This window comes from Novosphingopyxis iocasae (assembly GCF_014334095.1).
Lineage (GTDB): Bacteria > Pseudomonadota > Alphaproteobacteria > Sphingomonadales > Sphingomonadaceae > Novosphingopyxis > Novosphingopyxis iocasae.
The window spans coordinates 309410-420894 of the sequence record NZ_CP060495.1 but is presented as its reverse complement, the minus strand read 5'-3'; the positions used below and the strand labels follow the sequence as shown (position 1 = coordinate 420894).

At 64.2% G+C, this 111485-nt stretch carries 110 protein-coding genes, 1 tRNA gene, 1 pseudogene and 1 riboswitch (2 of these 113 running past the window's edge); of the genes and pseudogenes, 46 read left to right on the top strand and 66 right to left on the bottom strand.

Annotated elements, in window-relative coordinates; translation table 11 throughout:
• From H7X45_RS02075 to H7X45_RS02045, 7 genes are all read right to left on the bottom strand, one after another.
• On the bottom strand, positions 1 to 1119 hold the 5' portion of the coding sequence (locus H7X45_RS02075) for an SAM-dependent methyltransferase (protein ID WP_187336937.1). Its footprint begins 177 nt before the window's first position; the window shows 1119 of its 1296 coding nt (coding positions 1–1119); its start codon is at positions 1117 to 1119; the stop codon falls past the left edge of the window.
• A gap of 47 nt (positions 1120 to 1166) precedes the next feature.
• The gene (locus H7X45_RS02070) at positions 1167 to 1946 is read right to left on the bottom strand and encodes an SDR family oxidoreductase (protein ID WP_187335917.1); all 780 of its coding nucleotides are present in this window, start codon (positions 1944 to 1946) and stop codon (positions 1167 to 1169) included.
• 165 nt (positions 1947 to 2111) lie between these two features.
• Positions 2112 to 3506: a cryptochrome/photolyase family protein gene (locus H7X45_RS02065; RefSeq protein WP_187335916.1), complete on the bottom strand. Its 1395-nt coding sequence runs from the start codon at positions 3504 to 3506 to the stop codon at positions 2112 to 2114.
• 73 nt (positions 3507 to 3579) lie between these two features.
• Positions 3580 to 4263 carry a hypothetical protein gene (locus tag H7X45_RS02060; protein WP_187335915.1) on the bottom strand — a complete coding sequence of 228 codons (684 nt, stop codon included), beginning with the start codon at positions 4261 to 4263 and terminating at the stop codon, positions 3580 to 3582.
• Positions 4264 to 4378: 115 nt separating this feature from the next.
• The gene (locus H7X45_RS02055; protein ID WP_187335914.1) at positions 4379 to 5377 is read right to left on the bottom strand and encodes a metal-dependent hydrolase; all 999 of its coding nucleotides are present in this window, start codon (positions 5375 to 5377) and stop codon (positions 4379 to 4381) included.
• Positions 5378 to 5392: 15 nt separating this feature from the next.
• Positions 5393 to 6424: a 2-oxoacid:ferredoxin oxidoreductase subunit beta gene (locus tag H7X45_RS02050; protein WP_187335913.1), complete on the bottom strand. Its 1032-nt coding sequence runs from the start codon at positions 6422 to 6424 to the stop codon at positions 5393 to 5395.
• Positions 6425 to 6544: 120 nt separating this feature from the next.
• The gene (locus tag H7X45_RS02045) at positions 6545 to 8401 is read right to left on the bottom strand and encodes a 2-oxoacid:acceptor oxidoreductase subunit alpha (protein ID WP_187335912.1); all 1857 of its coding nucleotides are present in this window, start codon (positions 8399 to 8401) and stop codon (positions 6545 to 6547) included.
• Between the two features lie 176 nt (positions 8402 to 8577).
• Between H7X45_RS02045 and H7X45_RS02040 the strand changes: the two genes are divergently transcribed.
• Genes H7X45_RS02040 through H7X45_RS02030 form a run of 3 tightly spaced genes read left to right on the top strand, consistent with a single transcriptional unit; the run spans position 8578 to position 10931 of the window.
• The gene (locus tag H7X45_RS02040) at positions 8578 to 9528 is read left to right on the top strand and encodes an alpha/beta hydrolase (RefSeq protein ID WP_187335911.1); all 951 of its coding nucleotides are present in this window, start codon (positions 8578 to 8580) and stop codon (positions 9526 to 9528) included.
• Positions 9528 to 10007 (top strand): RNA pyrophosphohydrolase, encoded by a 480-nt coding sequence (locus tag H7X45_RS02035; RefSeq protein ID WP_187335910.1) that lies wholly within the window; start codon positions 9528 to 9530, stop codon positions 10005 to 10007. The genes H7X45_RS02040 and H7X45_RS02035 overlap by 1 nt, the downstream gene beginning before the upstream one ends.
• A 21-nt stretch (positions 10008 to 10028) precedes the next feature.
• Complete coding sequence (locus H7X45_RS02030; RefSeq protein WP_187335909.1) at positions 10029 to 10931, top strand: DUF481 domain-containing protein; 903 nt, start codon at positions 10029 to 10031, stop codon at positions 10929 to 10931.
• Positions 10932 to 10941: 10 nt separating this feature from the next.
• Here the strand turns inward: H7X45_RS02030 and H7X45_RS02025 are convergent, their stop codons facing one another.
• Positions 10942 to 11475 carry a tetratricopeptide repeat protein gene (locus H7X45_RS02025; protein WP_187335908.1) on the bottom strand — a complete coding sequence of 178 codons (534 nt, stop codon included), beginning with the start codon at positions 11473 to 11475 and terminating at the stop codon, positions 10942 to 10944.
• Positions 11476 to 11531: 56 nt separating this feature from the next.
• Positions 11532 to 12707 (bottom strand): RsmB/NOP family class I SAM-dependent RNA methyltransferase, encoded by a 1176-nt coding sequence (locus H7X45_RS02020; RefSeq protein ID WP_187335907.1) that lies wholly within the window; start codon positions 12705 to 12707, stop codon positions 11532 to 11534.
• 499 nt (positions 12708 to 13206) lie between these two features.
• Between H7X45_RS02020 and H7X45_RS02015 the strand changes: the two genes are divergently transcribed.
• Entirely contained in the window at positions 13207 to 14430 is a 1224-nt protein-coding gene (locus H7X45_RS02015; protein WP_187335906.1) for a hypothetical protein, read from the top strand.
• A 235-nt stretch (positions 14431 to 14665) separates the two neighbouring features.
• Here H7X45_RS02015 and guaB read toward each other — a convergent pair whose 3' ends face one another.
• From guaB to H7X45_RS02000, 3 genes are all read right to left on the bottom strand, one after another.
• Complete coding sequence (gene guaB, locus H7X45_RS02010; protein WP_187335905.1) at positions 14666 to 16123, bottom strand: IMP dehydrogenase; 1458 nt, start codon at positions 16121 to 16123, stop codon at positions 14666 to 14668.
• Positions 16124 to 16209: 86 nt separating this feature from the next.
• Positions 16210 to 17709 carry a M20/M25/M40 family metallo-hydrolase gene (locus H7X45_RS02005; RefSeq protein WP_187335904.1) on the bottom strand — a complete coding sequence of 500 codons (1500 nt, stop codon included), beginning with the start codon at positions 17707 to 17709 and terminating at the stop codon, positions 16210 to 16212.
• 5 nt (positions 17710 to 17714) lie between these two features.
• On the bottom strand, positions 17715 to 18548 hold the full coding sequence (locus H7X45_RS02000) for an HpcH/HpaI aldolase/citrate lyase family protein (RefSeq protein WP_187335903.1): 834 nt from the start codon (positions 18546 to 18548) through the stop codon (positions 17715 to 17717).
• A gap of 137 nt (positions 18549 to 18685) precedes the next feature.
• Here H7X45_RS02000 and H7X45_RS01995 point away from each other — a divergent pair, with 137 nt between their 5' ends.
• Together H7X45_RS01995 and H7X45_RS01990 are read left to right on the top strand one after the other, a co-directional pair.
• A complete protein-coding gene (locus H7X45_RS01995) occupies positions 18686 to 19657 on the top strand; it encodes an SPFH domain-containing protein (RefSeq protein ID WP_187336936.1) in 972 nt (323 codons plus the stop codon).
• Positions 19658 to 19661: 4 nt separating this feature from the next.
• A complete protein-coding gene (locus H7X45_RS01990) occupies positions 19662 to 20114 on the top strand; it encodes an NfeD family protein (protein WP_187335902.1) in 453 nt (150 codons plus the stop codon).
• Positions 20115 to 20300: 186 nt separating this feature from the next.
• Here the strand turns inward: H7X45_RS01990 and H7X45_RS01985 are convergent, their stop codons facing one another.
• Entirely contained in the window at positions 20301 to 21710 is a 1410-nt protein-coding gene (locus H7X45_RS01985; protein ID WP_187335901.1) for a helix-turn-helix domain-containing protein, read from the bottom strand.
• Positions 21711 to 21907: 197 nt separating this feature from the next.
• On the opposite strand from H7X45_RS01985, the gene H7X45_RS01980 reads away from it, so the two are divergent.
• The 3 genes from H7X45_RS01980 (at position 21908) to H7X45_RS01970 (ending at position 24479) form a co-directional block, all read left to right on the top strand.
• Positions 21908 to 23503, top strand: a complete 1596-nt coding sequence (locus H7X45_RS01980) for an isocitrate lyase (protein WP_187335900.1) — start codon at positions 21908 to 21910, stop codon at positions 23501 to 23503.
• A 131-nt stretch (positions 23504 to 23634) separates the two neighbouring features.
• On the top strand, positions 23635 to 24015 hold the full coding sequence (locus H7X45_RS01975; protein ID WP_187335899.1) for a hypothetical protein: 381 nt from the start codon (positions 23635 to 23637) through the stop codon (positions 24013 to 24015).
• A 149-nt stretch (positions 24016 to 24164) separates the two neighbouring features.
• A complete protein-coding gene (locus H7X45_RS01970) occupies positions 24165 to 24479 on the top strand; it encodes a hypothetical protein (protein ID WP_187335898.1) in 315 nt (104 codons plus the stop codon).
• On the opposite strand, the gene H7X45_RS01965 is transcribed toward H7X45_RS01970, so the two are convergent.
• The gene (locus tag H7X45_RS01965) at positions 24476 to 24982 is read right to left on the bottom strand and encodes a helix-turn-helix transcriptional regulator (RefSeq protein WP_187335897.1); all 507 of its coding nucleotides are present in this window, start codon (positions 24980 to 24982) and stop codon (positions 24476 to 24478) included. The genes H7X45_RS01970 and H7X45_RS01965 overlap by 4 nt on opposite strands.
• A gap of 142 nt (positions 24983 to 25124) precedes the next feature.
• Between H7X45_RS01965 and H7X45_RS01960 the strand changes: the two genes are divergently transcribed.
• Together H7X45_RS01960 and H7X45_RS01955 are read left to right on the top strand one after the other, a co-directional pair.
• Positions 25125 to 25931, top strand: coding sequence for a COG4705 family protein (locus H7X45_RS01960; protein ID WP_187335896.1), 807 nt, complete (start codon positions 25125 to 25127; stop codon positions 25929 to 25931).
• A gap of 47 nt (positions 25932 to 25978) precedes the next feature.
• Positions 25979 to 26500 carry a GNAT family N-acetyltransferase gene (locus H7X45_RS01955; RefSeq protein ID WP_187335895.1) on the top strand — a complete coding sequence of 174 codons (522 nt, stop codon included), beginning with the start codon at positions 25979 to 25981 and terminating at the stop codon, positions 26498 to 26500.
• A gap of 4 nt (positions 26501 to 26504) precedes the next feature.
• On the opposite strand, the gene H7X45_RS01950 is transcribed toward H7X45_RS01955, so the two are convergent.
• On the bottom strand, positions 26505 to 27074 hold the full coding sequence (locus tag H7X45_RS01950; protein ID WP_187335894.1) for a manganese efflux pump MntP: 570 nt from the start codon (positions 27072 to 27074) through the stop codon (positions 26505 to 26507).
• Positions 27075 to 27162: 88 nt separating this feature from the next.
• Positions 27163 to 27606, bottom strand: a complete 444-nt coding sequence (locus H7X45_RS01945; RefSeq protein ID WP_187335893.1) for a MarR family winged helix-turn-helix transcriptional regulator — start codon at positions 27604 to 27606, stop codon at positions 27163 to 27165.
• 111 nt (positions 27607 to 27717) lie between these two features.
• Between H7X45_RS01945 and H7X45_RS01940 the strand changes: the two genes are divergently transcribed.
• Positions 27718 to 28143, top strand: coding sequence for an organic hydroperoxide resistance protein (locus H7X45_RS01940; protein WP_187335892.1), 426 nt, complete (start codon positions 27718 to 27720; stop codon positions 28141 to 28143).
• Between the two features lie 4 nt (positions 28144 to 28147).
• Here H7X45_RS01940 and H7X45_RS01935 read toward each other — a convergent pair whose 3' ends face one another.
• Together H7X45_RS01935 and H7X45_RS01930 are read right to left on the bottom strand one after the other, a co-directional pair.
• The gene (locus tag H7X45_RS01935; protein ID WP_187335891.1) at positions 28148 to 29266 is read right to left on the bottom strand and encodes a mechanosensitive ion channel family protein; all 1119 of its coding nucleotides are present in this window, start codon (positions 29264 to 29266) and stop codon (positions 28148 to 28150) included.
• Between the two features lie 127 nt (positions 29267 to 29393).
• Positions 29394 to 30998 carry a phosphoenolpyruvate carboxykinase gene (locus tag H7X45_RS01930; protein ID WP_187335890.1) on the bottom strand — a complete coding sequence of 535 codons (1605 nt, stop codon included), beginning with the start codon at positions 30996 to 30998 and terminating at the stop codon, positions 29394 to 29396.
• A 302-nt stretch (positions 30999 to 31300) separates the two neighbouring features.
• Between H7X45_RS01930 and H7X45_RS01925 the strand changes: the two genes are divergently transcribed.
• The 8 genes from H7X45_RS01925 to H7X45_RS01890 all read left to right on the top strand — a co-directional run bounded on the left by H7X45_RS01925 (position 31301) and on the right by H7X45_RS01890 (position 37399).
• Positions 31301 to 32011, top strand: a complete 711-nt coding sequence (locus tag H7X45_RS01925; protein ID WP_187335889.1) for a response regulator transcription factor — start codon at positions 31301 to 31303, stop codon at positions 32009 to 32011.
• A 34-nt stretch (positions 32012 to 32045) separates the two neighbouring features.
• Positions 32046 to 33548 carry a sensor histidine kinase gene (locus H7X45_RS01920; RefSeq protein WP_187335888.1) on the top strand — a complete coding sequence of 501 codons (1503 nt, stop codon included), beginning with the start codon at positions 32046 to 32048 and terminating at the stop codon, positions 33546 to 33548.
• Positions 33545 to 34024, top strand: coding sequence for an HPr kinase/phosphorylase (locus tag H7X45_RS01915; RefSeq protein ID WP_214645511.1), 480 nt, complete (start codon positions 33545 to 33547; stop codon positions 34022 to 34024). The genes H7X45_RS01920 and H7X45_RS01915 overlap by 4 nt, the downstream gene beginning before the upstream one ends.
• Positions 34021 to 34965, top strand: a complete 945-nt coding sequence (gene rapZ / locus H7X45_RS01910; RefSeq protein WP_187335887.1) for an RNase adapter RapZ — start codon at positions 34021 to 34023, stop codon at positions 34963 to 34965. Before H7X45_RS01915 ends, rapZ begins: the two co-directional genes overlap by 4 nt.
• On the top strand, positions 34962 to 35366 hold the full coding sequence (locus H7X45_RS01905; protein ID WP_187335886.1) for a PTS sugar transporter subunit IIA: 405 nt from the start codon (positions 34962 to 34964) through the stop codon (positions 35364 to 35366). Before rapZ ends, H7X45_RS01905 begins: the two co-directional genes overlap by 4 nt.
• Positions 35363 to 35641 (top strand): HPr family phosphocarrier protein, encoded by a 279-nt coding sequence (locus H7X45_RS01900; protein WP_187335885.1) that lies wholly within the window; start codon positions 35363 to 35365, stop codon positions 35639 to 35641. The genes H7X45_RS01905 and H7X45_RS01900 overlap by 4 nt, the downstream gene beginning before the upstream one ends.
• A gap of 2 nt (positions 35642 to 35643) precedes the next feature.
• Entirely contained in the window at positions 35644 to 36453 is an 810-nt protein-coding gene (locus H7X45_RS01895) for a TrmH family RNA methyltransferase (protein WP_187335884.1), read from the top strand.
• Positions 36454 to 36520: 67 nt separating this feature from the next.
• On the top strand, positions 36521 to 37399 hold the full coding sequence (locus H7X45_RS01890; RefSeq protein WP_187335883.1) for an META domain-containing protein: 879 nt from the start codon (positions 36521 to 36523) through the stop codon (positions 37397 to 37399).
• A gap of 300 nt (positions 37400 to 37699) precedes the next feature.
• Here the strand turns inward: H7X45_RS01890 and H7X45_RS01885 are convergent, their stop codons facing one another.
• Together H7X45_RS01885 and fsa are read right to left on the bottom strand one after the other, a co-directional pair.
• Positions 37700 to 39106 (bottom strand): DNA recombination protein RmuC, encoded by a 1407-nt coding sequence (locus H7X45_RS01885; RefSeq protein ID WP_246449567.1) that lies wholly within the window; start codon positions 39104 to 39106, stop codon positions 37700 to 37702.
• A 132-nt stretch (positions 39107 to 39238) separates the two neighbouring features.
• Positions 39239 to 39892 (bottom strand): fructose-6-phosphate aldolase, encoded by a 654-nt coding sequence (fsa, locus tag H7X45_RS01880; RefSeq protein ID WP_187335882.1) that lies wholly within the window; start codon positions 39890 to 39892, stop codon positions 39239 to 39241.
• A 67-nt stretch (positions 39893 to 39959) separates the two neighbouring features.
• Between fsa and H7X45_RS01875 the strand changes: the two genes are divergently transcribed.
• Positions 39960 to 40643: a DUF2490 domain-containing protein gene (locus H7X45_RS01875; protein ID WP_187335881.1), complete on the top strand. Its 684-nt coding sequence runs from the start codon at positions 39960 to 39962 to the stop codon at positions 40641 to 40643.
• A 25-nt stretch (positions 40644 to 40668) separates the two neighbouring features.
• Here the strand turns inward: H7X45_RS01875 and H7X45_RS01870 are convergent, their stop codons facing one another.
• The 3 genes from H7X45_RS01870 to hrcA form a co-directional block, all read right to left on the bottom strand.
• Positions 40669 to 41373 (bottom strand): DUF4197 domain-containing protein, encoded by a 705-nt coding sequence (locus H7X45_RS01870; RefSeq protein ID WP_246449566.1) that lies wholly within the window; start codon positions 41371 to 41373, stop codon positions 40669 to 40671.
• Between the two features lie 108 nt (positions 41374 to 41481).
• Entirely contained in the window at positions 41482 to 42057 is a 576-nt protein-coding gene (gene grpE, locus H7X45_RS01865; protein ID WP_187335880.1) for a nucleotide exchange factor GrpE, read from the bottom strand.
• A 54-nt stretch (positions 42058 to 42111) separates the two neighbouring features.
• A complete protein-coding gene (gene hrcA, locus H7X45_RS01860) occupies positions 42112 to 43155 on the bottom strand; it encodes a heat-inducible transcriptional repressor HrcA (protein WP_187335879.1) in 1044 nt (347 codons plus the stop codon).
• Between the two features lie 120 nt (positions 43156 to 43275).
• Here hrcA and rph point away from each other — a divergent pair, with 120 nt between their 5' ends.
• Both rph and rdgB read left to right on the top strand, forming a co-directional pair.
• Positions 43276 to 43992 carry a ribonuclease PH gene (gene rph, locus H7X45_RS01855; protein ID WP_187335878.1) on the top strand — a complete coding sequence of 239 codons (717 nt, stop codon included), beginning with the start codon at positions 43276 to 43278 and terminating at the stop codon, positions 43990 to 43992.
• A gap of 22 nt (positions 43993 to 44014) precedes the next feature.
• Positions 44015 to 44641: an RdgB/HAM1 family non-canonical purine NTP pyrophosphatase gene (rdgB, locus tag H7X45_RS01850; protein ID WP_246449565.1), complete on the top strand. Its 627-nt coding sequence runs from the start codon at positions 44015 to 44017 to the stop codon at positions 44639 to 44641.
• Between the two features lie 99 nt (positions 44642 to 44740).
• Here the strand turns inward: rdgB and H7X45_RS01845 are convergent, their stop codons facing one another.
• On the bottom strand, positions 44741 to 45310 hold the full coding sequence (locus tag H7X45_RS01845) for a CAP domain-containing protein (RefSeq protein WP_187335876.1): 570 nt from the start codon (positions 45308 to 45310) through the stop codon (positions 44741 to 44743).
• 96 nt (positions 45311 to 45406) lie between these two features.
• On the opposite strand from H7X45_RS01845, the gene hemW reads away from it, so the two are divergent.
• The 3 genes from hemW (at position 45407) to H7X45_RS01830 (ending at position 48469) form a co-directional block, all read left to right on the top strand.
• A complete protein-coding gene (hemW, locus tag H7X45_RS01840; protein WP_187335875.1) occupies positions 45407 to 46570 on the top strand; it encodes a radical SAM family heme chaperone HemW in 1164 nt (387 codons plus the stop codon).
• 61 nt (positions 46571 to 46631) lie between these two features.
• Positions 46632 to 47510 (top strand): tyrosine recombinase XerC, encoded by an 879-nt coding sequence (locus H7X45_RS01835; protein WP_187335874.1) that lies wholly within the window; start codon positions 46632 to 46634, stop codon positions 47508 to 47510.
• Positions 47511 to 47677: 167 nt separating this feature from the next.
• Entirely contained in the window at positions 47678 to 48469 is a 792-nt protein-coding gene (locus H7X45_RS01830) for an enoyl-CoA hydratase-related protein (protein WP_187335873.1), read from the top strand.
• A 110-nt stretch (positions 48470 to 48579) separates the two neighbouring features.
• On the opposite strand, the gene H7X45_RS01825 is transcribed toward H7X45_RS01830, so the two are convergent.
• The 5 genes from H7X45_RS01825 to H7X45_RS01805 all read right to left on the bottom strand — a co-directional run bounded on the left by H7X45_RS01825 (position 48580) and on the right by H7X45_RS01805 (position 50924).
• Entirely contained in the window at positions 48580 to 48858 is a 279-nt protein-coding gene (locus tag H7X45_RS01825) for a hypothetical protein (protein ID WP_187335872.1), read from the bottom strand.
• A gap of 108 nt (positions 48859 to 48966) precedes the next feature.
• Positions 48967 to 49043, bottom strand: a tRNA-Arg gene (locus H7X45_RS01820).
• Positions 49044 to 49077: 34 nt separating this feature from the next.
• On the bottom strand, positions 49078 to 49899 hold the full coding sequence (locus H7X45_RS01815) for a carbon-nitrogen hydrolase family protein (protein WP_187335871.1): 822 nt from the start codon (positions 49897 to 49899) through the stop codon (positions 49078 to 49080).
• Positions 49899 to 50156 (bottom strand): glutaredoxin 3, encoded by a 258-nt coding sequence (gene grxC / locus H7X45_RS01810; RefSeq protein ID WP_187335870.1) that lies wholly within the window; start codon positions 50154 to 50156, stop codon positions 49899 to 49901. Before grxC ends, H7X45_RS01815 begins: the two co-directional genes overlap by 1 nt.
• 45 nt (positions 50157 to 50201) lie before the next feature.
• Entirely contained in the window at positions 50202 to 50924 is a 723-nt protein-coding gene (locus tag H7X45_RS01805) for a ComF family protein (RefSeq protein ID WP_187335869.1), read from the bottom strand.
• A gap of 46 nt (positions 50925 to 50970) precedes the next feature.
• Here H7X45_RS01805 and H7X45_RS01800 point away from each other — a divergent pair, with 46 nt between their 5' ends.
• Entirely contained in the window at positions 50971 to 51831 is an 861-nt protein-coding gene (locus H7X45_RS01800; protein WP_187335868.1) for a methyltransferase domain-containing protein, read from the top strand.
• On the opposite strand, the gene H7X45_RS01795 is transcribed toward H7X45_RS01800, so the two are convergent.
• Entirely contained in the window at positions 51793 to 52218 is a 426-nt protein-coding gene (locus tag H7X45_RS01795) for a (deoxy)nucleoside triphosphate pyrophosphohydrolase (protein ID WP_246449564.1), read from the bottom strand. The two genes, H7X45_RS01800 and H7X45_RS01795, sit on opposite strands and share 39 nt — an antisense overlap.
• 57 nt (positions 52219 to 52275) lie before the next feature.
• Here H7X45_RS01795 and H7X45_RS01790 point away from each other — a divergent pair, with 57 nt between their 5' ends.
• Together H7X45_RS01790 and H7X45_RS01785 are read left to right on the top strand one after the other, a co-directional pair.
• Positions 52276 to 52485 carry a Flp family type IVb pilin gene (locus H7X45_RS01790; RefSeq protein WP_343061101.1) on the top strand — a complete coding sequence of 70 codons (210 nt, stop codon included), beginning with the start codon at positions 52276 to 52278 and terminating at the stop codon, positions 52483 to 52485.
• 113 nt (positions 52486 to 52598) lie between these two features.
• Positions 52599 to 52775 (top strand): Flp family type IVb pilin, encoded by a 177-nt coding sequence (locus tag H7X45_RS01785; RefSeq protein ID WP_187335865.1) that lies wholly within the window; start codon positions 52599 to 52601, stop codon positions 52773 to 52775.
• A gap of 84 nt (positions 52776 to 52859) precedes the next feature.
• On the opposite strand, the gene H7X45_RS01780 is transcribed toward H7X45_RS01785, so the two are convergent.
• From H7X45_RS01780 to H7X45_RS01760, 5 genes are all read right to left on the bottom strand, one after another.
• Positions 52860 to 54356 carry a M48 family metalloprotease gene (locus tag H7X45_RS01780; protein ID WP_187335864.1) on the bottom strand — a complete coding sequence of 499 codons (1497 nt, stop codon included), beginning with the start codon at positions 54354 to 54356 and terminating at the stop codon, positions 52860 to 52862.
• 77 nt (positions 54357 to 54433) lie between these two features.
• Positions 54434 to 55381 (bottom strand): acetyl-CoA carboxylase carboxyltransferase subunit alpha, encoded by a 948-nt coding sequence (locus H7X45_RS01775; protein WP_187335863.1) that lies wholly within the window; start codon positions 55379 to 55381, stop codon positions 54434 to 54436.
• Positions 55382 to 55412: 31 nt separating this feature from the next.
• A complete protein-coding gene (locus H7X45_RS01770) occupies positions 55413 to 56291 on the bottom strand; it encodes a tyrosine-type recombinase/integrase (protein WP_187336932.1) in 879 nt (292 codons plus the stop codon).
• A gap of 61 nt (positions 56292 to 56352) precedes the next feature.
• Positions 56353 to 58200 (bottom strand): hypothetical protein, encoded by a 1848-nt coding sequence (locus H7X45_RS01765; RefSeq protein WP_187335862.1) that lies wholly within the window; start codon positions 58198 to 58200, stop codon positions 56353 to 56355.
• Between the two features lie 3 nt (positions 58201 to 58203).
• Complete coding sequence (locus H7X45_RS01760; RefSeq protein ID WP_187335861.1) at positions 58204 to 58371, bottom strand: hypothetical protein; 168 nt, start codon at positions 58369 to 58371, stop codon at positions 58204 to 58206.
• A 54-nt stretch (positions 58372 to 58425) separates the two neighbouring features.
• Here H7X45_RS01760 and H7X45_RS01755 point away from each other — a divergent pair, with 54 nt between their 5' ends.
• Positions 58426 to 58989, top strand: coding sequence for a shikimate kinase (locus H7X45_RS01755; RefSeq protein WP_187335860.1), 564 nt, complete (start codon positions 58426 to 58428; stop codon positions 58987 to 58989).
• Positions 58986 to 60092 carry a 3-dehydroquinate synthase gene (aroB, locus tag H7X45_RS01750; protein ID WP_187335859.1) on the top strand — a complete coding sequence of 369 codons (1107 nt, stop codon included), beginning with the start codon at positions 58986 to 58988 and terminating at the stop codon, positions 60090 to 60092. Before H7X45_RS01755 ends, aroB begins: the two co-directional genes overlap by 4 nt.
• Positions 60093 to 60101: 9 nt before the next feature.
• On the opposite strand, the gene H7X45_RS01745 is transcribed toward aroB, so the two are convergent.
• From H7X45_RS01745 to H7X45_RS01725, 5 genes are all read right to left on the bottom strand, one after another.
• Positions 60102 to 61883, bottom strand: a complete 1782-nt coding sequence (locus tag H7X45_RS01745; RefSeq protein ID WP_187335858.1) for a monovalent cation:proton antiporter-2 (CPA2) family protein — start codon at positions 61881 to 61883, stop codon at positions 60102 to 60104.
• Positions 61880 to 62311, bottom strand: coding sequence for an iron-sulfur cluster assembly scaffold protein (locus H7X45_RS01740; RefSeq protein WP_187335857.1), 432 nt, complete (start codon positions 62309 to 62311; stop codon positions 61880 to 61882). Before H7X45_RS01740 ends, H7X45_RS01745 begins: the two co-directional genes overlap by 4 nt.
• Positions 62308 to 62820 (bottom strand): CvpA family protein, encoded by a 513-nt coding sequence (locus tag H7X45_RS01735; RefSeq protein ID WP_187335856.1) that lies wholly within the window; start codon positions 62818 to 62820, stop codon positions 62308 to 62310. The genes H7X45_RS01740 and H7X45_RS01735 overlap by 4 nt, the downstream gene beginning before the upstream one ends.
• A 76-nt stretch (positions 62821 to 62896) precedes the next feature.
• Positions 62897 to 64258, bottom strand: coding sequence for a DNA repair protein RadA (gene radA / locus H7X45_RS01730; protein WP_187335855.1), 1362 nt, complete (start codon positions 64256 to 64258; stop codon positions 62897 to 62899).
• Positions 64259 to 64280: 22 nt separating this feature from the next.
• On the bottom strand, positions 64281 to 64679 hold the full coding sequence (locus tag H7X45_RS01725) for a GFA family protein (protein ID WP_187335854.1): 399 nt from the start codon (positions 64677 to 64679) through the stop codon (positions 64281 to 64283).
• A gap of 133 nt (positions 64680 to 64812) precedes the next feature.
• Between H7X45_RS01725 and H7X45_RS01720 the strand changes: the two genes are divergently transcribed.
• Positions 64813 to 67149: a patatin-like protein gene (locus H7X45_RS01720; protein WP_187335853.1), complete on the top strand. Its 2337-nt coding sequence runs from the start codon at positions 64813 to 64815 to the stop codon at positions 67147 to 67149.
• Positions 67150 to 67275: 126 nt separating this feature from the next.
• Here H7X45_RS01720 and dnaJ read toward each other — a convergent pair whose 3' ends face one another.
• A complete protein-coding gene (gene dnaJ, locus H7X45_RS01715; RefSeq protein ID WP_187335852.1) occupies positions 67276 to 68412 on the bottom strand; it encodes a molecular chaperone DnaJ in 1137 nt (378 codons plus the stop codon).
• Positions 68413 to 68542: 130 nt separating this feature from the next.
• Positions 68543 to 70465, bottom strand: a complete 1923-nt coding sequence (gene dnaK / locus H7X45_RS01710; RefSeq protein ID WP_187335851.1) for a molecular chaperone DnaK — start codon at positions 70463 to 70465, stop codon at positions 68543 to 68545.
• A gap of 181 nt (positions 70466 to 70646) precedes the next feature.
• Here dnaK and H7X45_RS01705 point away from each other — a divergent pair, with 181 nt between their 5' ends.
• Both H7X45_RS01705 and H7X45_RS01700 read left to right on the top strand, forming a co-directional pair.
• Entirely contained in the window at positions 70647 to 71222 is a 576-nt protein-coding gene (locus H7X45_RS01705; protein WP_187335850.1) for a copper chaperone PCu(A)C, read from the top strand.
• Between the two features lie 10 nt (positions 71223 to 71232).
• Positions 71233 to 71706, top strand: coding sequence for a vgr related protein (locus H7X45_RS01700; protein ID WP_187335849.1), 474 nt, complete (start codon positions 71233 to 71235; stop codon positions 71704 to 71706).
• A gap of 88 nt (positions 71707 to 71794) precedes the next feature.
• Here the strand turns inward: H7X45_RS01700 and H7X45_RS01695 are convergent, their stop codons facing one another.
• A complete protein-coding gene (locus H7X45_RS01695) occupies positions 71795 to 72091 on the bottom strand; it encodes a glycine zipper domain-containing protein (RefSeq protein WP_246449563.1) in 297 nt (98 codons plus the stop codon).
• A 176-nt stretch (positions 72092 to 72267) separates the two neighbouring features.
• Between H7X45_RS01695 and H7X45_RS01690 the strand changes: the two genes are divergently transcribed.
• The 3 genes from H7X45_RS01690 to H7X45_RS01680 all read left to right on the top strand — a co-directional run bounded on the left by H7X45_RS01690 (position 72268) and on the right by H7X45_RS01680 (position 77593).
• A complete protein-coding gene (locus H7X45_RS01690; protein ID WP_187335848.1) occupies positions 72268 to 73626 on the top strand; it encodes a GntP family permease in 1359 nt (452 codons plus the stop codon).
• A 195-nt stretch (positions 73627 to 73821) separates the two neighbouring features.
• Positions 73822 to 75987, top strand: coding sequence for a primosomal protein N' (locus H7X45_RS01685; RefSeq protein ID WP_187335847.1), 2166 nt, complete (start codon positions 73822 to 73824; stop codon positions 75985 to 75987).
• 70 nt (positions 75988 to 76057) lie between these two features.
• A complete protein-coding gene (locus tag H7X45_RS01680) occupies positions 76058 to 77593 on the top strand; it encodes a S1C family serine protease (RefSeq protein WP_187335846.1) in 1536 nt (511 codons plus the stop codon).
• Here the strand turns inward: H7X45_RS01680 and H7X45_RS01675 are convergent.
• Positions 77590 to 78627: a bifunctional transcriptional activator/DNA repair enzyme AdaA gene (locus tag H7X45_RS01675; protein ID WP_187336930.1), complete on the bottom strand. Its 1038-nt coding sequence runs from the start codon at positions 78625 to 78627 to the stop codon at positions 77590 to 77592. The genes H7X45_RS01680 and H7X45_RS01675 overlap by 4 nt on opposite strands.
• A 255-nt stretch (positions 78628 to 78882) precedes the next feature.
• On the opposite strand from H7X45_RS01675, the gene H7X45_RS01670 reads away from it, so the two are divergent.
• The 7 genes from H7X45_RS01670 to H7X45_RS01640 all read left to right on the top strand — a co-directional run bounded on the left by H7X45_RS01670 (position 78883) and on the right by H7X45_RS01640 (position 85862).
• Complete coding sequence (locus H7X45_RS01670) at positions 78883 to 79437, top strand: F0F1 ATP synthase subunit delta (protein WP_187335845.1); 555 nt, start codon at positions 78883 to 78885, stop codon at positions 79435 to 79437.
• Positions 79438 to 79449: 12 nt separating this feature from the next.
• Positions 79450 to 80979: a F0F1 ATP synthase subunit alpha gene (gene atpA, locus H7X45_RS01665; RefSeq protein ID WP_187335844.1), complete on the top strand. Its 1530-nt coding sequence runs from the start codon at positions 79450 to 79452 to the stop codon at positions 80977 to 80979.
• A gap of 98 nt (positions 80980 to 81077) precedes the next feature.
• Positions 81078 to 81971 (top strand): F0F1 ATP synthase subunit gamma, encoded by an 894-nt coding sequence (locus H7X45_RS01660; protein ID WP_187335843.1) that lies wholly within the window; start codon positions 81078 to 81080, stop codon positions 81969 to 81971.
• A gap of 22 nt (positions 81972 to 81993) precedes the next feature.
• Complete coding sequence (gene atpD, locus H7X45_RS01655) at positions 81994 to 83460, top strand: F0F1 ATP synthase subunit beta (RefSeq protein ID WP_187335842.1); 1467 nt, start codon at positions 81994 to 81996, stop codon at positions 83458 to 83460.
• Between the two features lie 6 nt (positions 83461 to 83466).
• Complete coding sequence (locus H7X45_RS01650; RefSeq protein ID WP_187335841.1) at positions 83467 to 83937, top strand: hypothetical protein; 471 nt, start codon at positions 83467 to 83469, stop codon at positions 83935 to 83937.
• Between the two features lie 24 nt (positions 83938 to 83961).
• On the top strand, positions 83962 to 84225 hold the full coding sequence (locus H7X45_RS01645) for an ATP synthase F1 subunit epsilon (protein ID WP_187335840.1): 264 nt from the start codon (positions 83962 to 83964) through the stop codon (positions 84223 to 84225).
• A 131-nt stretch (positions 84226 to 84356) separates the two neighbouring features.
• Positions 84357 to 85862 (top strand): ArnT family glycosyltransferase, encoded by a 1506-nt coding sequence (locus H7X45_RS01640; protein WP_187335839.1) that lies wholly within the window; start codon positions 84357 to 84359, stop codon positions 85860 to 85862.
• Here the strand turns inward: H7X45_RS01640 and H7X45_RS01635 are convergent.
• Positions 85859 to 86800, bottom strand: a complete 942-nt coding sequence (locus H7X45_RS01635; RefSeq protein WP_246449562.1) for a DMT family transporter — start codon at positions 86798 to 86800, stop codon at positions 85859 to 85861. The genes H7X45_RS01640 and H7X45_RS01635 overlap by 4 nt on opposite strands.
• A gap of 117 nt (positions 86801 to 86917) precedes the next feature.
• Between H7X45_RS01635 and H7X45_RS01630 the strand changes: the two genes are divergently transcribed.
• Positions 86918 to 88447, top strand: a complete 1530-nt coding sequence (locus tag H7X45_RS01630; RefSeq protein ID WP_187335838.1) for a TadA family conjugal transfer-associated ATPase — start codon at positions 86918 to 86920, stop codon at positions 88445 to 88447.
• Positions 88448 to 88464: 17 nt separating this feature from the next.
• On the opposite strand, the gene H7X45_RS01625 is transcribed toward H7X45_RS01630, so the two are convergent.
• The gene (locus H7X45_RS01625) at positions 88465 to 88689 is read right to left on the bottom strand and encodes a hypothetical protein (RefSeq protein WP_187335837.1); all 225 of its coding nucleotides are present in this window, start codon (positions 88687 to 88689) and stop codon (positions 88465 to 88467) included.
• Between the two features lie 49 nt (positions 88690 to 88738).
• Between H7X45_RS01625 and H7X45_RS01620 the strand changes: the two genes are divergently transcribed.
• Positions 88739 to 89668 (top strand): DMT family transporter, encoded by a 930-nt coding sequence (locus H7X45_RS01620; protein WP_246449561.1) that lies wholly within the window; start codon positions 88739 to 88741, stop codon positions 89666 to 89668.
• An 18-nt stretch (positions 89669 to 89686) separates the two neighbouring features.
• Here the strand turns inward: H7X45_RS01620 and H7X45_RS01615 are convergent.
• The 20 genes and pseudogenes from H7X45_RS01615 to H7X45_RS01520 all read right to left on the bottom strand — a co-directional run.
• Positions 89687 to 90327: pseudogene (locus H7X45_RS01615) on the bottom strand (DUF938 domain-containing protein).
• Positions 90324 to 90785 (bottom strand): ABA4-like family protein, encoded by a 462-nt coding sequence (locus H7X45_RS01610; RefSeq protein ID WP_187335836.1) that lies wholly within the window; start codon positions 90783 to 90785, stop codon positions 90324 to 90326. The pseudogene H7X45_RS01615 and the gene H7X45_RS01610 overlap by 4 nt, the downstream one beginning before the upstream one ends.
• Before the next feature lies 1 nt (position 90786).
• The gene (gene gcvPB / locus H7X45_RS01605) at positions 90787 to 92358 is read right to left on the bottom strand and encodes an aminomethyl-transferring glycine dehydrogenase subunit GcvPB (RefSeq protein WP_187335835.1); all 1572 of its coding nucleotides are present in this window, start codon (positions 92356 to 92358) and stop codon (positions 90787 to 90789) included.
• Positions 92355 to 93713, bottom strand: a complete 1359-nt coding sequence (gcvPA, locus tag H7X45_RS01600; RefSeq protein WP_187335834.1) for an aminomethyl-transferring glycine dehydrogenase subunit GcvPA — start codon at positions 93711 to 93713, stop codon at positions 92355 to 92357. The genes gcvPB and gcvPA overlap by 4 nt, the downstream gene beginning before the upstream one ends.
• Positions 93714 to 93814: 101 nt before the next feature.
• On the bottom strand, positions 93815 to 94186 hold the full coding sequence (gene gcvH, locus H7X45_RS01595; RefSeq protein ID WP_187335833.1) for a glycine cleavage system protein GcvH: 372 nt from the start codon (positions 94184 to 94186) through the stop codon (positions 93815 to 93817).
• 1 nt (position 94187) lies between these two features.
• On the bottom strand, positions 94188 to 95378 hold the full coding sequence (gene gcvT, locus H7X45_RS01590) for a glycine cleavage system aminomethyltransferase GcvT (protein WP_187335832.1): 1191 nt from the start codon (positions 95376 to 95378) through the stop codon (positions 94188 to 94190).
• Between the two features lie 169 nt (positions 95379 to 95547).
• A riboswitch (glycine riboswitch) is annotated at positions 95548 to 95642 on the bottom strand.
• 47 nt (positions 95643 to 95689) lie between these two features.
• Complete coding sequence (locus tag H7X45_RS01585; RefSeq protein WP_246449559.1) at positions 95690 to 96898, bottom strand: deoxyguanosinetriphosphate triphosphohydrolase; 1209 nt, start codon at positions 96896 to 96898, stop codon at positions 95690 to 95692.
• Positions 96856 to 98766 carry a tetratricopeptide repeat protein gene (locus H7X45_RS01580; protein ID WP_187335831.1) on the bottom strand — a complete coding sequence of 637 codons (1911 nt, stop codon included), beginning with the start codon at positions 98764 to 98766 and terminating at the stop codon, positions 96856 to 96858. Before H7X45_RS01580 ends, H7X45_RS01585 begins: the two co-directional genes overlap by 43 nt.
• Before the next feature lie 117 nt (positions 98767 to 98883).
• Positions 98884 to 100407, bottom strand: a complete 1524-nt coding sequence (ftsZ, locus tag H7X45_RS01575; protein WP_187335830.1) for a cell division protein FtsZ — start codon at positions 100405 to 100407, stop codon at positions 98884 to 98886.
• A gap of 126 nt (positions 100408 to 100533) precedes the next feature.
• Complete coding sequence (ftsA, locus tag H7X45_RS01570; protein ID WP_187335829.1) at positions 100534 to 101796, bottom strand: cell division protein FtsA; 1263 nt, start codon at positions 101794 to 101796, stop codon at positions 100534 to 100536.
• Positions 101796 to 102737 (bottom strand): cell division protein FtsQ/DivIB, encoded by a 942-nt coding sequence (locus H7X45_RS01565; RefSeq protein ID WP_187335828.1) that lies wholly within the window; start codon positions 102735 to 102737, stop codon positions 101796 to 101798. Before H7X45_RS01565 ends, ftsA begins: the two co-directional genes overlap by 1 nt.
• On the bottom strand, positions 102734 to 103669 hold the full coding sequence (locus H7X45_RS01560) for a D-alanine--D-alanine ligase (protein ID WP_187335827.1): 936 nt from the start codon (positions 103667 to 103669) through the stop codon (positions 102734 to 102736). The genes H7X45_RS01565 and H7X45_RS01560 overlap by 4 nt, the downstream gene beginning before the upstream one ends.
• Positions 103670 to 103792: 123 nt before the next feature.
• Positions 103793 to 104689 carry a UDP-N-acetylmuramate dehydrogenase gene (murB, locus tag H7X45_RS01555; protein ID WP_187335826.1) on the bottom strand — a complete coding sequence of 299 codons (897 nt, stop codon included), beginning with the start codon at positions 104687 to 104689 and terminating at the stop codon, positions 103793 to 103795.
• The gene (locus H7X45_RS01550; RefSeq protein WP_187335825.1) at positions 104686 to 104865 is read right to left on the bottom strand and encodes a hypothetical protein; all 180 of its coding nucleotides are present in this window, start codon (positions 104863 to 104865) and stop codon (positions 104686 to 104688) included. Before H7X45_RS01550 ends, murB begins: the two co-directional genes overlap by 4 nt.
• Positions 104858 to 106288 (bottom strand): UDP-N-acetylmuramate--L-alanine ligase, encoded by a 1431-nt coding sequence (gene murC, locus H7X45_RS01545; protein WP_187335824.1) that lies wholly within the window; start codon positions 106286 to 106288, stop codon positions 104858 to 104860. The genes H7X45_RS01550 and murC overlap by 8 nt, the downstream gene beginning before the upstream one ends.
• Positions 106288 to 107472, bottom strand: a complete 1185-nt coding sequence (gene murG / locus H7X45_RS01540; protein ID WP_187335823.1) for an undecaprenyldiphospho-muramoylpentapeptide beta-N-acetylglucosaminyltransferase — start codon at positions 107470 to 107472, stop codon at positions 106288 to 106290. Before murG ends, murC begins: the two co-directional genes overlap by 1 nt.
• Positions 107469 to 108632, bottom strand: coding sequence for an FtsW/RodA/SpoVE family cell cycle protein (locus tag H7X45_RS01535; RefSeq protein WP_232343583.1), 1164 nt, complete (start codon positions 108630 to 108632; stop codon positions 107469 to 107471). Before H7X45_RS01535 ends, murG begins: the two co-directional genes overlap by 4 nt.
• A 52-nt stretch (positions 108633 to 108684) precedes the next feature.
• Positions 108685 to 109998 carry a UDP-N-acetylmuramoyl-L-alanine--D-glutamate ligase gene (murD, locus tag H7X45_RS01530; RefSeq protein ID WP_187335821.1) on the bottom strand — a complete coding sequence of 438 codons (1314 nt, stop codon included), beginning with the start codon at positions 109996 to 109998 and terminating at the stop codon, positions 108685 to 108687.
• The gene (gene mraY, locus H7X45_RS01525) at positions 109995 to 111065 is read right to left on the bottom strand and encodes a phospho-N-acetylmuramoyl-pentapeptide-transferase (protein ID WP_187335820.1); all 1071 of its coding nucleotides are present in this window, start codon (positions 111063 to 111065) and stop codon (positions 109995 to 109997) included. The genes murD and mraY overlap by 4 nt, the downstream gene beginning before the upstream one ends.
• Before the next feature lie 2 nt (positions 111066 to 111067).
• A protein-coding gene (locus H7X45_RS01520) for a UDP-N-acetylmuramoyl-tripeptide--D-alanyl-D-alanine ligase (RefSeq protein WP_187335819.1) crosses the window boundary here: on the bottom strand, positions 111068 to 111485 show its final stretch. 968 nt of this gene lie beyond the right edge of the window; 418 of the gene's 1386 nt are visible here — the last part of the coding sequence; the start codon falls outside the window, past its right edge; its stop codon occupies positions 111068 to 111070.

The following is a 111485-nucleotide window of genomic DNA, read 5'->3' as shown; positions in this document are numbered from 1 at the left end:
GCGCGCATAGTCCAGCCCCATATCGTGCTGATCGACCCATGCGAGCCCGCGTTCATCGGCCAGTGCGCGGAAGCGGCTTTCGGACAGCAGCATGCCGCCGGGGAAAATATAGGTCTGGATAAAATCCGCGCTGGATGCGTAGGATTCGAAGATATCGTCGGCGATGCGGATATACTGAAGACCGGCGCGGCCACCGGGCTTCAGATTTGCCGCGATACTATCCAGATAAGCGGGCCAGTATTTCTGCCCCACCGCTTCCACCATCTCCACACTGGCGATGGCATCGAAGCTGGCTGCGCCCTCTTCTTTCAGCACATCGCGATAATCGGTGAGCGTGAAGGCTAGTTTTGATGCCTCGGGACATGTCGCGGTGCGCTCCTCGGCCGCGCGTTGTTGCTCGACCGAAAGCGTGATGCCGCGATAATCGACCGCGAACCGTTCACAGGCCCGCGCTGCGAGCCCGCCCCAGCCGCAGCCGATCTCCAACAGGCGTGATCCATCCTCCAACGCCAGCCGATCAAGCAGCGCGTCGATCTTGCGCCGCTGCGCGCTTTCCAGAGGTTCGCCATCGCCCTCGGCACGGGCATCGGCGAACAATGCGCTCGAATAGCTCATCGTATCGTCGAGCCACAGCTCGTAGAAATCATTGCCGAGATCATAGTGATATTCGATGTTCCTGCGCGCCTTCGCCGGACTGTTGTCGCGCAGCCAGTGGCGCAGCTTGCCAAGCAACCGCCACGGCCCGCGCGAGCGCGCTGATTGACCGAGCGGCACCCGGTTGCGCATGAACAGATCGAACAGCACCACTGGATCGGGGCTCGACCATTGGCCGAGATCCCAGGCCCGATACCAGCCAGCCGATCCGCCCGCGATCAGATGCAGCAGCGCGCGCCAATCTGCCAGATCCACTTGCGCCACCGGGCCGGGCTTACGGCAGCCGAGAATGCGAAATTCGCCGTCCGGCAAGGTCGCCTCGATCCCACCCTCGGCAAGGCCAATGTCGAGCCGGTCCAGCACCCGGTGCATGCTTGGCGCGAGAAGGCGCGACAGCACCCCGCCGCCGAGCGCGATACGCTGCCGGGTCAAGTGCCTGGCCCTGTTGGACGCCGGAGCATTCATCCCATCGCCCATGCCGCAAGCCGCGCAGGATGGCAATCAGCCGAGCGTTATCCGGGCGCCGCTGCGGAGCCCGCCAGCAGCCCGCCGTCGAGGGTCAGCTCCGCGCCCGTCATATAGGCCGCCTCGTCCGAGGCCAGCATCACCGCTAGCGCGGCAACCTCTTCCGGCCTGCCAAAGCGCTTCAACGGCGTATCGGCGACGAGCGCGGCCATTCGCTCCTCGCGCTCGGGCCCGTCGCCAAGCATCGGCTCCCACATCGGTGTGAGAATAGCTGCCGGATGGATCGAGTTGCAGCGGATCGCTAGCTTTTGCTGCGCACAATAGAGTGCCACCGACTTCGTATGATTGCGAACCGCCGCCTTGGACGCGGCATAGGCCGCGGCGCCCGGAATGCCGACCAGGCCGGAGCGCGAGGAAATGTTGATGATCGACCCTGCCCCGGCTGCGCGCATGGCGCGGATTGCATAGCGGCAACCGAGGAACGTGCCGTCGCTGTTGACGGCATGCACCGCCCGCCAGTCGGCAAGGGTGGCATGCTCGGGATCGTGCGCGGCAGGGCCGGCTTCGAACCCGGTGATCCCGGCATTGTTCACCAGCACGTCGAGCACCGGCAGCACCTGCGCGATCGCATCCCAATCGGCCTCCTCCGCTACGTCGAGGCGAAAGGACTCCGTATCGAGCTTGGCGGCAAGCGATCGCGCCGCGCCCTCATCGATATCGGTCACGATGACGCGCGCGCCCTCATCATGGAAAGCGCGCGCAATGGCTTCTCCAATACCGCGCGCGGCACCGGTTACGAGACAGATCTTGCCCTTCAATCTTTGCATGGAAAATGGTCCTGTGAACACCGGACGAGCGCGTGGGCGCTTGCCGGTTTTATGCCCGCATGGGGCGAAAAGCTTCGGATGATCAGAAGCGTTTGTTCACTGGACCTGCTCCGTTGAATTGACGCTGCGATTGTTAGCGCTGACACACCGGCCGGTCAAATCGGCCTAGTTTTTGATCTTCTCATAAGCTGCCAGGGCTCGTTCGCGGGCCTCTTTATGACCGATGATCTTCTGCGGATAATCCTTCGGCCTGCAGCCTGCCTCTTCGGGATCATGGATCGCATCGTCGGGCACATCGGAAAGCTCGGGCACGTAATCGCGGATATAGGACGCGGCGTCGAATTTCTCGGATTGCGTAAGCGGGGCCATGATGCGCGGGAACATATTACTGTCTACGCCGGTACCTGCGATCCACTGCCAGTTGACCGCGTTATTGCCGTAATCGGCATCGACCAGACAGTCCCAGTACCATTTCTCCCCCTCGCGCCAGTCGATCAGCAGATGCTTAATCAGGAAGCTGGCGCAAATCATCCGCACCCGGTTGTGTAGCCATCCATGTTTCCACAGCTGCCGCATCCCGGCATCGACGATCGGATAACCAGTGCGTCCATGGCACCAGCGGTCAAACTCGTCGCGGACCGTTGAGGAGCGGAAATCGCGCCATTCCAGTTCGTCAAAACGGTTACGATAGCCCTCACGGCCATAATCGGGGAACTGCATGATCACATTCTGCGCATAGTCCCGCCAAGCAAGTTCCTTCAGGTACACGGTTGCATCGCCGTCGGCGTCCTGAATACGGTGCCAGACATAGCTTGGCGAAACCTCGCCAAAATGAAGGTGCGGGCTAAGCCGAGAGCTGCCGTCTTCGGAGGGCAAATTGCGGCGGTCGTCATAATCTGCGGACTGGTCGCGAAAGCTGTTCACGCGCGTTCGGCCGGCAGCCTCCCCCGGCGTCCACATGTCCTGGAAGTCGGACGCCCAGTCCGGACTGGTCGGCAGAAGCTTCCAGTCATTCAGATCATCGCTGTCCGGCCATTCATTCGGCGCATCGATCGACTGCGGCGCACGAATGGCGTCCTTGGGCGGCATTTCCTCCCGCAGCGCCTTCCAGAATGGGGTGTAGATCTTGTACGGGCCGCCTGAATTGGTGGTGACGCTGCCCGGCGGTTTCAAATAGTTGCCGTCATGCAGGCACAGCTCGCAATCGTCATCAAGCTGCGCTTCCAGCTCGCTCTCCGCCTCTAGCCACCATGGTTCGTAATGGCGCAGCGCGTGAATCTGCCGTGCGCCATGCTGCGCAGCAATCGCAGTGAGCGCGGAAACGCAGTCGCCCTGCCTCAGGATCAACCGGCTGCCCTTGTCGCGCAAGTCCGCGTCCAGCGAAGCAAGGCTATGATGCAACCACCAGCGGCTTGCCCCGCCCATGGCATGATCGCCCGCGCGTTCGTCATCGAGCACATAGACAGGAATCACCGGCCCCGCCTTCGCCGCGGCACGGAGCGCAGGCTGATCGGATAGGCGCAAATCGCGGCGCAGCCAGAGAATTACCGGATCGGACATGGCAGTCTCCCGTACAGAAAAAGGCGACGCCGATAGCAGCGCCGCCTCCTGTCATTTCATATCGTGGTTTCGATCAGCCATTGGGGGCGGCTGCGGAACCGACCGATCCTGCCTTGGCGGACTGGAACTCGTTCTCCTGCAAATAGGTGTCGCCGTTCTGATCATAATAATAGAAACCATCGGCAGCGGAATTCAACGCATCGGCATCGACATAGGGCCGGTTCTGATCGTTCGCGCTGGCCTTTTTCGAGCGCGGATCGGCACCAACTGCCCAAACCGCATATTCGGCGACAGAGAGCTTGCCGTCGTCGTTACGATCGAGATCGGAGAAATTGCTGCTGGCATTATAGCTGCCCATATTGCTGCCGCTCATATTCGAACCGCTGTTCGAAGAACCGCTCATATTGGAGCCGCTATTAGATGAGCCACCTGCCATTTTGTCGCTCGAATTGTTCATCGAACCGCCGCTCATGGTGTTGCCCGAACCGCTGTTGCCGGAAGCGGCCATGCGGTCCTGATCTTCCTTCATATATTGCGAGGTTTCCTTTTCCAGCGCAGCCATGTCGACCTTATCGCGTGCAGCTTGCTGGGTGGGATTAAGCTCTACCGCAACCGGCGTAACGACCGCTTCTTCGGTCATCGCCGGGGTGGTGCCGTCGTCGAGAATTCCTTCGGTGGGCTCCGGCTCCGCATCTGAACAAGCGGCCAGGGTGACCGCGGCAGACAGCGAAAGCGCATAGGCGATGGTGCGGGTCATGGGTGGTTTTCTCCGGTTTCCATTAATTGCTGCCCGATGAACGGGTGCACCTAGACGTCGTTCCAAGTTTTTGAAAAAGTCCAAGTTTTTGCACGAAGTGAGCCGCGGCCAGGACTTATTCGGCCGGAATTTCGACCGTGCGGCTGAACTGCCCACCGGAGCGTTCGCCTGCAAAACGCGCATCGTTCACCGTTACCAATATGCGGTTCCCGCTGCGCTTGATCGTCGCGACCGGGACGAGCGACCAATAGAGCAAGGCTGCCAACCGATCATCCTGCCGGGCGGCACGGGCCACCGCAGGATCGTCCATATGCGTATCGATTAGCCGGCCCACCGCCTGCATGCGATTGGACCATGCATCATAGGATGCCCGGCCGAGTGTAGTGCCACGACGCCAGATGATTTCCCGGCGCCAAAATTTCACGGGCTCTTCCTGTGCCATCACGAAATCGGGCTCCACATTATAGAGGCCCTCGGCCAGGGTCTTCGTGGCCCGCTCCGCCTTTAAAGACAGCGCTCCGTTGAAGCTGGCATAAGCAATAACGGCGATAAGCCCAATCAACGCGGGGCGGCGCCATTCGGGTCGCCTCGCCCGCTCCCACTTGCGCGAGAGCCAGATGGAAAAGCCGAGGATCGACCATATCCAGACATCGATGATGAACAGCGTGTCGCCATGAAACCAGCGATCGCCGAACGGCGCGAGCAGCTGGATGCCGTAGGTGTTCATGAAATCGAGCAGCGGATGGCTGATCCCGCCAATATAGCAGAGTGCGACGAGCCAGCCGAAGCGCACCGTATCGCGCCCAAGTGGCCGACGATCCCATTGCTGCCACCAGCGCGCATCGACATCCCAGTCTCCGCGCCCGCTCTGCCATCGGTCGAGCTGCCAGAGCAGTAGCGCAAGGAGAAATGGCAACAGTAGATAGCCGCCGATGCCGTGGGTGAAGCCGCGATGATACTGGATGTAGGGCAACCCAAACAGCGGCTGCGATAGGATATCGATATCGGGCAGGTTGGCGCTGACGATCAGGGCCGCGAGGCCCAGGCCGGTCCTGCGCTTGAGGCCGGCCTGCCCAAGCGCCCAACCGGTCAACGAATGGGTAAAATTATCCACGGAAGGCGCCCGACCTTACAGGTCGGGGCCGGGGTCCGTCACCGTCCAGGTCTGGCCCTTGCTGACCAGCCGCTGCAGATCGGGCGTCTTGCCCTTGCTCGCCTCCTCGATCTGCTCGACCACCGCGCTTTCGAAGGTTTCGCGCGGATCATCATACAGCACGCCCAGCGCCTTGGGGAACGGGCCGAAGGGCATTTCGACCAGCATCTGCGCCATCATGCGGTTGGTCACGTCGTGCACGCGCACGCCGGCGGCCTGCCAGTCCCCGTCGATCACATCGACCACTTCCAGCTTCAACGACTGCTCGTTCAGCTTCAGGCCCTTGGTCCCCTTGTCGAACAGCATCGGCTCGCCATCGGTCAGCCAGAGCTGGCCGGTTGCCGCATTCTTCTTTTCGGTGAAGTCCGCGAACACGTCCTTGTTGTAGACGATGCAATTCTGGAAAATCTCGATGAACGCCGCGCCCTTATGCCGGTGCGCGGCCTTCAGAACCTCTGGCAAATCCTTCGACACATCATAACCGCGCGCGATAAACCGCGCGCCCGAACCCAGCGCGAAGCTGCACGGTTCGGCGGGATGGTCGACCGATCCGAAAGGCGTCGACGGCGTGGTCGTGCCTTCACGGCTGGTCGGCGAATATTGGCCCTTGGTCAGGCCGTAAATCTCGTTGTTGAACAGCATGATCTGGCAATCGAGATTGCGGCGCAGCAGGTGCATCATGTGATTGCCGCCGATCGACAGGCCATCCCCGTCGCCAGTGATGATCCAGACGTCGAGCTCCGGATTGGCCAGCTTCACGCCCGTCGCAACCGCAGGCGCGCGCCCGTGGATCGTGTGGAAGCCGTAGGTTTCCATATAATAGGGAAAGCGGCTCGAACAGCCGATGCCGGAAACGAACACGGTCTTGGCTGGGTCGGCGCCGATCTGCGGCATGGTGCGCTGCACGGCCTTCAGGATCGCATAATCGCCGCACCCCGGGCACCAGCGCACCTCCTGGTCGGTCTCCCAGTCCTTCAGCGTGGTCGTGATCGAAGTCATCTCGTTCATGGAAATATCTCGTTCAGGAGTAATAGATCTTCCACAGCAGGAAGATCACCACCGCCAGCATCAAGAGCAGCGGCAATACGGGTTTGGGCTTCGGATCGTCTTCGGGCCATGGGCCTGGCATCAGAGCGCATCCTCGATCGCCATCTCGATCTCGGCGATCGTAAAGGGCTGGCCGGTTACCTTGTTGAGCGGTTCCGCATCGATCAGATATTGATCGCGCAGTAGCGTCTTCAGCTGGCCGGTGTTCATCTCCGGCACGATCACCTTGTCGTAACTGCGCAAGAGATCGCCCAGATTGGCGGGCATCGGCCAGATATAGCGCATATGGATGTGGGACACGTCATGGCCATCGCGGCGCATGCGGCGCACCGCCTGATGGATCGGCCCGAAGGTGGAGCCCCAGCCGACGATGGCGAGCTTGCCGCCCGCCTCGCCCAGCGTGACTTCCTGATCGGGAATCGAACCGGCGACGCCGTTCACCTTGGCGGCGCGGATCGCCGTCATCTGCGCATGGTTTTCCGGGCTGTAATCGATATGGCCGCTGCCGGCCGCCTTCTCGATGCCGCCAATGCGGTGCATCAGCCCGGCCGTTCCGGGTTTGACCCAAGGGCGCGCCAGTTTCTCGTCGCGCGCATAAGGCTGGAAACCGTCTTCGGGCGCCTCTTCCAGGAACTTCACCTCGAACGGCGAATATCCGTCCATATCCGGCACTTTCCAGGGCTCTGCTGCATTGGCGATATAGCCATCGGTCAGGAGCATCACCGGCGTCATATATTCCACCGCGATCCGCACCGACTCGATCGCGCAATCGAACAGATCAGCGGGCGAACGCGCGGCGATGACGGGCATCGGCGCATCGCCGTTACGGCCGAACACGGCCTGATAGAGATCGGACTGCTCGGTCTTCGTCGGCAGACCCGTGGACGGGCCGCCGCGCTGTGAGTTCACGATGACGAGCGGCAGCTCGGTCATGATGGCCAAGCCCATCGCCTCGCCCTTCAGCGCGATGCCGGGGCCCGACGAACTGGTAACGCCCAGCTGCCCGGCATAGCTCGCGCCGATCGCCGAACAGATCGCCGCGATCTCGTCTTCGGCCTGGAAGGTGGTGACGCCATATTCCTTGAGGCGCGAGAGGTGGTGAAGAACCGCGGAGGCCGGAGTGATCGGATAGCCGCCGAAGAACATCGGCAGGCTGGCGAGTTGCGCGCCCGCAACCAAGCCAAGTGCCACCGCTTCCGCGCCGTTGACGGTCCGATAAAGACCGGGCTCGGCGGGCGCAGGATCGACATGATGCTGCTTCAGCGGACCGCTGATCTCCGCCGTTTCGCCATAAGCATGGCCGGCGTTGAGCGCGGCAATATTCGCCTCCGCGATGTCGGGCTTCTTCGCGAACTTGGCGTTCAGCCAGTCGACGATCGGCTTGCGGTCCCGGTCGAACATCCAGAGCGCCAGGCCCAGCGTCCACATATTCTTGCAGCGCAGTGCCTCTTTATTGCCGAGCCCGAAGGGCTTCACCGCTTCCAGCGTCAGCGCGCTGATATCGAACGCAAGAACATCGTAAGGCGCAAGGCTGTCGTCCTCGAGCGGGTTCGCCTCATATTTCGCTTTGTCGAGATTGCGCTTCCCGAACTCGCCGGTGTCGGCGATGATCAGGCCGCCTTCGCGCAAGCTGCCGACATTGGTCTTGAGCGCGGCCGGGTTCATGGCGACCAATACGTCCGGACGATCGCCCGCCGTCTCGATGGCCGCCGATCCGAAATTGATCTGGAAGGCGGAAACACCGAAGAGCGTGCCCTGCGGCGCGCGGATCTCGGCGGGGAAATCCGGGAAAGTCGCAAAGTCGTTGCCGGCCATGGCGGAAGACAGCGTGAACTGCCCGCCCGTCAATTGCATACCGTCGCCGCTATCGCCCGCGAAGCGAACGACGACGCGTTCCGCCGTCGCTGCCGGTTTTGTCTTTTCCACTGCCGTCGCCATGAGCGGCCTTTCATTCAATATCGTTATTCCGTGTAGGGGGCCGAAGTAGGACAGGCAGCCCTATCGCGCAAATTAGAAAATCTGTGCCCCGGCAAGCCATCGGTTCGCCGATTTGATTTTGACAGCGCAGCGATGCCCCGCCAGTGAAGGCCCATACCGAAAGTGAAGGATGCTCCATGGCCGATCTCCATGTCCGCGACGATGTGCGCAAATTCCTCGAGATGCTCGAGCAGATGGGCGGAAAAGCTGCTCATGAGGGCACGCCCGCAGAGGCCCGCATGGCGTTCAACATGATGACGCCGCTCGGCGATCTGGAGCCGGTCGATCTCGCCGTCATCACCGATATGCATTGCGATGGCCCGGCCGGGCGTATCCCGCTGCGCTATTACGATGCCCGCGCAGATCGCGGCGACAGCCCGGTGATCCTGTTCCTTCATGGCGGTGGCTTCGTTATCGGCAATCTCGATACGCACCATCCCTTTTGCACCTCGCTTGCCAAAGCGCTCGATCTGCCGGTGGTGGCCGTCGATTATCGCTTGGCGCCGGAGCACCCCTTCCCCGCCGCGCCCGATGATTGCGAGGCAGCCGCGCGCTGGGTCGCTTCGAACCCGGTCGCGCTGCCGTTCACGCCGACCGGCCTGGTGCCGTGCGGTGATAGCGCCGGTGGCAACCTTGCCATCGTCACCGCCCGCGCGCTTCAGAAGGAGCCCGCGGATGTGCCGGTTGTGGCCCAGTTCCCGATCTATCCAGTGGTCGATTCGCAGGGCGAATATGAAAGCTTCCGCGAATGCTCAGAAGGATTCCTGCTGACCGCCGAGACGATGGAGTGGTTCGGCAAGCACTATGCCGCAGAGGCTGGAAACGAGCGTAATGACGTGCTGCATCAGGATCTTGCCGGCACCCCGCCGACGGTGGTCGTCACCGCCGGGCTCGATCCGCTGCGCGATCAGGGCAAGGCCTATGCCGCCAAGCTGCGCGATTCCCGCGTGTCGGTTCGCGAGATGACGGCGGACGGCAACATCCACGGCTTCATCTGCATCCGCAAGATGATCCCTTCCAGTCAGCAGGACATCGATCAGATGTTCGTGCTCATGAACGAAACGCTCGAAGAGGTTGGAGCCAAGTAATGAGCGAGACCACCACCCTTCCCTATCGGCCCTGCGCCGGCATCATGCTCGCCAACAAGGCGGGCAAGGTGTTCGTCGGCCAACGGATCGACAACCCGGACAGCGATGCCTGGCAGATGCCGCAGGGGGGGATCGACAAAGGCGAGGACGCCGAAGCCGCCGCATTGCGTGAGCTTGAGGAGGAAACGGGCGTCCCGGCCGACAAGGTTACCATCGTCGCCAGTTCTAAAGAAGAGCTGTTCTACGATCTGCCGCCCGAGCTTCTCGGCAAGATTTGGGGCGGCAAATATTGCGGACAGCGACAGCGCTGGTTCCTTATGCGCTTCGAGGGCGAGGATGAAGACATCGACATTACCACCCGCCACGCCGAGTTTCGCGCCTGGCGCTGGGCCGATCCCGAAGAGCTGCCGCAGCTGATCGTGCCGTTCAAACGAAAGCTCTATCGCGACATCGTGGAAGAGTTCGGCCCGCTCATCTGACCCGGCCACCTCGTACCGATCATGCTCAAGACGACCATCCTTGCCGCCGCCATTCCGGCCGCGCTGCTGCTGGCAGGCCCTGCGGCGGCGCAGATCAGCGAGCCACTGCGCGGCATGCTCGAGGCTGCAATCGACAGCGGCAATGCGGGCGAGGTCGATACGGTCGCGAAGTACGCCAAGCGGGCGCGGCCCGATGAGGCGGCCGAGATCGATGCGCTGGTGCACGGCTGGAAGGACAAGGTTGCCGAACGCAAGATCGCGGACCTTAAGAACGCCACCTTTCTGGAGCGCTGGGAGGGACAGGGCCAGCTCGGCTTCAGCCGCTCCACCGGCGGCAGCAACGATCTGGGCCTCAACGCCGGCCTGCAGCTGAAGCGGCTTGGCGCGGACTGGACGCACGCTTTTCGCAGCCAGATCGACTATCAGAAGAGCAACGATGTGGTGACGCGGGAGCGGATCACCGCGGCGCTGGAGAGTCAGTTCCGGTTCGAAGACAACGCCTTCGCCTTCGGCCAAGCCCAGTATGACCGGGACCGGGTGCAGGGCATCGCGCAGCGCTTCGCCATTTCCGGCGGCCTCGGCTGGACGGTCGTGGACGATCCCGGCCTGCGCATCGCGCTGAAGGGCGGCCCGGCCTATCGCTATACCGACTATCGCACCGCACCGAACGAGCGGGTGCTTACCGGCCTTGCCGCGCTGGACGGGCGCTGGCGCATCGCCACGGGCGTGACGCTCACCCAGCATGCCGAGACCTTCGTGGCCGCGCAAAACAGCACCTTTGCGTCCACCACCGCGCTGGACACCAGCATCCTGGGGCCGCTGAAGGCGCGCTTCTCCTATACGCTCGACTATCAGACCCAGCCGCCTGTCGGCGCGGTCGACCTCAACACGCTGAGCCGCGCCAGCCTGGTCTACGATTTCTGACCGGGCACGCTCAGGGCTGCTCTTCGGCCCGGCGCTGCGCCTCTTCCACCGTCGTCGCGGGCGTCACCGCCTCGGCCGAGCGAACGGGCGTGCGCGCAGCATCCTCAATCGCCATCGACAGGCGGTCCGCCGCCCCGCAGTCCGCCTGGCAGAGCAGCCGCAGCCGCGCCAGATCCTCGCGCGCCCGCTCCAGCGCGCCGCGATCGGCCAAAGCCTGCCCCTCGCCCGCCAGCGCCGCCTGATCGTTCGGATCGCGCTGGAGCGCTTCGCGGTAGAGCCGGATCGCCTTGCCATCCAGCCCCTGTACCCTTGCGATATCGGCCAGCCCCACGAACGCCGCCTTGTAGGCCGGATCGACCGTCAGCGCCGTCTCGTACAGCCCGATCGCGCCGTCATAGTCCCCCGCAGCGCCGGCCGCGGCCGCCTGCTCACCCAGCGCGATGGCGCGCGGATCGATCTCGGGCAGCTCAGGCTTGGTGAGCCCCGCGCTGGAGACCATGGCAAGGCCGAGCGAGAGGGCGATGGCGGCGGGTGAGAAGCGCATGATGGTGTCCCAGATGCTGTTTGGCCCGGTGGGCGGGTTCGGTTGCGGGGATGCTATCATGTCGGGCCGAACATGGCGAAGGTAAACCCGTCGCTGCCGTCATGCGCGGGATCGAGTAGCGTCGCAGCCCCGTGCGCGCGCCCGGCCCCGCTATAGGGAACGGACTGCCAGCCGGGCCGATCGGCCAGGAAGCGCGCGGCCTGCCCCTCGCCTTCCTCATCCAGCAGCGAGCAGACGGCGTAGACCAGCCGCCCGCCGGGCGCGACCATGTCCGCGGCGAGATCGAGCAGCCGCGCCTGCAAGCTGGTGAGCGCTTCCAGCCGCTTGGTCGTCAGCCGCCAGCGCGTCTCCGGATTGCGCCGCCAGGTGCCGGTGCCCGAGCAGGGCGCGTCCACCATCACCAGGTCGCATTGGCCGCGCAACTCCGCCAGTGCCTCCGCCTCGCAGTTCGGATCGAGCAGCAGCGGCTCGGCGATCGTCACGCCCGCCCGTTCCGCCCGCTCGGGCAGCTGGCCCAGGCGGCGGCGATCGGTATCGGCGGCGATCAGGCGGCCTTCGTTCTGCATCATCGCGGCCAGCGCCAGTGTCTTGCCGCCCGCGCCCGCGCACAGATCGAGCACCGTCATGCCGGGCGCAGCGCCGCTGGCCTGACAGATCAGCTGGCTGCCGAGGTCCTGCACCTCGACGCGGCCTTGCGCATAGGCATCGGTGCCCACGATGTCGGTGCCTTCGGGCACCCGCATAGCGTTGGGCGCAGGGGCGAGCGCTTCTGCACCCGGCAGCTCTTCCAGCAGCGCATAGCGGCTCGCCTTCAGGCTGTTGGCGCGCAGGTCCAGCGGCGCGCGCGCCATCAGCGCATCGAGATCGCCGCGCACGGGCTCTGCGAAGCGATCGACCAGCCAGGCGGGGATGGTGCGGCCCCCGGCGCGCTTCTCGCCCGGGCCGATCGGCGCGGGGCCGTGCGGCGATCCGTCGAACAGCGGCGCGAGATCGGGCTGTTCGGCGGCCAGCCCCACTATCGCCGCGCGGCCGTCCGCAGGCCGATCCCCCCAGCGGCGGATCGCATTCCACGCCAGATCGCGCACCGCGCGACGATCCTTGGACCCCGCGTACCGCCGCGCCTTGAAGAACCCCTTGGCGATCACATCCGCCGCCGGCCCGCCATCGCGTGCCGCGACGATCACCTGATCGAGCAGCTCGATCGCCGACTGAACCCGCGCCGCCGGCGTCATGCCGCGCGCTCCAGCTTCACACACTTCACACTGTCCAGGAGCGGAAATTCGTTCAGGCTGCGATCAGCGGAGATGAACAGGGCGGGCCGCGCGAAACGGCTGCGAGAGGACAGATCAGAATGCATGCGCCCGATATACGGATTTCGATGAATGTAGGACAGGGGTTTGAGGGGTGGTCAACCATGCAAACCCGCGCACCGTCATTGCGAGGAGCCTAAGGCGACGCGGCAATCCAGAGCGTGCGCAGTGCTGCGATGGCGCAGGATCGGTTGGGCTTTCGTCATACCACTTGTGATCAAGTTGCGATGGCTTCTCAAGTTAGTTTTCAAAAGGTGCGCAAGGAATTGTCTGCTACCGGCGCGTACCGGCAGCCGCATCACTGGCTGAGCTTTGGTGGGAGGCTGAAGGTCGGCTATTTAGCAAGCGCCTCTAGAAACCCGCCATTGCATCCACGCAAATTACATTTAGTGATGTTGGCCTACTTGAGAGGGGCTTCCTTATGCTTGGATCGGCATTATACTTTCCTCACATCGACATAGATGATCCAGCGTGGCTGCGCTCAGCGATTTTATTCTGGGACGACATTCAAACTATTGCGCCGAGCTCAATCGAACAGCCTTACCGGAACAGTGATACTAAAATATGTGAAGCCGAGGGCTATCTAAAACCGCTCAGATGCGATCTGCATCCCGACGTTATCGATGACTTAGGTCAGAAGGTAATGAGCCTTTCTAATCGAAATGCACCGATTCTCAGGGCATTTCGCGAGAAAGATCATCCCGCAGGCGAAGCCATTGATGCATCAGAGGGCTTTAGCTGGGAATTAAATAGCGCGTTTGAAATGATGGGACTTCAATCTGACAAAATGTCCCCTGAACTTCGGAGTTTAGTATTTCACTTCGGTTTAAGCTGGATCAACAGAAACAAGATCCCTCCTGAACTCAGCCACTTTTTACACGATTTCAAAATGGCAAGGATGCACCCAAATAAGTTGCCCTACGCCTTGCGCCGGGCATTGGAGTTCGACAGGCATTACAGAGACGAAGACGGCGATTGGCTGCTTGTAGATGGTCGATTTGCCGACGCTTACATGGCAGCGATGGCCTCTCGGTTGGCCAAGGCAGTTGAGTTATCACCACTTACGTCGAGCGAGCCTTCACAAGGCCTGTCGTTCCGATTTCTGTTCGACGACGTTATTGAGAATTCCAAACAGAATGCGACCGGAGCGCTTGTCAGCCTCGCGATGCGGGGATTAACCGTCGATGCATCCGTTCCGGTTGAATCGTTGATTAAATTCCGACGGAACCGAAAAGATCAGTATATCGAGATGGCTCAGAAGCTGTCGGAATTCTCTGCAGAAATTTCCGAATGTTGCGAGGAGAGCGATGGTCGAGCATTGCTTGCTAAAGCTCAAACCACTTACGACAACAAGGTGGAACCGCAATTGCGTGCACTGAAACGCGAACTGGATAACAACTCTATTCAAACTGTATGGGAAGGTGCCTTCCGTGCACTTACGGTATCCGTGCCGTCCGCCGGAGCGTTAAACTTTTTCACCGGACTTACAGGCGGCGCGCTTCTCGGAGCTGGCGCATTACTGACAATCGCTGATGTAGGAGTGCGTTCATATTTGGTGGGTCGCAAGAGTCGAGGCGGCAACCCGTTTTCTTACCTGCATGATATTCGTGCCAACTTTGGGCTGCCCGAAACTCAGGGAGTTTGAACGTCCGCTTTTAGGAAACGTTTTTTGCTGAGCGAATTTCGCAAATGAGGTCTTTACTTGAAACCTAACCACTAGCCGCCACTGACGCGAAGCTGCCATTTCGTTCGAATTCGAGCGATCTACCTAGACAGCGTCGGCGTTGCCTTGCTGGGCTCCACCCTCATCCAACTGCGCCTAGCGGGTGAACCCGCAAGGCTTCGTATCCTTCCCCCATCCAGGGGGAAGGAAAAACGGTTCACCGCGTCGGGTAGTTCGGGGCTTCGCGCGTGATCGCGACGTCGTGGACGTGGCTTTCCTGCAGGCCGGCGTTGGTGATGCGCACCATCTGCGCGCTCCGCAGATCCTCGATCGTGCGGCTGCCGGTGTAACCCATGGCCGCCTTCACGCCGCCGACGAGCTGGTGGACCACATCGCGCGCGCTGCCCTTGTACGGCACCTGACCCTCGATGCCTTCGGGCACCAGCTTCATCTGATCCTTTATGTCCTGCTGGAAATAGCGGTCGGCCGAGCCGCGCGCCATCGCGCCGACCGAGCCCATGCCGCGATAGCTCTTGTAGCTGCGGCCCTGATACAGGAACGTCTCGCCCGGCGCTTCCTCGGTGCCCGCAAGGAGCGAGCCGACCATGACGCAGGATGCGCCCGCGGCCAGCGCCTTGGCGACGTCTCCGGACGTGCGCAGGCCGCCGTCGGCGATGATCGGCACGCCGTGCTTGTGCGCCTCTTCGGCGGACTGCATAACGGCGGTGAGCTGCGGCACGCCGACGCCTGCGACCACGCGGGTGGTGCAGATGGAGCCGGGGCCGATGCCCACCTTTACACCGTCCGCGCCTGCATCGATCAGCGCGCGCGTGGCCTCCGCCGTCGCCACGTTTCCGGCGATCAGCTGGACTTCGTTCGACATGGCCTTGATGGCGGACACCGCCTCGCCCACCATTTTCGAATGGCCGTGCGCGGTATCGACGATCACCACGTCGCAGCCTGCCTCGACCAGCGCGCGGGTGCGTTCCAGGCCCTTTTCGCCTACGGTGGTCGCCGCGGCGACGCGCAGGCGGCCGCCGGAATCCTTGGTGGCTTCCGGGTTCATCACCGCCTTTTCGATGTCCTTCACCGTGATCAGGCCCACGCAGCGATAGTCTTCGTCCACCACCAGCAGCTTCTCGATACGGCGCTGGTGGAGCTGGCGGCGGGCCTCGGCCTGCGTCACGCCCGCCGGCACGACGGCGAGGTTCTCGCTGGTCATCAGCTCGGCCACGCGCTGCTGCGGGTTTTCGGCGAAGCGTACGTCGCGGTTGGTGAGGATGCCGGCGAGCTTGCCGTCCTTTTCCACCACGGGAATACCGGAAATGCGGTTTTCGGCCATGATCGCCTGCGCCTGCGCCAGCGTGGCCTCCGGATGGATGGTGATGGGGTTCACCACCATGCCGCTCTCAAACCGCTTCACCTGCCGCACGGCGGCGCATTGTTCCTCGATCGAGAGATTGCGGTGCAGCACGCCCAGGCCGCCCATCTGCGCCATGACGATGGCCATGCTCGCCTCGGTCACCGTGTCCATCGCAGCGCTGAGCACGGGGATGTTCAGTTCGATCCCGCTGGTGACGCGGGTGCGCGTGTCGGCCTGGCTGGGCACCAGATCGGATGCCGCGGGCTGCAGCAGCACGTCGTCAAATGTGAGGCCGAGGGGGATGTTGGTCATGGGAGAAGCTGCCTGCCGGAACGAGTCGTGGCAGCCCATGTAACGGCGGTACGTTACGTTAGGAAGGGGGTGGCGTTGGTCGGACGCTAGCCCGGCCCCGGATAGCTGCTCTCATCGGCGAAATACCGGGCCAGCGCTACGTGCAGGTCCGCATCCTCCGCCGCGCCGGACAGATCCGTGTCGTCGGTCAACCGGTCGTCCGGCGTGTGGTAAGCACCGCCGAGGAAGGCCTGCAGCCGCGCACTGTCCGAAAAGGCACCGTTGGCCATCACGGTCGGCACGCCCTTTTGCAGCAGCATCCAGCCGTCCTGGCGTTTGATATAGGCGTTGGCGTCGTCATCCGCGTCCACCTGCCGCCCGATGGCGCGCGCCACCTTGCCCACGTCCGCGGCGATCGGCGTCTTGCCACGTCCGATGATCGCAACCGGCTCGCCCGCCGGGGCCACCGCGACGGTGTCGAGGTTGAACGCGGCGACGATGCGATCCAGCGGCACCGGCGGATGCTCGGCAAAGGCCTTGGCGCCGAGCAGGCCGATCTCCTCGCCCGTCGTCGCCACGAAATAGACGTCGCGGTCCAGTGGGGGCGCCTTGGCGAGGCGCTCTGCCACCTCGATCAGCACGGCGATGCCGCTCGCATTGTCGACCGCGCCGTTGCAGATGCGGTGTGGCGCGCCCTCGGGGCGGCAGACGCCAAGATGATCCCAATGGCCGAGCAGCATCACCGCGCCCGCCTTCGGATCGCGGCCGGGCAGCTTCCCGATGACATTATAGCTCGACAGGCGCTCGTTTTGGCTGCGCGCCGTCAGATCGGCGGTGAGCGCGAGCGGTTCGATCAACCCCGGATTTTGGTCCGCGCGCAGCCGCGCCTCGACCAGCGTGTCCCCGCTCGCCGCGAACAGCTTGCGCGCCGCCTCGTCGCCGATGCCGCCATAAAAGCGGGGCGCGCGGGCATCGTCATCGGCCAGCTCGCTCGCCTTGCGGAACCAGGTGCCGCGCAAGGAGGAAACCCTGTCGTCCTCATCGAAGATCAGCAGCACGCCCTCGGCCCCTGCCCGCGCCAGCGTGGCGGCGCGTTCGGCGAGGGTGCGCGTCTCGCCCCTGGCATGACCCGCCAGCATCAGCGCGATGCGCCCCGTAAGGTCGGGCGGCGGCGCGCCCTCGGCAATGCCATAGCCGGTGAACACCAAGCGCGCACCGTCCAGCTTACCGCTGTCCGCCCGGCCCGATAGCAGGACGGAGCGATCGGCGATCGGCACCGGCTTGCCGTCCAGCGTGAAGAATCGCGCGCTACCCGACAGCGGCCTGCGCGTCACCATCGATACCGGCTGATACCAGCTTGGCCCGCCGTCCGCCGCGTCCGCGCCCGGCTGCAAACCGGCCTCGTTCCACTGCGTGGCGATATAGTGCACCGTCTTGCGCCCGCCCTCGCTATCGGGGGCGCGGCCGCCATAATCGTCAGCGGCTAGCACCGCGACATGCGCGCGCAGTTCCGCCGCCGTGATCGGCGCGGGCTCGACCGCCGTCGTCTCCGCACAGAGCGGGGCGGCGATCGCGAGACAGAGGAGAGGCCAAACGCGCCGGATCATGGGCGTCAGGGCTGCGCCCTGGCGCGTTTCAGCAGCTTCTTCGCCTCGATCACATGCAGATCCTCGATCATTTCGCCGCGGAAACGCACGGCGCCGCCATCGGCTGCGTCGATCAGAGCGCGGGCGCGCTCCAGCTCCGCCTCATCGGGGGCGAACAGGCGGTTCGCGGTCTCCACCTGCGCCGGGTGAATCAGGGTCTTACCGGTAAAGCCATAAGCGCGGCCCTGGCGGCATTGGCGCTCCAGCAGCTCCGCATCGTCCAGCACATTGCACACGCCGTCGAACACCGGCTTGCGCGCGGCCGCGCCCGCCAGCACGATCTGCTGCAAGGCAAGCTCCAGCCCCTCCCGGTTCGGCCCCGCGCGCACACCGAGGTCGAGCGCCAGATCGTTGGTGCCCGCCAGCATCGCGGCCACGGGCTCCATCGCCGCAATCTTGCGCGCGGCATAGATCGCCGCCGCCGTTTCGATCATCGGGATCAGCGGCACGGCGATCCGCCCGTTCAGCGCGTCGATCGCCGCGCCGTCGTTCACCTTGGGCAGGACGACATAGTCCACCGGCAGGCCGTCCAGCAGATCGAGATCGCCATGATGCCATTCGGTGTCCGCCGCATTGATGCGCAGCGCCACCTGTTTGCCGCCGCCGAAGCCGCTGCGGATCGCCTGCGCCGCCACGGCCCGCGCATCGCGCTTGGCATCGGGCGCCACGGCGTCTTCCAGATCGACCACGATCATGTCCGCCGGGAGCGAGGCCGCCTTGGCCAGCGCCCCTTCGCGCCCGCCCGGCACGAACAGCGCCGAACGCACATGAACAAGATCCGGCTTCACTACAGCGGTCATCGAACGGGCGTCCTTCGTCGAATAATCCTTCCCCTTCCCCCTCCAATGGCGCAAAATCAACGCCATCGCAAAGGGAGGTTTTGTTCGTGATCTATCTCGTCGGCGCCATCGCGCTTCTGGTTCTGGTCTATGGCTTGATGGGGGTTAAAATCGTCCATCAGGGCTTTCATTATACGATCGAACATTTCGGCCGCTACACCACCACCGCCACCCCCGGCCTCGTCTTCGTGCCGCCCTTTTTCTACGGCGTGGGGCGCAAGGTGAACATGATGGAACAGGTGCTGGATATTCCGGGTCAGGAGATCATCACCAAGGACAACGCCATGATCCAGTGCGACGGCGTGGTGTTCTTCCAGGTGCTCGATGCGCCCAAGGCGGCCTATGAGGTGCATGACCTTTACAATGCGATCCTGAACCTCACGACCACCAACCTGCGCACGGTGATGGGATCGATGGATCTGGACGAGACGCTGTCCAAGCGAGACGAAATCAATGCGCGGCTGCTGCATGTCGTCGACGATGCCACCACGCCCTGGGGCATCAAGATCACGCGCGTCGAGATCAAGGACATCCGCCCGCCCAGCGACATCGTCGAGGCGATGGCCCGCCAGATGAAGGCGGAGCGGATCAAGCGCGCGCAGATCCTGGACGCGGAGGGCGACCGGGCTTCGGCCATTCTGCGGGCCGAGGGCGAAAAGGAATCCAAGATCCTGGCCGCCGAGGGCCGGCGCGAGGCCGCCTATCGCGACTCCGAAGCGCGCGAGCGCGAGGCGGAGGCCGAAGCAAAGGCCACGCAGGTCGTCTCCCAGGCGATCCGCGACGGCAACCCGCAGGCGCTCAACTATTTCGTGGCGCAGGATTATGTGAAGGCCATTTCCGGCTTCGCTACCTCCACCAACGCCAAGACCATCCTGTTCCCCGTGGAAGCGACGCAGCTGATCGGCACAATCGGCGGCATCGGGGAGCTGGCTCGCGAAGCGTTGGGCGGCCATGCCGACGCGGCGACGGCAAAGGAAAAGCCATCGCAGATCGTCGCCAGCCCGTTCGCGGCAGAGCGCACCCGCGACGGCAATGACCTGAACACCGCCGACGAAAAACGCGGCCGCTGATCCGATGGACGATATCGATCCCTATCTGCTCTGGATGATCGGCGGCGTCCTGCTGGTCGTCGCCGAAATGCTCGTGCCGGGCATCTATCTGCTATTCGTCGGCGCCGCGGCGGTGCTGACGGGCGTTGCCACCTGGATGTACGATTTCGGCCCGGTCTATCAGATCGGCCTATTCGCGCTGTTCCTCCTCGCCTCGATCATGATCGGCAACCAGATCTACAAGCGCAATCCGGTGGCGAGCAGCGACCCCGATCTCAACAACCGCTCCGCCCGGCTGGTCGGCACCTCGGTCACCGTCGTCGATGCGGTGAGTGCCAATGGCGGGCGCGTAAAGGTGGGTGACAGCGTCTGGCCCGCCCGCGGCCCCGATCTCGCCGTGGGGGAAACCGCGCGGGTGCTGCATGTCGATGGCGGCGTCCTGGTGCTGGAAACGCCGCAAAAGTTGATCGAGAGCTGAGGGGGCGGGTCAGCACAGCCCCACTCCCTTATCTTTCGTCACCCCGGACTTGATCCGGGGGCCAGCTTCAAACCGCGCGTTCACATCAAAAAGCTGGGCCCCGGCTCGGGGGCCGGGGCGACGAGCGTGTGGGGAAATTGCGGTGTGCCAATCTTTCCGTACCAGGCGTTTTCCCTGCCCCGCCCCTCAGCTTTCCGGAAACTGAAAGGCGTTCCAGCCGCGCTGGGTTTCGTCCACGATCATCCGGCGATGCGCAGGCGGCACGGCGCGCTGGCGACAGCCGATCCGCGTGCAATCGCGGCAGCCCAGCCCGATAGGCATGGCAGTACCGTCCAGATCGAGCCCCCCTGCATAGGTAAGGCCGTGGGCATGGCGCGTCTCGCAGCCCAAGGCGACGGCATATTCCGGTGAGCTCTGGCCAAAGGGCTGGCGATAGGCGGTCACCGTGCGCGCCACCGTCAGGAACCGCGTGCCGTCTTCCAGCTCGACCAGCTGCGTCAGCATCTCGCCATGCCGCTCGAACGCGCGGTGCAGGTTCCACAGCGGACAGCTGCCGCCGGTGCGCGCGAAGGAGTGACTGCCCGCGGAAAAGCGCTTCGAAATATTGCCTGCCCGGTCGACGCGGATCAGGAAGAAGGGCACGCCGCGCGCGCCGGGCCGCTGCAATGTCGTCAGGCGATGCGCCACCTGCTCGAAGCCCGCGCCGAAGCGCGCCTCCAGCAAGGCGATGTCATAGCCCGTCGCCTCGGCCGCCTCGTGAAAGCGCCGATAGGGCATCATCATGGCGCCCGCCGCATAATTGGTGAGGTTCTGCAGCAGCAGGCGCTGCGCCGGTTTGGACGGCATGTCCGCGCGCGCCACGATCGCGTCGATTGCCGGTTTCAGCTCGAACGCGGCAAGCTGATAGGCGGCCTGAAAGGAGCGGCTGGCATTGTCCAGCACCTCGGACAATTGCACCTGGCGATTGTGGATATCGAAGCGCCGAAGCAGCTGGGGCATCACCTCCGCGGGCAGGATGCGCACGGTGAAGCCGTATTTCACGCGCAAACGGTCCGACACGCTGCTGAGGAAATGGGGGCCGCCGAGCCGCAATTCGTCGGCCAGCGCCTCGCACTGCTCCTCCAGCTCGGCAAAATGATTGCGCGAGCCCTCGATAAATTCAGACACCGCGCGCAGCGGCGTGGCGCCCTCGCGCGGGGCGGGCCCGTCCTCTGGCCCGGCATCCTTGGCGCGGTGCAGGCGGATGAACGCCTGCGCGATGCCGGGCTGCGCGGCGACGAATTCCTGCAGCTCCGCCTTGCCGATATCGAGCCCGGCCAGCGCGGGCGATGCCAGCGCCTCGGCCACCTCCCGCTCGATCTGTTCGTCCTGCTCGGCGATCAGTTCGCGCAGATCGGCATTATAGGTGCTGGTGAGCTTCAGCAGGAACGGCGCGGTCAGCGGGCGCTGGTTGCGCTCGATCAGATTCAGGTAGCTGGCCGAGATACCCAGCTCCTCGGCCATGCGCTTTTGCGCCAGGCCCAGCCGCCCGCGAAGCCGGCGCAGACGCGGCCCGGCGAAAATCTTGCGATCGGGAAGCGACGGTTCTTCGGCCATACAAGTAAATTCTTTACGGGTTTACAGGACTTGCCCGCCCATTCCATACCTGTTCACACGATTTTTACAACATTCTTTTGACCTCACGCCCGGCCTTCCGGCAAAGAAAGGGCATCGGTTTACCGGCGTTTGCGCGAGTCCCCCGGATGGGAAGTCTGTGAAGACCTTGTAGACCAATTCAAGATGGGAGTTACAACATGACCTATAACAAGCAGATCGACGAGGCGAGCACGCTGATCGAACGCAACGGTGCGCCCTGGGGCGATATCGAAGCCGCCGCCGTCGCCCGCATGCGCCTGCAGAACCGGTTCCTCACGGGCCTCGACATCGCCAAGTACACCGCCGGGATCATGCGCGCCGATATGGACGCCTATGATACGGACCCCGCGAACTACACCCAGTCGCTGGGCGCATGGCACGGTTTCATCGGGCAGCAGCAGCTGATTTCGATCAAGAAGCATTTCGGCAGCACCAAGGGCAAATATCTCTATCTGTCCGGCTGGATGGTCGCCGCGCTGCGCAGCGAGTTCGGCCCCCTGCCCGATCAGTCGATGCATGAGAAGACCTCGGTCCCCATGCTGATCGAGGAGCTCTACACCTTCCTGAAGCAGGCCGATGCGCGCGAACTGGGCCTTCTGTTCCGCGATCTCGATGCCGCCAATGCAGCGGGCGACGACGTGAAGCAGCGCGATCTGCAGAACAAGATCGACAACTTCCAGACGCATGTCGTCCCGATCATCGCCGATATCGATGCCGGCTTCGGCAATGCCGAGGCGACCTATCTGCTCGCCAAGAAGATGATCGAGGCCGGGGCCTGCGCGATCCAGATCGAAAACCAGGTGTCGGACGAAAAGCAGTGCGGCCATCAGGACGGCAAGGTCACCGTGCCGCATGAGGACTTCCTCGCGAAGATCCGCGCGGTCCGCTACGCCTTCCTGGAACTGGGCGTCGACGACGGCGTCATCGTTGCGCGCACCGACTCGCTCGGCGCCGGGCTGACCAAGCAGATCGCCTTCACCAAGGAGAAGGGCGATCTGGCCGATCAGTACAACAGCTATCTCGATGTCGAGGAGGTCGATCCGTCCAATGTCGGCCATGGCGACGTCCTGATTGCCCGCGAAGGCAAGCTGGTGAAGCCCAAGCGCCTGCCGTCCAATCTCTTCCAGTTCCGTTCCGGCACTGGCGAGGACCGCTGCGTCCTCGACTGCATCACCTCGCTGCAGAACGGCGCGGACCTGCTCTGGATCGAGACCGAGAAGCCGCATATCGGCCAGATCGGCGGGATGGTGAACCGCATTCGCGAGGTCATTCCCAATGCCAAGCTGGTCTACAACAACTCGCCCAGCTTCAACTGGACGCTGAACTTCCGCCAGCAGGTCTTCGACGCCTGGGAAGCGGACGGCAAGGATATGAGCGATTACGATCGTACCAAGCTGATGAGTGTGGATTATGACGGCAGCGATCTCGCCGCCGAAGCTGACGAGCGCATCCGCACCTTCCAGAAGGACGCGGCGCGCGAGGCGGGCATCTTCCACCACCTCATCACCTTGCCGACCTATCACACCGCGGCGCTCTCCACGGACAACCTGTCCAAGCGCTATTTCGGTGAGGAAGCGATGCTCGGTTACGTCCTCAACGTCCAGCGCGAGGAAATCCGTCAGGGCATCGCCTGCGTGAAGCATCAGAACATGTCCGGTTCGGACATCGGCGACGATCACAAGGAGTATTTCGCCGGCGAAGCGGCCCTGAAGGCGGGCGGCAAGGACAACACCATGAACCAGTTCGCCGCCTGACGCGAACGCCCTTCTCTTTTCCAGGCCCCATCTTCTGGAGAGGAGCGCCCGCCCCCGCCACCGTGCGGGGGCGGGTTTCGTTTTTGGGGGCCGCCTTCACTTTTGCGCCCCGCGCCGCTATCTTTCGGCTCATGTCCGCCCGCAATCCCTTCGGCCCTGCGATGTCGCTGCGTGCGGCGGCGCTGGTGCTCATCATGAGCATCTTCGCGCATTCGCTGATCCCCGAAGGATCGGTGACGGACCGGGACAGCGGCTCGGCCTTCAACGCTTTCACGATCGACGTGTCGCTCGGTCCCACGCGCGCCAGCGACGTGGCGATGGTCCACACCGTCGAGCGTGCGCCCGATCCGGTGGCGGGCGGCAACAGCGCCGCGATCCTAGGCGGCAGCCTGTCGCGCACCCCCGTCCTGCCGGCCTCGGCCGACAAATCGGCCGCCCCCCGAAAGCAGCGCCCGGCGCTCTCGCAAGTCGCGGCGCTCCCGCCGCCCAGTAGGGCCCCGCCCTTCGCCTGACGCACATTGCGGCCCGTTCACCCGAACGGCCGCCCGATCTTCGCACGAACCCTCATCGGCCCCGCCCCGCGGCGGCCGATCCCGAACGGAGCGCAAGCCGCTGCTGAACCGGCGCGGCGCTCCATCGGACCAACGCATCAGGAACATTTATGAACACCGCTACCACGCCCGGGGAAGTCCGGGACCATATCGTCGACAATCCCGGAGGCCTGGACCTCGTCTTCACCGGGGAGAAGCTGCTGTCCGTCAACTATCACGATGTCGGATCGGTGCAGCTCTATCGCACGCAGGGCGGGCGCTATGTCATGCGCCAGCGCCGCTCCAGCCGCCCCGGCTTCATCGAGATCGACCGGCTGGAAATCGGACAGAGCGCGGAGCAGCTGCTCGATCTGCTCGTCGTCGGCCTCGGCGTCACCGCCATGCGCGCCGAGCTCGGCCTCGATACCAGCATCCGGCTGGACTAGCGGGCGCGCTCCGCTTCGGCGCCGTCGATCAGCTCTTCGATGAATGACGTCGCGAGGCCCGCGCGGTCCGCGACGCCCGCCTTGGCGTAAACCTTGCTGAGTTGGGAGCGGACGGTGCCCGGTGCCGATCCTCGCAGGGACGCGATTTCACCAATCGAACAGCCCTTCAGCGAGAACAGCGCCACTTCCGCCTCGGCCGCGGACAAGCCCCAATGCGCGAAACGCTCATCGAGCAATTCGGCAAAAGAGCCGCGGGCAAGCACGAGCGCATCGGACAGCCGCCGCGATTTCCGCAAAGTGCGGCGGATGTTGAGCGCGCTGAGCCCGATGCCGATCGCCAGCGCGACGGCTACGAGGATTTCCGTCCAGGCCAGCCACGCCGCCTCTCCGGCCTCTCCCGTCATGCTATCGAGCACGGCATCGGTAATGAAATAGATCGCTGCCGCCGCCTGCAATGCGAGCAAGAGGCCGGAGCCAGTCAGTGCACTCAGCCGAGCGCGCATGCCGCCGAGACCTGACGAGGAGCGGCGACGCGCCCGGCGTCAACGGGGGTCCAGAAAGGCCCGCATAAGCGGCTGCTTATGGCGATTCGCGGTGCGCGCATCATTGGTGCCCCAGGAATAGACGCGCCATGGGAGCCGATCAATGAATTCGACCGACCGCGAAACCCGCGAGGCATTGGCAAAGGTGCCGGCCATCACATTGGGGTTCTGGATCATCAAGATCCTGGCCACCACCTTCGGCGAAACGATGGGCGATACGGTCAGCATGAGCTGGCTGGGCGAAACCACGGCCAGCGCCGGGCAATCGGGCCTGAACGGCTATCTGGTGGGCACCGGCATCTTTGCCGTGACGCTGGCGATCCTCGTCTGGTTCCAGATCAAGGCGCGCGCCTTCCATCCCTTCCTCTATTGGGCAACGATCATCGCCTCGACCACCGCGGGCACGAACATGGCGGATTTCGCCACGCGCTCGCTGGGTATCGGCTATCCGGGCGGATCGCTGCTGCTCCTCGCCTGCGTGCTCGGATCGCTGGCGGTCTGGTACAAGGCCCTGGGGCGGATCGATGTGGAATCGGTCCACACGCCGCGCGCCGAGCTCTATTACTGGATCACCATCACCTTTTCGCAAACGCTGGGCACTGCGCTCGGCGACTGGGTGGCGGACGGTTCGCTCGGCTATCTCGGCGCGGCCGCCATCTTCGGGGGACTGTTGGTGCTGGTCGCAGCGGCGCATTTCTGGACGCGGATCGACAAGGCGCTGCTGTTCTGGAGCGCGTTCATCCTCACCCGTCCGCTGGGCGCCGTGGTCGGCGATTTTCTCGACAAGCCGGTTTCGCATGGCGGGCTGGCGCTGAGCCGAGCGGTCGCCTCCGGCGTCTTGATTGCGGCGATCGTGGCGCTGATTCTCTTTGTACCGCAGCGTGCCAGCCGGACGGAACAGGCCGCCTGAACCGCTCGGGACTTGGCGAGCCGGCACAGTTCGCGCATGGGGCGGCTATGCACGATTCCGCCCTTGCCTTCCGCCCCGCCGCGCCCACCGATCTGGCGAAGGTCCACCGGCTGATCGAACGGGCCTATCGCGGCGACGCGGCCCGCGCGGGCTGGACGCATGAGGCAGACCTGATCCAAACCCCGCGCACCAGCGAGGCGGAGCTGGCAGACATCATCGCCGATCCGGACAATCGCCTGCTGACGGCGTGGGACGGGGCGGAACTGATCTGCACGGTGCTGATCTCCCGCCGCGGCGCCGACGGTGCCTATCTGGGCATGCTGACGGTCGATCCGCAGTTGCAGGCGGGAGGAATTGGCCACCGCATTCTGGCCCATGCCGAAGCGGAGGCAGCCCGCCTTTTCGGGGCGCGGACGATGACAATGTGGGTCATCACCGTCCGGCCCGAGCTGATCGCCTGGTACGAACGGCGCGGCTATCGCCAAACCGGCGAACGCGAGCCCTTTCCTGCCGAAACCGACCCACCGCTGGAATTCGCGGTGCTGGAAAAACCGCTCGCGGGCGGCTGACGCCTCAGCCGATCAGGCCGAGATGTTCGACGAGGATAATCGATCCGATCGCGATCAGCACGATGCCGCCGCCGATCTCCGCGAACCGGCCGAAACGCGCGCCCACCTTTGCGCCGATCAGCATACCGATAGTGGTGAAGACGAAGGTGCTGAAGCCGATGGCCGCGGCGATCACCCAGATGTTCGCGCCGATGAAGGCCAGGCTCACGCCCACCGCGGCGGCATCGATACTGGTGCCGATCGCGGTGGCGATGAGCGCCAGCGGTCCGGCCTTCGCCGGCAGCGCTTTCCCATCGTCATCGTCGCCGCGTACCGCGTGAAATATCATCAGGCCGCCCACGCCGGCGAGCAGCGCAAAGGCGATCCAGTGGTCGACCGAAGCGACGAAGCCCGCTGCGACCATCCCCAGCGCCCAGCCGATGACCGGCGTGATCGCCTCTATCACCCCGAACACCGCGCCGGATCTGATGGCGGAAAGCAAGGGCGGCCGGTGCGAAGCGCCTCGGCCCACAGCGGCGGCAAAGGCATCGGTCGACATGCTGACGGACAGGAATGCGATTGCGGCTGGGGTCATCGAACATCTCCACCGCACGAACAGCGTGCGGACGCGGCGGGCCTATAAAAAGCAGCCGCCGCTGACAAGCGCTACACCGCCGGTCGCCTCAGGCGGTCCCGTTGCCTGTCAGCGCATCACGCAGCGCCTTTACCTCCGCGTTCAGCGCAACGAGACGGTCCGTGGACATGCCCGCTCGTTCGTAGATCATGGGGGCGAGGCAGCCGGTCTCCGCCCACCGCTCACGCCCTAGATCGGTAAGCCGCACGCGCACTTGGCGTTCGTCTTTGGGATCGCGCGTGCGGCTGACCAGTCCTGCGGCTTCCAGGCGCTTGGCCAGCGGGGTGATCGTGCTCGGCTCCAGCGCCAGCCGCTCTGCAATCGCACCGATGGAGCGCCCATCCTCCTCCTCCGCCAGCGCCTGTAGAACAAGGAACTGCGGATAGGTGATGCCGAGCTTGTCCAGCATCGGCTTGTAAATGCGATTGATCGCCATCGAGGTGGCATAAAGCGAGAAACAGAGCTGCTGATCGAGCGGTAATGGTCCGGGCATGAAGCGCCTCCTTTGCTCTCTGTTAGCGCGCAATCCTTATCGCGACAAATAGTTCTGGACAGAGGTTTCTGGCCACCCTAAATGTTATCGCGATAAACGAAGGAGCGCATGATGAGCATCGACGTAAAATATCGCACGCAGGCCACCGCAACCGGCGGTCGTGACGGCACGGCGAAATCGCAGGATGGCAAGCTGGCGGTGAACCTTTCGAGCCCCAAGGAACTGGGCGGCGCGGGCGGTGACGGCACCAATCCGGAGCAGCTTTTCGCGGCCGGTTACGCCGCATGCTTCATCGGCGCACTGAAGGTCGCCGGGCAGCAGCTGAAGCTGAAGGTGCCAGCTGACGTGTCGGTGACCGCGCAGGTGGGTATCGGCCCGCGCTCGGAAGGCGGCTTCGGCATCACCGCCGATCTGGAAGTGGCGCTACCCGGGCTGGAGCGCGAGGACGCACAAAAGCTCATCGATGCGGCGCACCAGATCTGCCCCTATTCGAACGCCACCCGCGGCAATGTCGACGTCGGCCTTTCCTTGGCCTGACGTTTTATGAGCCCGGTATGCCTCCCTCCGCCGGGCTCATCGACACCCGGGGCGTTTCGTCGCTCCCGAGCAATGCTCGGGTCCGGGGGAACGCCTCGGGCATTTCGTCGCGGATGAAGGCGAGCATCTTCTCGCGGATCGCGCAGCGCAGATCGAAAGTGCGCGGTGAAGAACTGGCCGTGGCGAGGATGCGCAGCTCGATCGCGTCCGCCTTCATATCGGTCACCTGCAACACATTGCCGCGCCCGTCATAGAGCGGCTCATCCTCGATGAAGCTTTCGAAATAGGCGCGCAGCCGGTCGATATCCGCCGCCGGATCGAGGTAGAGAAAGATCGCGCCGAACAGCCCGGCACCGGTCCGCGTCCAGTTCTGGAACGGCTCCTCCAGAAACTTCGACACCGGCACGATCAGGCGCCGGTCGTCCCACACCTTGACCACGATATAAGTGAGCCGGATCTCCTCGATCCACCCCCACTCGCCCGCGACGACCACGGCATCCTCGATCCGGATCGGCTCGGTAAAGGCCATCTGGATACCCGCGATCAGGTTCTTGAGCGCAGGCTGCGCGGCAGCGCCGACCGCAAGACCTGCGAGGCCCGCCGACGCAAGCAGGCTGACGCCGATGCTGCGCACGCTGGGCAGGCTCAGCAGCATCATCGCGACGGTGACGAGGATGATGAGGAAGATACCGATGCGCACCAATATCCCTGTGCGGGTACGGCGGCGGCGCGCGTTGAGATTGTTCTCGACCGTGATGTCGGCATGCAGTTCCACCACCTCCCGCAAGGCGCGCAGGATGGCGATGAGAAGCCAGCCGATCAGCAGCGGCAGCGCCATCCCTTCGATCATGTGCCATAGATCGACGGTGGGATCGCTGAGCCCCCAGCCGCGCCGCGCGATGCCCACCGCAATCGCGACGAACAGCCAGCGCGTGGGCAGGCGCAAATAGCGCAGCACAATATTGTCGGACCGGTTTTCGGACTTATGCGTCAGCCGGCGAAGCAGCGCGAAGACGCTGAAGTGGATGCCGAGCGCCACCAGCGCGGCAATCGCAACATCGATCAAATGCCGCCAAACCAACGGCAGCCCATCGAAGAAATCGGGGAGCGGTATATCGAGCATGGCGGCCCTAGCTAATGGCTAAGGCGTCATGCTGCAATGCAGCAGAATGGAGCGGAGGTTGGGTTTAGAAGAGAACGGTGCCGCGGCCGGGGTTGGCCCCGGTCCGCGGCGGTCCTCTCCAAACTTGTCAGGCGGCGGTGGGTGCCGCTTCCTTCACACCCTGATCGACATGGCTTTCGAACGGCGCGAAATTGTCGATGAACAGCTTCACCAGCTTGGCCGCCTGATCGTCATAGGCAGCCTTGTCGTCCCAGGTTTCGCGCGGATCGAGGATCGCATCATCCACACCCGGCACCGATACCGGTACGTCGAACCCGAAATTGGGGTCGGTGCGGAATTCGGCGTCATTGAGCGAACCGTCCAGCGCAGCGTTCAGGAGCGCGCGGGTCTCCTTGATCGGCATGCGCTTACCCGTGCCGTACTTCCCACCGGTCCAGCCGGTGTTGAGCAACCAGCATTGCACCCCGCCCTTGGCGATCCGCTCCTTTAGCAGATTGCCATAGACGCTGGGGTGGCGCGGCATGAACGGTGCGCCGAAGCAGGTGGAAAAGGTCGCTTCCGGATCGGTCACGCCGATTTCGGTGCCCGCCACCTTGGCGGTGTAGCCCGAAAGGAAGTGATACATCGCCTGATCGGGCGTCAGCCGCGCGATCGGGGGCAGCACGCCGAATGCATCGGCCGTCAGCATGATCACCGTCGCGGGCACGGGACCGAGATTGTTCTCGCTGGTGTTCGGGATAAAATCGATCGGATAGGCGCCGCGGCTGTTCTCCGCCAGGCTCGCATCGTCCAGGTCCAGCGTGCGGGTTTCGTCGTCCATCACGACATTTTCCAGCACGGTGCCGAAGCGGCGCGTGGTCGAATAGATTTCCGGCTCCGCTTCCTCGCTCAGGCGGATCATCTTGGCATAGCAGCCGCCTTCGAAGTTGAAGACGGCGCTGTCGGACCAGCCATGTTCGTCATCGCCGATCAGCGTGCGGCTGGCATCGGCTGACAGCGTGGTCTTGCCGGTGCCGGACAGGCCGAAGAAGACCGCGCTGTGACCGTCCGGGCCGATATTGGCGCTGCAATGCATCGGCATCACGCCCTTTACCGGCAGCAGATAGTTCAGAAGGCCGAAGACGCTCTTCTTCATCTCGCCAGCATAACGCGTGCCGCCGATCAAGATCAGCTTCTCGGTGAAGTTCACCGCGATCACGGTTTCGCTGCGCGTGCCGTGGCGATCCGGATCGGCCTTGAAGCTGGGCAGATCGATCACGGTATATTCGGGGCTGAAACCGGCCAGCTCCTCCTCGGTCGGGCGGCACAGCATCGTGCGGATGAACAGATTGTGCCAGGCCAGCTCGTTGATCACGCGCACGGCGACGCGGTGCTCGGGCTGCGATCCGCCGAACAGATCCTGGCAATAGAGCGTTTTCTTTTCGCCGAGCGCGCTCAGGAAGTCTTCTTTCAGCGCGGCGAAATGCTCCGGGCTCATCGCAGCGTTGTTATCCCACCAGATATTATCTTCGGTCTCTGCGTCGCGAACGATGAACTTGTCCTTGGCCGAGCGGCCGGTGTGCTTGCCGGTTTCCACGACCAGCGGACCGTCCTTCGCCAAGCGCCCTTCCCCGCCCGCGACCGCCGCTTCGACCAGCGCCGCGCGCTGCAAGTTCCAGTGACAATAAGCAGAGACGGAAAAGCCCTGTTCGGAAAGCGAGACATTGGGCTGCTGGTTGGGGGACTGGGACATGGGGCACGCATTCTTTCAAAACGGATGAAACGGGCAAAGTCCGCCTGCACCCGACTTGCCTTCTATTAAGAGGCGTCGACGAATGCGGTGGTGATGTTCTCAGATGACATGCCGGTAGATCAGCCGATCCAGCGCGTCAATCGCGGCTTTGCATTCGTATGCATTGCTGCACCGCACCCTTCAGAGCGTTAGCCGGAGGGGTGGCGGGGCACATGGCGGAAAGGCCGGACTTGCGGGCCGCGCCGCCCTGTTTTAACGCGCGAAAAACGACGCATCGGCAGGCAATAAGGACCAGCGGACACATGGCCGGCACCATCGCCCTTGTCGATGACGACAAGAACATACTTACCTCCGTCTCCATCGCGATGCAGGCCGAAGGGTACACCACTAGGCTCTATTCCGATTCGCAGGCTGCCCTCGCCGCGCTGACCGATAATCCGCCAGATCTTGCCGTGCTCGACGTGAAGATGCCGGGCATGGACGGTCTGGAGCTGCTGCGCCGCATCCGCGAAAAGCACGAATTCCCGGTGATCTTCCTTACCAGTAAGGATGACGAGCTGGACGAGGCGCTGGGCCTTGCCATGGGTGCGGACGATTATATCACCAAGCCGTTCAGCCAGCGCCTTCTCCTTGCCCGGATCAAAGCGATCCTGCGCCGCGTCGATTATATGAAGCGCGCTTCCGAAGCGCCCGAGGACGAACAGGCCGCCGCACCGATGGAGCGCGGGCCCCTGTCGATGGACGAGGCGCGGCATGAGGTGCGCTGGAACGGCAAGGCCGTCAGCCTGACCGTCACGGAATTCCTGATCCTGCAGGCGCTGGCTTTGCGGCCGGGCCTGGTCAAGACGCGCAGCCAGCTGATGGACGCCGCCTATCAGGACGACGTCTATGTCGACGATCGTACGATCGACAGCCACATCAAACGCCTGCGCCGCAAGTTCCGCGAGGTCGATTCCACGTTTGAGGCGATCGATACGTTATACGGAGCGGGTTATCGCTTCTCAACCGAATGAGCCGGAAGGCCTTGCGCTCGGCTGGTCCCGGCGGATGTCGCTCACCACGCGCATCCTCGCCGTCAATATTTTCGCGGTCGTGCTCCTGGCGGGCGGACTTTTCTTTCTAGACAGCTACCGTTCGCAGCTCGTCCAGATTCGCACCGAGGCCTTGCAGCGCGAGGCAAATGCCATCGCCCGCGCGCTGCCGCTGCTACCGTCCGCACAGCGCGACGCCTTCTTAGTAGACAGCGCCCTCGCGCTCGGCGGTCGCATCCGGCTTTACGGCCCGGACGGCAGCAAAACGGCGGACAGCTTTGCCCTTGCCCCGCCCAATTACGATGTCGAGCAGATCGACTCGATTCCGTTCCGGCGCGCCTTTGCGCGCGAGGTCGACCGGGCCACCGACGCGCTGGTCGGCACCGCCGCGCCGCCCGATTACGCCGATCCGCAGCCCGATATCGCATCGAGCTGGCCCGAACTGAAAGAGGGCGACGGCCTCCACAGCATCGCCCGCCAAGGCCCGGACGGCGCCTATGTGCTGAGCGCCGGCGCCGCTTTCCGCGGTGGTAAGCTGCTGCTCACCAGCCGCGCCGCCGATATCCGCGGCATCATTCGGGAGGAGCGGTTGACCATCGCGATCTTCTCGGTTCTCGTCCTTCTTATTTCCGTCTGGCTTTCGCTTTTTCTTGCCCGCACGATCGTGAAGCCGCTGCGCCTGCTCGCGCGCAACGCGGTGAAGGTGCGCCTCGGTTTCGCGCGCGAGGTGTCGATCCCGCGCCTTCCCTCCCGCCGCGACGAGATCGGCATGCTGGCGCGTGCGGTTTCGGACATGTCGAATGCGCTGCGCGAACGAATCGACGCGACAGAAGCCTTTGCCGCGGACGTCGCGCATGAGGTGAAAAACCCCCTCGCCTCGCTGCGCAGCGCGCTGGAATCGCTGCAGATGGTGGAGGATGAGGAACTGCGCGCGAAGCTGTTCGACATCGCTTCCAGCGACGTGCGCCGGCTGGACCGGCTGATCAGCGACATCAGCGAAGCGAGCCGGGTGGATTCGCAGCTTTCGCGCGCCAAGTTCGAGCGGGTCGATATCGCCGCGATGATCGAACAGCTGCTCGCCTCCCGCCGGGAGAGGGCCAATGGCGGCGACACCGTCTATCTGCGCTTCGTGCCCCCGGTCGGCGATATCGCCTGCGTGATGGGGGAGGATGTGCGGCTGGAGCGCGTGTTCGAGAATCTGATCGACAACGCCATTTCCTTCTCTCCAGATGGCGGCGAGGTGGAAATTCTGGTCAGTAAAACGGCAAGCGAGGTGCTGGTGCGCGTGATGGACGAAGGCCCGGGCGTGCCCCCCGACCAGCGCGAGGCGGTGTTTGAACGCTTCCACAGCCGCCGCCCGGCGAGCGAGAGCTTCGGCAAGCATAGCGGCCTCGGGCTGGCCATCGCACGCACCATCATCGACGGCCATCAGGGCAGCATCCGCGCTGTCGACCGGATCGACGATCGCGAAGGGGCCTGTTTTGAAATCCGCCTGCCGCGCGCGGGAGTGACCGAATGATGGAGGGCAATTCGTCCAGCAAGGTGGTGCACGGCACCGCGGTCGCCATTGGAGCAGAAGGCATACTGCTGCTGGGCCGTCCGGGCTGCGGCAAATCCGATCTGGCGCTACGCCTCATCGATCGCGGCGCGCTGCTGATCGCCGACGATCGGGTGCGGCTAGCACGCCACGGCGAGACTATCACCTTGTCCGGCGCGGCAGAGTTTGCGGGCCGCATGGAGGTGCGTGGGCTCGATATCGTGACCGTGCCGCATGTCGCCGCCGCACCCTTTCGCCTCGCCGTGCAGTGCGATGCGGTGCCAGAGCGCCTCCCCGGCCCCGAACATCGCCGCTGGCTGGGCATCCCCATCCCCTCAATGCGCCTCGCCGCGCTGGAGGCGAGCGCGCCGATCAAGGCGGAGATGGCGCTGCGCGTGGCCAAGGGGGCTATGGTTGACGGGGCCGACGCCGGGTCTAAAGAACGGGGCTATTCATGAGCGATCCTGCCGCCCCCAAGACGATATTGCTGGTCACCGGTCTGTCCGGCGCGGGCAAATCGACCGTGCTCAACCAACTGGAAGATCTCGGCTGGGAAACCATCGACAATTTGCCGATCCGGCTGGTCGGCCAGCTTTTGAAGCTGCCGAGCGGCGATGCCCCGCTCGCTTTGGGTTTCGACAGCCGGACGCGCGGCTTCACTCCGGAAGAGCTGATCCAGCAGGTGAAGAAACTGCATTCCAAGCGCGGCGATGACATCTCCACGCTGTTTCTCGACTGCCAGGGCTGGGAACTGGAACGCCGCTTTTCCGAAACGCGCCGCCCGCATCCGCTGGCGCAAGACCGGCCTGCCGCCGACGGCATCGCGCAGGAACGTTCCATCATGGCCCCGCTGCGCCGCTGGGCGGATATGGTGATCGACACCTCCAAGCTTTCGGTCAGCGATCTGAAGGCGCAGGTGCGCGAACGGTTCGACACCGGCCATGCGCGCGGCACCACCATCACCGTGACCAGCTTCGGCTTCTCGCGCGGCGTACCGCACAATGCGGATCTGATTTTCGATCTGCGCTTCCTGCGCAATCCGCATTGGGTGGACGATCTGCGCCCGCTCACCGGGTTGGATGATGCGGTGTGCGATTATGTGCGCGCCGATAGCGATTTCGACAGCGCTTTTGCCAAGATCCGCGATCTCGTACTGTTTCTGCTCCCCCGCTATCAGGCGGAAGCGAAAGCCTATGTGAACATCGGTTTCGGCTGCACTGGCGGGCGGCACCGCTCGGTCTGCTTCGCCGCCACCTTTGCCGAAATGCTGCGCGAGGAAGGCTATTCGCCGAATATCGAACATCGCGATCTCGGCTCGCGCCCGGTGGACAGTCTGGAAAATTTGAGGAATGGCCCCGGCATGAGTCGCACAGCGCAAAAAAAGGGCACCGCCGAATGATCGGCATGGTTCTGGTGACGCATGGCAATCTGGCGACCGAGTTTCTCGTCGCCATGCAGCATGTCGTCGGACGGCAGGAGCAGATCGCCACGATCTGCATCGGCCCGAACGACGATATGGAAGTGCGCCGCAGGGAGATCGGCAATGCCGTTGCCGATGTCGACAGCGGTCAGGGCGCGATCATCCTGACCGATCTGTTCGGCGGCACACCGTCCAACCTTGCCATCTCTCTCCTTGAAAAAGGCCGGGTGGAGGTGATTGCGGGGGTAAATCTGCCGATGCTGATCCGGCTCGACAGCGCCCGGCGCAACCTCGGCATTGTCGAGGCGGTGGGCGCGGCGCGTGAGGCGGGCCGAAAATATATCTCCGTCGCCTCCGAACTGCTGGATTCCGACAAATGAGCGAAACCGCCAGCCGCACCGTCACCATCGTCAACGACAAGGGGCTTCATGCGCGCGCAAGCGCCAAGTTCGTCGGACTGGTCGCGCGGCTGCCGGACGCTGTTTCGGCCGAGGTAGTGAAGGACGGCCATAGCGTGCCGGGCGGATCGATCATGGGCCTGATGATGCTGGGCGCCGGCAAGGGCAGCGAGATCACGATTCAGGTCGAAGGGCCCGACGCCGCGCTCTGGTGCGACAAGCTGGCCGGGCTGGTGATGGACGGCTTCGGCGAATAGCCTTGCCCGAGCGTCAGACCATCACCGGGTTTTCGAACCCGCGCGTCAAATTCATCCGCTCGCTGCGCGACAAGAAGCACCGGCGGCGCGAGGGGCGTTTCCTGGCCGAAGGATTGCGCATCCTTACCGAGGCGCGCGAGGCCGGGCATCTGCCCGAAACGCTGGTGCTTTCCGATAAGGCCGATCCACATCCGCTGATCGCCGCACTGGAGCGCGAGGTTTTCGCGCGCGGCGGCGAGGTGATCGAAACCTCGGTCGACATATTGGAAAAACTCTCCGGCAAGTCCAATCCACAAACTGTGCTCGGCGTCTTCGCGGATTTGCCGACAGCGCTGGACGATCTCGACCGCGCCGCCGCGCCGATCTGGCTGGTGGCGCAGGAAATGCGCGATCCGGGCAATCTCGGCACCATGCTGCGCACCGGCGATGCGGTGGGCGCAGGCGGGCTGATCCTCCTCGACGATTGCACCGATCCCTTTTCGGTGGAGGCGGTGCGCGCCAGCATGGGCGCGCTGTTCACGCAGAAAATCGCGCGCGCGAACCGCGGCGATTTCCTCGACTGGCTGCGCGCCGGGCCGGGCCAGCTCGTCGGCACCAGCCTGCGCACCGAAACCGATTATCAGGCCCCCGCTTACGCCCCGCCCGTCTTCATCCTGACGGGCAATGAGGCGCGCGGCCTGCCGGAAGCTTATGAGGATGCTTGCGACATCCTGGTCCGCATGCCGATGATGGGCAAGGCGGACAGCCTCAATGCCGCGGTGGCGACGGCGGTGATGGCCTATGAGGTGCTGAACCAGCTTCGCCGCGCCTGAACGGCGGGCCTGTCCGCGCAACTGGCGCATGACCGGAACGGTTGCGATAGCGGAACGTTCTGGCGACATGACCCGAACCCTTGCCCTGATCCCCCTCGCCGCGCTCGCCCTTGCCGGATGCCAAACGCTCGACCCCTATGGCGATCGTTATTCCGGCGAATATGGCGGTTACCCGCAAAATCCGGCGGGCACATATCCGCCCGGCGATTATGACAATGTCGGCTATGCGCAAGACGGCCCGGCGCGTGCCCAAGGCGTCACCTTTCCGTATCGCGCCGTGGGCACAGAACCGTTTTGGAGCCTGGACATGGATGCGCAGTCGATCCGCTACCAAGGGGCGAATGGTGAGCAGATCAGCGTGCCTACGCCGCCTGGAAGGCCGAGTTTCAACGGCATGCGCTATGTCGCCGACGGCATGACGGTGGATGTCACCTACAGCCGCTGTTCCGATAGGATGAGTGACCGCCGCTATGCCGACACGGTGATGGTGGACCTTCCAGGCGGGCGCACCTTGCGCGGATGCGGCGGCGACTTTGCCGGCCGCCCGGAAATGGCGGTGGATCAGCCCCATGCCGGACAGCGCGATCTGGCCGGAACGCGCTGGCAGCTTCTCAGCGTCAACGGCCTGCCGGTCGAAAGCCGCGATGCCGTGATCAGCTTCGATGGGCAGCAGTTCAGCGGCAGCGTGGGCTGTAATCGCATCAACGCCGATTATGTGGTGGACGGCATGGCGGTGAGCTTCGGCCCCGCGCGTACCACGCGCATGGCGTGCGATCCCGCCGTCATGGGGCAGGAGCGCGCGTTTCTCGACCTGCTCGACGCCGCGCAGGCGCAGCCCGTGGGCCAGCTCACCCGCCGTCTCGGCGCGATCCGCTATGCCCCCAATGGCAATATGATCCTGAGCGCGCCCGATGGCCGAGTGGCGGTGCTGAGCCCGTTCTACTGAGCGAACGCGCGGGCCATCAGCTCCATTCGAGCAGACCTATCCCCTCGCCCATTCGGGCCGGACTACCGCGGCGCTCAGCTTAAACGCAATCCGTCCGGGCTGAGCTTGTCGAAGCCCTGCATTTCCGAACCGCAGATATTTCCGAAGCAACTCACTCCGTTGCTTCGGCTTCTTCCTCCTACGCCTCCTCGACATCGCCATAGCGCGCCAACGCGTCGAGCTCTCACACGACTTCCAGTTCCTTCTTGCCGGTCTTTTAATTGCAATTTCAATAGGGGAGTAGTGGGAGCGCCCTGAATTCTATTCATCGATTTCAGCTGGGCTAGGTAAACTAGCGACTTCGCTCGAAGGCTCTATCTTACGCTTTCCACGTTCGACGCCTAACTCTTCGAGTTCGCTTCCTCGTTTCGCGAGCCGCCCAAATGGAGCGGAGAATTCATTGTAATCGCGAACTGCCGTCGTAAGACTGCGTCCAAGCTTGTTGTAGCGCTCGGCGGCAAGAGCGAGATCATCGTATAGCTTTCTCGCGTGATCGGCAATTTTCCGCGCGTCATCGTTCAGTTTTTGCTGACGCCACATATTAGCGATAGTGCGAGCTAAGGGGAAAAAGGTAGCCGGCCCACTCACAAGCACCCTGTTCCGCGCTGCGTCCTCCCAAAGTGACATATCGGCTTCTAAGGCCGCCGACAGAAAATTATCGCCAGGAACATAAAGGACTACATAGTCTGGCGCTTTGTCGAACTGCGACCAATAAGCTTTTTTACCCAAAGCTGCTGCGTGCCCTCTTATAGCTGCCGCATGGCGGTTGAGTTGCATTTGTCGAACTTGCGGATCAGCTTCCCCAACAGCTTCCATGTACGCATCTAACGGACACTTTATGTCTACAATCAATTGCTGATCACCCGGAAGCATAATGACGTAATCCGGACGCAACACGCCGTCTTCGCCCTGCACGGAGACCTCGGGTTTGAAATCGATGCCTTTTTTCAAGCCAGCGACTTCAAGAAGATTCTCAAACTGCTGCTCGCCCCAGCGACCACTTGTTTTGGGGGCAGCCCGAAGTGAGTTAACAATCTTGGCCGCCTCGCTCTGTACGCGCTGCTGGCCTTCCTTCATCTCGCCGATCAAGCCGGTCAAAGTGCCATAGGCCTCGGTCCGCTCCTTCTCGATCTTGCCGACCTGCTCCTCATAGCTTTTGAGGCGTTCGCCGACCGGGGCGAGCAACTGGCGAATTTTCTCCTCGTTGCGCTCGCCCTGCTGGTGGAAGCGCTGATCGGCGCGTTCCAGAAAGTTCTTCTGCGCCTCGCCGAGCAGCTTGCCGCCGATCTCGCTGAACTGCGCGGACAGTGCCTTGCGCGCTTCCTCGTTCGCGGCGGCCAACGCCTTTTCGGACAGCTCCTTCACCTCGCGCAGTTCGGCGATCCGCGCTTCATAAGCACGGTTGCGCTCTTCCTGGCCCGATTTCAGCGAAGCCAGCTCGCTGCGGTCATACTCCGCACGATCGCGCAGGCCCTGCATTTCGCCGCGCACTGCGGCCATCTCCGCCTTGGCTTCGTCCCGCTCGCGCGTGACGCTTTCCAGCTGCATCCGCAACAGCTCGACCGCCGCCTTGGCGTCATCGCCCCCGCGTTTCGCCAACATCCAGCCGAGCCCGGCGCCCAGAATAAGCGCCGCGATGACGGCAATAACGGTGATGATCGGATCCACGGCTTTCTCCCCACGAACAGAGCGGGAACGATAGCGCCGCGGACAGGCCGCCGCAAGCGATGTGGACGGGTTTTATGATTGGCCGGAATCGGCTGGCCCGCCCGGACCTGCCATCCGGGCGGGGACAGGACCTCAGCCGATCGACTGGCCGGTGGCCTCCCAGTCCTTCAGGAACGCCTCGATCCCGGCGTCGGTCAGCACATGCTTGAACAGGCCGCGGATGACGGCGGGCGGCATGGTGGCAACGTCCGCGCCAATCTTCGCGCTTTCGAGGAGGTGGATCGGGTGGCGGATGGAGGCGACCAGGATTTCGGTGTCGAACGCGTAATTATCGTAGATCAGGCGGATATCGTCGATCAGGCGCATGCCGTCGAAACCATTGTCGTCATGGCGGCCCACGAACGGCGAGATGAAGCTGGCACCGGCCTTGGCGGCGAGCAGCGCCTGATTGGCCGAGAAGCAGAGCGTAACGTTCACCATTGTGCCGTCTTCGGTCAGCTTCTTGCAGGTCTTCAGCCCATCGACGGTGAGCGGCACCTTGATGCAGACATTGTCGGCGATCTTCCGCAGCACCTCGGCCTCGCGCATCATGGTGTCATGATCGAGGGCGACGACTTCGGCGCTGACCGGGCCGTCGACGAGGCCGCAGATTTCGGTCACCACTTCCTTGAAATCGCGGCCCGCCTTCTTGATCAGCGAGGGATTGGTGGTGACGCCGTCCAGCAGACCGGTTTCGGCGAGGTCTGCGATTTCGGACGTGTCGGCGGTGTCGACGAAGAATTTCATGGGCGCGGCCTTTCGCGGGCGTTAGGGATAATTCAATAGCTTCCCCCTAAACGCTGCTCCCACCATTATGCCAGTCCTTCCTCGCCTTTCGGCTCTCGTCCCGTGCGCCTTCGCACTTGCCTTCGCCACCCCGGTCCACGCCGAAGATCAAGCCGAGCTGTGGCTCAACGGTATCGTGTTCGTCCCATTGGGTGAGCAGAACCAGCTTGTCGTCGACACCAGTCTGCGCATGAACGAAGATGCCGAGGGACTCAGCGCTTATGTGCTGCGCGGCACGTTACTCACGCATGTTGCCGAGCATGTCCGCCTGGGCGGCGGGTACGGCCAGTTCTGGAATTATAGCGACGGCGATTTCACGATCGCCGAAAACCGGCCGCATCAGGATGCGTGGATCGATTTTCCGCTGAAGGCCGGCGGCGCCATAACCTCTCGCACCCGGCTGGAGGAGCGGCTGTTTTCCAGCGGCAGCAACGATGTCGGTGTACGCCTGCGCCAGATGGTCCAATATGTCGGGCCCGAACTGGGCGATACCAAGCTAAAGCCTGTGCTGAGCGAAGAAATCTTCTACAAGGTCAACAGCAATGATCGGCAGACCAGCGGCTTCGATCAGGCCTGGACCACGGCCGGGCTGCGCTATCCGGTGACGGACCGGTTCAATCTGGATGTGAACTATTTCAACCAGTGGGTCTTCCGCCCCGGCGACGACAAAATGAGCCACACCGCGCTGGTCGTGGCCGGCTATCATTTCTGATCCCGACGGAGCGGCGAGCGAAGAGCTACAGCGCGCCGTTTAGTCCGAAGACGCCGATCAGCAGCGGATCGTTCGTGGCGCGCGGATTGGCGCGAATATCGGCTTCCTCGCGTCCGATGGCGTTCCAGATCACATCGTTCGCCGCCCGGCCGACGCTGGTGGCGATACCCTGCACGTCGACACCGCTGACCGCGCGGATCGCCTGCGCGACGATATCGTTCTGGGCGAGGCGCAAGGCGCCGCCGATTTCCGGCACCATGGCGGTAATCAGCGCATTGCCCAGATTGCCGCGCAGATAATCGGTCGCCGCACGTGGGCCCCCACGCACGATCGCAGTGGCATCGGCGAAGCTGGCATTGCGGATCGCGTCCGTCACCAACGGCGCCGCCCGCTCGGCCCCTTGCGCCGCGGCGATGTTGAGCTGGCGTTGCAGCCGATCGCGAAAGGCCGGGCTGCGCAGCACCGCGCCCAGGATCGCACCGCCCTCCCCGAATTGCGCGGGCAGCGGGATGCGGTCCAGCTCGTTGTCGTAAAAGCCGCCCGGCTGGAGCAGCTGCGCGAACGCATTTTGCGAACTGATCGTCAGCAGCCGGCGCACCGCCTCGTTCAGGCTGAAACCCGGCAGCGATTGGCAGCCGGTCAGCAGCAGCGCCGCCGATGTCATGACGCCGCCGCCGATGAATGCGCGGCGGCGGAGGGGGCCTTCGAGGCGGCTGATAAGAACTGACATGGACATACGCTCCTGTTCGTTACGCGGCGGCAACGGGCGGAAGCGATCCTAGGTTCCTTCCCGCCGCAATCGAGCGGGAAGGAACCAAGTGGATGAACTGTCGGAAGATCAGTCCGGCTTCTTCGCCACGCCCACCAGCGCAGGGCGCAGCAGACGGTCCTTGATCATATAGCCGGCCTGGATTTCCTGCACCACGGTGCCCGGCTCCGCCTCGTCGCTCGGGATTTCCATCATCGCCTGATGGACATTGGGGTCGAGCGGCAGGCCCTTGGCGGCCACGCGCGTAATGCCGTGTTTGCCGAACACATTTTCCAGCTCTCGGCCAGTGGCTTCGATGCCGGTGATCAGGCCCTTCCACTTCTCTTCGTCGCGGATTTCCTTGGGGATCGCATCGAGCGCGCGTTGCAGATTGTCGTTCACCGACAGCACGTCGCGGGCGAAGCCGGTTGCGGCATAATTGCGCGCGTCGGCCGCGTCCTTTTCCGCGCGGCGACGCACGTTCTGCGTCTCGGCCTGAGCATAGAGCACATTCTGTTTGGCCTCGGCGAGCTGATTTTCCAGCTCGGCCAGCCGGTCATGCTCCTGTAGCTCGGGCGAGCCGTCGGCGGTTTCTTCGCGCAGCTCTTCCGGCACGCCTTCCAGTTCTTTCTCGGCAGCTTCGTCCATCTGCTTGTCTTCGGCCATGTTTCCAGGTTCTTTCGGTTGAATTGAGGTGGCGCGGGGACGCTCGATCGAGGATCAATCGACGAGGCGCGAGAGCGCCCGCGCGGTGAAATCCACCATGGGCACGATGCGCGCGTAGTTCAAGCGCGTGGGGCCAATAACGCCGACAACTCCGACGATCCGCCCTGCATTATCCTTATAGGGCGCGGCGATGACGGAAGAGCCGCTGAGCGAGAACAGCTTGTTCTCCGATCCGATGAAGATCTTGGTGGCCGCCGCCTCGCGCGCGCTGTCGATCAGACGGGCGATCTCTTCCTCGCTCTCGATCTCGTCGAGCAACTGGCGCACCCGGTCCAGATCGGCGGCGCTGCTTTCGTCCAGCAAGCGTGCCTGTCCGCGCACGATCAGCACCGGCCGGTCCCGCCCGTCGAGGCTCCAGGTAGCGAGCCCCTCGCGCACCAGATCGGCGCTCGCGCGGTCCAGCGCGGCCTTGTGATTGCGGATATCCCCGTCCAGCCGCTCCAGCGCTTCGGACAGAGTGAGGCCCGCCAGATGTTTGGTGAGATAGTTGGACGCCTCGGCCAGCGTGGCGTCGGTTACACCCGGCGGCGGCTCGACCAGCCGATTTTCCACGCTGCCATCCTCGCCCACCAGCACCGCGATCAGCTGCGTGTCCGACAGGCGCGCAAAACCGAACTGCTTCAAGCGCGGCTCGCGCTTGGGCACCTGTACGATCCCCGCGCAGCTCGACAGGCCGGACAGCATCGCCGTAGCAGAGGCCAGCGCCTGCTCGATCGGGCCGGACCCGCTCAGCTGCGATTCGATCGCCTGGCGCTCCTCGTCCGAAGGTTCGGCCACCTGCATCATGCCGTCGACGAACAGGCGCAGGCCGAGGTCGGTCGGAAGCCGCCCGGCGCTGGTATGCGGCGCGGCGAGCAGGCCGATCTCCTCCAGATCCTGCATCACATTGCGGATCGTGGCGGGCGACAGGCCCAGCGCGGAGGCGCGGCTGATCGTGCGCGATCCCACCGGCTGCCCGCTTTCGAGATAGGCCTCGACGACGCTGCGGAAGATATCGCGCGTGCGGTCGGTCAGTTCGGAAATGGGCGGCGTGTTCATTTGGCCAAGATAGGCGATGAAAGCTGAGACGCCAAATCCGGAACGTCGCACTTTGCGCACAGCTCTAGCAACAGCGCCGCCCCTTCCCTAAAGCCGCCCCAACCCAATCAGGAGATTCCCATGCGCCCCTCTTCCCGCGCCGCCGATGAAATGCGTGCCCTCAGCTTCGAAACCGGCTTCACCAAACATGCCGAAGGCTCCTGCCTCGTCAGCTTCGGCGATACCCGCGTGCTGTGCACCGCCAGCGTCGAAGACCGGCTGCCGCCGTGGATGCGCGGCAAGGGCGAAGGCTGGGTGACGGGCGAATATTCCATGCTCCCGCGCGCCACGCATACCCGCGGGATGCGCGAAGCGGCCAAGGGCAAGCAGTCCGGACGGACGCAGGAAATTCAGCGCCTTATCGGACGAAGCTTACGCTCTGTCGTAGACATGAAGAAGCTCGGTGAGCATCAGATCACGCTCGATTGCGATGTGATCCAAGCCGATGGCGGCACCCGCACCGCGTCGATCTCCGGCGCGTGGGTGGCGATGCGCCTTGCCGTCGACGGCCTGCTGAAGCGCGGCCTGATTGCGCAGGACCCGATCGAGGCGAAGATCGCCGCGGTTAGCTGCGGCATCTATCAGGGCACGCCGGTGCTGGACCTCGATTATGCCGAGGATTCGAACGCGGATGCCGACGCCAATTTCGTGCTGATCGAGGGCGGCCGCATCGCCGAGGTACAGGCCACGGCCGAGGGCGCAACCTATGACGAGGAGGGCCTGCTGCGTCTTCTGCGCCTTGCCAAGCTCGGATGCGATCAGATCTTCAAGGCACAAGAGGCTGCCGTCAAAGGATAATCGATCCGAAAGGAGAGCCGCCTTGGCCCATCGTAAGCTCGTCCCCGGCGATCTCATCATCGCCACGCATAATGAGGGCAAGCTGCGCGAGATTACCGCGCTGCTTGGCCCCTATGGCATGACGCCGGTTTCCGCCGGACAGCTGAACCTGCCAGAGCCGGACGAGACCGGTACGAGCTTTGTGGAAAACGCGCTGATCAAGGCGCGTGCGGCGGTTTCGGCCACCGGCACGGTGGCGCTGGCGGACGATAGCGGACTGTGCGTGAAGGCGCTGGGCGATGCGCCCGGCGTCTACACCGCCGACTGGGCGGAAAAGAGCTGGTTCGAGGGAGGGCCGGGCCGCGATTGGTACATGGCGATGGGCAAGGTGGAGGGCAAACTTGCCGAACACGGCCCGGACGTCGATCGTTCGGCCAGCTTCCACAGCACGCTCGCGCTGGTCTGGCCCGATGGGCATGAGGAGGTCTTCGCGGGCTCGGTGCCCGGCACGCTCGTCTGGCCCCCGCGCGGAGACCGTGGTTTCGGCTATGATCCGGTGTTCATGATCGACGGCGAAACGCGCACCTTCGGTCAAATGGACCCGGCGGAAAAGCAGGAGATCGACCACCGCGCCGATGCCTTTGCCAAGCTGGTCGGCGCGGTTTTCTGAGGGATTCCCGCCGAACCCGTAGCCCTGAGCTTGTCGAAAGCGCCTCTCGATCGAGAAGCATGCTTCGATAGGCTTGGTACCTACGGTCGATGACGTCGATCACCCCATATCGGGCCGCCGTCCCACCACATTGCCCGCGGGCGAATAGCGGCAGACCAGCACTTCGTTCTGCCGGTTGGCGGCAACCGCGCAGCCCACAGCGCGCGTGCTGCGCCAGATCATCTGCGTGTAATGGCCCACCGGTTTGCCGTTGCGGCTGTTCTGCGGCACCGGTCCGGGCACATAATCGGCCCGCTCGGCAATCCACGCATCAACCATTTCGCGATAGGAAAAGGCGCCGCGCGTCCCGATCCACAAATTTTCGCCCTGCGGCACGCCGCTTTGCCGGGCATGTTCGAAACGACCGCTTGCCGCCAGTTCGCGCGCATAGCTTCGCGCCGACGCGACCAGCGCCTCATTCCAGACCAACGGCGGCGCATCCACCGCGCGGCGTGCAGCGTTCTGGCGTGACAGCATGACGTCACGCAGTAACTGTTCGCCACGCGCTGGCGGCGGGCCACCTGGCATCCGCTCGGTTATTACCGCCGGTGCCTCGCTCTGCGGCATGCTGGCGACAGGCGGGGAGCAGGCGCCGAGCAGCAGGGCGAGCGGGAGGAGAATAGCTTTCATGACTCCGATCTGGGCACAGCCTGGCTGAACGGCAAGCGAACGCACCGCTACCGGTCAGGCTTCGACAACCGCCGGGCGAACGGATATGGGGGCGCCGTGACGTCCCCTCTCGCCCTCTACATCCACTGGCCCTTCTGCGTCAGCAAATGCCCCTATTGCGACTTCAACAGCCATGTCCGCGCGAACATGGATGATGACGCCATGGGTGAAGCGCTGCTGGCCGATATGGCGCACGAAGCCGCGTTGCTGGCCGGGCGCGAACTCGGCTCGATCTTCTTCGGTGGCGGCACGCCGTCACTGATGCCGCCGACGCTGGTTGCGCGGCTGATCGATCAGGCGACCACGTACTGGACGCCCGCGGACGATATCGAAATCACGCTGGAGGCCAATCCCAGCTCGGTGGAGGCGGCGCGCTTTAGCGATCTTGCGGCGGCGGGCGTCAACCGGGTCTCGCTCGGCCTGCAGAGCTTCGAGGATGATGCGCTGCGGTTTCTGGGCCGCGCACACGGCGCTGCGGAAGGGCTCGCCGCGCTGGATATGGCGCAGGCGCAGTTCGGCCGCGTCAGCTTCGATTTGATCTATGCCCTGCCCGGCCAGACGCTTGATGAGTGGGAAGCGCAGCTCGCCCGCGCGCTGTCGCTGGGCACCGGGCATCTATCGCTCTACCAGCTCACCATCGAACCGGGTACGCGCTTTGCCACCGATGTGCGACGCGGGGCCTTTGAGCCGATGGACGACGACGTGGCGGCCGACTTCTATGCGCTGACGCAGGAACGCACGGCAGCCGCCGGTCTGCCGGCCTATGAAACCAGCAACCACGCACGCGCCGGACAGGAAAGCCGCCACAACCTCACCTATTGGCGCTATCACGATTATGCCGGCATCGGCCCCGGCGCGCACGGGCGGCGGCTGAATCTTGCCACCGAACGGCATCGCAAGCCGGAAAACTACCTCGGTGCGGTCGCGCGCAACGGCCATGGCCTGCGCACCGAAACAGCGCTTTCACGCGGCGAACAGGCCGTGGAGGCCTTGCTGATGGGGCTGAGGCTGACGGAAGGTGTCCGGCTTGACGTCATGGCATCACGCTTCGGTTTTTCGGAAGATGCGCTGATAGACGCCCAGGCGGTCGATCGTCTGGCGGGCCACGGGCTGCTCTTGCACGAGGAATCTCATCTGGCGCTGACCGAAGCGGGCCGCCTGCTGCTGGATGCCATTCTGGCGGAAGTGGTCGCAGTGGAAGCGGAGGCCGCCCCCGCCTGAGCGATGCCATCCCTTCGCTCAGGGCTTACGATGCAGTCACAACCGGGGTAAGGATGCTGTTATGCCTCATCCGCTCATCCGCGAATATGGCGCCTATCTGCGCGATGACCGCCGCCGGTCCGTCCATACCGTGCGCGCCTATGTTTCGACGGCCGAGCGACTGATGGAACATCTGGGCGGCAGCGCTTCAAAGCAAGATATTGCAATGCTTTCTGCGCCGGACCTCAGAAACTTTCTTGCAGATCGCCGTAGCGACGGGATCGGCAATCGGTCGGCCGCGCGTGAACTTTCGGCAGTGCGTGCCTTCCTGAAATATTGCGGCGGAGATCAGGCCGCCCTCCCCCGCATCCGCGCGCCCAAAGCGGCGCGCACCGTGCCGCGCCCGGCCAGTCCGGACGACATCATGGCGCTGGGCACCGACATGGCGGAGGCGGCGCGCGAGCCATGGATCGCGGCACGGGATTGGGCCGTGCTGCTGCTTCTTTATGGCTGCGGCCTGCGCATATCGGAGGCGCTGTCGCTCACCGGCGGCGATCTTCCGCTCGGCGAGACACTGCGCGTTACCGGCAAGCGTGGCAAAACGCGGATCGTGCCGCTGCTCCCTGCCGTGCGCGAGGCAGTCGCGCATTATGCCGAAACCACGCCCTTCCCCGCCGCCAGGGACGAGGCGCTGTTTCGCGGGCCGCGCGGTGGGCCGATGAAACCCTCGGCTATGCGCCAGGCGGTGCTTCAGGCTCGCCGTCGCCTTGGCCTGTCCGAGCGGCTGACCCCGCACGCGCTGCGTCACAGCTTCGCGACGCATCTGCTGGCGGGCGGCGCGGACCTGCGCTCGCTGCAAGAACTGCTCGGCCATGCCAGCCTGAGTTCGACGCAAATCTACACCGCGGTCGACGCGGCGCATCTGCTCGATATCTATCGGCACGCCCACCCGCGCGCCTGAGGGCGTCACGCACAAGACCGGCGGCGGTCTCGGCCGCGAGAATGGAGAAACGGATCGCGCTGCGGTTCATATTCGCCGCGGCATGCGAGGCGTGGCGGCGCGCTCTTGCAATCCGGCCCGCCTTTCCACAGACCGGGCGGAAGCGCAGCAAAGCCCAGGAGAGATCGATGCCGGAATATGAATCCATCAAGCTCGTCATTGAGGAGGGCGTCGCCACCCTGACGCTGAACCGGCCGGACCGGCTGAACGCGGTCACGCCTGCTTCGTTCGATGAATTTCGCGATGCGCTTACCCAGCTTGTTCCCGGCGGTGCGCGCGCGCTCGTCATCACCGGCGAAGGGCGCGGTTTTTGCGCCGGAGCGGATCTTGCCGGGCGGACCTTCGACGGCGGATCGCCGGGCGATGCCTCGCGCCGCTCGCTGCAGGAACATTTCAATCCGGGCATGCTTGCCCTTGCCGAGCTGGATATCCCGGTCGTCACCGCGGTCAATGGCGCTGCCGCCGGTATCGGGTGCAGCCTGGCGCTTGCCGGCGATCTTATCGTCGCCGGGCGATCGGCCTATTTCCTGCAAGCGTTCGTCAATATCGGGCTGGTGCCGGACGGCGGCGCGACCTGGATCATTCCCAAAGCGATCGGCATCCCCGCCGCGATGGAAGCGATGCTGCTGGGCGAGCGTATTGCAGCGGTCCGCGCGCTGGAACTGGGCATGATCAATCGATGCGTGGACGACAGCCAGGTGCTGGAGGAAGCCCAGGCGCTCGCATCACGCCTTGCCGCCGGACCGACGGTTGCGATGGGCCAGATCCGCAAGCTGGTTCGCAAGGCGCAGGATTTGACCCTCGCCGATGCCATGGCGGCAGAGGCCGAGGCGCAGAAAATCTGCGGGGACACCGAGGATTTTCGTGAAGGCGCCGTTGCCTTCATGCAGAAGCGCAAGCCGGAATTCAAAGGCCGCTGACCCGCTGCGGCAGCCATACCACCTCAGTGAAAAAAGAAAGGCCCGCAAACAGCTTGCGGGCCTTTCAAGGCGATCCTCTGGATCACCCGGTCATTCTGAGCCGATGACGATCAGATGCCGTCCGCGGTATCTTCCAGCTTCTCGGCCTTCTGCTCCATCGCGTCAGACGTCTGGTTCATCTGGGCTTCACCGACCTGATCGGTCGCCATATCAGCCTTTTCCTCGGCCAGATCGGCCTTGGCTTCGGCAACGCCCGCCTGCGCGTCCATGACTTCGCCCTGCGCTTCGGTCACATCATCCTGCTGCTCGGCCTGCTCTTCGTTCGCACCATTGCATGCGGCAAGCGCCATAAGCGCGGTCACGGAGGCGGCTGCGATGAATTTCTTCATGGGTTATTTCCTGTTTGATTTAAAATCGTTAAGTTCGGCGCGCCCTATCAGCAACGGGCCGTCGCGGGCAAGAACAACACGTACCTAATGTACGCCAAGCCACGAATGTGGTGCGCCCGACAGGATTCGAACCTGTGGCCCCCAGATTAGGAATCTGATGCTCTATCCGACTGAGCTACGGGCGCCCGGCGGGTCTTTTACGGGCGGGCGTGCAAGGGGTCAATTCGTCTGCGCAGTTGCGCGGACTTCGCCGATCGGGCGGGCATTGGCGAGCGCGGGCACTTGCGTGCGCGCGCGTTCGACGGCGGCGAGGTCGATGTCCGCAAAGCCTACGCCGCAGCGCTCTTCCATATCCAGCAGCACATGGCCCCAGGGGTCGACGACCAAGCTGTGGCCAAAGGTTTCGCGGCCGTCTTCGTGCCGGGCGACCTGCGCGGGCGCGGCGACGAAGCATCCGGTTTCGATTGCGCGGGCACGGGCCAGCACATGCCAATGCGCGCGGCCCGTCGGCACGGTGAAGGCCGCCGGGATGGTGAGCAACTGCGCGCCACCCTCGGCCAGCGCGCGGTACAGCGCGGGAAAGCGAATGTCGTAACAGATCGACAGGCCCGTCGGCACATTTGCCGTCTGCGCCAGCACCGGTCCCTCCCCGCCTTCATAAACGCGCGATTCGCGCCAGCTTTCGCCGGTAGAAAGATCGACGTCGAACAGATGAATCTTGTCGTATCGCGCCGCAATGGTGCCATCGGGAGCGATCACGAGGGTACGATTTCGGCGTTTGCCACCCTCTGCCACCGGCAGACCCAGATGCAGCCATATGCCGAGTGCGCGCGCTTTTTCGCGCAAATTCGCGATCTCCGGATAGTCATTCTCGGCGCGCACATCCGCGCGTTCCCTGTCCCGATCGAGCAGCAGCGTCATTTCCGGTGTCAGCAGCACCTGCGCGCCGCCATCCGCCGCCTCGTTCATCGCGTCGGCGATCACGCGAGCATTGTCGGCGGCGGAAATGCCGCTCGTCATCTGGAGCAAGGCGAGACGCATCAGTCCGCCAGAAGTGCGTCGAGCTTGCCCTCACGTTCCAGCGCGGCGAGATCATCGCTGCCGCCGATATGATCGCCGCCAATGAAGATCTGCGGCACCGTGGTGCGCCCGCCCGCACGCTGGATCATCTCCTCGCGCTGCGGACCGCCCATGGAGATATCATGCTCCTCAAAAGCAACGCCCTTGTCGTTCAGGAGAGCCTTGGCGCGGTGGCAGTAGCCGCAGGTGAACTTGGTGTAGATTTCAACGCTTTTCATGGCTGCAAGCCTAGCAGACTTCGCACGAAGGTGCAGGAAATTCGTTCACAGCACCCGGGCCCAGGTGACCACGCCCACCCAGGAAGCTCCGCTGCGCTTAAGGATTGCAGCGCAGGCCGCGCTGGTGGCGCCGCTGGTATGCACATCATCGACGATCAGCACCGCGCGCCCCTCGATCGCCCTGCGTTGCCGCTCAGTGATGCCGAACGCGCCCTGGATCGTCCGTGCGCGGGCCTTCGCCCCCAGGCCGCGCAGGGGCGGCGTACGGCGCTTTCGCCGGATGAGATCGGGGTGGAAGGGCCGGTCGATACGCCTTGCCAGCGCACGGCCGATGAGGACCGACTGATTGTAGGTGCGCGCGGCCAGCCGACTCCAGTGCAGCGGTACCGGCGTCACAAGCATGTCGCCGGGCGGATCGGGAAGAAGGCGCGCCATGTGACCCGCCATCATGGTCGCCGCGCCCAGTCCGCGCGAATATTTGAGTTTCAGCACCAGATCGGTCGCAATGCCGCCATAGGCAACGGCGGATCGCAGGAAATCGAAGCGGGGCGGAGCCGCCAGACAGGCACCGCATAATGGCTCGCCCGGCACCTCATGTTCGAACGGCAGGCCGCAGCAGTGGCACCAGGGCGGTGCCAGAAACTTCAGCTGACACCAGCAATCAAGGCAAAAGGCCGCCGCATCGGCCGGGACGCAGCCGCATCCGGGACAGCGCGGCGGCAGCACGAAATCAAGCGCCTGGCGCAGCGGTTGCGGGACAGCCAGCATGGTGCGAAGCTTGTCCCCACGGACGCATCACGGCAAGAGGGAAGGCATGGCCAGCGCTCCCGATATTTTCGATTACCGCCGCCGCCGCGCGCTGCGTGGCCGCTCTGCCGGTGCCCCCTCCCTCTTCCTAGAATGGATGGCGGACGATCTGGGTGAACGCCTGTCCGCGGTGTCGCGGGAGTTTCGCGATATCCTGCTGCTCGGCCCCGTCGCGCGGTTTCGAGAGAAACTGGCGCTCCCTGCCGAGGCTGCGATAAGATATGCAGCGCTGAGCGAGGCGGAAGCGCACGATGGCGCAGTGCTGTGCACCGAAGATGCGCTGCCCTTTGAACCGGCAAGCTTCGATCTCATCATATCGGCAGGCACGCTCGATAGCGTGAACGATCTGCCCGGCGCGCTTATACAGGTTCGCCGATCGCTGAAACCCGACGGCCTGTTCCTGGGAACCATGTTCGGCGCGGGCAGCCTTCCGGCGCTCAAACGCTGTATGATCGCCGCCGATGGGGACCGCACCGCCGCGCACATCCATCCGCAGATCGACGTGCGGTCCGCCGGGGACCTGCTGTCGCGCGCAGGCTTCGCGATGCCGGTGGCCGATGGCGACCGGTTGACGCTGCGCTATGGCGATCCGCTGCGCCTGATCAACGATCTGCGCGAGGCCGGCACGGGCAATGCGCTGGCGGGGCCACGCGCTTTCATCGGCAAGGCCGGCCTCGCGCGGCTGTTCGAGGCATGGGCCGGCATGGCGGAGGCCGACGGCAAACTGTCCGAGCGGTTGGAGCTGATTTCGCTGAGCGGATGGGCCCCCTCCCCCGATCAGGCCAAGCCCGCGCGCAGGGGCAGCGCCAGCGTTTCCCTGGCCGACGCGCTACGCTCTGGCGGCCAGAAAGCGGATCAGGGCGGGTAGAAGCTGCCGATCCGCCGGCGCAAGATCGAGCTCCGCGACGGTCGCAGGCGCAAACCAGCCGATTGCAGCGCCCTCTTCGCGCGGGTGCGGTGCGCCCTCCCACGCGGTGCAGGCGTAGAGCAGCAGAATCAGATTGCGCGGCTCCAGCGGTGCGTCGGCAAAGCCAACAGGAGCGATCGCGCCGGGATCAAGCGTAATGCCCAGTTCTTCTTCCAGCTCCCGTGCCAAAGCGTCGGCAGCCTTTTCACATGGCTCCACCTTGCCGCCGGGAAACTCCCAAAGTCCGCCATGCATGCGGTTTTCCGGGCGTTTCTGAAGAAGCACGCGCCCGCCGTCATCGATCAGTGTCGCTGCGACGACGGGTAGCACTGTCGGGGAAATTGCCACGTTAACCTTCCGAATTAAAAGCTTGTTTACGCCAATCGGCGAAAAGCAGCATCGCACGTGACGACATCCAGCAAATGGGGAATGCGATCGATGAAACAATGGATCCATCGTATTCTACATGAGCAGGACGGGGCCACGGCCGTCGAATACGGACTGATCGCGGCACTTGTAGTGATTGCCATGATCGGTGCGCTTTCGTCGATGAGCGGAACCACCATTCAGATGTGGAACTCCGTGAGCACTAATGTCGTGGACGCAACGAAGTAAAAGCCGCCGTTAATCTTTTCTAAGAGCTTTAGCGATAGGCTGACCGATGTTGGACCTTAGCCGTCAGGGGCAGTTCGACGGGGTGAATGAAGCGCAATGCAAGGAGACCAGACGTGAAAACCTTTTATCAGATTTTCGAAAATGAAGACGGTGCGACCGCCATCGAATATGGCCTGATCGCAGCTCTGATCGCAGTGGCCGCGATCGCCGCGATGTCGGCGCTCGGTGGCAACCTCACCAACACCTTCAACAAGGTGAACAATTCGCTGAGCAACGCCAACAGCAAGTAAGCGTTCGCAGCTTGAATTTAAAAGGGCGGCGGCACGGAATGGTGCCGCCGCCCTTTTCTTTGTACATTTCCCGTCTTGCTGAAATCAGTAGACGACGATCTTGTACTGCTGCCCCGCCTGCAGGCCCGCATTGCCGCTCAGGCCGTTCAGCGCCATGAAGCGCTCGGTCTGCAGCCGGTCATAGGCCATGCGCCGTGCCAGACTGGCCACGGTATCGCCGCTCTGCGCGGTCACGATATCGATCCGCCGCGGCTTGATCCGCGCCGCCTCTGCAGAGCTCAGGCGCGACATGCTCTGGAACATGGTGCCGAACGGGTTCTGCCCGGCGGGCGTCAGCGTCACGAAGTGATAGGCGCGGCTGCCCGAAAATTCATAGGCGAAAACAGTGACGTCCACCTGCCCATTCTGGGTATTGGCCCGCGCGGTCTGATAGGCCGCCGGAATACCGTTCACGGTCGTCCGCTGAAGCTGCCCAACCTGAAGCTGCGTCTGGCCCGCTACCGAGCGGAACACGTCGCCAATATAGCTCTGCAAATTGCCGTTGAACGAGCCCATGCTGAACTGCGCCTGCCCGGTGCCGCCCTGAATGGTCACCGCCTGCGCGCCGTTCGTCATGCCGTAGCCCTGCGGCACGGAGAAGCGGAGCCCCAGCTCGGGATGCAGGAAGGTGTTGCCCTCGATCACGCCGTTTTTGGGATCGTCGCCATAAAGAATGCCGTCGATGGTCGCCAGATGCTGTGCGCGGTTGCGGATACCGCCGGGCGCATAGGTCTGCGCGATCTGCGCGGCACGCGCAACGCGGCGTGCCGGATCGGGGTGCGTGCTCGCCCATTCGGGCGTTGAACGTCCGTCTTGCCCGGACGCACGCTGATCCACCGCCGTCTGCATCGCAAGCGAGGCCAGCATGTCCGATAGCGCCATGGGATCATATCCCGCCTTCGAAAGATAACGAATGCCCAAGTCATCCGCCTGCTCTTCCTGTCCGCGCGAGTAGCTGAGCGTGTAAAGCTGCGCGACGGCGGGCGCATAGTTCTGGATAGCGCCGCCGAGCGAGCCGAGAAGGCCCGTCCGATCGCCCAGCAGGCCGCCAAGGATCTGACCGGCGACGCCGAAGAGGCCCGCTTTCGTCTGCGCGCTCTGACGCTGGCCGGAATGATCGGCGGCCACATGGCCGACTTCGTGACCCAGCACGCCGGCCATCTCCGCCTCATCATTGGCGAGCGCGACGAGCTGGCGCGTGATGTAGACATAACCGCCAGGCGTCGCGAAGGCGTTGTTGACCGGCGAATTCAGGAGCGAAATCGTGTAGGCGCTCTCGCTGTTGGCGAGGCCGGATTGGACGGCGATCTTGCGGCCGACCCGCTCAACATAATTCGCCTCGTTGCCCTGCGTGTAGAGCCCGCCAAATTCCTTGACGATTTCGCTATAGGCCTGCTGGCCCTGCTGGCGCGCCTGCGGCGTCACCGGCTTCGATTGGAACGTTTCCCCCGCGGTGAGCGGATCGTTATATCCGGCGCTGGTACAGGATGCCAAACCGAGCGCGGCAACACCTGCCGCCAATACTCCACGATTAAAACGCATCGTTTCCTCCTCTGTTGTTATTGAGGAGGTGAACGGCGCGGCGGCGGAAAACGTTCCCTAGCCGAAACGGCCTGCTGTCAGACCATTCCCATGCGCAGATATTTCTCCTGACGGCGCTCACGCAAGTCGAACGGCTTGGTGCCGTCCAGCATGTCGAGCGCGCCGAAGATCGAACTGCCGATCGTCGCGATCGCTGCCTCATGGTCGCGGTGGGCGCCGCCCAGCGGCTCCTTGATCACCTCGTCGACCACGCCGAGTTCCTTGAGATCGCCCGCCGTGATGCGCATCGCCGCAGCGGCCTCGTCCGCCTTGTCGCCGGTGCGCCACAAGATGGAAGCGCAGCCTTCGGGCGAGATCACCGAATAGACCGCATGCTCCATCATGAGGACGCGGTCCGCGGCGGCCAGCGCCACCGCGCCGCCCGAGCCGCCCTCACCCATCACCGCGGCGACCATCGGCACGCCAAGGCGCAGGCATCGCTCGGTGGAACGGGCGATCGCCTCAGCCTGGCCGCGCTCCTCGGCCTGAATGCCGGGAAACGCGCCCGCGGTGTCGATCAGGGTGACGACCGGCAGGCCGAAACGGTCGGCCAGGTCCATCAGGCGGATCGCCTTGCGATACCCCTCCGGCTTGCCCATGCCGAAATTGTGCTTGAGGCGGGACTGCGTGTCGTCGCCCTTTTCGTGGCCGATCACGACGACGCGGCGGTCTCCCTTGCGCGCGAAGCCGCCCTGGATCGCCTGATCGTCGGCAAAAGCGCGGTCGCCCGACAGCGGCACGAACTCGTCGAAGAGCCCGGCGACATAGTGCTTGAAATGCGGACGCTCGGGATGGCGCGCGACCATCGTTTTCTGCCAAGGCGTCAGCTTGCCGTAAACATTGCGCAATTGCCGATCGACTTTCTCCTGAAGCCGGCCGACTTCGGCGTCGATGTCGATCTCGCCGTCGGTCGCGCTGTCGCGGAGCGCGGCGATCCGCGTCTCCAGTTCTGCGATCGGTTTCTCGAATTCCAGATAGCTCGTCATGGCTGGCGGTTAGTCGCTGGCGCGCGGATGGTCAATCTGGCGAGGACGCTTGAGGGCCCGTCCGGCTCATCTGCGCAAGCGGATGACGCTCATTCACCAGCGCAACGAGGCGGCTGGCTTCAACATGGGTGTAAATCTGCGTGGTCGAGATGTCGGCATGGCCGAGCATGGTCTGCAACGCCCGGAGGTCCGCCCCGCCTGCCAGCAGGTGGGTTGCAAAGGCGTGGCGCAGAACATGGGGGCTTACGCGCGTAGGGTCTATTCCTGCCTTGCCCGCCAGCGCACGCACGATCTGGAACAGGCGGATGCGGCTGATATGCCCGGCAGAGGACGGGAAGAGCCAGGGCTGCCCCTCCTCCACGCACTCCCGCCAGCGCGCCGTCACCAGCCGTGCACGGTCCGACAGCGGAACCAGCCGCTCCTTACCGCCCTTGCCCTTCAGGATCAGGAAGGGCTGATCGCTCACCACCGCCCGGCGCGGCAGCGATACCAGTTCCGTGGCGCGCAGGCCCGACCCGTAGAGCAGTTCCAGGAGCGCCAGATCACGCAGCGCAGCGGCGGGCGCACCCGGTGCCTCCGCCCGTTCTTCGGCAAGCGCGAACAACCGGTCGATCTCCTCAAGGCTCAGCAGCTTCGGCAGCGGGCGCTGCAAGGCGGGCCGGGGCAGCGCGCTAGATGGGTCGTCGGCGCGCAGGCCCTCGTCCAGAAGGAAACCGTAATAATGGCGCAGCGCCGCACATTTGCGCGCCACCGTGGAGGCGGCAAGATCCCGCCATTCGCCGGCCAGCGTGCCGAGCGCATCCTCGTCGGCCAAAGCGAGCGCGCCGCCGAGCAGTTCGGACGTCTGCCTGAGATCGCTTTCATAAGCGGCGATGCTGTTGCGCGAGAGTCCGCGTTCCGCCGCCAGCATGGAAAGGAATGCGTCGATCGATCGGCGGTCTGCGCCTGTGCTGCTCGGCCGGTCCGACGCCTCAGGCACGGGTTACGGCTTCGGCGGCGATCATGCGCGCCTCGGCCTCCATCCCCACCTGCCGCAGCGCCGCGACGATATGATAAAGCTGGAAGGCGGGCATCACGCTCCAACCCGGACCCTGCAGGCCCGCCGCGGCGAGTAGCGCCACCGTGCCGGGCTCACCCCGCACCGCAGCCGCATCGATTGCGCGGCTCCAATTGTTCGCGGCGTTCAGCTGAATATCGAGCCGCTGGGCCACGTCATTCTGTTCGGCCTGCGAAAGACGCCCGAGCCCCGCCAGACCGGCGGCCAGAAGCTTCGCCTTCGCGCCGTCATTCTCGCTATAATTGCCACCGAAGCTTTCGATCGCCCCGGCATCGACGCCGAATGGCGATTGCGGCGCGCCGACGGCAAGCAGCGCCCAGCCAAGGCTGCCCTCGCCCACCTGCCCGCTCCAGCGTACCGCCTGCGTATCCAGCCCGGCGGTCATCATCGCGGCGATCAGCCGATCGGCATCCGCGGACAATTCGTCGGTGGGCCGGATCAGCGCGGAAGCGCGGGCGGTGAGCACCAGCATCGAATAGCCGACATCGCCTTCGCCCCGGCCCCAGATATCGCGCAGCGCGTCCATCCGCGTCTTCTCGGTGCGCCCGGCATAGGCGCTCTCAAGACGGGAAACGCGCGCGGCCACATCGTCGCCCACTTCATCATCGCCAAGGGCCTGCGAATACAGATCGACCATCGCGGCATTGCTGAGCGTGCCGAGCGCGGCGGCGTGATCGGACGCCTGGATGCGCGAGGCCAACGGCAGCGCGGCGGAAAGCACACGCCAACCGGCCACCTGGCGGCCATAGCCATTGTACATCGTCGATGGCGGCTCCACGCCCGTGGCGACGGCCAGGCCGTAGCGCCAGGCATTGAGGCCCTGCACCTCATCCCACTGGATGGTCACCGCCCGGCGGCCGTTGAAGCCCGCGCCGATAATCTTGGTTGCCAGCAGATAGTCGATACCGCTCGCCCAGCCGCGACGACGAACCTCCGTCAGCAGTGCGCTGGCGCGGCCCTGATCGCCCGCCAGCCCGGCGCAGATCGCGCGCGCCGTGCGCCATTCCTTGCTCTTCAGCGCCTGCGCAGCCGAATCGGCGATCGGGCAGAGCCCCGCCGGATCGGCCGATGCCATGAACACCGGCATCGCCACCTGATAGAGCCGATCGGTATAATCGGCATTGTCGACCTGCTCGATCAGCGTGCGGGCGCCCACGGTTTCGCCCATGCGCAGGAGCAGCCATGCGCGTGAGGCCACCCAGTCCGCGCCGTTTACATTGCGCGGCGTATCGGTGCGGCTGATCAGCGCGCGGCGCGCCATGATCGTGCCCCAGCGCGACAGCAGCGGTCCGCGCGTGCGGCGCACCAGCCCATCAAGGAACACACCGCCGGTATTGCCGAAGGCGTTCGCGGCGAGGCCACCTTCCGCCTCGGTCAGGAAACCGATCTGGCCGAGCGAGCGGCGCTCTGCCGGGGGAACGTCGAACTTGATGACCAGCTCTTCGGCGTCCTCCACTTCCTCATCTTCGGAAGGTGCGGGCTGGCTGGGAGCGGGCGCCGCGGGCTCGAGAGGTTGAGCGGATGGCGGCGGCGGAGCCGGAGGTGGCGGCGGCAGCGGTGTGCCGGACTGCGCCGGGCGGCTGGGGGCCGGTGGTGCGGGTGTTGCCGGTGTCGGCGCGGGCGGCGGTGGAGGTGATCCGAAGCCCGGCGGAAGCAGCGATTCCGGCCCCTGTTGCTGTCCGACGGCAGGCACCGTCGAAAGCGCGATCGCGCCCATGCCGGTCGCCGTGACCAGGGCCGTCCAGAGCGCCGCTTTCCGCATGGATCAGCCGGCGGGCTGCGCGGGCGTCACCGGTTCGGTGATCGTGGTAACCGGCTGCTCGCCGCCCATCGACCAGAACCAGACCAGGATCCCGATCACGACCAGCACCGCAAGGATTGCGAGGAGTTTTGCGCGGCCGGCGGCGCGTTCGCGTCTGCTTCGATATTGCATAATGATCCCAAAAAGCTTTGCCGTGCGCCTAGCCGATCTATAGCCGGAACCGCAATGCTTTCGAAGAACGCCTCTCTCCCCTCCGGCCTTGCCCGTGGATCGCTGGCCACGGATCGCCGCCCGATCGTGCTGGTCGGCATGATGGGTGTGGGCAAGTCCACCATCGGCCGGCGGCTCGCCAACCGAATCGGCTATGCCTTCGCCGATGCCGACGAGGAGATCGAGGAAGCGGCCAATATGAGCGTCTCCGAAATCTTCGCTCAATTCGGCGAACCCTATTTTCGGGACGGCGAGCGGCGCGTGATCGCGCGCCTGATCGAGCGGGAGCGAATCGTCATCGCCACCGGCGGCGGGGCTTTTTGCCAGGAAGAAACGCGCGATCTGATCCTGAATCAGGCGATCTCCATCTGGCTCGATGCGCCCATCGCCACGCTGGTGGAACGAGTCGCGCGGCGCGACACCCGGCCCCTATTGAAAGACCGCGACCCCGAATCCGTGCTGACCGAACTGATGGCCGAACGCCGTGCCCATTATGCCCGCGCTTCGCTGCGCATCGCCAGCGACAACGGCCCGCATGAGCGCACGGTCAACGCCATCCTGAAAGCCCTTCCCTCATGACCCGCGTCCCCGTCGATCTTGCCGGTGCCCCTTATGACATCCTGGTCGCGCCGGGTGCGTTCGGGCAGATTGCGGAGCATTTGCGAGGATTTGCGCGCGCGGGCCGGCTGCTCGGCGTCACCGATGAGGGCGTGGCCGCACATTGGCTGGAGCCGTTGCGGGAGCAGCTTTCCGATGCCGGTATCGTTCTGGAAGCCTTTATCGTGCCGCAGGGCGAGCAAGCGAAGAGCTGGAACTGGCTCGAGCAGCTGACCGACTGGCTACTGGATCGGGGGGTAGAGCGCGGCGATCATATCTTGGCGCTCGGCGGCGGGGTCGTGGGTGATCTCACCGGCTTTGCGGCCGCGATCGCCAAGCGCGGCTGCGGCTTTGTGCAGATCCCGACAACGCTTCTTGCGCAGGTGGACAGCAGCGTGGGCGGCAAAACCGCGATCAACACCGGCGCAGGCAAGAACCTCGTCGGCGCCTTCCATCAGCCCGGCTTCGTCCTGATCGATCCGGAACTTCTCGCCACCCTCCCGCAGCGCCAGCTTGCGGCGGGCTGGGCCGAGGTGGTGAAATATGGCCTGATCGACGATCCCGAGTTCTTTGCCTGGTGCGAGGCGAACCGGGCGGATTTCTTCGCCGGCGACCTTGCGGTGCGGTCCGAGGCGATCGAGCGTTCGGTGCGGTCCAAGGCGCGCATCGTCGCCGCGGACGAGCGCGAGATGACGGGCACGCGCGCACTCCTCAATCTCGGCCACACCTTCGGCCATGCCCTGGAGGCCGAAACCGGCTTCTCCGACCGCCTGTTTCACGGCGAAGGTGTAGCCTGCGGCATGGCGCTCGCCTTTCGCTATTCGGTTCGCCGGGAGAAATGTCCCCCCGAGGACGCCGAGCGCGCCGCCGCCCTGCTTTCGGCCAGCGGCCTTCCCGTCACGCTGGCCCAGGCGGGCGTCCACTGCGACGGTACACGGCTGGTCGATCACATGCGCCACGACAAGAAGATGGCCGGCGGCACCCTGCCATTCCTGCTGGCGCGCGGAATCGGCAAGACCTGGCTTGCAAAAGACGTCGAGCTGACGGACGTCACCGCGTTTCTGGACGAAGAGCGCGCCTTCTAAAAACCCCGCTCACTCGGTGGCGAGCGGGTCGAAATCCTCTGAGTCTTCGCCGCCGAAGCTCATGCTCGATCCGGCATGCAGGTCGCCGGCTTCGCGCTGCAGCCGCATCCGCTCCAGATCGCGGCGGCGATATTCGTCGACCACGCGCTCGATCTTCGCTTCGTCGCAGTCCAGCGCCTCCAATGTATCGCGGGCCAAGCAAATTGCCGACTCGAGCACTTCGCGCCGGATTTTGACGCCCTTCGCGGGCTGCAGCGCCAATGATTGACGCCGATCATAAGCGCGCACGAAGAGCTTGGTCTTCGGAAAGGTCTCCTGAATCGGGACCAGCGCATCGGCATCCAACCCCCGGTCGTCCATGCAGAACAGGATCGCGCTGGCTTCCGCCGCGCCCGCACGCCGCAACAGATCGACGCGCGTGCCGTCTCCATAGAACACCTTACGCCCGAACTCGTTCGACAGGTTGATGACGTCCGGCTTGATATCGATCAGCGTCACCTCCCGGCCCGAAGCCTGGATGATTTGCGACGTGGTCTGCCCGAAGCGGCCATGGCCTACGACGATGACCGAGGTGACGGGCGAGGCTTCGGGATCGTCGAGTTCCGCCTCGCTCTCGGTCCGGCGCCGCGCGAGACGACCGGCGATCAGCATCAGAAAGGGCGTCGTCGCCATCGACAGCGTTACGACAGCGCCGAACAGGCTGGATGCCGCTGGATCGATCAGCAGCGCCCCTTCCGCCGCGCTGAACAGCACGAAGCCGAATTCGCCGCCCTGGCTCAGCAGCAGCGCCATGATCACGGCGGGCGAATTGTCTAGCCCGAACAGCCGTGCGAGGGTGTAGATCACGACAGCCTTGACCGCGACGAGCGCGGCGGCGAGGCCGATGATCAGCAGCGGATTGGCGGCCACGACGCCCAAGTCCAGCATCATACCGACGGCCAGGAAGAACAGGCCGAGCAGGATGGAACGGAACGGATCGACATCCGCCTCCAGCTCATGCCGGTAAGGCGATTCGGCCAGCATCACGCCCGCGATGAACGCGCCGAGCGCGGGCGACAGGCCCAGATATTCCATTAGAGCCGCGCTGGCGCAGACCGCGAACAATCCCACGATCACGAACAACTCGCGCTCCGATACGCGCCCGACCAAAGCCAGCAGCGGATTGAGCACATATTTGCCCGCCGCAATCAGCACCGCAATGCCGATCGCCGCATTCAGCACCAACTGGAAGCCCTGCGGCGTTCCCGCTTCCACCGGCGCGCGCGACAGCGCGGCGACGATCGTGAGCAAGGGCACGATCGACAGATCCTGAAACAGCAGGATGGAAAAGCTCTTCTGGCCGAACTCTGTCTTCAGGCGGCCTTGCGATTGCAAAAGTGGCAAAACCTGCGCGGTGGAACTGAGACCGAGCGGCAGGCCGATCACCAGCGCCGCCTGCCAGGTGAAGCCCATGAGCGCCAGAATCAACGCGAACAGGGCAAGGCCGCACAGCACCACCTGCGCCGCTCCCAGTGCGAAGATATCCCGCCGCATGCGCCAGAGGCGGCTGGGCGACAGTTCAAGGCCGACGAGGAATAGCAGGAGGATAATGCCGATTTCGGCAAAGCCCAGGATCGTATTCGCATCGCCGACGAGGCCGAGCACCTGCGGCCCAATCAATATGCCGCCGACCAGATAACCGAGCACGGCGCCAAGGCCGAGGCGGCGGAAAAGCAGGACGAAGACCAGCGCCGCGCCGAGCAGGAAGACACCGCTCAACATGGCATCACCGGCCATATGATGTTCGTTCATGCGGCGGTTTCCGATTGATCGAGGGCCGCCAGCAGCGCGTCCCAGGGAAGCAGGATGGCGGGGTGCCGCGCGGGATAGTCGCGCGCCGGCGTCAGCAGCGCTGCATCGGCGAACGCAGGAACATCGCCCGTGCCGGCCAGATGATCCGCCCAGGCATCGCGCGCGGCGGAGACGGCGGCGCGGTCCATGCCCGCCGCGTCGCGCAGCAGCATCGCCGCCGAAGCTTGACCCAAAGCGCAGGAGGCAATGTCCGCGCTCAGCTGCTCGATGCGTCCCTGCCCGTCACGCTTCACCCAGAGCGTCACGCGGCTGCCGCAGGTTGGCGAGCGACGCTCCGCATGGCTGGCGGGCGGCGGCAGAGCCGCGCCCTCTTCCAGCGATGCGGCGAGGCGCAGGATATCGCGATTGTAGAGAGCGCTCGCGCTCATTCCGGGACCTCGCTGTCGCGGGTGGGCCGCGGCACATATTCGCTCAGCGCTGCGCCGGTGGCGTTCATCAGCGGATAGGTGCGCGAACGGGTGAGCCAATCGGGCCGCGTGGCGCCGACGCCCATGAACGTCTCGAAGAGGAAAATGAGGAGCAGGAACATCAAGGCCGCCAGGATCAGACCCTTCACCGCGCCGAAACCGAAGCCGAGCACCCGGTCGACCGGGCCGAGCGTCGATTTGCGCATACGCTTGCCCATGGCGCGCGCAATCCCTTTGCCGCCCGCATAAACGACAATCACGAGCACTACGAACGCCAGCGTCGCCGCGCCCGCCTCCGTGCCGATCGGTTCGATCAGATAACCGGTGAGCGGTGCATGCAGGAACCGCACCGCGAAGATAATCGCGACCCAGGCGATCAGTGAGATCACCTCCTGCACGAAGCCCCGCAAGAACCCCAGCACGGCTCCGCCGCCGAGCAGCACAAGCACAATGATGTCGAAAGCGGTCATGGCGTGCCGATTAGGCGATTTTACGGAGCGGGGGAAGCGCCGCAAACCCTGAAAAGGCCGCGGCGCGCCAGATTCCCTAGCCGAGCATATGCGCCACCAGCTTGCCCAAGGTTGCAAAGCCCGAAAGCTTCAGCCCCTGCCCCTTATCCTTGAGCGAAGCGGGCACCATGGCCTCATCGAAACCCAGTTTTGCCGCCTCGCGCAGGCGCAGCGCCCCATGCGCGACGGGGCGCAGTTCACCCGAAAGCGAGACTTCGCCGAACAGCACCGCACCACCCGGCAATGGCCTCTCGGACAGCGCGGACACTAGCGCCGCGGCCACTGCAAGGTCCGCTGCCGGATCGGAAATACGGTATCCGCCCGCGATATTAAGATAGACCTCAGCGGTGGAAAAGCTGAGGCCGCAGCGCGCTTCCAGCACAGCCAGGATCATTGCGAGCCGCCCGCTGTCCCATCCCACCACGGACCGGCGCGGGGTCGCGCCGCTCGACAGGCGGACGGTGAGCGCCTGAATTTCGACAAGCACGGGCCGTGTGCCTTCCAGCGCCGGAAATACGGTGGCGCCGGTCAGCGCCTCGCTGCGGTCCGTCAGAAACAGCGCGCTGGGGTTCGCGACCTCGCTCAAGCCCTCTTCCTCCATCGCGAAAACGCCGATCTCGTCCGTGCCGCCGAAGCGGTTCTTGATGGCGCGCAGGATGCGGTACTGGTGGCTGCGCTCCCCTTCGAAGCTCAGCACGCAATCGACCATATGTTCGAGCACGCGGGGGCCGGCGATATTGCCGTCCTTGGTGACATGACCGACCAGGAACAGCGCGGTGCCGCGCGTCTTGGCGAAGCGGATCAGCTCCTGCGCGCTGGCCCGAACCTGACTGACCGTGCCCGGCGCGCCTTCGATCAGATCCGAATGCATGGTCTGGATCGAATCGATGATGAGCAGCGCGGGCGGTTCGCCCTCGCCCAGCGTCGTCAGAATATCGCGCACCGAGGTGGCCGAGGCGAGCTGCACCGGCGCCTTGCCAAGCCCCAGCCGCCGCGCGCGCAGGCGCACCTGATCCGCCGCTTCCTCGCCGGAAATATAGGCGACCGAAAGGCCGGAATAAGCGAGCCGCGCCGCCGCCTGCAGCAGCAGCGTCGATTTGCCGATGCCGGGGTCTCCGCCCAAAAGCACCGCGGATCCGGCCACGATCCCGCCGCCAAGCGCCAGATCGAATTCCGCGATCCCCGTGCTGACACGCGCGGGCAGCGGTACATCGCTATCGAGCGGAGACAGGTCCACCCGCCGCCCGCCGCGCTGCAGATCGTGCTTTTGCGCGAACACCGTCTCGCCCGCTTCCTCGACGAGGCTGTTCCATTCCTTGCAATCGGGGCACTGCCCCTGCCAGCGCGGCTGAACCGAGCCGCAGGCCTGGCAGACATATCGTTTCTTGGGTTTGGCCATGGCGGCTGCCTAAACGGTCCAATCAGCTTTGCACAGGATGGCCATCGAACCGCTTGGCATCATCGCAAATCTCATACCAATCCGGCTTGTCGGCCACGAACTCATGGAAACGATTTCGAACCCGCGGATCGTCGTCGAACGTCTGCGCATTAACCGGAAAGCTCTCCGCCTCGGACAGAATTTCGCCCAGCGCCGTTCCGCATTTCCCGCAAAAGCATCGGCGATATCGGTAGCCTGTCTCCGGCTCATAGAGCGAGATCGCGTCGCGCCCCGCGCTCAGCGAAAAATCCGCCCGTTTGACAAAGACGAATGTCGATGCTCCCGACTTACGGCACCGGGAGCAATGGCATGTTCCCATCATCGACGGCTCACCAGCCAGCGTGAACCTCACAGCACCGCAACAACAACTGCCTTCGATCATTCCACCGCCCCCATTGGAACATATGCAGAACGATGGACGGACCGAGACACCGTGTCAATCCAATAACGAGGTTGAGCCTTCCTCACCTTCTCCCCGCTTGCCCCCTTCCCCCGCTTTCCCTAATCCTTTGTCCATGCGGGAGAAGGAACTGCGTCTGGCGCTCATCTGCTACGGCGGGGTCAGCCTGGCGATTTACATGCACGGCAGTCTGAAGGAGGTCTGGCGCCTCCTGCGCGCCAGCCGGTCGCATACCGACGGGGTGCACGAGGCCGAAGGGGTTGAGCGGGTCTATCGCGATCTTCTGCTGGCGATCGAGGAAAAGGCGGGGCTGCGCCTGCGCATCCTGACGGACATCATCGCCGGGGCCAGCGCGGGCGGGATCAACGGCATTTTTCTGGCAGAGGCGATCGTCACCGGCCGCTCGCTCGATCCGCTCACCGATATGTGGCTGGAGGTGGCCGATGTTGACCGGCTGCTCTCGCAGGACGCACGGCCCGTCAACCGCTTCTCGAAGATCTGGGCCGAACCGGTGGCCTGGGGCTTGTTGCGCAAGAAGGCCGCGGCGATCGAGAAGACCGTTTCGGCCGAGGCGCGCGCGGAGATTTCCGCCAAACTCTCCCGCTTCGTGCGCGCGCGCTGGTTCGCGCCGCCCTTCGGCGGGCATGAGTTCACGCATCTTCTGTTCGATGCCCATGCAGCGATGAGCGCGACGAGCACCGGCCCACGCCTGCTGCCCGCGAGCCAGCCGCTCGACCTGTTCGTTACCGTCACCGATTTCTACGGCCATCGCGAAAATCTGAAGATCAACAGCCCGGATGAAGTGACCGAGACCGAACACCGGCTCACCATCTCGTTCGATAGCCGCAAGGGCCGCGACATGAGCTTGGGGCCCGCCGCCGAGCTGGTCTTCGCCGCGCGCGCCACCGCCAGCTTTCCCGGTGCCTTCCCGGCCTTCACGACGCGCGAGATCGATACCGTGCTGGCGCAGCGGAAGATGGAGTGGAAGGGGCGCGACACGTTTCTGGAACGCATCCTGCCCAAGCAGTTCGCCGCGGGCCGGGCGGAGGATACGCCGCTGGTCGACGGTTCGGTGCTCGCCAATGCCCCGTTCGCGCAGGCGGCCAGCGCGCTGAGGAACCGTCCGGCCCGGCGCGAGGTGGACCGGCGCTTCGTCTATATCGACCCCATCCCCGATGTATATCTGACCGGCGAGGTCCGCGACGAGGCGAAGGAGGCCGCGCGCAGCGGCGTGCCGGGCTGGTTCACCACCATCCTGGGTGCCAGCTCCAGCATTCCACGCGAACAGCCGATCCGCGACAGTTTGGAGGCGATCGAGCGCCGATCGGACAGGATCGAGCGGATGCGCACCATAGCGCGCAGCCTGCGCACCGATATCGAACGATCGGTCGAAACCATGTTCGGACGCACCTTCTTCCTGTCGCGCCCGACTCCGCGACGCCTCGCCAGCTGGCGCGACAGGGCGCTGGAGCGGGCGGCCAATTCCGCCGGGTATAGCTATGCCGCTTATGGCTATCTGAAATTGAACGGCATCGTCGACGATATCGTCGCAACGCTGCGCCGCACTTGTCCGGATGCGGATGTCAGCTTCTTCTCCGACGTGCGCCGCGCTTTGCACCGCGAACTCGACCAGCGCGGGCTCGGTCATATGTCCGATGCCAAGAAAATGAATGCCAATCCGGAAGCGATCGCGTTTTTCCGGTCGCACGATCTGCGTTTCCGCATCCGGCGAGCAAGGTATCTGGCGCGCCACTTCAGCGAAGAGGTAGAGATGCCTGCGCTTGCCGGACGCGATGCGCTGGACGCCATGGAAGAAGCCATTTTCGACGGGCTCGCCCTCTATCTCGACCGCGAAACGAGCGATTTTCTGGGCGACGATTTCGCGGAGGTGGCGGAAGCCGCCGCGCAGGACCCCGCCGCGCTGCTCGACGAATTGGCGCGGCGGCGCGATCTTCCTGCGGTGGACGAAGAGGCCGAAACGCTGTTCATCCGCGGGCTGGAGAAGCTGCCGGCCGAAGCCCAGCGCAGCATGCTCCTCGCCTATCTGGGCTTTCCGCTGCTCGATATCGCCACCTTGCCGCTGCTGGAAGGCGAAGGCCTCGGTGAGTTCGATCCGATCAAGGTGGATCGCATCGCGCCAGACGATTCCTCCACACTGCGCCAGGGCGGCACCCGCGCCAAGCTGAAGGGTATCGAGTTCAACCTGTTCGGTGCGTTCTTCAGCCGCGCCTACCGCGAGAACGATTATCTATGGGGTCGCCTGGACAGCGCCGAACGGATGATCGATATCGTGCTGAGCTCGATCGCGGTCGGCGACCGTCCGAGCTTCGACGAAATTCGCGGCTTTAAAAAGCGGGCCTTCGCCGCTGTGCTGGACGAGGAGGAGGCGCGGCTGACGAGCGTCAAGCCGTTGATCGCATCGCTGCGCGAGGAGTTGGAGCGGATCGATTGATCGCTTCCTCTCCCACCGGGAGAGGTAGCGAAGCTAGGTGAGGGCAAGCTGCAGATCGCCCTCACCGACTGCGACTAGGCTGCTGCGCAGCCAAGTCTCGTAGCCTCTCCCAAGGGGAGAGGCCCTTCACTCTGCGAACATAGTGCGAAGTTTGCCGAAAAAGCCCTGCGATTCCGGGCATTCCTCGCCGGTTTCGGTCTCGCGAAATTCGCGCAGGATTTCCTTCTGGCGCGAGGAGAGCTTGGTGGGCGTTTCCACCGCGATTTCTACCACCAGATCGCCGTGCCCGCGGCCCTGCAGCACCGGCATGCCCGCGCCGCGCTTGCGCAGCTGCTTGCCGGACTGGATGCCGTCGGGAATGCGGATCGAATGTTGTTCGCCATCGAGGCCGGGCAGATCGATCGAACCGCCGAGCGCGGCGGTCGTAAAGCTGACCGGCACCCGTGCGAATAGCGTGGTGCCCTCACGCTGGAAGATCGCATGCTGGCGCACATGGACGAAGATATAAAGATCGCCATGCGCCGCGCCGTTCGGCCCCGCCTCGCCCTTGCCAGACAGGCGGATCCGCGTGCCGTTGTCGACGCCGGGCGGGATCGACACGTCGAGCGTTTTGGCAACGTCCACGCGCCCTTCCCCTCGGCAACTGCGGCAAGGCGTTTCGATCACCTGCCCGCGGCCCTGGCAATTGGGACAGGTCCGCTCGACCACGAAGAAGCCCTGCTGCGCGCGCACCTTGCCGTGCCCGTTGCACAGATTGCAGCCGCGCATTTCCGTGCCGGGCGCTGCGCCCGTGCCGGAGCAATCCTCGCAATGTTCGGAAACTTCGATCTGAACCTGGGTTTCGTGGCCATGATAGGCTTCTTCCAGGCTGATCTCGATATCGTAGCGAAGGTCCGCGCCGCGCGCCGGCCCGCGCCGTCCGCGCGCACCGCCGCCACCAAAGGCATCTCCGAACATGCTTTCGAAAATATCGGCGAAATCGCCGAACCCTTGCGCGCCCGCACCGGCATGTCCGCCGCCGCCCTGCGCGGCATTGGTATAGGCCTCATGCCCATAGCGGTCATAGGCCGCGCGCTTCTGCGGATCCTTCAGGCATTCATAGGCCTCGCTGCACGCCTTGAACCGCGCCTCTGCTTCCGCATCGCCCGGATTGCGATCGGGGTGATGCTGCATGGCAAGCTTGCGATAGGCAGACTTGATTGTCGCGCCGTCGGCAGTCTTCGAGACGCCGAGCCGCTCATAATAATCGACGGTGGTGGTCATGAAATGGCCCCAGCCTCAAATTCGGTAAACGTAAATAGCCGAAGCCCTGAGCCTGTCGAAGGGCGTCTCTCGATCGAGACGCGTCCTTCGACAAGCTCAGGACTACGGTGCTTGGTCATCGGGCTGCTGATCAGCCCTTCGTGTCTTCGTCGACCTCGGAGAATTCTGCGTCGACGACATCTTCGTCGCCGCCGGCTGCTTCACCGGTTGCCGCGCCGGCATCGGATGCCGCGTCGCCGCCTTCGGCCTGCTGCTTCTCGTAGATCGCCTGACCCATCTTCATCGCGGCCTGCGCCAGCGCTTCGGACTTGGTCTTCATGGCATCCGGATCGCCGCCTTCGATCGCTGTCTTGGTCTCGGCAATCAGGCCTTCGATTTCGCTCTTCAGCGAAGCGTCGACCTTGTCGCCATTTTCCTCGAGCTGCTTCTCGGTGGTGTGGACAAGGCTTTCGGCGTTGTTCTTCGCCTCGGCACCTTCACGGCGCTTCTTGTCCTCTTCGGCGAACTTCTCGGCGTCCTGAACCATCTGATCGATATCCGCGTCGGACAGACCGCCCGATGCCTGGATCTTGATCTGCTGTTCCTTGCCCGTGCCCTTGTCCTTGGCGGACACGTTCACGATGCCGTTGGCGTCGATATCGAACGTCACCTCGATCTGCGGAACGCCGCGCGGTGCCGGCGGAATGCCGACGAGATCGAACTGGCCGAGCATCTTGTTGTCGGCCGCCATCTCACGCTCACCCTGGAAGACCCGGATCGTCACCGCGTTCTGATTGTCATCGGCGGTAGAATAGACCTGGCTCTTCTTGGTCGGGATCGTGGTGTTGCGATCGATCATGCGGGTGAACACGCCGCCCAGCGTTTCGATGCCCAGCGACAGCGGGGTAACGTCGAGCAGGAGCACGTCCTTCACATCCCCCTGCAGCACGCCGGCCTGGATCGCCGCGCCCATGGCAACGACTTCGTCCGGATTCACGCCGGTGTGCGGTTCCTTGCCGAAGAAATCTTCGACCACCTTGCGCACCTTGGGCATGCGGGTCATGCCGCCGACCATCACGACTTCATCGATGCCGCCCTTGTCGACACCGGCGTCCTTCAGCGCCTTCTTGCACGGCTCCAGCGTGCGCTGGATCAGATCGTCGACCATCTTTTCGAGGTCCGAACGGCTAATCGTCTTCACGAGGTGCTTCGGACCGTTCTGGTCCGCGGTGATGAAGGGCAGGTTCACTTCGGTGGTCTGCGCGCTGGAAAGCTCGATCTTGGCTTTCTCGGCGGCTTCCTTGAGGCGCTGCAGCGCCAGCTTGTCGCCGCGAAGATCGATGCCTTCGGCCTTCTTGAACTCGTCCGCGAGAAATTCGACGACCTTGGAGTCGAAGTCTTCGCCGCCCAGGAAAGTGTCGCCGTTCGTCGACTTCACCTCGAACACGCCGTCGCCGACTTCCAGGATGGAAATGTCGAACGTACCGCCGCCAAGGTCATAGACCGCGATGGTCTTGTTCTCTTCCTTGTCGAGGCCATAGGCCAGCGCGGCCGCAGTCGGCTCGTTGATGATGCGCAGAACTTCCAGCCCTGCAATCTTGCCGGCGTCCTTGGTCGCCTGGCGCTGGGCGTCGTTGAAGTACGCGGGCACGGTGATGACGGCCTGCTCCACCTTTTCGCCCAGATAGCTCTCGGCAGTTTCCTTCATCTTCTGCAGGATGAAGGCGGACACCTGGCTGGGGCTGTACTTTTCGCCGCCCGCTTCGACCCAGGCATCGCCGTTCGGACCCTTGACGATGTCATAGGGGACCAGCTCCATGTCCTTCTTGGTCAGCGGATCGTCGAACCGGCGGCCGATCAGGCGCTTGATCGCGAACAGCGTCTTGTCCGGGTTGGTGACGGCCTGGCGCTTGGCAGGCTGGCCGACGAGACGTTCATTATCCTTGGCGAATGCCACGATCGACGGCGTCGTGCGCGCGCCTTCCGCATTCTCGATCACCTTGGGCTTGCCGCCGTCCATTACAGCAACGCAGCTATTCGTCGTGCCCAGGTCAATACCGATTACTTTTGCCATTTCTTTCCCTCGAAAACTTCGACAGTTGGTTTCATTCGATCCGACCCGTTACGGCATCGAACCGATCCGAATATGTGGGCGATATAGGTGCCAAATCGCTTGGCACAAGGCGGGCGCGCCATTAGGTTTTGCGAGGACCGCACTCGTCCCGAAACATGCCATTTGCCCTAAGGATATTTCCATGCTGCGCCGCGCCGTCACCGCCTTTGCCCCCCTCGCCGCGCTGATGGCGCTCGCTTCCTGCGGACAGGGGCCCGTGCTCGCGGTGAACGATGCCTATGTGCGGCTCAACCCCAATGATCAGGCGCCCAGCGCGCTCTATTTCACGGTCAGCGGCGGGCCGGAACCGACCACGCTGGAAGACGTGCTGAGCCCGTCTGCGGTGCGCCTTTCGATGCATGAAACGGTGCGCGATCCCCAGACGAACGTCACCAAGATGGAGCCTATCCTGCGCGTGCCGATCCCCGCCAAGACGGATGTCGAATTCAAGCCCGGCGGCAAGCATGTGATGGTCTATGGCGTGAACCTGCCCGCCCGCCGCCTGCACGAGATGGATTTCACCTTCGTCTTCGGCAATGGGGAGCGGATCGCGGTAACCGCGCCGATCCAGGAGATGGACGGAAAGGCGGCCAGCGGAATGAATGCGATGGATCACGGCAATATGGACATGGGCAGCACCACGCCGGACACGCAGCCATTGCCGACGCCGGACGGCACGCCGCGGCCGGTGCAGACGCAGACCCCAGCGGCGCAATAAGCGGCAAGGCTTGTTCGGTCCCCATCCCTCCGGCCGTCCGCTGACGGATGGGGAGCGCGCGCTCTGCCGCTCGGTCTTCGGCGATGCGATCGACTATGATCCGGTGCGCGTCCATCACCGCAAGTGGTTTCCATTTCAGCCCCGCAATACGACGATGGCGCCGGACGGCCATCTCTGGTTTCATCCCGGCGCGGCGCTGTTCTGCGACGATTTCTGCGAAAGCGCCCTACACCGGCAGGGCCTCTTCATCCATGAAATGACGCATGTCTGGCAGCACCAGCAGGGCATCTGCTTGCCGCTCAAGCGCCACCTCTTCTGCCGCTATGATTACAGCCTGAAACCGGGCTGGACGCTGAAGCGCTACGGCCTGGAACAACAGGCCGAGATCGTGCGCCACATCTTCCTGCTGCGCGCAGGACAAAAGGTGCCGGGTGCCCCGCCGTTGACGCAATATGACGGGATACTGCCGTTCCGCAGCGGCTGAACCGGACGTCCGCCGCGTTTCGGAATCGAAAAGGGCGCGCTGCGGGTAGCAGCACGCCCCTTTAAAAAGCGTCGGTTCGCTCGCCCGATCAGTAGGGGCGGCGGGCCGGATAGCCGTAAGTGCCGTAGCAATCGTCGTCGAGGCGACCGCGGCGGTCATAGCCGTCACAACCGTCGTTCTTGTCGACGAAGTAGCCGGCAGCGGCACCGGCGGCGGCGCCCACGGCTGCACCGGTGGCGATATCGCCGCCGGTTGCGGCGGCAACGCCGGCGCCCAGCAGGCCGCCTGCACCCGCGCCCTCGGCGAGATAATTGTCGGCACAGCCCGCGAGCGGCATCGCCATGACGACGGCGGCGGGAAGAAGCGCTTTTTTGATGGTGAACATAAGTCGATACTCCGGCGTGTTGGTAAATTGCGTAACGATTGGCGAACCCACGTCCGGGCTGTCGGTTCCGTAACGATCGGTCGGAGCGTGATGGCAGAGCGCCGTTGCTCGCATTTTCGGTTGCACCGACCTTCCCCGCCCTGCCAGAGCGTCCGCCAGGAGAGGAGACGTCTATCATGATCAGCGCCATCGGCCTCATCGGCGCCCTTGCGCTGCTCATCTGGATGACGATCCGCGGCGTGAATATTTTGATCGCCGGGCCCGTCGCCGCCGCGGTGGTCGCGCTGACGTCGGGCATCGCTTGGCTGCCCCCGCTCGCCGCCGAGGGCGCACCCAATTTCGCGACCAGCTATATGGACGGCTTCGTCGGCTTCTTCGCGGACTGGTTTTTCATCTTCCTGCTCGGCGCGATCTTCGGGGAGGTGATGGGCCGCACCGGCGCCGCCGCCAGCATCGCGCACGCCGTCACGAAAGCCCTGGGGCCCCGCTTCGCGCTCGCCGCCGTGGTCCTCGCCACCGCCATCCTTACCTATGGCGGCGTCAGCGTCTTTATCGTCGCCTTCGCGGTCTATCCGCTGGCCGTGCAGCTTTTTCGCAGCGCCGATTTGCCGCACCGCTTCATCCCCGGAGCGCTCGCCTTCGGATCGGTCACCTTTACGATGACCAGCGCGGGCAGCCCGGAAATCCAGAACCTCATCCCGATGCAATATCTCGGCACCACCGCCTGGGCGGGCGCGGGCGTCAGCCTGATCGTCGCGATCCTGATGGCAAGCCTCGGCTATTTCCTGCTGTCGCGCATGATCGCGCGCGCGGTGGCGAAGGGCGAACATTTCGAACCGCGCAAAGGCGTGGACGACGATACGCGCGATCCTTCCGAGCTGCCGCGCTGGTGGGCCGCGCTGCTGCCACTCGTCACCGTCTTCTCGGTCTTCCTGATCTTTCAATATCCGGAATATCTCGGCGCTCTTTCCGATATCCTGCCCCCCGAAAGCCTTGGCAAATGGGCACTAGTGGTCGCGCTCGGCTCCGGCATCATTGTCGCCGCGCTAATCGGATTGCGATCGCGCGAGCGCCTGCCCACCGCCTTCTCGATCGGGGCGACGGGCGCGGTGGTGGCGATCACCAACACCTGCGCGGTGGTGGGCTTCGGCACGGTGGCGCAGCTTACCCCCGCCTTTCAGCAAGCGCTCGGCGCGGTCCAGTCGCTGCCTGGCGATCCGCTGATCGGCGCGGCCATCGCCGTGACCGTCATCGCCGGGCTCACCGGCTCCGCCAGCGGCGGCCAATCGATCGCGCTGCCGCTCATCGCACCGCATTATCTGGCGGAGGGGGCCAATCCGGCCGAGCTCCACCGCGTCGTCGCCATTGCCAGCGGCGCGCTCGATAGCCTGCCGCACAATGGCTATGTCGTCACCACCATCCGCGCGGTGTGCGGCGAGACGCACGCCCGCGCCTATCCCGCGGTGGCGATGACGACGCTGCTGGTGCCGATCATCGGCACCATTGTGGCGATCGCCCTGTTCACGATTTTCTGAGGGCACCCTGTCCTACCGGATCGGCCGACCCTATACTGAACCCGTGCCCAGCCGATCCCCGACCCGAACCGACGCTCCGTTCGTCGATGAAGCGGCACGCTTCGGCCAAATTGCGAGACCCCGTTCCCGCGCCATGTGTGACCTTTCGAAATCGCCCTCCGAGACCGCTCCTCCCATAATTATGGCGCAGCACGCATGAACCGCGCCCGCGTCCTCCTGCGCACGGCCGCCGTCGGCCCGCTCGATTACCGCATTCCGCGCGAGATGGATGTCGAGCACGGCTCGATCGTCTCCGTGCCGCTCGGCCCCCGCCAGCTCGTCGGCGTGGTGTGGGAGGAAGAGAAGTTCGATGTCGAGGAGGTGGGCGACAACCGCCTGCGCAACATCCTCGGCGTCCTCGACGCCCCGCCGATCAAGCCTGAATTGCGCCGCCTCGCCGAATGGACGGCGGACTATTATCTCGCGCCCCTCGCCGCGGTGCTGCGCATGATCCTGCCCAGCTCCAGCGCGCTCGGCCCCGGCGGCACCGTGATCGAATATCGCGCCACCGGCATCGCCCCGCCGCGCATGACCGCGCAGCGGGAGCAGGCGCTGGAAAAGCTGGAAGGCGAACAGGGCCTGGTGCGCGAACTCGCCGCCAAGGCGGGCGTCACCGATGCCGTGATCCGCGGCCTCGTAAAAGCGGGATCGTTCGAGGCGGTGGAAGTAAGCGGCGATGCGCCCTTCCCCCCGCTCGATCCCGATTTCGCGCAGGTCGACTTGACCGAGCAGCAGGAGGCCGCGTCGCGGCGTCTGCGCGAGGCCGTGAACACCCGCGCCTTTGCCCCCATCCTGCTCGATGGCGTCACCGGCTCCGGCAAGACGGAAGTCTATTTCGAAGCCGTGGCCGCGGCGCTGCGCTCGGGCCGCCAATCGCTCGTCCTGCTGCCGGAAATCGCGCTCACCCAAGCCTTTCTCAAACGTTTCCGCGCCCGTTTCGGCGCCGAGCCTGCGCTCTGGCACAGCTCCTTACGCTCCACCGAGCGCCGCCGAACCTGGCGCGGGATCGCCAGCGGTGAGGCCAAGGTAGTGGTCGGCGCGCGCTCCGCTCTGTTTCTGCCCTTCGCGGATCTCGCCTGCATCATCGTGGACGAGGCGCATGAGACCAGCTTCAAGCAGGAAGACGGCGTGCGCTATCATGCGCGCGACGTCGCGGTAATGCGTGGCCTGATGGAAAGCCTGCCGGTGGTCTTGGCCTCGGCCACACCCGCGCTGGAATCGCGGCACATGGCGGAAATCGGCCGTTACGAGCAGCTCGTCATCCCCTCGCGCTACGGCGCGGCGCGCATGCCGGATATTCACGCGCTCGATCTGCTGGAAGACCCGCCCGAGCGCGGCCACTGGATCGCGCCGAGCCTGGTCCGTGCGATCGAGGAACGGCTGGAACGCGGCGAGCAGTCTCTCCTGTTCCTCAACCGCCGCGGCTATGCGCCGCTCACCCTCTGCCGCCATTGCGGGCACCGCATCCAATGCCCCAACTGCACCAGCTGGATGGTCGAGCATCGCCTGATGCGCCGCCTCGCCTGCCACCATTGCGGGCATCTGGAGAAAATACCCGAAAAATGCCCGGAATGCGGGGAAGCGGACAGCCTCGTCGCCTGCGGCCCCGGCGTGGAGCGCATTTGCGAGGAAGTGCAGAAGCTGTTCCCCGAGGCGCGCACGGTGGTCGCCACGTCGGACACCATCTCCAACCCCGCCCACGCCGCCGAATTCGTGGCGCGCGTGGAAGCGGGCGCGATCGACATCATCGTCGGCACGCAGCTGGTGACGAAGGGATATCACTTCCCCAATCTGACGCTGGTCGGCGTGATAGACGCCGATCTGGGCCTGGAAGGCGGAGACCTGCGCGCCGCCGAGCGGACCTTCCAGCAGATCGCGCAGGTAGCAGGCCGGGCAGGCCGCGCCGAAAAGCCGGGCGAGGTCGTCATCCAGACGCGCAGCCCCGGCCACGCGGTGATCGAGGCACTGGTCGCGGGCGAACGCGACGCCTTTTACGATGCCGAGACCGAGGCACGGCGGCAGGCGGGGGCCCCGCCCTTCGGTCGCCTCGCCGCAATCATCGTCTCGTCCGAGGATCAGGCCGAAGCGGCGGAAACCGCGCGCATCATCAAGGCGAGCGCGCCGCAGATGGAAGACGCCATCGTCTACGGCCCCGCCCCCGCGCCCCTCGCCATGCTACGCGGCCGCCACCGCCAGCGCCTCCTCGTCCACGCCCGCCGCTCCGCGCCGCTGCAAGAGGCGATGCGCGAATGGCTCGGCAAGCTAGACTGGCCCCGCGGCGTTCGCGTCACGGTCGACGTCGATCCGTACAGTTTTCTGTGAGAAGCATCCGCTCTTGAGCGCGCAGCCCCCGCAATTCTATAGGAAGCCGCCCATCGCCCGGAAGGACATCATGCGCCAATTCCTGCTTCTGATCGCGCTGGCCTTTGCTGCGCTTGCCCCCTCCCCCGCCGCCGCCGATCCGGCGGATATTACGGCGGCCAGCCGCGGTGTGGTGCGCGTGGTGCTGGTGGCGCGCGATGGCGGGCAGGTCTTTTATGTCGGCCATGGATCAGGCGTCGCGGTGGCGCCCGATCTGATCCTGACCAATGCGCATGTGGTGGAGCCTGCACAGGGTGACGGCTCTATCGTCATCGGCGTTGTGCCGTCCGAGGGTTCGAAGAGTTACGGGGCCAAGGTGGTCGCCTACAGCCCGGGCAATGATCTGGCGCTGCTGCGCTTGGCGGACGGAGCGCGGGTGACGCCGGACACCATCTATGCCGGCGCCCCGTCCGATGGGATGGACGCCATCGCCATCGGCTATCCCAGCAATGTCGATCAGGCCCAGGGCCTGCAGGTAGAAGATATTATCCGCCCGCAGGCCGCCGTGAAAACGCGCGGCACCGTATCGGGCGGGCGATCGGCCAAGCAGTTCGACACCATCCTGCACACCGCACCGATCGGGGCAGGCAATAGCGGCGGCCCGCTGGTCGATGCCTGCGGGCGCGTGATCGGCATCAACAGCTTCGGCTCGGTCAGCGACGGCAATGATGCGGAGTTTTTCTTCGCCGTTTCGGCGCGCGAGATCATGGGCTTTCTGCGCAAGGCGGGCGTCCAGTTCCAGACCAATGCCGCGCCCTGCCGCTCGGTCGCCGAGTTGACCGCCGCCGAGGAAGAACGCCAGGCGGCCGTCCGGGCGCGGATCGCAGCCGAGGAGCGACAGGCGTCAGAAATGCGCGCCAAGGCCGAGGCAGCGGCGCGGCGCAAGGCGGAACTGTCAGTGATCGCGGAGCGCGAGGACGGAATGGCGATTGCCGGACTGCTGCTGGCGCTGGCGGTCATCGGCGCGGGCGCGGGCGGCCTCTTCTTTACGCGCGGGCAGAAATATCCGGCCATTGGCGGCGCAGCGGCGGGTGCAGCGCTGATGCTGGGCGCGGTGCTGGTCTACCTCGCCCGGCCGAGCATGGGCGACATCGAGGACCGGATCGATCTGCCCAAGATCATGCCACCGAAGGCCTCCACTAGCTCTACTGCCGCCCCAAACGGCAAGCTGATGTGCACTTTGCAGCCCGAGCGAAGCCGGGTGACGGTGTCGGGCGGGAACGAAGTGCCGCTCGATTGGCAGGCGGACGGCTGCGTCAACGGGCGCACGCAATATGGCAAGGACGGCAGCGTCTACACCCGTATCTTCGTGCCCAATATCGACAGCAGCGTTTCGAAGAACAGCTTCGATCCTGCGACTGGCGAATATCGCGTCGAACGGTTTCTTCTAGGGCTCGACGCGATGAACAAAGCGCGCTCGGTGCGGCAGCAATATGACGTGCCGAGCTGCGATGCGGGCGCGGACGCGCAGACCCGGCTGCGCGCTATGCAGAGCGCGATCGAGCAGGTGCTGCCGCCGCAACCGAATGAAATGCTGGTTTACCAATGTAGCAAGGCTGAGGGTTAGGAGCGTTCGCGCTCCAGCAGCTTGCGTTTGACGTCCAGGCCATAAGCATAGCCGCCCAGCGATCCGTCGCTGCGGATCACGCGATGACAGGGGATCAGGACAGCGACATGGTTGTTCGCATTCGCCGACCCCGCGGCGCGCAGCGCCTTGGGATTGCCCGCCGCAGCGGCGATGTCCGAATAGCTGCGCGTCTCACCGGGCGGAATGGCGCGCAGGGCCTCCCAGCAAGCCTCCTGAAACGCAGTGCCTTTCACATCGAGCGGGATATGCGCGAAATCGCCCGGCTCCTCGACTGCATCGACGACGTTCTGCAGAAGCGCCACGAAGCTCTCGCCGCCCTGCTCCAGCGCCGCTTTCGGGAAGCGCCGTTCCAGCTCTTCTGGTCCCTCACCGAAGGAAAGTCGGCACACGCCCTTGTCGGTCGCCGCGACGAGCATGGCACCGAGGCTAGTCTCCACCACCGCCCAGCGCAGCGCCACGCCGCGCCCGCCATCGTTCCAGATCGAAGGTGCCATGCCCATTCTCCCGCCGGCCTGTTCGTAGAATCGCGACGGGGCGTTGAACCCCGCATCATAAAGCGCGCCGGTCACATTGCGCGAAGCCGTCAAGGCATCCTGCGCCCGCTCCATCCGCAGCGCCCGGCCATAAGCTGCCGGGGAGAGCCCGACCTGCCGCTTGAAAATGCGCTGAAAGTGGCTGGGCGAATAGCCGGTGCTTTCTGCAAGATCGGCGAGTGAGACCGATTCGCACCCGCTCCGGATTTGCGCCAGCGCGGCCGTAATGGCAGCCGCGTCGCGCGCAACGTCATCCGGCAGGCATCGTTTGCACGGACGCAAACCGGCCTCGCGCGCCGCCGTGCCATCCGCATAGAAGCGCACATTGCGCCGCGCGGGGGTTTTCGCGCCGCAGCTTGGGCGGCAAAATATTCCCGTCGAATGCACACCGGTGACGAAACGGCCGTCCATCGTCCGGTCACGCCTTTGCACCGCCGCCCAGGCCGCTGCGTCATCCAGGTTCGAATCGCCGCAAGTCATGGCACGCAATGTGAAGGGTTCGCCATGGCTTGGCATCCCGAAACTTGCGCTCGAACCATGGAGCCGGGGCGCTGCTCCACTATCTTTCGACCATCGCATTGTAATCCCTTGCCGCGATTGCCGTCCCCTGACCTTGCCAAGGGGGAAGGCCGATGCTAACCGCGCCCCCAAGATCGTCAGGCCGGCTCCCCGGCCCGGTGCCCCATGGTCTTTCATGACCATGCGGAGATTCTTAAAGTGGAAGGACATTCGCGCGTGGAGACATCCAGCGGCATTTCGGCTAGCCTGGCAGGACGTTACGCCACCGCCCTGTTCGAGCTGGCGCGTGATCGCGGACAGATCGAATCGGTGGAGCGCTCTCTGGCCTCGCTCAAGCAGGCGCTCGACGAGGTTCCCGAGTTCATGACGGTGACGACGAGCCCGGAATTTTCGCGCGAGCAGGCCGAGCGCGCCTCGCTTGCCGTGGCCGATCAGCTCGGCGTCGATCCGCTGACGCGCAATTTTATCGGCGTGCTGTCGGAAAATCGCCGCCTTGCCAAGCTGAAGCAGGTCGCACGCGATTTCGACACGCTGGTCGCCGCCCATCGCGGCGAAGTGACCGCCGAAGTCGTGAGCGCCCATGCGCTCACCGACGATCAGATGGAGGCGCTGCGCAAGCAGCTGCGCACCCGCGTCGGCCGCGACGTCAACATTCAGTCCCGTATCGATCCGTCGATTCTGGGCGGCCTGGTCGTCAAGATCGGCAGCCGCATGATCGACAGCAGTATCAAGACCCGTCTCAACACGCTCGCCAGTGCGATGAAAGGCTAAAAGGCTAAATCCATGGACATCCGCGCCGCAGAAATCTCGAAGGTCATCAAGGACCAGATCGCCAATTTCGGTAACGAAGCCGAAGTCTCCGAAGTGGGCACCGTGCTGTCCGTCGGTGACGGTATCGCCCGCGTTCACGGCCTCGACCAGGTGCAGGCCGGTGAGATGGTGGAATTTCCCGGTAATATCCAGGGCATGGCGCTGAACCTTGAAGCCGACAATGTCGGCGTCGTGATCTTCGGGTCCGATACGCACATCAAGGAAGGCGATCAGGTCAAGCGGACCGGCACCATCGTGGACGTTCCGGTGGGCAAGGGCCTGCTCGGCCGCGTGGTCGACGGCCTCGGCAACCCGATCGACGGCAAGGGCCCGATCCAGGCCGAAAAGCGCATGCGCGTGGAACAGAAGGCGCCTGGCATCATCCCGCGCAAGTCGGTGCACGAGCCCGTGCAGACCGGCCTCAAGGCCATCGATGCGCTGGTTCCCGTCGGCCGCGGCCAGCGTGAGCTGATTATCGGTGACCGTCAGACCGGCAAGTCCGCCGTCGCGATCGACACCTTCATCAACCAGAAGCACGCCAATGCGGGCGATGACGAGAGCAAGAAGCTCTACTGCATCTACGTCGCGATCGGCCAGAAGCGCTCCACCGTCGCGCAGATCGTCCGCCAGCTCGAAGAGAATGGCGCGATGGAATATTCGATCGTGGTCGCCGCGACCGCGTCCGAGCCTGCCCCGCTGCAGTATCTCGCGCCCTATACCGGCGTGACGATGGGCGAATATTTCCGCGACAACGGCATGCACGCCGTGATCGTGTATGACGATCTGTCCAAGCAGGCCGTCGCCTATCGCCAGATGTCGCTGCTGCTGCGCCGCCCGCCGGGCCGCGAAGCCTATCCGGGCGACGTGTTCTATCTCCACAGCCGCCTTCTCGAGCGCGCGGCGAAGATGAACGAGGTCAATGGCGCCGGTTCGCTCACCGCTTTGCCGATCATCGAGACGCAGGCCGGCGACGTGTCCGCCTACATCCCGACCAACGTGATCTCGATCACCGACGGCCAGATCTTCCTTGAAACGAACCTGTTCTATCAGGGCATCCGTCCGGCCATCAACGTCGGCCTGTCGGTGAGCCGCGTCGGCGGCGCCGCACAGACCAAGGCAATGAAAAAGGTATCCGGCTCGATCAAGCTGGAGCTCGCCCAGTACCGCGAGATGGAAGCGTTTGCGCAGTTCGGTTCGGACCTCGATGCCTCGACGCAGCGCCTCCTCAACCGCGGCGCGCGCCTGACGCAGCTGCTGAAGCAGCCGCAGTTCAGCCCCCTCCCCTTCGAGGAGCAGACGGTGGTGATCTTTGCCGGCACCAACGGCTATATCGACAGCGTCGATGTGGATCAGGTGTCCTATTATGAAAGCTCGCTGCTCAGCTACATGCGCGCCGAGCATCAGGACATCCTGGACACTATCCGCGAGACCAAGGACCTCGGTGATGAGGTCAAGGGCAAGCTGAAGGACGCGCTCGACAGCTTTGGCAAGAGCTTCGCTTAAGGATCGTGAACCGTAGCCCTGAGCCTGTCGAAGGGCGCCTCTGCAACGAGAGTCATGCTTCGACAAGCTCAGCATTTACGGGATTGGTGATAGGGTAAATGGCAAGCCTCAAAGAACTTAAAGGCCGCATCTCCTCGGTCAAATCGACCCAGAAGATCACCAAGGCCAAGCAGATGGTCGCCGCGGCGAAACTGCGCAAGGCACAGGCTGCGGCGGAGGCCGCACGCCCCTATGCCGAGCGCATGGAGGCGGTGGTTTCCTCGCTCGCCTCGCGGATTACGCCTAATAACCGCTCGCCCAAGCTGCTTATCGGCACGGGCAAGGATCAGGTGCACCTGCTGGTTGTCCTGACATCCGACCGCGGTCTTGCGGGCGCGTTCAACGCGAACATCGTGAAGGAAGCGCGCAATTATGCTCGCCAGCTGGAAAAGGACGGCAAGACCGTTATTTTCTATCTCGCCGGTCGCAAGGGCCGCAGCGCGATCAACCGCTTCCACCCCGGCCAGACCGAGAAATATTACGACACGACCGAGGTGAAGGAACCCGGCTTCGACGAGGCGCGTGAGATTTCGCAGGACCTCACCGATATGTTGGAAGCCGGCACCTTCGACGTCGCGCATCTGTTCTATTCCAAGTTCAGGTCCGCGCTGACGCAGGAGCCGACCCGCCAGCAGATCATCCCGGTGAAGATTGACGAGAGCGCCGCCGCCCGGGAGGCCGCAGATAATGCTCCGTCGGCTTCGGTGGAATATGAGCCGGATGAGGAAGCGATCCTTGCCGATCTGCTGCCGAAGAACCTGACGACGCAGATCTTCACCGCGCTTCTGGAAAACATGGCTTCCGAACAGGGCGCCTCGATGACCGCGATGGACAATGCGACGCGTAATGCGGGCGAGTTGATCGACAACCTCACCATCCAGTATAATCGCAGCCGTCAGGCAGCGATCACTACCGAACTCGTTGAAATTATTTCTGGCGCAGAAGCGCTGTAACGCCAGGCAGATAGGACCGGATATGGCTACCCAGCTTCAAGAGAAACCCGCGACGACCAACAATGTTGGCCGCATCAGCCAGGTGATCGGCGCCGTCGTCGACGTGCAGTTCGACAACGAACTGCCGGAGATCCTGAACGCGCTCGAAACCGATAACAACGGCAAGCGCCTCGTGCTCGAAGTCGCCCAGCATCTCGGTGAGAACACCGTGCGCTGCATCGCCATGGACGGCACCGATGGCCTTACACGCGGCCAGAATGTGACCGACACGGGATCGCAGATCCGCATGCCCGTCGGCCCGGAAACGCTCGGCCGCATCATGAACGTCGTCGGCGAGCCGATCGACGAGCGCGGGCCGATCAACGCGAAGGCCACCGCGCCGATCCACGCCGAAGCGCCGGAATTCATCGACCAGTCGACCGAGAGCGACATTCTGGTCACCGGCATCAAGGTGATCGACCTTCTCGCCCCTTATGCGAAGGGCGGTAAGATCGGCCTGTTCGGCGGCGCGGGCGTCGGCAAGACCGTGCTCATTCAGGAGCTGATCAACAACATCGCGAAGGGCCATGGCGGCACCTCCGTGTTCGCCGGCGTTGGCGAGCGTACCCGCGAGGGTAACGATCTCTATCACGAGTTCCTCGACGCCAACGTCATCGCCAAGAACGAGGCGGGCGAAGCGATTTCCGAAGGCTCCAAAGTGGCGCTGGTCTACGGCCAGATGAACGAGCCCCCGGGCGCGCGTGCCCGCGTGGCACTCTCCGGCCTGACCATCGCGGAGTATTTCCGCGATCAGGAAGGTCAGGACGTGCTGTTCTTCGTCGACAACATCTTCCGCTTTACCCAGGCTGGTTCGGAAGTGTCGGCGCTGCTCGGCCGCATTCCCTCGGCCGTGGGCTATCAGCCCACCCTGTCCACCGACATGGGCCAGCTGCAGGAGCGCATCACCTCCACCAACAAGGGGTCGATCACCTCGGTGCAGGCCATTTACGTGCCCGCGGACGATTTGACCGATCCGGCGCCGGCCACCTCCTTCGCCCACTTGGACGCGACGACCGTGCTCAACCGCGCGATCTCCGAGCTCGGTATCTATCCCGCGGTCGATCCGCTCGATTCCACCAGCCGCGTGCTCGAACCGCGCGTCGTGGGCCAGGAGCATTACGAGACCGCTCGCGCCGTCCAGGAAACGCTGCAGAAGTATAAGAGCCTGCAGGACATTATCGCCATCCTCGGCATGGACGAACTGTCCGAAGAGGATAAGCTGACGGTGGCCCGCGCGCGCAAGATCCAGCGCTTCCTCTCGCAGCCCTTCCACGTGGCCGAGGTGTTCACCAACATCCCGGGCAAGTTCGTGCAGCTCGAAGATACCATCAAGAGCTTCAAGGCGGTGGTCGACGGCGAATATGACCATCTGCCCGAAAGCGCCTTCTACATGGTCGGCGGCATCGAAGAGGCGATTGAAAAGGGCAAGAAGCTCGCCGAAGAGGCCTGATCGCTCATGGCGGCGCGCTCATCGACAAACGATCGGCGCGCCGACATCTGGCTGAAACGGCTGCTTTGGCTGGGGATTGCGGACTTCCTGCTCATCTCCGCTTTCGAGATTCACCACTATCGGATCGAAAGCTGGCGATTGTTCGATGCAGGCTTTGCCGATCTCGCGGCAGCGGTCTTCAACCAGCCATCCACGGGTTGGTGGCTTTATGCCATCGCTTTTCCGTTCGTGGCAGTAAATTTCGGATCGATGGTGCTGATGCTGCGCGGACGCCGCGGGCTGCTCATACCCTTCCTGATCTCGATGGTGGCCATCGCCTTCATGCAGTTCGCGGCGGGGCAGACGGTTCGCTATCACGATGTCTGGTCGGACGTTCTCTGGATGGCAGGCTACTTCATCGGCGGCATGATCACCGCCATCCTGTTTTTTAACTTGGACGGGCAGCCGCGCGGCGATATCAGCCCGGCAGACGCTTAAATCCACCACGCGGAAGACTGAACCATGGCCAGCACCCTCCATTTCGAACTCGTGACGCCTGAGAAGCTGGTGCGCTCCGACGATGTGCACATGGTCGTGGTCCCCGGCGCCGAGGGCGATTTCGGCGTCCTCGCCGGCCACTCGCCCTTAATGTCCACAGTCCGCGACGGCGATCTCTCGATCTATAAATCCGAAGGCGCCGCCCCGGAAAAGATCCGCATCGAAGGTGGTTTTGCCGAAGTGAACGACAAGGGTCTGACGGTACTTGCGGAGAAGGCGGGCGAATAAGTCCTTCACTGCCGCAATGCGGCATTTTAACCGAAATTTATCCATAGTGCCGCATTTCCGTGCCCAATTGGGGGTGCAGCGGTCATGCCGAACATTGTTATTCAACCGGTTGCCGTTTTGGGCGGACGCCTATGCTGACCGCGACCGGTTATCGGGAGCCGCGCCCGCTGGCAGCGACTGACTGGCATGAGCTGCGCCTATTTGGCGTGCTCACATTGTTCGTGCTTTTGCTGCGCTTTCCGTACATCGGCTTTCCCGATATATTCATCGACGAGGAGTTCTATCTCGTCGTTGGTGATCGACTTCTTAGTGGACAGATTCCCTACGTCGATGTTTGGGATCGCAAACCCATCGGCCTCTTCCTGCTATTCGCCGGTATGCGCCTTCTAGGCGGCGATGCGGTTGTGGCCTATCAGTTAGTCGCCGCGCTTTTCGCAATCGCCACCAGCTGGTTCATCCTGTTGATCTCGCGACGTTATGTCGGTCACGCCGCTGCGCTGGCTGGCGCAATCGTCTATGTTGCGTGGCTAGCAACACTCGGTGGCTCTGGTGGTCAGTCACCTGTTTTCTACAACGCGCTAACAGCCGCTGCAGGTTGGATGACAATACGCTCGTCGGAAGAGCATCACTTCGGGCGCAGTTCTCGCTGGGCCTTTGGCGCAATGATTGTCTGCGGCCTCACCCTTCAAATCAAATACACCGCAGTCATCGAAGGAGTATTTTTCGGCCTCGCGATAATTTGGACCATATACCGGAAAGGTACGTCACAGGTGCGGATTACCAGGCTGGCCGTCATCATGATTGCACTCGCGCTAGCGCCTACTGCCGCAGCACTTATCTTTTACGCAGCAATCGGACATCTCGACGCTTTCGTGTACGCAAACTTCTTTTCGGTGTTCGACCGCCTGCCGCAGCCGGGTTATGAGATCTCCAACAATCTTCGACTGCTTTCGTTAGTTCTGCTACCTGTGATGATCTGTCTGCCTGCCGCGGTAGCCATATTCACGAGACATCCCGACAAAAAAATGATGCGTGGCTTTCTGGCGGGCTGGCTGGTCGCGGCAGTTTTAGGCTTTGCTTTGATCGGAAACTATTTTGATCACTACGCGCTGCCAGTCCTCGTCCCTGCCTGCCTCATCCTCGCCATGCTGTTTGATCAGCCGAAATATGGCGCAATCGCCTTTCTCGTGCTGATCGTTTGGGCTCTGCTTATCGCCAATCTTCGTAACGTGCCGAAGGCGGAAAGCCGTGAACTTGTGTCGGCAATGACGAGGGAGATTAAACCTTACACCGATCGCGGCGCAACATTGTACATCGACGACGCGCCCATGATACTCTATTTGGAAACCGGAGCCCACGCACCTTGGCGTACCCTGTTTCCCTTTCACCTGACCGACGCGACCGAAATCGATGCCGTGGGCGTCGATACGCATGCTGAGATGCGCAAGGTGATCGCCAGTAGCCCCGGCATCATACTTACCTCGTCAGCCGCGTTCACGCCCGTGGTCGATGAGATCAATCGCCAAGCGCTCGATGATCTCATCGACCGCAATTATGTCGTCACGGCCTCTTTCGGACGACCGAACCGACGCTACGCGGTGAATGTCCGGCGCGATCTCATCGACGCCCAACGCTAATCCGGCGTCCCTTCCATCGGCGGGACTTCGCGGCGCGGCTTGATCTGGCGTTGGCGCCAGAGCCACAGGCCGGCCGCCACGATAAGCGCCGATCCCGCGATCGAAACCGCATCGGGAAAATCGCCGTAGAAGATCATCCCGATGCCCAGCGCCATGATGAGCTGCACATACACCATCGGCGCGATTGTCGCCGCAGAAGCCTTGGTGGTCGCAGTATAGACGATCCAGTGAGCGGTGCTGGCCGTCACGGCGACAAAGGCGCAGCGCGCGATCACGCTCGTTTCGGGCCAGCCGACCTGCAGCGGCGCGAAGCCGCTGAAATGGCCGATGGTGGCCGCCAGGATCAGGAACGGTGCGGCAAACCCCGCCACCAGCACTTGCATCAACAAACCCGAACCGCTGTTTGAAACCTTCCGGTTAAAAATCATCAGGAAGGCCATGCCCAAGGCCGATCCGAGCGGTAGCAGCGCCGCCCAGCCAAGCAGCGCGATATTGGGGCGTAGCACCACCAGCACGCCGGCAAAGGCCACCACAGTGGCAATCCAGATCCGTTTCGAAGCCCGTTCCTTCAGCAACAGGGCGGAAAGCAGGCCCGTCAGCATGGGGCTGGTGAACTGAATTGCTGTCGCTTCGGCCAGCGGCATGAGGAAGATGGCGGAGAAGAAGCAGACCGTTGCCATCGCGACGAAGAAGCCGCGCGCGACCTGCGCCTTCCACATTGGCAGTCGAAATCCTGCGCGCCCTTCCTTCAAGAAAAGAATTGTCGCGAGACCGATCGCACCGAAGCTGTAACGCAGCGCGGCCACTGCCGTCCCCGGCCATTCGCCGGCGATCGACTTGATTATCCCGTCGCCGATCGAAAGACTCGCGAATCCGACGAGCGCGAACAGCATGCCTGCGCGCGCATCGTCGCGGTTTCCGGATGATCCTGATGTCATGACCGCGGCGCTTTAGAACGCGCGGATCGACTTGGCAAAGCGCGATATGCTTTCGGATTTGTTTACCCTTTTCGCTTAGCTCCCGTCATCCATGACGCAATATCCGAGCATTGATCGATGAGCGCTTTCGGCAAACGCAACGGCCCCTCCGGCGGGCGACCCAGCTTCGGCGTAGCAAGGCCGATGAGCGGCGGCGCACCGCACCCGCGCGGGACTGATGCCCCGCCGCCCCCGCCGCCTGCGCCCCCTGTAGGTGGGGAACAGTTTCCGCCGCTCGATTCGCTGGATATCGGCACCTCGCCGCCTACCGCATCGATGGATGCCATGAACCGGCTCACCGAGCGGGCCACCTCGGTTTCCGAAACCGGCAAACAGGGCGAAGGCTTCGAAGCGTCCGTTCACCGCATCAAGGAACAGGTGCTGCCGCGCCTTCTTGAACGCGTCGATCCGGAAGCCGCCTCTACGCTCAACAAGGAAGAACTGACGGAGGAATTCCGGCCGATCATCCTGGAAGTGCTGGCCGAACTCAAGCTTACCCTCAACCGGCGCGAACAGTTCGCGCTGGAAAAAGTGCTGGTCGATGAGCTTCTGGGCTTCGGTCCGCTGGAAGAGCTTCTGTCCGATCCGGATGTCTCGGACATCATGGTGAACGGCCCGTTCCAGACCTACATCGAAAAGAAGGGCAAGCTTACCCTCGCCCCCACGCAGTTCCGCGATGAGGAGCATCTGTTCCAGATCGCACAGCGCATCGTGAACCAGGTCGGCCGCCGCGTTGACCAGACCACGCCGCTGGCCGACGCGCGCCTTAAGGACGGCAGCCGTGTCAACGTCATCGTGCCGCCGCTCAGCCTTCGTGGCACCGCCATCTCAATTCGTAAATTCTCCGAAAAGCCGATCACGCTCGATATGCTGAAGGGCTACGGGTCGATGAACGAGAAGATGTGCACCGCGCTCAAGATCGCGGGCGCCAGCCGCATGAACGTGGTGATTTCCGGCGGTACCGGCTCCGGTAAGACGACGATGCTGAACGCCCTGTCCAAGATGATCGATCCGGGCGAGCGCGTATTGACGATCGAGGACGCAGCCGAACTTCGCCTGCAGCAGCCGCATTGGCTGCCGCTGGAAACCCGTCCGCCGAATCTGGAGGGCGACGGCGCGATCACCATTGGCGATCTCGTCAAGAACGCACTGCGTATGCGCCCCGATCGCATCATTCTGGGCGAAATTCGCGGCAGCGAGTGCTTCGATCTGCTCGCCGCCATGAACACGGGCCATGACGGCTCCATGTGTACGCTCCACGCCAACTCCCCGCGCGAATGCCTGGCGCGTATGGAGAACATGATCCTGATGGGCGACATCAAGATTCCGAAAGAGGCGATCAGCCGCCAGATCGCCGAATCGGTCGATTTGATCGTGCAGGTGAAGCGCCTTCGCGACGGCAGCCGCCGCACCACGCAGATCACCGAGGTGATCGGCATGGAAGGCGACGTCATCGTCACGCAGGATCTGTTTAAGTTCAACTATCTGGACGAGGATGCCGAAGGCATGATCGTGGGCGAATATGCCAGTTCGGGCCTTCGCCCCTATACGCTGGACAAGGCCAAGCAGTTCGGGTTCGACCAGCCCTATCTGGAAGCCTGCCTCTAGACCGGCTCCAACTCCTTTCAGCCGAGTTTGATTGCCAGCGCGGTACCGAACAGGAAGACGATCCCGCTCATCACCGTGATGAACGGCCAGGGCATGAAGCCCGGTCGGTTGAAATCGCGGCGCTTCCGACGCCGATGATCGCCCACGATCGAAATCAGTAACAGACCGAGCGCGATTGCGGCGACCAGCGCCCAAGGGTTCCAGCTGAATAGCTCCATCGGCGGTACAGATGCGGATGGCACGGCCGGTTTCAAGGTTTGATCGAAGGCGAGCCTGCTCTAGGGCGGCGACGTGAACGCGCCCCCACCCCCCACCGACCAGCAGCCCGAACAGCGCGCGATCGCCGGGGCGGCGCTGCGCTTAGTCTCGATGGCCGCGATTTCTGCCATGCTGGCGCTGGTGAAGCTGGCCCAGACGCGCGGCGTGAGTATTTTCGAGAGCGTGTTCTATCGGCAGCTGTTTGCGGTGCCGGCGATCCTTCTTCTGCTGGCACGTAGCGGCCGCTGGGAAAGTCTACGCACCGCCCGCCCGCTCGGCCATGGCGTCCGCATGCTGCTCGGTATCGCCGCCATGAGCCTGAATTTCTGGACCATGACGCTGCTGCCGCTGGCCGAGGCGACGACGATCTTCTTCGCCGTGCCGATCCTTACCACCGTTCTCGCCGCGCTGGTGCTCAAAGAGCCGACCGGCCGCCACCGCTGGAGCGCGGTGGTCGTCGGGTTCATCGGCGTGTTAATCGTGGTGCAGCCCGGCGGCGGCGCGTTGCCCGTGCTGGGGGTGGCAGCCGGCGTTTTCGGCGCGCTGATGACGGCGGCGGTGACGATCCAGATCCGACAGCTCGGCCGGACGGAGCCGACGCTGACCATCGTGTTCTGGTTCAGCCTGACATCGCTTCTCCCGCTGGGCATCGCCATGCTGTTCATCGGGACGGTTCACGATCCGCTGACCTGGGCGATCATTGCCGGGATCGGCCTGCTCGGCGCGATCGGGCAACTTTGCCTGACCGGTGCGCTGCGAATGGCGCCCGTCGCGATCGTGCTGCCGATGGATTATACCGGCCTCATCTGGTCCGCGCTCTACGGCTATTGGCTGTTTGCCGAAATTCCCGCCACGGCCACCTGGTTCGGTGCGCCGCTGATTATCGCGAGCGGGATTTATATCGTCTGGCGCGAACACCGGCTCGCCCGCCGCGCCGCCGCAATTCGCCCGCCGGTGCGCTGATCGCGAACGCGCGGGGGTCTAAGCTTCCCGCACGAACCGCAGCATCAGATTGTTGGCGGGCATGGCACGGCGGTCGGGCGCCGCAAATCCGTGCTGCTGCGCCAGTGCGGTGATCTCGCCCAGATCGCGCAAGCCCCAGCGCGGATCGCGAGCCTTGAGCGAGGCGCCGAAAGACAGGTTGCTGTCGGCCGTTTCGACGTCGGTCTCCAGGAACGGACCGTAGAGGATCAAGGGGGCGCCCGGCGGCAGCACCGCGCGGCGCCCGCGAATAGGCCCTCGGTCGCTTCCCATGGGCTGATATGGACCATGTTGATGCAAAGCACGGCATCGATGTGGGCGACATCCCAATGCTCGGCGCGCGCATCGAGCGCGATCGGCGGCTCTACATTCGCCAGTCGCGCCTCGCCCGTCCAGGCCGCGATCGAGCGCTGCGCCGCGGGCTGGGGGTCGCTCGGTTGCCAGCGGAGCGCAGGGAAATGGCTGGCGAAATAAACGATATGCTCGCCCGATCCGCTGGCCACTTCCAGCACGCGGCCGGTTTCCGGTAGCCATTCGGCCAGCACCTCGGCAATCGCGGCGCGGTTGCGCAGCGTGGCGGGCGCATGCTGTTTGCCCTGCGCCTCGCCCGGTTCGGGCACCCAGGGTTCCGGGCCGCTCATTTCTTGCGCCTCGGCTGGGCCCTGCGCGCGGCCGGTTCACGCAGCGCCAGCCAGATCAGCAGCCCCAGCGGGCCGGCCAGAAAGGTGAGCAGCAGAATCGGCGCCTGCCAGATCCGGCCGAAGCCCTTCGCATCGGCGTCGCGCGCAATCCACATGCCGATGAACAGATCGAACGCGAGATAATGCGTCCAACCGATCACCGTGCCGCCCGGGTTCTTGAACATCGCCGCCTGTAGCCCCGCGACGCTATAGTCGGTCAGCGGCACATTTGGACCGCCCGGATCGATCAGACCGCTCAAAAGGCCGCCCAGACCGACGACGTAGATCAGGCAGAGCAGACCGACGCCCAGATAGGTGATCGCCGAAAAGGTCAGCGCTGCGCGCGGCGCGAAAATGAGGAGCGCCCAGCCGCCCAGAGCGAGGATATTGGCGAGCGAGAAGAGCGTCTCCCAGCTCATATCATTCCGCCGCGATTGCCCCTTCCGGCTTCTCATAGGTCAGCACGGGCTTGCGCGCCGCCATGGTTTCGTCGAGGCGGCGGCGCGGCGCGTGATAGGGCGCGCCGTGCAGGCTTTCGTCGCCCGCCTTCGCCCGCTCCACCACCGAACGGAGCGCATGGAGGAACTCGTCCAGCCCGGCCTTGCTCTCGGTCTCGGTCGGCTCGATCAGCATCGCGCCGTGGACCACCAGCGGGAAATACATGGTCATCGGGTGGAAACCCTCGTCGATCAGCGCCTTGGCGATGTCGACGGTGGAGAAGCCCTCGGCCACGCCCTTGTCGCTGAACAGGGCCTCGTGCATGCACGGGCCGCTCTTCGCGAACGGCGCTTCGAGCATGTCTTCCATCGAACGCAGAACATAGTTGGCGTTCAATACCGCATCCTCGGAAACCTGGCGCAGGCCATCCGCACCGTGGCTCATGATGTACGCAAGCGCGCGGGTGAACATGCCCATCTGGCCGTGGAATGCCGTCATCCGGCCGAAGCTATCGGCGTGATGATCCTCGGCGGTTTCTTCCTCGACCAGGCGGAAGCTGCCGTCCTTGGCCTGCTCGACGAAGGGCAACGGCGCGAACGGCGCCAGCGCTTCGGAGAATACCACGGGGCCCGAACCGGGGCCGCCGCCGCCATGGGGGGTGGAGAAGGTTTTGTGCAGATTGATGTGCATCGCGTCGATGCCGAGATCGCCCGGACGCACGCGCCCGACGATGGCGTTGAAGTTGGCGCCGTCGCAATAGACGAAACCGCCGGCCTCGTGGACCGCATCCGAAATGCGCTTCATGTCGCGCTCGAACAGCCCGCAGGTATTGGGGTTGGTAATCATGACGCCCGCGACATCCGGACCGAGCCTTTCGACTAGCGCATCGAAATCGACGCGGCCGTCCTCGGTCGCCGGAATATCCTCCACCGCATAGCCGGCGAAGGCGGCGGTGGCGGGATTGGTGCCGTGCGCGCTCTCCGGCACCAGGATCACTTCGCGCGCATCGCCTCGCTTTTCGAGCGCTGCACGGATCGCAAGAATGCCGCACAGCTCGCCATGCGCGCCCGCTTTGGGGCTCATCGCGACGGCGGGCATGCCGGTCAGCTTCTTCAGCCAGTCGGCAAGCTCGTGAATAACGCCGAGCGCGCCCTGCACGCTGGCCACCGGCTGCAGCGGATGGATATCCGCGAAACCGGGCAGCCGGGCGACCTTTTCGTTCAGCCGCGGATTGTGCTTCATCGTGCAGCTGCCGAGCGGGAACAGGCCCAGATCGATGCCGTAATTCTGACGGCTGAGCCGGGTGTAATGGCGGATCGTCTCCGGCTCGGAGAGGCCGGGCAGATCGAACGGCTCCTTGCGCGCCAGATCGCCGAGGCGCGATTCGCCCCAGCAATCGGCGGGCCAATCGACGCCGGTCCGCTCGCTGTCGCCGATCTCGAAGATCAGCGGCTCTTCCAGCATCAACGCACGGTTGCCGGTGGCGGTGGGATGCGGATCGGAGGCGGCGCTATCACGCGGCTGCGTCTGGCGGCCCTGCTTGTTCATGCTCATGCCAGTGCTCCTTCCAGCGCCTTGGCCAGCGCCTCGATATCCTCTTCGTCCACCATCTCGGTGACCGCGACGAGCAGACCTTTGGAGAGGCCCGGCTCATCCGCATAAAGGCGGCTCAGCGATACGCCCGCCAGCACGCCCTGATCTGCCAGATCGCGCACGATTTCGCGCGAGTCTTTGGGAAGTTCGATAGCGAACTCGTTGAAAAACAGATCGTTGACCACACGGACGCCGGGGATCTTGGAAAGCCGGTTGGCGCAGATCACCGCCTTTTCATGATTGATCGCAGCGATCTGGCGGATGCCTTTTTCACCCAGTAACGTCATGTGGATTGAGAAGGCCAGCGCGCAAAGCCCTGAATTCGTGCAAATATTGCTCGTCGCCTTCTCGCGGCGGATATGCTGTTCGCGCGTCGACAGCGTCAGCACGAAGCCGCGCTTGCCGTCAGCGTCCACCGTCTCGCCGCACAGGCGTCCAGGCATCTGGCGCACATATTTCTGCTTACAGGCGAACAGGCCGACATAGGGACCGCCGAATTGCAGGCCGACGCCGATCGACTGCCCCTCACCGACGACGATGTCGGCGCCCATTTCACCGGGCGATACGACCGCGCCCATCGCGACCGGCTCGGTCACGACCGCGATCAGCAGCGCCTTGTGTTCCGCGCAGGTCTTGGCGAGCGCACGCATATCCTCGATCCGGCCGAGGATGTCGGGATATTGCACGACCACGCAATTGGTGTCGCCGTCCACCTGATCGGCCAACTGGGCCCAGTCGGTTCGGGCTTGCAGTTCCGGCGCACGGTAGACGATCTTGTCCTTGGTAAAGCGCGCCATGGTCTTGGCGACCGAGACATAATGCGGATGGACGCCGCTGCTCACCAGCGCAGTGGCGCGCTTGGTGACGCGCCGCGCCATGGTGATCGCTTCCCAGCAGGCGGTCGAGCCGTCGTACATCGACGCGTTGGCCACATCCATGCCGAACAGGCGAGCAACCTGCGTCTGAAATTCGAACAGGACCTGCAACGTGCCCTGCGCGATTTCGGGCTGATAGGGCGTATAGGCCGTCAGTAACTCGCCGCGCTGGATCAGATGATCGACGCTGGCCGGAACATGATGGCGATAGGCACCTGCGCCCAGAAAGAACGGGCCGCTGCCCGCCGCCAGGTTCTGCGCCGCCAGCCGTGACATATGCCGTTCCACCGCCATTTCGCTGGCGTGCATCGGCAGGTCCTGGATCGGCCCGTCGAGCCGTGCCTCCTCGGGCACGTCAACGAACAAGTCGTCGATCGAGCTGGCGCCGATACGGGCCAGCATGGCTTCGCGGTCATGATCGGTTTGCGGAAGATAGCGCATGAATGCTCCCAAAGCCCGTGAGCCCCGAACCTGTCGAATGGCGTCTCTCGTGTTCGAAAAACGCCGGTCGACAAACTCAGGACTTCGGTTTTCGTTAAATTTTAGAGGCCTGCGACATATTCCTTGTACGCAGCCTCATCCATCAAGTCGTCAAGTTCGTCCTTGTTCTCCAAGCGCAGCTTGAAGAACCAGCCCTCACCCTCCGGGTCCGAATTGACGAGCCCCGGCTCATCGCCCAGCGCGTCATTGCCTTCCAGCACTTCGCAGCTCACCGGCGCATAGACATCGGACGCCGCCTTTACCGATTCGACCACGGCGGCGTCATTGCCCTTTTTCAGCATCGCGCCGCTGTCCGGCACTTCGACGAACACCACATCGCCCAACTGCTGCTGCGCATAATCGGTGATGCCGACCGTCGCCTCGTCGCCTTCGACGGCGATCCACTCATGATCTTCGGTAAAGTAACGTTTCATCTCAGCTCCCTTTCGATGGTCGGCGATAGCGCTGGGGGACGAAGGGCATTTTGGCAACCGTGCCCGTGAAATCCTTGCCGCGCTGGCGAATAATGATGCGCGTTTCCGGCTCCGCCAGCGCCGCGGGCACCATAGCCATCGCGATCGGCGTTCCGAGCGTCGGGGCATGGCCGCCGCTGGTTACATGACCGACGACCGCGCCGTCTGCGTCCACCACCTCGGCGCCCTCGCGCACCGGCTGGCGCCCTTCGACGCGAATTCCGACGCGCTTGGTGGCGGGGCCGTCGCGATGCTCGCCAAGCACCCGTTCCGCGCCGTGGAAGCCGCCTTCTTCGCGCCGCCGCTTGGACAGCGCAAAACCAAGATCGCCCGCCATCGGCGTGGTCTCGGGCGTCAGGTCGTGGCCGTAAAGCGGCAAACCCGCCTCAAGCCGCAGCGAATCGCGCGCGCCGAGACCGACAGGTTTCACCTGGTCCAGCGCCGTCAGCGCCGAAGCGAAGCGCTCGGCTTCGCTCGCGGGCAGGCTGATTTCGAACCCGTCCTCGCCGGTATAGCCCGAGCGGCTGATCCATAGCGGCACGCTATCCCAGTCGAACGCAGCTGCTTGCATGAAATACAGCTGATCGGTGCCGCTCAGGATTTCCGCCAGCGCCTCGCCGGCAGCCGGGCCCTGCAGCGCCAGCAACGCGTGATCTTCCAGATGATTGATCGTCACCTCATCGGGCAGATGCTCGCGCATGAAGCCGATATCGTCATATTTCACCGCGCCGTTGACGACGATGTAAAAGGCCTCGCCGCCATTCGATTCGCTGTCGCCCTCTTCGCCGCCGAACGCCTCGGCGGAAGGCAGCCGGGTGACCATCAGATCGTCCAGGATGCCGCCATCTTCGGCCAGCAGCAGCGAGTAGCGCATGCGGCCCGCCTTCAGGCCGTGCAGATCGCCGGGCAACAGCTTTTCGAGCGCGCCCGCCACGTCCTCGCCGGTCAGAAGCACCTGCCCCATATGGCTGACGTCGAACAATCCGGCGCGCTCACGCGTCCACAGATGTTCGGCCATGATCCCTTCATATTGCACCGGCATGTGATAACCGGCGAACGGCACCATCCGCCCGCCCGCGGCGCGATGCCAGGCATCGAGCGGCAGCGTCTGCGGCTCTTCGGGCTGTTCGATATCGTCCAGTTCTTCACTCATCGCCGGCTCCTTCCAAGGGGTCGAATGCAGACGGATCGCCGATGACGGCGCATCCACCTACCCCCTCTGTCACGGAACCTGAGAGCTTTCGCGGGCGGCCTTTGCCTGTCCACGCTTACCCCTTCGGTGGCGAGCTCCATAAGGAGCGCGCGCTTTCCAGAGTGCCTGATCCATCGCTACGGTCCGACTGACCTGAGAGATTCCGGGGCGGTTGCTCCTTCGGTGACCGGGCCGTGATGGCCGGTGCTCTCCCGTAGCGACGTCCGCTGAAAGCGGTAGCAAGCGCGGAGTGACGCATGCAGCGCGCGGAGTCAATCGGCCCCGCGCGGCTTATCCCCATATATGCGCAGGGCCTGGGTCTCGGCGAAGCGATCGGTCATACCCGCCAGATAATCGGCGATGTGCCGGCTGCGTGCCGGCTCCTCTGCCGGAACGCTCTCCGCCCAGCCGCCCGTCATCAGCGACGGATCGGCACGGTATGCTGCGAACAGATCGGCCACGATGCGCCGCGCCGCCTCCGCCGCACGCAATTGCGTCCGGTGATGGTAGAGATTGGCGTACATGAACTTCTTTAGCGTCCGCTCCCGCTCGGTCATTGCGGGGGAGAATTCCACAAGCACCCTGTCCGCGCCGCGCACATCGGCCACGCTTTCGATCCGCTCAGCCGCGATATTGGCGCGGGCGCGCTCGATCACGTCGTTCACCATCGCACCGATCTGCTGGCGAACGAGTTCGGAGACGAGGCGATCGGCCGGAACGTCCGCGAACTTCTTTTGAATGGTGGCCCAGCGCTGCGCGACGAAGGGCAGTTCGGTCAGCTGCTCGACCGACAGGATGCCCGCGCGGATGCCGTCGTCGATGTCGTGATTGTCATAAGCGATATCGTCCGCAATCGCCGCCACTTGCGCTTCCAGCGAGGGCCAGCGATCCAGCTCAAGATCGAAAGCCGCATTCGCCTGCGCCAGCGCCCAGCTAGGCTGCGCCACCGGGCCGTTATGCTTGGCCAGCCCTTCCAGCAACTCCCAACCGAGATTGAGGCCGTTCCAGCGCGGATAAGGCGATTCGAGTTCGGTTAGCACGCGGATCGTGTGCGCGTTGTGATCGAACCCGCCATGGCCTTCGAGCGCCGCCTGCAGCGCATCTTCCCCGGCATGGCCGAAAGGCGGATGGCCAATATCATGGGCAAGGCAGAGCGCCTCGGTCAGATCTTCGTTCAGCCCCAGCGCGCGGGCGATGGTTCGCCCGATCTGCGCCACCTCCAGGCTGTGCGTCAACCGAACGCGGAAATGATCGCCATCGGGCGACACGAAAACCTGTGTCTTGTGGCGCAGGCGGCGGAAGGCGATCGAGTGGATGATCCGATCGCGGTCTCGCTGGAACGGATCGCGCGGTCCGCGCAGCAGCCCGCCTTCTTCGGCATGAAGGCGCCCACGGCTGGCCGCCGGATCGCTGGCATAGCTCGCCCCGGTCATGACCGTCAGGGCAGCGGCGTGACGGCGGTTCCCGCCCCGCTGTTCCATGCAAAACCGTCGCCGCCGGCGTCTTGAAATTTCTTCAGCCAGTCGCGTGCAGCGCCGATCGAATCAAATGGTCCGACGAGAAGGCGCTCCTGTGTCTTGAACGGAGACGTCCAACCCTTCTGCCCTTTGAACAGTTCGGTCTTGCCGCGCGACAGGCGGCGATATTCGCCTTTCATCGCGCCGCTAGCGCCCGTGGCGATCTGCACCCAGTTGCGCGCAGGCTCTTCCTTCGCCGCCGGCTTCTTCTCTGCCGATTTGGTCGAGGAGGCAGCCGGTTTCTCCGCCTTGTTGGCGGCCTTCTTGTCCGCCGCGTCCAGGGGCTTGGCGCCCTCCGGGATCTTTTTGAGGCTGGCAAAAGGTGACGGTTCAGCCGCCTTGCTCTGGGTCGGCGCGGGGCCGAGCGGCTTGGCATTCTTGTACTGCTCCAAGCGCGCAAGATCTTCTGCGAAGACGTTGCGCGTCCGCTCCTGTGCCGGAATATCGATGGCGCGAACGATGGCGTTCAGGCTTTCGCGGCTGCCTGCCGTGTCGGCGACAGCGGACTGCGACGCGGCGGCCGGTTCATTGCTGTCGATAGATGCGACAACCGTGGGCTGCGCAGTCGCGGCAGCAGGAGCGCTCTGCTGGGCGTTCCATTCGGCCAGTCCTTCGGGATTACCGAGCGCTTCGAAGCCAGGCCCAACCGCCGCGGTCTGTACCTCGGCGGCAGGAGGCTGCGTCGCAGCCGCCGCGCTGGTCGCGACGGGCTGAGAAATTGCGGGAAGCTCGCCCGCCGTGCTGGTCTTCGCAGCCATGGAAGTTTCCGCGGAAACGGCCGATTGCTCGCTGGGCGCGGGCGCTGCATTGGCAGTCCGGGGCTGCGCCGGCGCAGCCGTGCGCGTCGCAACCGCCGGCAATTCGCGCGGCGCGGTTGCAGCGCGGGCCGTTCGCGCTGCCTCGCGCTGGGCCTGCGCGGCAGCGCGGCGTTCCGCACGCGTGGGCTTAGCCGGGACCGATGCCTCTGCGCGCGTGCGGGTGCGTCGGCCCAATGGCTCACCGGACGGGATGAGCCCGCTATCCTGCGTCGCCGCGCCGGGACGCGCTGCGCTGTTGGCGGAGGCGATTGCACGCACCGCCGCGCTGTCCCGGCCCACCTGCGCGTCGGCGGGAAAATGCCCGTAATGGATCACCGCCGCCTGCTGCGCGCGGGTAAGCTGCGGCATGCGTTCGAGATAGGACTGCATGGCCGCGGTCGAGCGGGCATCGAGAAATCCGCGCACGATCCGGGTTGCTTCCGACACATCGCCATTGGACGCCAAAATGAAGGCGCGCGCGCGCCAGGCGAGCGGGTTGTTCTGCGACAAGAGCGGGTTAAGCAAGGCCTCGGCGCGCTTCTGATCGCCGGACAGGCCGAACGATACCGCCTGCCGAATGATCAGATTATCGGTGCTAATCGCCGTGGACCCGAGCGCATATTCGGCCTGCGCCTGCGCGTTGTTGCCGACAAGATCCATGGCCAGGCCACGGTCCGCCGCGATCGAGCGTTCCGATATGCCGAGTGCGATTGCCTGATCGTAGAGCTTCAGCGCTTCCACCGGGTTTTCGTTGTAGAGCTGCGCAGTAGCGAGTCCGGCTTTCACCCGCCCGCTCGAAGGCTGGATCGCCTCGGCCCGCGAAAAGAAACGCAGCGCGCTATCATAATCGCGCAGGATCAGCGCGGCATTGCCCGCATCGAGAAGCGCATCGCCGTCGGTGGGCGAGCGTGCCAGCCGCTCGATCGCATTACGCAGTTCGGTGGCGGCCGCCTGATCATCACCATAATCCTGCGCGGCGGCAGGAGCGGACACGGCGAGCAGAGCCATGGCCGCGGAAATCCAGAATGCTTTCATGTGATGCTATATCGCGCGTTCGGGGCCGGCACGCAAATCATCCGGCCCCGCAAGGCGGCGAGGCGACGGAGGCGCCGGTTGAACCGCAACCCAGATTGCCTCCGCCACCATTCGGTATCAGCGCTGGTTGTTCTGGCGCCCCAGGAATCGTGGAATATTCAGCGGATCACCGTCATCGCCGTCCGATTCCTGCGAATCTTCTTCTTTGCCCAGACCACGCGAGAGGTTGGACATCCGTTCGAATAGCGTACCGCCGCCACCGCTTCCGATGCGCGGTGCCGGACGCGCAGGCGCATCGCTGCCACCGGGACGCAGCACAGGCTTCCGCGCAGCTTCCTCGTCCTTCTCGGCTTCCGGTGCAGTACCACCGCTCAGCTCGAGCGTGTCTTCTGCCGGCTTCGGCTCTTCGCGGCGGCCGAAGATCGGCTTGGCTTCGGGCGCAGGAGCGGGCTCTTCCGCCACGGGCTCATCTGCCTGCTGATCGGAAGACAGGTCGAGCGGCTCTTCCGCCTCGGGCGCTTCTGCCTGCGGCTGCGGTACGTCCGCAAAAACGTCCTTGCGCGGAGCAGGTTCTTCGGCAGCAGGTTCGGGTGCCTCGACCCGTTCAGGAGCCGCCGCCTGGGCGGGACGCGAGTTCGGGAATGCGAAGCTGCGGCTCGGCGCGGCGTTGCTGCCCTCGCTATCGATGCCGGTGGCTACCACGGACACGCGAATTTTGCCGTCCAGATTTTCGTTGAATGCCGAACCCCAGATGATGTTCGCATCCGGATCGACCAGCTCGCGAATGTGGTTCGCGGCCTCGTCCACTTCCATCAGGCGCATATCCTCGCCGCCCGTGATGGAAACGATGACGCCCTTGGCACCTTGCATCGACACACCGTCGAGCAGCGGGTTGGCAATTGCCTTTTCCGCCGCTTCCAGCGCACGGCCATCGCCCTCGGCTTCGCCGGTGCCCATCATCGCCTTGCCCATCTCGTGCATCACCGAGCGAACGTCGGCAAAGTCGAGGTTGATGAGGCCGGGCATGACCATGAGGTCGGTGATTCCGCGTACGCCCTGCTGCAGCACTTCGTCGGCCAGCAGGAAGGCTTCCTTGAACGTGGTGTTCGGGTTGGCGACCAGGAACAGGTTCTGGTTCGGAATGACGATCAGCGTGTCGACATTCTTTTGCAGCTCCTCGATCCCCGCATCGGCCGAGCGCATGCGGCGCGTGCCTTCGAAGGTAAAGGGCTTGGTGACAACGCCGACGGTCAGGATGTTCATCTCACGCGCGGCCTGCGCGATCACCGGTGCGGCGCCCGTGCCGGTGCCCCCGCCCATACCGGCGGCGATGAAGCACATATGCGCGCCTTCCAGCGCGGACTTGACCTGGTCCAGCGTCTCTTCGGCGGCAGCGCGGCCGACTTCGGGGCGCGATCCGGCACCAAGACCCTGCGTGATGTCCGGGCCCAGCTGAATGCGATGTTCGGCCACCGAGCTGTTCAGCGCCTGCGCGTCGGTATTGGCGACGACGAAATCGACGCCTTCAACATTGGCGGCGATCATGTTCGCGATCGCATTGCCGCCTGCGCCGCCTACGCCGATCACGGCAATTTTCGGCTTCAATTCGTCCACGGAGGGCGGTCCGATATTGATACTCATCGTTTAAGGTCCCCTCGGCCGATCGGCCCTGTCATGACATTGCTGTTACTTGGCATAAAAGCCGTGCGCTCGCATCCCCTTATTAAGCTTGTCGAGGCGGATAAAGGTCTGCGCGGCAACATATGGTCAGAAATTCGCTCGAAATGCGTGGACAAGACGCTGGACCAGACCCGGCGAAGCCTGCCGATAGCTTTGCTGCGTCATCGTGCTTAGCGAGCGCAGATCCAGCGGCTCGTTTTTTGCGTAAAGGATAAGGCCCGCCAGCGTTCCGAAGGCGGGGCCGGCATGCGCCTCCGGCAGGCCGCGAAGTCCGGCAGGCTTGCCGATGCGCACGGTGCGCCCCAGCGCCGACTGCGCGTAGTCTGCGATCCCCTTCAGTTCAGCGCCGCCGCCGGTCAGCACCACTTGACGTCCAACCGGGCCGGAGAAGCCGAGATCCTTCAGGGCGCCGCGTATCTCGCCGATCAGATGGTCGAGTCGCTGCCGGATGACACTGTTCAGCTGCGCCTTGGTGACGCGCCCGCCCTCTGCTGGCTCCTCTTCGTTCTGGCCGCGATCGACATCGATCACATCATGATTGTCGCGCGGATTGGTAAGCGCGGAGCCGTGGAAACATTTCATCCGCTCGGCCTGCATCCGGCGGATACCAAAGGCGCTGGCAATATCGTCGGTAATGTCGGCCGCGCCGAAGGGAATGGTGGCGAGATCGACCAGCATGCCGCCCGCAAACAGCGCAACGTTGGTGACCGATGCACCAAGCTCCACCAGCGCAACGCCCAGTTCGCGCTCTTCCTCGGTCAGGCAGGCCATGCCCGCGGCAATCGGCGCCGCCACCACCGCATCCACTTCCAGATGCGCGGCGCGCACCGTCATGTCGATATTGCGGACCGGCGCCGGATCGCCGAGCAGAACGTGGATATCCACGCTCAGCTGATCGGCGTGCAGCCCCTTGGGATTGCGGATGCCCTCGACTCCGTCCAGCGTGTAAAGCGCGGGCTGCGCATGCAGGATCAACTTGCCTTCCGGGTCGATGCCCTGCTGGCCACTCGCCAACAGATAATCGACATGCTCCTGCGCAACGCGGTGGCCGGACAGATCGACCTCCATGGTCGTGACGCGGCTCGTCAGCCCCCCTGCGCTGAAGGCAACATGGACACGGTCGATATTGATGCCGGCCATGCGCTCCGCCTGTTCTACCGCGGTGCGCACGGCGAGCTCGGCGGCCTGAACGTCGGTGACATATCCGCGCTTCACACCACGGCTTTCGCGCTGGCCGGTGCCGAGAACGGTGAGTTTGCCTTCTTCGGTCACCCCGGCGATGAGGGCGGAAATCTTGGAAGATCCGATATCGAGCGCGGTAATCAGCCGCTCCACCTTAGGCGCTGGCATCAGCCATTCTCCCCTTCGCCGGAGGCTTCCCCCTGCCCCGCCTTGCCCGTGACCGCGTCTTCGGAGAGATCATCGCCGGACTTCAACCGCATATAGCCCTTGGTCGGGTCGCGAAAATCGAAATAGGTAAAGCGACTGCCGAGCAGGCGGTTCTTACCGTCCATCTTGGCGAACTTCACCAGCGCCCCGGCCGAAACGTCCCGTCCCTCCGGCAGCGCCAGCGTTTCACCGGTCTTGAACTGAAGGTTCCAGCGACGGTTGCCGATCCATTCGGCCCCGGCAATCTGGGGTTTCAGAGCCGGCGCGGCATCGAGCAACTTCGATAGTGCGACGGCTTTCAGATTGGCATCCGGACCGATCAGCATCGGCAGGTTTGGCTTGTGCTCCGGCACGATCGGCTCCAGCACATGGCCCTGCGCGTCGATAAGCGCCAGCCGATCGCCATTTTTCCAGACAGCGGCAGGGCTGCGTTCGCTAAGGTCCACCACCAGCGTATCCGGCAGACGCCGCGACACCCGCGCCTCTCCAATCCAGCCATTCTGCATTAGATCGCGCCGGATCTCACCGACGTCGACCAGCGGCATCGCACGGTCCTTCTGCGCCAGTACGATGTCATACACCTTGAGCTCGTCGACCCGGCGGATGCCGCTTACCTCGACATTCTTAACCTCGAACCCGGCCTTCGCCGCCATATGGGCATATTGCTGGTAAACCTGTGCGCTGAAACCGCTGAGATTGGCCGCCACGATCAGCGCGATGGCGGTCAGCGCCACGATCGCCCATGTGAGCGCGCGCTGCATTTGCTCCTGCGTGAAGGGCAGCAGCTTGATCATCCGGTCCAGCGCGGAAACGCGCTTCACCTTGCGGCTGGACTGCTTCTTGCGTGCCTTGACCGGCCTGGACCCGCGCTTGATGCTGGCCTTGGTGGCGGCGCGTGTCATGCGGCCTGCTCCAGCGCCTCGCGTACGATGCGCTCCACCAGCTCGGCATAGTCGATACCTGCAGCCTTGGCCTGTTCAGGCACTAGGCTGAGCGGTGTCATGCCGGGCTGAGTGTTCACTTCCAGCAGGAACAGACCGTCGCGGCCCAGCTCGTCATCCCACCGGAAGTCGGAGCGCGAGGGACCCTTGCAGCCGAGAATGTGATGCGCCTTGAGCGCCAGTTCCTTGCAATACTCCGCAATATCCTGAGGGATTTCGGCGGGGCAGATGTGGCGCGTGACGCCTTCGGTATATTTCGCGTCGTAATCGTAGAAGCCGCTGGATGTGACGAGTTCGGTCACCATCAACGGCTCCCCGCCGACCACTGCCGTCGTCAGCTCGCGTCCCTTGATGAACGGTTCGGCGAGGAGTTGATCGAACTCCTGCCACGGGCCCTTCATATCGCGGCCGATGGGATTGCCATAATTGCCGCCTTCGCGGACGATGGCGACACCGACCGAGCTGCCTTCGTTCACCGGCTTCAGCACATAGGGCCGCGGGAACGGATCTCCTGAATACAGGCCTTCGCTATCGACGATACGGCCCTCCGGCATGGGAATGCCGTGGGGCAGCAGTTCGTTCTTGGTGAGCTGCTTGTCGATCGCGATGACGGAGGTCGTCATGCCACTATGCGTATAAGGGACCTGCATCAGATCGAGCATGCCTTGCACGCGCCCGTCCTCGCCCGGCGTGCCGTGTAGCGCGTTGAACACGACATCGGGCCGCACCTCCGCAATCACCGCGGCAACATTGCGGTCCATATCGATCCGCGTGACGGTGTGCCCGCGCGATTCCAGCGCGTCCGCCACGCCCTTGCCGCTCATCAGCGACACCTCACGTTCGGCGGACCAACCACCCATCAAAACGGCGACGTGGAGTTTACGATCAGACATTCAAAATTCCGCGATGGCCCACAATTCCGTAAGGGCTGAGCTTGTCGAAGCCCGGCTCTGCGTTCGAGAAACGTCCTTCGACAAGCTCAGGACTGACGGTTGGGGTATCAGCGCAACGGCGGATCATGTCGCCCTTCCCACGCGCTGGATTTCCCATTCGAGCTCTATTCCGCTGTCCGCCTTGACGCGCGCGCGCACCTCCTCGCCCAGCGCCTCGATGTCCGCGCTTGTCGCCTCGCCGGTGTTGAGGAGGAAATTGGTGTGCTTCTCGCTCACCTGCGCATCGCCGATCATGAGGCCACGGCAGCCCGCTTTATCGACCAGCGCCCAGGCTTTTTCGCCGGGCGGGTTCTTGAAGGTGGAGCCGCCGGTGCGACTGCGTAAAGGCTGCGATGCCTCGCGTTCTTCGGCGATCCGGTCCATCTCCGAACCGATCGATTCGGGATCGCCGGGAACGCCCTGGAACAGCGCTTCGGCCACGATCGCACCCTCGGGCAACGCGCTGTGGCGATAGCTGTACTCGAACCGCTCGGCAGGCCACACTTCGACCGTGCCGTCGCGCCGCACCACGGTGGCCTCGATCAGAATGTCGGCGCACTCGCGGCCATAGGCGCCCGCATTCATCCGCACCGCGCCGCCCGCTGTGCCGGGAATGCCGCGCAGAAATTCCAGGCCTGCAATCCCCGCATCGCGCGCCGCGCTGGCCACGGTGATGCCCATCGCCGCCGCGCCCGCACGCACTCGCGTCTCGCCCTCGATCGCGATCTTCCCCATCGCCTTGGGAAGCCGCACGACCACGCCGGGCACACCGCCATCGCGCACGATCAGGTTCGATCCGACGCCCACCGGCATCACCGGCACCTCCGGGTCAAGCGCGGACAGGAAGCGCGCCAGATCTTCCACGCTTTCGGGACGCGCCAGCCAGTCGGCCGGGCCGCCGGTACGGAACCAGATGAAATCGGCCAGGCTGCCCTTCTCGGTCAGCTTGCCGTCGAGGCGGGGCATGCTGGCGGTGCTCATTCGCCCCCGCTCCAGAAGCGGCGCCAGCGGTTCCACGCCCGCGCCTGCCGCTGCATCGTTTCCTCGGCACCGCGCTGCATCGCGTCCAGCGCTTCGCTTGCCGCATCGAGCTGTTTCAGCTGCACCTCGCGCACCGCTTTCTGCATTTCGATGCCCAGTTCCATCATCTCAAACATCGGCGCGCTCCAACCGGTCGGAGATCGCAGCGGCCAGTTCGGCCGCCCAAACGGTGATATCGCCCGCGCCCAGGCACACGATCATATCATTGGGCTGCACGACCTTGCTGAGTTCCGCTGCCAGCTTGGTTTCGTCCTCCACCAACTGCGCATCGCGATGCCCGCGGTCGCGGATGCCGGAGACTAGCGCTGCGGAATCCACCCCCTCGATCGGCGCTTCATTGGCGGTGTAGACGGGCGTGACCATCACCATATCTGCATCGTTGAAGCTCGATTGGAAGGCCTCCATATGATCGCGCAGACGGGTGAAGCGATGCGGCTGCATCACCGCGATGACGCGGCCCGAAGCGCCCTCCCGCGCGGCATTGAGCACAGCGCGGATCTCGACAGGATGGTGGCCGTAATCATCGATCACGATGACGTCGCCGCCCTCCATCTCCACGGTTCCCACCTTGGTGAAGCGCCTGCGCACGCCGCCGAAATTGCTGAACCCTGCGGCAATGGCCGCATCGTCCATTCCCATTTGCAGCGCCACGGCGATCGCGGCGAGCGCGTTCTGCACATTGTGGCGCCCCGCCATCGGCAGATCGATATCGGCGATGTGTCGCACCGATCCATCACGCGCGCGGATCGCGATGTCGAACAGGTTGCCGCCGGGATAGGGGCGCACATTCTCACCGCGCACATCGGCCTGCGCGCTGAAGCCGTAGGTTACCGTGCGGCGGTCACGGATCTTGGGCAGCAGCGCCTGCACTTCGTCATGATCCACGCACAGGATCGCCGCGCCGTAGAACGGCACATTCTCGATGAACTCGACGAACGCCGCCTTGATCGCATCGAAATCGCCATAATGATCCAAATGTTCGGGATCGATATTGGTGACGATGGAATAGGTGCCATCGAGCCGCAGGAAGCTGCCGTCGCTCTCATCGGCCTCCACCACCATCCAGTCCCCGCTGCCGATGCGCGCGTTGGAGCCGTAGCGATTGATGATGCCGCCGTTGATCACCGTCGGGTCGATCCCGCCGGCATCGAGCAAACAGGCTACAAGCGAGGTGGTGGTCGTCTTGCCATGCGTACCGGCCACCGCGACGCAATATTTCAGCCGCATCAGCTCTGCCAGCATCTCCGCGCGGCGCACCACGGGGATGCGCGCATCGAGCGCGGCTTTCACTTCCGGATTGTCGCGCTTCACCGCCGTGGACGTAACGACGACGGAGGCATTCGCGACATTTTCAGGCTCATGTCCGATCGACACCGGAATGCCGATTGAGCGCAGGCGTTTCACCGTCGAGCCTTCGGCCATGTCGGAGCCCTGCACGCTATAGCCCAGATCGCTCATCACCTCGGCAATGCCGGACATGCCGATGCCGCCAATGCCGACGAAATGGACGGTGCCGATATCCTTGGGAACTTCGCGCATCAGCCGGCGTCCTTCGCGAAAGCAGGCCCTGCGACGGCGCTACCGCGTGCCGGAGCGGCGGCTTTTACGGTCATCGGTTCGACCAGTGGAGCCCCGCCGAAGCTTTCGACCAGATCGGCAAGCTCCTGCACCGCCTTGGGTCGGCCGCAGCTGCGCGCGGCCTTGGCGGCGTTTTCCAGGCTGCCGGGTTTCAGCGCCATCTTCTGGATTTGCTTCGCCACTTCCTTGGCCGTGAAACGCGGCTGCTGGATCGAGCGAGCACCGCCCGCCTCCACCATCTCGCGCACATTGTAGGTCTGGTGATCATCGGTTGCGATCGGCAATGGCACCAGGATCGCCGGGCGACCCGCGGCGGTCAGTTCCGCGATGGTCGAGGCGCCCGCGCGCCCGATCACGAGATGCGCCCAGCCAAGCCGTTCGGGCAAATCGGGCAGATAAGTGGCCAGTTGGGCGGGAATTTCGTTTTCCGCATAGGCGGCGCGCACCCGCTCGATATCCTCTGCCCGGCACTGCTGCGTCACCTGAAGGCGGCGGCGCAGCTGCGGCGGCAGCATGGCAAGTGCCTTGGGCACCACTTCACTCAGCACCGTCGCGCCCTGGCTGCCACCGGTCACGAGTACGCGGAAGATGCCGTCTTCGAACAAGGGCGGGAACGGCTCCTCGCGGATCGCCAGCACTTCCTCCCGCACCGGATTGCCGATCAGATGGACCTTGTCCTTCTGGCTGTCCGGCAGGCGCTTGATCTCCGGATAGCTGGTCGCGATCGCGTTCACCTTGCGCGCGGCAAGCCGGTTGACGCGGCCCAGCACGGCATTCTGTTCGTGGATCACGGTGGGGATATCGTCGGCGAAGGCGCCGAGCAGCGCCGGGAAGGCGGGATAGCCGCCGAAACCGACAACGCTGGTCGGGCGGAAAGTGGAATAGAGCTGCCGCGCCATCGCCCGCCCCTGCAGGATCGCCTTCATCGCGCCGGGCCAGCTCATCGGGTTTTTGGTGAGGCGCCCGGCGGGCAGCACATGCACCTCGGCATCTTCGAAAATGCCGGGAATCTTGGCGCCGCGCGCGTCGGTGATCAGCGCCACCCGGTGGCCGCGCTGTTCCAGCTCTTGCGCCAGCGCATGCGCGGGCACCATGTGGCCGCCGGTACCGCCGGCAGCGAGGACGAAATGCTTGGTGATGCTCATCCGCCAGCGCCCTTCATGATATAGCGGGAGCGGTCAAGATACGGGTTTCGCTTCGTAAAAGCCAGCAGCAGCCCCATGCCGATGCCGATCGCGATCAGCGAGGAGCCGCCATAGCTGATGAACGGCAACGTCATGCCCTTGGACGGGAAAAGCTGCAGGTTCACCGCCATGTTGATCAGCGCCTGCCCGCCGAATTGCGCGACGAGCCCGGTCGCGGCCAGGATCGTGAACCGATCCTCTTCGTCCAGCAGCCGCACCAGCACCCGGATGATGATGGCGAGGAAGGTCAGCGCGATGACGATGCAGGCGAGCACGCCGAACTCCTCCCCGATCACCGAGAAAATATAGTCGGTATGCGCTTCGGGCAGATGGAATTTGGCCGATCCCAGCCCGGGGCCGACGCCGATCAGCCCGCCTGCCGTGATGGTCTTGTAGGCCAGCATAATCTGGTTGTTGGTCTCTCCGCCGAACAGCCAGGTATCGATCCGCTGCGTTGCCACCGGATAAAAGACATAGGCCGCGAGCATCAACGCGATCCCGCCGATCACCAGCGCCGCAAGCAACCGCACCGACAGCCCGCCGACCAGCATGAGCGTGAACCAGATGCCACAGAAGATAATCGTCTGGCCAAGGTCCGGCTGGTTCATCAGCAGCACCGCAATCAGCCCGGTGATGCCGAGCGACAGCGGAACCACGGGAATATTCGGTTCTTTACCCTTCCAACTGAGGATCCAGGCCATCGTGACCGCGTAGAAGGGCTTCAAAAACTCGCTCGGCTGGACATTTGCAAAGCCGGGGCCGATCCAGCGCTTCGATCCGTTCACTTCGCTCCCGAAAACGGGCACCAGAATGAGAAGCGCAAGGAAGATCGCGAAGGACACGATCGCAAACCGCCGCGCTTCGTCCTTGGGCAGCATCGAAACGAGCAGCATGATCGGGACCGAAACGCTGACCCACATCAACTGGCGATAGAAGAAATATAGCGGATCAAGCGTCACGCTGCTGGTCGAAAGGCGCTGCGCGGTGGCGGGCGACGCTGCGGCCACCGCGAGCAGCCCGATGGCGACGAGCACCACGATAAGGCCGAGCAGCACGCGGTCCAGCTCCCAGAACCAGATGCCGATGGCCGAACGGTCGGCGCGGCCGAGCCGGTTTTCCATCGTTTCACGCCCGCGCGCCGCGATCGCGCCGGCCAGATGGCGCGGACCATGTTCAGCCATGCGCGCCTCCGGCATAGATCGACACCGCCTCGCGGAAGCATTCGCCCCGCGCCTCGAAATCGCGGAACTGATCGAAACTGGCGCAGGCGGGCGAAAGCAGCACGGTATCGCCCGGCTGCGCATCGCGCACGGCGCGGCGCACGGCGGTGGCCAGCATTTCGCTCTCGTCCACTTCCATATGCTCGGCGAGCTGGCGGGCATAGGTGGGCCCGGCATCGCCGATGGTATAGGCCTTGACGACATGGCTGAAATTGGGGGCGCATTCGTCGAGATTGTCGTCCTTAGGCAGGCCGCCGACGATCCAGCGGATACGCTCGAACGCAGCCAGCGCCGGGGCGGCGGAGGCGGGGTTCGTGGCCTTGCTGTCGTTCACGAAAGCGACCCCGCCGAAGGTGCCGAGACGTTCCAGGCGGTGCGGCAGACCGCTAAAGCTTTCCAGCCCTGCGTCGATCGACTGCTGCGGCACGCCGAGCGCCTCGCAGGCCGCGATGGCGGCGAGCGCGTTCTGCGCATTGTGCGGGCCCTGCAGCGAAGGCCAGCGGGATTGGTCCATGCACACACCCGGTGCAATCTTGGTGATCTGGCGCGAGGGACGCTTGAGGCCCTGGGCGATCAGCGCAGACGGCGTATCGCCGATGCCGATCACCGCCTCGCCCTTCCCATGCTGCATCTCGAAAAGCCGCGCCTTGGACGCGGCATAGGCTTCAAAGTTCTCGTAGCGGTCGAGATGATCGGGCGTGATGTTGAGCAGCACCGCGATATCGCAGGCGAGGCTTTCCGTCAGATCGATCTGATAGCTCGACAGCTCCAGCACATAGACGCCCTCGCCCGCTTCATTCGGCTCCAGCGGATCGCGCGAGAGGATCGGCAGACCGATATTGCCGGCCATCAGGCTGGGACGGCCCGCGGTCTTCAGGATATGAGCGATCAGCGCCGTGGTGGTCGATTTGCCGTTGGTGCCGGTGATGCCGACGACCTTGTGCGGCGGCAGCGCGGTGCGGGCCTGCGCGAACAGCTCGACATCGCCGATGATGGGCAAATTGGCAGCGCGGGCCCTTTCGGCGATCGGGCTGCTGTTCAGCGGCACACCGGGCGAAAGGATGATCGCATCGAACTGCGACAGATCCGCCTCCAGCAGATCGGCGATTTCCGCCTTGCCCTCGGCGCGGGCGCGCGGTTCGGGCTGGCCGTCCCAAGCGGTGACCTTCGCACCGCTGGCCACCAGCGCATCCAGCGTCGCCAGCCCGGACCGAGCCAGGCCGAGCAGCGCATAATGCTTGTCGGCGAAGGCGGGGCTGACGATCATCTGAGCTTGAGCGTGGACAGACCGGCGAGCGCGAGCACGAGGCTGACGATCCAGAAGCGGATCACAACGGTCGGCTCGGCCCAGCCAAGCTGCTCGAAATGATGGTGGATCGGCGCCATCTTGAAGACGCGCTTGCCTGTGCGCTTGAAGAAGAAAACCTGGATGATGACGGACAGCGCCTCGATCACGAACAGCCCGCCGACGACACCCAGCACGATCTCGTGATGGGTGGAAACGGCCAGCGCGCCTAGCGCTCCGCCGAGCGCGAGGCTGCCGGTATCGCCCATGAAAACGGCTGCTGGCGGCGCATTATACCAGAGGAAGGCGAGCCCCGATCCGATGATCGCGCCGCACAGGATGGTCAGTTCGCCAGCGCCAGGCACATGCGGGATGCCGAGGTAATTGGCGTAGATTGCGTTGCCGACGAGGTACACGATGATGAAGAAGGTCACCGCTGCGATAACGACCGGCATTGTGGCAAGGCCATCGAGCCCATCGGTGAGGTTCACCGCATTGCCCGCACCCACGATCACGAACATCGCGAACAGGATGTAGAACCAGCCCAGATCGATCGAAACGCCGCTGAGGAAGGGCAGATAGAGATGCGTGCCGTTCTGATCGGTGATCAGCCAGGCGGCGACGCCGGCAATGGCAAACTCCGCAAGCAGGCGGATACGGCCAGGAACACCTTTGTGGCTGGACTTCGACACCTTGTCGAAATCATCGAGAAACCCGATGATCGCGAAGCCGAATGTGACGAACAGGCAGGCCCAGACATAGACGTTGCGCGGGTCCATCCACAGCAGCACCGCTACGGCGAGCGAGATCAGAATAAGCAACCCCCCCATCGTCGGCGTGCCGACCTTGGCAAGATGCGTCTGCGGGCCGTCGCTGCGGATCGGCTGGCCCTTGCCCTGGCGCATGCGCAGCATGAGGATAAAGCGCGGACCGATGATCAGGCCGAGAAACAAGGCGGTCGCCACCGCCGCGCCGGAGCGGACGCTCTGGTAACGCAGCAGGTTGAACGGTCCTTCGAACCCGAACCATTCGGCGAGCAGGTAGAACATTCTCAAACTTCTCCGTCGACGAGAGCGCTTACCAGCTTCGAAAGCCCCACGGAGTTGGAGCCCTTGACGAGCACCGCTTCGCCGCCCTCGATTGTCCCGCGGAGCAGGGCCAGCGCCTCGTCCGCGGTTCCGCAATGGGCGAAGCGGGCCGGACCCTCAAGCCCGCTCCCCAGCTTTTCCACCAGATTTTCGAATTCCGGGCCGACGAAAATCGCCTCGTCCACCTTCGCATCCGCCAGCAGCGGCCCGATATCGGCGTGATAGCCGTCGGATTTCTCGCCCAGTTCCTTCATCGCACCGAGCACCGCGACGCGGCGGCTGTGCGGTGCGGCGGCGAGCCCGGCAATCGCCGCCTTCATCGAGGCGGGATTGGCATTGTAGCTCTCATCGATCAGCAGAAGCGGCCCGCCGACATGTTCG

What these genes read in the sequence shown, in the direction of transcription:
- H7X45_RS02070 (WP_187335917.1), bottom strand. Translation starts at nt 1,946, where the DNA reads ATGCAAAGATTGAAGGGCAAGATCTGTCTCGTAACCGGTGCCGCGCGC.
- H7X45_RS02065 (WP_187335916.1), bottom strand. Translation starts at nt 3,506, where the DNA reads ATGTCCGATCCGGTAATTCTCTGGCTGCGCCGCGATTTGCGCCTATCC.
- H7X45_RS02060 (WP_187335915.1), bottom strand. Translation starts at nt 4,263, where the DNA reads ATGACCCGCACCATCGCCTATGCGCTTTCGCTGTCTGCCGCGGTCACC.
- H7X45_RS02050 (WP_187335913.1), bottom strand. Translation starts at nt 6,424, where the DNA reads ATGAACGAGATGACTTCGATCACGACCACGCTGAAGGACTGGGAGACC.
- H7X45_RS02045 (WP_187335912.1), bottom strand. Translation starts at nt 8,401, where the DNA reads ATGGCGACGGCAGTGGAAAAGACAAAACCGGCAGCGACGGCGGAACGC.
- H7X45_RS02040 (WP_187335911.1), top strand. Translation starts at nt 8,578, where the DNA reads ATGGCCGATCTCCATGTCCGCGACGATGTGCGCAAATTCCTCGAGATG.
- H7X45_RS02035 (WP_187335910.1), top strand. Translation starts at nt 9,528, where the DNA reads ATGAGCGAGACCACCACCCTTCCCTATCGGCCCTGCGCCGGCATCATG.
- H7X45_RS02030 (WP_187335909.1), top strand. Translation starts at nt 10,029, where the DNA reads ATGCTCAAGACGACCATCCTTGCCGCCGCCATTCCGGCCGCGCTGCTG.
- H7X45_RS02025 (WP_187335908.1), bottom strand. Translation starts at nt 11,475, where the DNA reads ATGCGCTTCTCACCCGCCGCCATCGCCCTCTCGCTCGGCCTTGCCATG.
- H7X45_RS02020 (WP_187335907.1), bottom strand. Translation starts at nt 12,707, where the DNA reads ATGACGCCGGCGGCGCGGGTTCAGTCGGCGATCGAGCTGCTCGATCAG.
- H7X45_RS02015 (WP_187335906.1), top strand. Translation starts at nt 13,207, where the DNA reads ATGCTTGGATCGGCATTATACTTTCCTCACATCGACATAGATGATCCA.
- guaB (WP_187335905.1), bottom strand. Translation starts at nt 16,123, where the DNA reads ATGACCAACATCCCCCTCGGCCTCACATTTGACGACGTGCTGCTGCAG.
- H7X45_RS02005 (WP_187335904.1), bottom strand. Translation starts at nt 17,709, where the DNA reads ATGATCCGGCGCGTTTGGCCTCTCCTCTGTCTCGCGATCGCCGCCCCG.
- H7X45_RS02000 (WP_187335903.1), bottom strand. Translation starts at nt 18,548, where the DNA reads ATGACCGCTGTAGTGAAGCCGGATCTTGTTCATGTGCGTTCGGCGCTG.
- H7X45_RS01995 (WP_187336936.1), top strand. Translation starts at nt 18,686, where the DNA reads ATGGGGGTTAAAATCGTCCATCAGGGCTTTCATTATACGATCGAACAT.
- H7X45_RS01990 (WP_187335902.1), top strand. Translation starts at nt 19,662, where the DNA reads ATGGACGATATCGATCCCTATCTGCTCTGGATGATCGGCGGCGTCCTG.
- H7X45_RS01985 (WP_187335901.1), bottom strand. Translation starts at nt 21,710, where the DNA reads ATGGCCGAAGAACCGTCGCTTCCCGATCGCAAGATTTTCGCCGGGCCG.
- H7X45_RS01980 (WP_187335900.1), top strand. Translation starts at nt 21,908, where the DNA reads ATGACCTATAACAAGCAGATCGACGAGGCGAGCACGCTGATCGAACGC.
- H7X45_RS01975 (WP_187335899.1), top strand. Translation starts at nt 23,635, where the DNA reads ATGTCCGCCCGCAATCCCTTCGGCCCTGCGATGTCGCTGCGTGCGGCG.
- H7X45_RS01970 (WP_187335898.1), top strand. Translation starts at nt 24,165, where the DNA reads ATGAACACCGCTACCACGCCCGGGGAAGTCCGGGACCATATCGTCGAC.
- H7X45_RS01965 (WP_187335897.1), bottom strand. Translation starts at nt 24,982, where the DNA reads ATGCGCGCTCGGCTGAGTGCACTGACTGGCTCCGGCCTCTTGCTCGCA.
- H7X45_RS01960 (WP_187335896.1), top strand. Translation starts at nt 25,125, where the DNA reads ATGAATTCGACCGACCGCGAAACCCGCGAGGCATTGGCAAAGGTGCCG.
- H7X45_RS01955 (WP_187335895.1), top strand. Translation starts at nt 25,979, where the DNA reads ATGCACGATTCCGCCCTTGCCTTCCGCCCCGCCGCGCCCACCGATCTG.
- H7X45_RS01950 (WP_187335894.1), bottom strand. Translation starts at nt 27,074, where the DNA reads ATGACCCCAGCCGCAATCGCATTCCTGTCCGTCAGCATGTCGACCGAT.
- H7X45_RS01945 (WP_187335893.1), bottom strand. Translation starts at nt 27,606, where the DNA reads ATGCCCGGACCATTACCGCTCGATCAGCAGCTCTGTTTCTCGCTTTAT.
- H7X45_RS01940 (WP_187335892.1), top strand. Translation starts at nt 27,718, where the DNA reads ATGAGCATCGACGTAAAATATCGCACGCAGGCCACCGCAACCGGCGGT.
- H7X45_RS01935 (WP_187335891.1), bottom strand. Translation starts at nt 29,266, where the DNA reads ATGCTCGATATACCGCTCCCCGATTTCTTCGATGGGCTGCCGTTGGTT.
- H7X45_RS01930 (WP_187335890.1), bottom strand. Translation starts at nt 30,998, where the DNA reads ATGTCCCAGTCCCCCAACCAGCAGCCCAATGTCTCGCTTTCCGAACAG.
- H7X45_RS01925 (WP_187335889.1), top strand. Translation starts at nt 31,301, where the DNA reads ATGGCCGGCACCATCGCCCTTGTCGATGACGACAAGAACATACTTACC.
- H7X45_RS01920 (WP_187335888.1), top strand. Translation starts at nt 32,046, where the DNA reads ATGTCGCTCACCACGCGCATCCTCGCCGTCAATATTTTCGCGGTCGTG.
- H7X45_RS01915 (WP_214645511.1), top strand. Translation starts at nt 33,545, where the DNA reads ATGATGGAGGGCAATTCGTCCAGCAAGGTGGTGCACGGCACCGCGGTC.
- rapZ (WP_187335887.1), top strand. Translation starts at nt 34,021, where the DNA reads ATGAGCGATCCTGCCGCCCCCAAGACGATATTGCTGGTCACCGGTCTG.
- H7X45_RS01905 (WP_187335886.1), top strand. Translation starts at nt 34,962, where the DNA reads ATGATCGGCATGGTTCTGGTGACGCATGGCAATCTGGCGACCGAGTTT.
- H7X45_RS01900 (WP_187335885.1), top strand. Translation starts at nt 35,363, where the DNA reads ATGAGCGAAACCGCCAGCCGCACCGTCACCATCGTCAACGACAAGGGG.
- H7X45_RS01890 (WP_187335883.1), top strand. Translation starts at nt 36,521, where the DNA reads ATGACCCGAACCCTTGCCCTGATCCCCCTCGCCGCGCTCGCCCTTGCC.
- fsa (WP_187335882.1), bottom strand. Translation starts at nt 39,892, where the DNA reads ATGAAATTCTTCGTCGACACCGCCGACACGTCCGAAATCGCAGACCTC.
- H7X45_RS01875 (WP_187335881.1), top strand. Translation starts at nt 39,960, where the DNA reads ATGCCAGTCCTTCCTCGCCTTTCGGCTCTCGTCCCGTGCGCCTTCGCA.
- H7X45_RS01870 (WP_246449566.1), bottom strand. Translation starts at nt 41,373, where the DNA reads ATGTCAGTTCTTATCAGCCGCCTCGAAGGCCCCCTCCGCCGCCGCGCA.
- grpE (WP_187335880.1), bottom strand. Translation starts at nt 42,057, where the DNA reads ATGGCCGAAGACAAGCAGATGGACGAAGCTGCCGAGAAAGAACTGGAA.
- hrcA (WP_187335879.1), bottom strand. Translation starts at nt 43,155, where the DNA reads ATGAACACGCCGCCCATTTCCGAACTGACCGACCGCACGCGCGATATC.
- rph (WP_187335878.1), top strand. Translation starts at nt 43,276, where the DNA reads ATGCGCCCCTCTTCCCGCGCCGCCGATGAAATGCGTGCCCTCAGCTTC.
- H7X45_RS01845 (WP_187335876.1), bottom strand. Translation starts at nt 45,310, where the DNA reads ATGAAAGCTATTCTCCTCCCGCTCGCCCTGCTGCTCGGCGCCTGCTCC.
- H7X45_RS01835 (WP_187335874.1), top strand. Translation starts at nt 46,632, where the DNA reads ATGCCTCATCCGCTCATCCGCGAATATGGCGCCTATCTGCGCGATGAC.
- H7X45_RS01830 (WP_187335873.1), top strand. Translation starts at nt 47,678, where the DNA reads ATGCCGGAATATGAATCCATCAAGCTCGTCATTGAGGAGGGCGTCGCC.
- H7X45_RS01825 (WP_187335872.1), bottom strand. Translation starts at nt 48,858, where the DNA reads ATGAAGAAATTCATCGCAGCCGCCTCCGTGACCGCGCTTATGGCGCTT.
- H7X45_RS01815 (WP_187335871.1), bottom strand. Translation starts at nt 49,899, where the DNA reads ATGCGTCTCGCCTTGCTCCAGATGACGAGCGGCATTTCCGCCGCCGAC.
- grxC (WP_187335870.1), bottom strand. Translation starts at nt 50,156, where the DNA reads ATGAAAAGCGTTGAAATCTACACCAAGTTCACCTGCGGCTACTGCCAC.
- H7X45_RS01805 (WP_187335869.1), bottom strand. Translation starts at nt 50,924, where the DNA reads ATGCTGGCTGTCCCGCAACCGCTGCGCCAGGCGCTTGATTTCGTGCTG.
- H7X45_RS01800 (WP_187335868.1), top strand. Translation starts at nt 50,971, where the DNA reads ATGGCCAGCGCTCCCGATATTTTCGATTACCGCCGCCGCCGCGCGCTG.
- H7X45_RS01780 (WP_187335864.1), bottom strand. Translation starts at nt 54,356, where the DNA reads ATGCGTTTTAATCGTGGAGTATTGGCGGCAGGTGTTGCCGCGCTCGGT.
- H7X45_RS01775 (WP_187335863.1), bottom strand. Translation starts at nt 55,381, where the DNA reads ATGACGAGCTATCTGGAATTCGAGAAACCGATCGCAGAACTGGAGACG.
- H7X45_RS01770 (WP_187336932.1), bottom strand. Translation starts at nt 56,291, where the DNA reads ATGCTGGCGGCGGAACGCGGACTCTCGCGCAACAGCATCGCCGCTTAT.
- H7X45_RS01765 (WP_187335862.1), bottom strand. Translation starts at nt 58,200, where the DNA reads ATGCGGAAAGCGGCGCTCTGGACGGCCCTGGTCACGGCGACCGGCATG.
- H7X45_RS01760 (WP_187335861.1), bottom strand. Translation starts at nt 58,371, where the DNA reads ATGCAATATCGAAGCAGACGCGAACGCGCCGCCGGCCGCGCAAAACTC.
- H7X45_RS01755 (WP_187335860.1), top strand. Translation starts at nt 58,426, where the DNA reads ATGCTTTCGAAGAACGCCTCTCTCCCCTCCGGCCTTGCCCGTGGATCG.
- aroB (WP_187335859.1), top strand. Translation starts at nt 58,986, where the DNA reads ATGACCCGCGTCCCCGTCGATCTTGCCGGTGCCCCTTATGACATCCTG.
- H7X45_RS01745 (WP_187335858.1), bottom strand. Translation starts at nt 61,883, where the DNA reads ATGAACGAACATCATATGGCCGGTGATGCCATGTTGAGCGGTGTCTTC.
- H7X45_RS01740 (WP_187335857.1), bottom strand. Translation starts at nt 62,311, where the DNA reads ATGAGCGCGAGCGCTCTCTACAATCGCGATATCCTGCGCCTCGCCGCA.
- H7X45_RS01735 (WP_187335856.1), bottom strand. Translation starts at nt 62,820, where the DNA reads ATGACCGCTTTCGACATCATTGTGCTTGTGCTGCTCGGCGGCGGAGCC.
- radA (WP_187335855.1), bottom strand. Translation starts at nt 64,258, where the DNA reads ATGGCCAAACCCAAGAAACGATATGTCTGCCAGGCCTGCGGCTCGGTT.
- H7X45_RS01725 (WP_187335854.1), bottom strand. Translation starts at nt 64,679, where the DNA reads ATGATCGAAGGCAGTTGTTGTTGCGGTGCTGTGAGGTTCACGCTGGCT.
- H7X45_RS01720 (WP_187335853.1), top strand. Translation starts at nt 64,813, where the DNA reads ATGCGGGAGAAGGAACTGCGTCTGGCGCTCATCTGCTACGGCGGGGTC.
- dnaJ (WP_187335852.1), bottom strand. Translation starts at nt 68,412, where the DNA reads ATGACCACCACCGTCGATTATTATGAGCGGCTCGGCGTCTCGAAGACT.
- dnaK (WP_187335851.1), bottom strand. Translation starts at nt 70,465, where the DNA reads ATGGCAAAAGTAATCGGTATTGACCTGGGCACGACGAATAGCTGCGTT.
- H7X45_RS01705 (WP_187335850.1), top strand. Translation starts at nt 70,647, where the DNA reads ATGCTGCGCCGCGCCGTCACCGCCTTTGCCCCCCTCGCCGCGCTGATG.
- H7X45_RS01695 (WP_246449563.1), bottom strand. Translation starts at nt 72,091, where the DNA reads ATGTTCACCATCAAAAAAGCGCTTCTTCCCGCCGCCGTCGTCATGGCG.
- H7X45_RS01690 (WP_187335848.1), top strand. Translation starts at nt 72,268, where the DNA reads ATGATCAGCGCCATCGGCCTCATCGGCGCCCTTGCGCTGCTCATCTGG.
- H7X45_RS01685 (WP_187335847.1), top strand. Translation starts at nt 73,822, where the DNA reads ATGAACCGCGCCCGCGTCCTCCTGCGCACGGCCGCCGTCGGCCCGCTC.
- H7X45_RS01680 (WP_187335846.1), top strand. Translation starts at nt 76,058, where the DNA reads ATGCGCCAATTCCTGCTTCTGATCGCGCTGGCCTTTGCTGCGCTTGCC.
- H7X45_RS01675 (WP_187336930.1), bottom strand. Translation starts at nt 78,627, where the DNA reads ATGACTTGCGGCGATTCGAACCTGGATGACGCAGCGGCCTGGGCGGCG.
- atpA (WP_187335844.1), top strand. Translation starts at nt 79,450, where the DNA reads ATGGACATCCGCGCCGCAGAAATCTCGAAGGTCATCAAGGACCAGATC.
- H7X45_RS01660 (WP_187335843.1), top strand. Translation starts at nt 81,078, where the DNA reads ATGGCAAGCCTCAAAGAACTTAAAGGCCGCATCTCCTCGGTCAAATCG.
- atpD (WP_187335842.1), top strand. Translation starts at nt 81,994, where the DNA reads ATGGCTACCCAGCTTCAAGAGAAACCCGCGACGACCAACAATGTTGGC.
- H7X45_RS01650 (WP_187335841.1), top strand. Translation starts at nt 83,467, where the DNA reads ATGGCGGCGCGCTCATCGACAAACGATCGGCGCGCCGACATCTGGCTG.
- H7X45_RS01645 (WP_187335840.1), top strand. Translation starts at nt 83,962, where the DNA reads ATGGCCAGCACCCTCCATTTCGAACTCGTGACGCCTGAGAAGCTGGTG.
- H7X45_RS01640 (WP_187335839.1), top strand. Translation starts at nt 84,357, where the DNA reads ATGCTGACCGCGACCGGTTATCGGGAGCCGCGCCCGCTGGCAGCGACT.
- H7X45_RS01635 (WP_246449562.1), bottom strand. Translation starts at nt 86,800, where the DNA reads ATGACATCAGGATCATCCGGAAACCGCGACGATGCGCGCGCAGGCATG.
- H7X45_RS01630 (WP_187335838.1), top strand. Translation starts at nt 86,918, where the DNA reads ATGAGCGCTTTCGGCAAACGCAACGGCCCCTCCGGCGGGCGACCCAGC.
- H7X45_RS01610 (WP_187335836.1), bottom strand. Translation starts at nt 90,785, where the DNA reads ATGAGCTGGGAGACGCTCTTCTCGCTCGCCAATATCCTCGCTCTGGGC.
- gcvPB (WP_187335835.1), bottom strand. Translation starts at nt 92,358, where the DNA reads ATGAGCATGAACAAGCAGGGCCGCCAGACGCAGCCGCGTGATAGCGCC.
- gcvPA (WP_187335834.1), bottom strand. Translation starts at nt 93,713, where the DNA reads ATGCGCTATCTTCCGCAAACCGATCATGACCGCGAAGCCATGCTGGCC.
- gcvH (WP_187335833.1), bottom strand. Translation starts at nt 94,186, where the DNA reads ATGAAACGTTACTTTACCGAAGATCATGAGTGGATCGCCGTCGAAGGC.
- gcvT (WP_187335832.1), bottom strand. Translation starts at nt 95,378, where the DNA reads ATGAGTGAAGAACTGGACGATATCGAACAGCCCGAAGAGCCGCAGACG.
- H7X45_RS01585 (WP_246449559.1), bottom strand. Translation starts at nt 96,898, where the DNA reads ATGGAACAGCGGGGCGGGAACCGCCGTCACGCCGCTGCCCTGACGGTC.
- H7X45_RS01580 (WP_187335831.1), bottom strand. Translation starts at nt 98,766, where the DNA reads ATGAAAGCATTCTGGATTTCCGCGGCCATGGCTCTGCTCGCCGTGTCC.
- ftsZ (WP_187335830.1), bottom strand. Translation starts at nt 100,407, where the DNA reads ATGAGTATCAATATCGGACCGCCCTCCGTGGACGAATTGAAGCCGAAA.
- ftsA (WP_187335829.1), bottom strand. Translation starts at nt 101,796, where the DNA reads ATGCCAGCGCCTAAGGTGGAGCGGCTGATTACCGCGCTCGATATCGGA.
- H7X45_RS01565 (WP_187335828.1), bottom strand. Translation starts at nt 102,737, where the DNA reads ATGACACGCGCCGCCACCAAGGCCAGCATCAAGCGCGGGTCCAGGCCG.
- H7X45_RS01560 (WP_187335827.1), bottom strand. Translation starts at nt 103,669, where the DNA reads ATGTCTGATCGTAAACTCCACGTCGCCGTTTTGATGGGTGGTTGGTCC.
- murB (WP_187335826.1), bottom strand. Translation starts at nt 104,689, where the DNA reads ATGAGCACCGCCAGCATGCCCCGCCTCGACGGCAAGCTGACCGAGAAG.
- H7X45_RS01550 (WP_187335825.1), bottom strand. Translation starts at nt 104,865, where the DNA reads ATGTTTGAGATGATGGAACTGGGCATCGAAATGCAGAAAGCGGTGCGC.
- murC (WP_187335824.1), bottom strand. Translation starts at nt 106,288, where the DNA reads ATGCGCGAAGTTCCCAAGGATATCGGCACCGTCCATTTCGTCGGCATT.
- murG (WP_187335823.1), bottom strand. Translation starts at nt 107,472, where the DNA reads ATGAGCATCACCAAGCATTTCGTCCTCGCTGCCGGCGGTACCGGCGGC.
- H7X45_RS01535 (WP_232343583.1), bottom strand. Translation starts at nt 108,632, where the DNA reads ATGGAAAACCGGCTCGGCCGCGCCGACCGTTCGGCCATCGGCATCTGG.
- murD (WP_187335821.1), bottom strand. Translation starts at nt 109,998, where the DNA reads ATGATCGTCAGCCCCGCCTTCGCCGACAAGCATTATGCGCTGCTCGGC.
- mraY (WP_187335820.1), bottom strand. Translation starts at nt 111,065, where the DNA reads ATGTTCTACCTGCTCGCCGAATGGTTCGGGTTCGAAGGACCGTTCAAC.